Origin of the sequence: Nonomuraea sp. NPDC050786 (genome assembly GCF_040654115.1) — a bacterium.
Classification (GTDB): domain Bacteria; phylum Actinomycetota; class Actinomycetes; order Streptosporangiales; family Streptosporangiaceae; genus Nonomuraea.
This window is the reverse complement of the sequence record NZ_JBFAHJ010000002.1, coordinates 450,942-562,234: the sequence shown is the minus strand read 5'-3', so window position 1 is coordinate 562,234 and position 111,293 is coordinate 450,942. Positions and strand designations below refer to the sequence as shown.

104 protein-coding genes and 1 pseudogene (2 of these 105 cut by a window edge) are annotated in these 111,293 nt (G+C 71.8%); 40 read left to right on the top strand and 65 right to left on the bottom strand.

Going from position 1 to position 111,293, the window contains the following annotated elements:
- Both AB0H84_RS06980 and npdG read left to right on the top strand, forming a co-directional pair.
- On the top strand, positions 1-909 hold the 3' portion of the coding sequence (locus AB0H84_RS06980; RefSeq protein ID WP_357599302.1) for a lipase family protein. The gene continues 234 nt to the left of window position 1, outside the view; 909 of the gene's 1,143 nt are visible here — the last part of the coding sequence; its start codon lies beyond the left edge, outside the window; the stop codon is at positions 907-909.
- A 319-nt stretch (positions 910-1,228) separates the two neighbouring features.
- Entirely contained in the window at positions 1,229-1,882 is a 654-nt protein-coding gene (npdG, locus tag AB0H84_RS06975) for an NADPH-dependent F420 reductase (protein WP_357599299.1), read from the top strand.
- 9 nt (positions 1,883-1,891) lie between these two features.
- Here the strand turns inward: npdG and AB0H84_RS06970 are convergent, their stop codons facing one another.
- Genes AB0H84_RS06970 through AB0H84_RS06945 form a run of 6 tightly spaced genes read right to left on the bottom strand, consistent with a single transcriptional unit; the run spans position 1,892 to position 7,393 of the window.
- The gene (locus AB0H84_RS06970) at positions 1,892-2,497 is read right to left on the bottom strand and encodes a response regulator transcription factor (RefSeq protein WP_357599296.1); all 606 of its coding nucleotides are present in this window, start codon (positions 2,495-2,497) and stop codon (positions 1,892-1,894) included.
- The gene (locus tag AB0H84_RS06965) at positions 2,494-3,612 is read right to left on the bottom strand and encodes a sensor histidine kinase (protein WP_357599294.1); all 1,119 of its coding nucleotides are present in this window, start codon (positions 3,610-3,612) and stop codon (positions 2,494-2,496) included. The genes AB0H84_RS06970 and AB0H84_RS06965 overlap by 4 nt, the downstream gene beginning before the upstream one ends.
- Positions 3,613-3,631: 19 nt before the next feature.
- Positions 3,632-4,345, bottom strand: coding sequence for an ABC transporter permease (locus AB0H84_RS06960; protein ID WP_357599291.1), 714 nt, complete (start codon positions 4,343-4,345; stop codon positions 3,632-3,634).
- Positions 4,342-5,229, bottom strand: coding sequence for an ABC transporter ATP-binding protein (locus AB0H84_RS06955; protein WP_357599288.1), 888 nt, complete (start codon positions 5,227-5,229; stop codon positions 4,342-4,344). Before AB0H84_RS06955 ends, AB0H84_RS06960 begins: the two co-directional genes overlap by 4 nt.
- 45 nt (positions 5,230-5,274) lie before the next feature.
- On the bottom strand, positions 5,275-5,961 hold the full coding sequence (locus tag AB0H84_RS06950) for an alpha/beta hydrolase (protein ID WP_357599285.1): 687 nt from the start codon (positions 5,959-5,961) through the stop codon (positions 5,275-5,277).
- 13 nt (positions 5,962-5,974) lie between these two features.
- Positions 5,975-7,393, bottom strand: coding sequence for a PLP-dependent aminotransferase family protein (locus AB0H84_RS06945; RefSeq protein ID WP_357599282.1), 1,419 nt, complete (start codon positions 7,391-7,393; stop codon positions 5,975-5,977).
- A 59-nt stretch (positions 7,394-7,452) separates the two neighbouring features.
- Here AB0H84_RS06945 and AB0H84_RS06940 point away from each other — a divergent pair, with 59 nt between their 5' ends.
- Together AB0H84_RS06940 and AB0H84_RS06935 are read left to right on the top strand one after the other, a co-directional pair.
- Complete coding sequence (locus tag AB0H84_RS06940; RefSeq protein WP_357599279.1) at positions 7,453-8,640, top strand: aminotransferase class I/II-fold pyridoxal phosphate-dependent enzyme; 1,188 nt, start codon at positions 7,453-7,455, stop codon at positions 8,638-8,640.
- Between the two features lie 7 nt (positions 8,641-8,647).
- A complete protein-coding gene (locus tag AB0H84_RS06935; RefSeq protein WP_357599276.1) occupies positions 8,648-9,565 on the top strand; it encodes a serine/threonine dehydratase in 918 nt (305 codons plus the stop codon).
- Between the two features lie 10 nt (positions 9,566-9,575).
- Here the strand turns inward: AB0H84_RS06935 and AB0H84_RS06930 are convergent, their stop codons facing one another.
- From AB0H84_RS06930 to AB0H84_RS06910, 5 genes are read right to left on the bottom strand one after another with little or no spacing between them, the layout of a single operon-like run.
- Entirely contained in the window at positions 9,576-13,313 is a 3,738-nt protein-coding gene (locus AB0H84_RS06930; RefSeq protein WP_357599273.1) for a beta-ketoacyl synthase N-terminal-like domain-containing protein, read from the bottom strand.
- Positions 13,313-14,374 carry a ketoacyl-ACP synthase III family protein gene (locus tag AB0H84_RS06925; protein WP_357599270.1) on the bottom strand — a complete coding sequence of 354 codons (1,062 nt, stop codon included), beginning with the start codon at positions 14,372-14,374 and terminating at the stop codon, positions 13,313-13,315. The genes AB0H84_RS06930 and AB0H84_RS06925 overlap by 1 nt, the downstream gene beginning before the upstream one ends.
- A 45-nt stretch (positions 14,375-14,419) precedes the next feature.
- Positions 14,420-15,469, bottom strand: coding sequence for a ketoacyl-ACP synthase III family protein (locus AB0H84_RS06920; protein ID WP_357599267.1), 1,050 nt, complete (start codon positions 15,467-15,469; stop codon positions 14,420-14,422).
- Between the two features lie 48 nt (positions 15,470-15,517).
- Positions 15,518-16,390, bottom strand: coding sequence for a phytanoyl-CoA dioxygenase family protein (locus AB0H84_RS06915; RefSeq protein WP_357599264.1), 873 nt, complete (start codon positions 16,388-16,390; stop codon positions 15,518-15,520).
- A complete protein-coding gene (locus AB0H84_RS06910; RefSeq protein ID WP_357599261.1) occupies positions 16,383-17,921 on the bottom strand; it encodes an FAD-dependent monooxygenase in 1,539 nt (512 codons plus the stop codon). Before AB0H84_RS06910 ends, AB0H84_RS06915 begins: the two co-directional genes overlap by 8 nt.
- Before the next feature lie 250 nt (positions 17,922-18,171).
- On the opposite strand from AB0H84_RS06910, the gene AB0H84_RS06905 reads away from it, so the two are divergent.
- Positions 18,172-19,401: a cytochrome P450 gene (locus AB0H84_RS06905; protein WP_357599258.1), complete on the top strand. Its 1,230-nt coding sequence runs from the start codon at positions 18,172-18,174 to the stop codon at positions 19,399-19,401.
- On the top strand, positions 19,398-19,586 hold the full coding sequence (locus AB0H84_RS06900) for a hypothetical protein (RefSeq protein WP_357599255.1): 189 nt from the start codon (positions 19,398-19,400) through the stop codon (positions 19,584-19,586). The genes AB0H84_RS06905 and AB0H84_RS06900 overlap by 4 nt, the downstream gene beginning before the upstream one ends.
- Positions 19,587-19,689: 103 nt before the next feature.
- On the opposite strand, the gene panB is transcribed toward AB0H84_RS06900, so the two are convergent.
- Positions 19,690-20,520, bottom strand: coding sequence for a 3-methyl-2-oxobutanoate hydroxymethyltransferase (gene panB / locus AB0H84_RS06895; protein ID WP_357599252.1), 831 nt, complete (start codon positions 20,518-20,520; stop codon positions 19,690-19,692).
- Positions 20,521-20,668: 148 nt separating this feature from the next.
- Between panB and AB0H84_RS06890 the strand changes: the two genes are divergently transcribed.
- From AB0H84_RS06890 to AB0H84_RS06880, 3 genes are all read left to right on the top strand, one after another.
- A complete protein-coding gene (locus tag AB0H84_RS06890) occupies positions 20,669-21,901 on the top strand; it encodes an MFS transporter (RefSeq protein ID WP_357599249.1) in 1,233 nt (410 codons plus the stop codon).
- 232 nt (positions 21,902-22,133) lie between these two features.
- Positions 22,134-23,699 carry an MFS transporter gene (locus AB0H84_RS06885; protein WP_357599246.1) on the top strand — a complete coding sequence of 522 codons (1,566 nt, stop codon included), beginning with the start codon at positions 22,134-22,136 and terminating at the stop codon, positions 23,697-23,699.
- A 7-nt stretch (positions 23,700-23,706) separates the two neighbouring features.
- The gene (locus tag AB0H84_RS06880) at positions 23,707-24,309 is read left to right on the top strand and encodes a TetR/AcrR family transcriptional regulator (protein WP_357599243.1); all 603 of its coding nucleotides are present in this window, start codon (positions 23,707-23,709) and stop codon (positions 24,307-24,309) included.
- A gap of 127 nt (positions 24,310-24,436) precedes the next feature.
- On the opposite strand, the gene AB0H84_RS06875 is transcribed toward AB0H84_RS06880, so the two are convergent.
- The 4 genes and pseudogenes from AB0H84_RS06875 to AB0H84_RS06860 form a co-directional block, all read right to left on the bottom strand.
- Complete coding sequence (locus AB0H84_RS06875; protein WP_357599240.1) at positions 24,437-25,564, bottom strand: DUF6461 domain-containing protein; 1,128 nt, start codon at positions 25,562-25,564, stop codon at positions 24,437-24,439.
- A 155-nt stretch (positions 25,565-25,719) separates the two neighbouring features.
- A pseudogene (locus AB0H84_RS06870) lies at positions 25,720-26,037 on the bottom strand (IS30 family transposase); the annotation flags it as partial.
- A gap of 227 nt (positions 26,038-26,264) precedes the next feature.
- The gene (locus tag AB0H84_RS06865; protein WP_357599237.1) at positions 26,265-27,197 is read right to left on the bottom strand and encodes an inositol monophosphatase family protein; all 933 of its coding nucleotides are present in this window, start codon (positions 27,195-27,197) and stop codon (positions 26,265-26,267) included.
- A gap of 18 nt (positions 27,198-27,215) precedes the next feature.
- Positions 27,216-28,352: a hypothetical protein gene (locus AB0H84_RS06860; protein WP_357599234.1), complete on the bottom strand. Its 1,137-nt coding sequence runs from the start codon at positions 28,350-28,352 to the stop codon at positions 27,216-27,218.
- Positions 28,353-28,619: 267 nt separating this feature from the next.
- Between AB0H84_RS06860 and AB0H84_RS06855 the strand changes: the two genes are divergently transcribed.
- Both AB0H84_RS06855 and AB0H84_RS06850 read left to right on the top strand, forming a co-directional pair.
- Positions 28,620-28,772, top strand: coding sequence for a hypothetical protein (locus AB0H84_RS06855; RefSeq protein ID WP_357599231.1), 153 nt, complete (start codon positions 28,620-28,622; stop codon positions 28,770-28,772).
- A 337-nt stretch (positions 28,773-29,109) separates the two neighbouring features.
- Positions 29,110-29,736, top strand: coding sequence for a hypothetical protein (locus AB0H84_RS06850; RefSeq protein WP_357599228.1), 627 nt, complete (start codon positions 29,110-29,112; stop codon positions 29,734-29,736).
- A gap of 56 nt (positions 29,737-29,792) precedes the next feature.
- Here the strand turns inward: AB0H84_RS06850 and AB0H84_RS06845 are convergent, their stop codons facing one another.
- On the bottom strand, positions 29,793-30,155 hold the full coding sequence (locus AB0H84_RS06845) for a MerR family transcriptional regulator (RefSeq protein WP_357599225.1): 363 nt from the start codon (positions 30,153-30,155) through the stop codon (positions 29,793-29,795).
- A 68-nt stretch (positions 30,156-30,223) separates the two neighbouring features.
- Here AB0H84_RS06845 and AB0H84_RS06840 point away from each other — a divergent pair, with 68 nt between their 5' ends.
- Positions 30,224-30,844 (top strand): SDR family NAD(P)-dependent oxidoreductase, encoded by a 621-nt coding sequence (locus AB0H84_RS06840; protein ID WP_357599222.1) that lies wholly within the window; start codon positions 30,224-30,226, stop codon positions 30,842-30,844.
- On the opposite strand, the gene AB0H84_RS06835 is transcribed toward AB0H84_RS06840, so the two are convergent.
- The 4 genes from AB0H84_RS06835 to AB0H84_RS06820 form a co-directional block, all read right to left on the bottom strand.
- Positions 30,841-31,527, bottom strand: a complete 687-nt coding sequence (locus AB0H84_RS06835) for a GNAT family N-acetyltransferase (protein WP_357599220.1) — start codon at positions 31,525-31,527, stop codon at positions 30,841-30,843. The two genes, AB0H84_RS06840 and AB0H84_RS06835, sit on opposite strands and share 4 nt — an antisense overlap.
- 37 nt (positions 31,528-31,564) lie before the next feature.
- On the bottom strand, positions 31,565-33,343 hold the full coding sequence (locus AB0H84_RS06830; RefSeq protein WP_357599217.1) for an NAD+ synthase: 1,779 nt from the start codon (positions 33,341-33,343) through the stop codon (positions 31,565-31,567).
- Between the two features lie 33 nt (positions 33,344-33,376).
- Complete coding sequence (locus AB0H84_RS06825) at positions 33,377-34,858, bottom strand: BTAD domain-containing putative transcriptional regulator (protein ID WP_357599214.1); 1,482 nt, start codon at positions 34,856-34,858, stop codon at positions 33,377-33,379.
- Positions 34,859-35,036: 178 nt separating this feature from the next.
- Entirely contained in the window at positions 35,037-36,230 is a 1,194-nt protein-coding gene (locus tag AB0H84_RS06820; protein ID WP_357599211.1) for an MFS transporter, read from the bottom strand.
- 60 nt (positions 36,231-36,290) lie between these two features.
- Here AB0H84_RS06820 and AB0H84_RS06815 point away from each other — a divergent pair, with 60 nt between their 5' ends.
- Complete coding sequence (locus tag AB0H84_RS06815) at positions 36,291-37,253, top strand: DUF5937 family protein (RefSeq protein ID WP_357599208.1); 963 nt, start codon at positions 36,291-36,293, stop codon at positions 37,251-37,253.
- Positions 37,254-37,305: 52 nt separating this feature from the next.
- Here the strand turns inward: AB0H84_RS06815 and AB0H84_RS06810 are convergent, their stop codons facing one another.
- A complete protein-coding gene (locus AB0H84_RS06810; protein ID WP_357599205.1) occupies positions 37,306-38,340 on the bottom strand; it encodes a terpene synthase family protein in 1,035 nt (344 codons plus the stop codon).
- A 20-nt stretch (positions 38,341-38,360) separates the two neighbouring features.
- Entirely contained in the window at positions 38,361-38,906 is a 546-nt protein-coding gene (locus AB0H84_RS06805; RefSeq protein WP_357599202.1) for an EF-hand domain-containing protein, read from the bottom strand.
- 153 nt (positions 38,907-39,059) lie between these two features.
- On the opposite strand from AB0H84_RS06805, the gene glnA (AB0H84_RS06800) reads away from it, so the two are divergent.
- Complete coding sequence (glnA, locus tag AB0H84_RS06800; protein ID WP_357599199.1) at positions 39,060-40,421, top strand: type I glutamate--ammonia ligase; 1,362 nt, start codon at positions 39,060-39,062, stop codon at positions 40,419-40,421.
- Here the strand turns inward: glnA (AB0H84_RS06800) and AB0H84_RS06795 are convergent.
- The gene (locus AB0H84_RS06795; RefSeq protein WP_357599196.1) at positions 40,403-40,984 is read right to left on the bottom strand and encodes an AAA family ATPase; all 582 of its coding nucleotides are present in this window, start codon (positions 40,982-40,984) and stop codon (positions 40,403-40,405) included. The two genes, glnA (AB0H84_RS06800) and AB0H84_RS06795, sit on opposite strands and share 19 nt — an antisense overlap.
- A gap of 452 nt (positions 40,985-41,436) precedes the next feature.
- Between AB0H84_RS06795 and AB0H84_RS06790 the strand changes: the two genes are divergently transcribed.
- Entirely contained in the window at positions 41,437-42,150 is a 714-nt protein-coding gene (locus AB0H84_RS06790) for a hotdog fold domain-containing protein (protein ID WP_357599193.1), read from the top strand.
- 70 nt (positions 42,151-42,220) lie between these two features.
- Here the strand turns inward: AB0H84_RS06790 and AB0H84_RS06785 are convergent, their stop codons facing one another.
- A complete protein-coding gene (locus AB0H84_RS06785) occupies positions 42,221-48,196 on the bottom strand; it encodes a DNRLRE domain-containing protein (protein ID WP_357599191.1) in 5,976 nt (1,991 codons plus the stop codon).
- Positions 48,197-48,367: 171 nt separating this feature from the next.
- A complete protein-coding gene (locus AB0H84_RS06780; RefSeq protein ID WP_357599188.1) occupies positions 48,368-49,228 on the bottom strand; it encodes an alpha/beta hydrolase in 861 nt (286 codons plus the stop codon).
- 85 nt (positions 49,229-49,313) lie between these two features.
- Here AB0H84_RS06780 and AB0H84_RS06775 point away from each other — a divergent pair, with 85 nt between their 5' ends.
- Positions 49,314-49,997, top strand: a complete 684-nt coding sequence (locus AB0H84_RS06775) for a type 1 glutamine amidotransferase (RefSeq protein ID WP_357599185.1) — start codon at positions 49,314-49,316, stop codon at positions 49,995-49,997.
- Here AB0H84_RS06775 and AB0H84_RS06770 read toward each other — a convergent pair.
- Entirely contained in the window at positions 49,975-50,610 is a 636-nt protein-coding gene (locus tag AB0H84_RS06770; protein WP_357599182.1) for an HXXEE domain-containing protein, read from the bottom strand. The two genes, AB0H84_RS06775 and AB0H84_RS06770, sit on opposite strands and share 23 nt — an antisense overlap.
- A 78-nt stretch (positions 50,611-50,688) precedes the next feature.
- Between AB0H84_RS06770 and AB0H84_RS06765 the strand changes: the two genes are divergently transcribed.
- From AB0H84_RS06765 to AB0H84_RS06755, 3 genes are read left to right on the top strand one after another with little or no spacing between them, the layout of a single operon-like run.
- Positions 50,689-53,673, top strand: coding sequence for a bifunctional [glutamine synthetase] adenylyltransferase/[glutamine synthetase]-adenylyl-L-tyrosine phosphorylase (locus AB0H84_RS06765; RefSeq protein WP_357599180.1), 2,985 nt, complete (start codon positions 50,689-50,691; stop codon positions 53,671-53,673).
- 31 nt (positions 53,674-53,704) lie between these two features.
- The gene (locus tag AB0H84_RS06760) at positions 53,705-54,739 is read left to right on the top strand and encodes a hypothetical protein (protein WP_357599177.1); all 1,035 of its coding nucleotides are present in this window, start codon (positions 53,705-53,707) and stop codon (positions 54,737-54,739) included.
- A gap of 37 nt (positions 54,740-54,776) precedes the next feature.
- Complete coding sequence (locus AB0H84_RS06755; RefSeq protein WP_357599174.1) at positions 54,777-55,301, top strand: GNAT family N-acetyltransferase; 525 nt, start codon at positions 54,777-54,779, stop codon at positions 55,299-55,301.
- Here AB0H84_RS06755 and AB0H84_RS06750 read toward each other — a convergent pair.
- On the bottom strand, positions 55,298-56,176 hold the full coding sequence (locus AB0H84_RS06750) for a LysR family transcriptional regulator (RefSeq protein WP_357599171.1): 879 nt from the start codon (positions 56,174-56,176) through the stop codon (positions 55,298-55,300). The genes AB0H84_RS06755 and AB0H84_RS06750 overlap by 4 nt on opposite strands.
- An 84-nt stretch (positions 56,177-56,260) precedes the next feature.
- Here AB0H84_RS06750 and AB0H84_RS06745 point away from each other — a divergent pair, with 84 nt between their 5' ends.
- Together AB0H84_RS06745 and AB0H84_RS06740 are read left to right on the top strand one after the other, a co-directional pair.
- Positions 56,261-57,535 carry an MFS transporter gene (locus AB0H84_RS06745; protein WP_357599168.1) on the top strand — a complete coding sequence of 425 codons (1,275 nt, stop codon included), beginning with the start codon at positions 56,261-56,263 and terminating at the stop codon, positions 57,533-57,535.
- A gap of 30 nt (positions 57,536-57,565) precedes the next feature.
- On the top strand, positions 57,566-58,258 hold the full coding sequence (locus tag AB0H84_RS06740; protein ID WP_357599166.1) for a phenylalanine--tRNA ligase beta subunit-related protein: 693 nt from the start codon (positions 57,566-57,568) through the stop codon (positions 58,256-58,258).
- Here the strand turns inward: AB0H84_RS06740 and AB0H84_RS06735 are convergent.
- Entirely contained in the window at positions 58,255-58,584 is a 330-nt protein-coding gene (locus AB0H84_RS06735; RefSeq protein ID WP_357599163.1) for a hypothetical protein, read from the bottom strand. The two genes, AB0H84_RS06740 and AB0H84_RS06735, sit on opposite strands and share 4 nt — an antisense overlap.
- Positions 58,585-58,803: 219 nt before the next feature.
- On the opposite strand from AB0H84_RS06735, the gene AB0H84_RS06730 reads away from it, so the two are divergent.
- Both AB0H84_RS06730 and AB0H84_RS06725 read left to right on the top strand, forming a co-directional pair.
- A complete protein-coding gene (locus AB0H84_RS06730) occupies positions 58,804-59,256 on the top strand; it encodes a helix-turn-helix transcriptional regulator (RefSeq protein WP_357599160.1) in 453 nt (150 codons plus the stop codon).
- Between the two features lie 175 nt (positions 59,257-59,431).
- Positions 59,432-59,656: a hypothetical protein gene (locus tag AB0H84_RS06725; protein ID WP_357599157.1), complete on the top strand. Its 225-nt coding sequence runs from the start codon at positions 59,432-59,434 to the stop codon at positions 59,654-59,656.
- A 99-nt stretch (positions 59,657-59,755) separates the two neighbouring features.
- On the opposite strand, the gene AB0H84_RS06720 is transcribed toward AB0H84_RS06725, so the two are convergent.
- The 3 genes from AB0H84_RS06720 to AB0H84_RS06710 form a co-directional block, all read right to left on the bottom strand.
- Positions 59,756-60,424: a Type 1 glutamine amidotransferase-like domain-containing protein gene (locus AB0H84_RS06720; protein WP_357599154.1), complete on the bottom strand. Its 669-nt coding sequence runs from the start codon at positions 60,422-60,424 to the stop codon at positions 59,756-59,758.
- Positions 60,425-60,816: 392 nt separating this feature from the next.
- Complete coding sequence (gene glnA / locus AB0H84_RS06715) at positions 60,817-62,241, bottom strand: type I glutamate--ammonia ligase (protein ID WP_344985436.1); 1,425 nt, start codon at positions 62,239-62,241, stop codon at positions 60,817-60,819.
- A 93-nt stretch (positions 62,242-62,334) separates the two neighbouring features.
- Entirely contained in the window at positions 62,335-63,429 is a 1,095-nt protein-coding gene (locus AB0H84_RS06710) for a hypothetical protein (protein WP_357599152.1), read from the bottom strand.
- 77 nt (positions 63,430-63,506) lie between these two features.
- Between AB0H84_RS06710 and AB0H84_RS06705 the strand changes: the two genes are divergently transcribed.
- The 3 genes from AB0H84_RS06705 (at position 63,507) to AB0H84_RS06695 (ending at position 65,578) form a co-directional block, all read left to right on the top strand.
- Positions 63,507-63,968: an RDD family protein gene (locus AB0H84_RS06705; RefSeq protein ID WP_357599150.1), complete on the top strand. Its 462-nt coding sequence runs from the start codon at positions 63,507-63,509 to the stop codon at positions 63,966-63,968.
- A gap of 63 nt (positions 63,969-64,031) precedes the next feature.
- Positions 64,032-64,643, top strand: a complete 612-nt coding sequence (locus AB0H84_RS06700) for a helix-turn-helix domain-containing protein (protein WP_357599148.1) — start codon at positions 64,032-64,034, stop codon at positions 64,641-64,643.
- The gene (locus AB0H84_RS06695) at positions 64,640-65,578 is read left to right on the top strand and encodes a hypothetical protein (protein ID WP_357599145.1); all 939 of its coding nucleotides are present in this window, start codon (positions 64,640-64,642) and stop codon (positions 65,576-65,578) included. The genes AB0H84_RS06700 and AB0H84_RS06695 overlap by 4 nt, the downstream gene beginning before the upstream one ends.
- On the opposite strand, the gene AB0H84_RS06690 is transcribed toward AB0H84_RS06695, so the two are convergent.
- From AB0H84_RS06690 to AB0H84_RS06625, 14 genes are all read right to left on the bottom strand, one after another.
- Entirely contained in the window at positions 65,559-66,323 is a 765-nt protein-coding gene (locus tag AB0H84_RS06690; RefSeq protein ID WP_357599141.1) for a methyltransferase domain-containing protein, read from the bottom strand. The two genes, AB0H84_RS06695 and AB0H84_RS06690, sit on opposite strands and share 20 nt — an antisense overlap.
- Complete coding sequence (locus tag AB0H84_RS06685) at positions 66,323-67,003, bottom strand: DUF4191 domain-containing protein (protein WP_357599138.1); 681 nt, start codon at positions 67,001-67,003, stop codon at positions 66,323-66,325. Before AB0H84_RS06685 ends, AB0H84_RS06690 begins: the two co-directional genes overlap by 1 nt.
- A 65-nt stretch (positions 67,004-67,068) precedes the next feature.
- Positions 67,069-69,423, bottom strand: a complete 2,355-nt coding sequence (locus tag AB0H84_RS06680; RefSeq protein ID WP_357599135.1) for a glycoside hydrolase family 3 C-terminal domain-containing protein — start codon at positions 69,421-69,423, stop codon at positions 67,069-67,071.
- Between the two features lie 45 nt (positions 69,424-69,468).
- A complete protein-coding gene (locus AB0H84_RS06675; protein ID WP_357599132.1) occupies positions 69,469-70,284 on the bottom strand; it encodes an alpha/beta hydrolase in 816 nt (271 codons plus the stop codon).
- The gene (locus tag AB0H84_RS06670) at positions 70,260-70,646 is read right to left on the bottom strand and encodes a VOC family protein (protein ID WP_357599129.1); all 387 of its coding nucleotides are present in this window, start codon (positions 70,644-70,646) and stop codon (positions 70,260-70,262) included. The genes AB0H84_RS06675 and AB0H84_RS06670 overlap by 25 nt, the downstream gene beginning before the upstream one ends.
- Before the next feature lie 86 nt (positions 70,647-70,732).
- Positions 70,733-71,689 (bottom strand): helix-turn-helix domain-containing protein, encoded by a 957-nt coding sequence (locus tag AB0H84_RS06665; protein WP_357599127.1) that lies wholly within the window; start codon positions 71,687-71,689, stop codon positions 70,733-70,735.
- Positions 71,690-71,823: 134 nt separating this feature from the next.
- Positions 71,824-72,753 carry a lipoyl synthase gene (gene lipA / locus AB0H84_RS06660; protein ID WP_357599125.1) on the bottom strand — a complete coding sequence of 310 codons (930 nt, stop codon included), beginning with the start codon at positions 72,751-72,753 and terminating at the stop codon, positions 71,824-71,826.
- Positions 72,754-72,795: 42 nt separating this feature from the next.
- The gene (locus AB0H84_RS06655) at positions 72,796-73,776 is read right to left on the bottom strand and encodes a M48 family metallopeptidase (RefSeq protein ID WP_357599122.1); all 981 of its coding nucleotides are present in this window, start codon (positions 73,774-73,776) and stop codon (positions 72,796-72,798) included.
- 22 nt (positions 73,777-73,798) lie between these two features.
- Positions 73,799-74,491, bottom strand: coding sequence for a lipoyl(octanoyl) transferase LipB (gene lipB, locus AB0H84_RS06650; RefSeq protein ID WP_357599120.1), 693 nt, complete (start codon positions 74,489-74,491; stop codon positions 73,799-73,801).
- Positions 74,492-74,528: 37 nt separating this feature from the next.
- On the bottom strand, positions 74,529-75,266 hold the full coding sequence (locus AB0H84_RS06645; RefSeq protein WP_357599117.1) for a peptidase E: 738 nt from the start codon (positions 75,264-75,266) through the stop codon (positions 74,529-74,531).
- Positions 75,267-75,304: 38 nt separating this feature from the next.
- Complete coding sequence (locus AB0H84_RS06640; RefSeq protein ID WP_357599114.1) at positions 75,305-76,198, bottom strand: TIGR01777 family oxidoreductase; 894 nt, start codon at positions 76,196-76,198, stop codon at positions 75,305-75,307.
- A 518-nt stretch (positions 76,199-76,716) separates the two neighbouring features.
- Entirely contained in the window at positions 76,717-78,174 is a 1,458-nt protein-coding gene (gene sucB, locus AB0H84_RS06635; protein WP_357599111.1) for a 2-oxoglutarate dehydrogenase, E2 component, dihydrolipoamide succinyltransferase, read from the bottom strand.
- 38 nt (positions 78,175-78,212) lie between these two features.
- Complete coding sequence (gene lpdA, locus AB0H84_RS06630) at positions 78,213-79,577, bottom strand: dihydrolipoyl dehydrogenase (protein WP_357599108.1); 1,365 nt, start codon at positions 79,575-79,577, stop codon at positions 78,213-78,215.
- Positions 79,578-79,628: 51 nt separating this feature from the next.
- Positions 79,629-81,098 (bottom strand): leucyl aminopeptidase, encoded by a 1,470-nt coding sequence (locus tag AB0H84_RS06625; protein WP_357599105.1) that lies wholly within the window; start codon positions 81,096-81,098, stop codon positions 79,629-79,631.
- A 97-nt stretch (positions 81,099-81,195) separates the two neighbouring features.
- Here AB0H84_RS06625 and AB0H84_RS06620 point away from each other — a divergent pair, with 97 nt between their 5' ends.
- From AB0H84_RS06620 to AB0H84_RS06610, 3 genes are read left to right on the top strand one after another with little or no spacing between them, the layout of a single operon-like run.
- Positions 81,196-81,543 (top strand): GntR family transcriptional regulator, encoded by a 348-nt coding sequence (locus AB0H84_RS06620; protein ID WP_357599103.1) that lies wholly within the window; start codon positions 81,196-81,198, stop codon positions 81,541-81,543.
- On the top strand, positions 81,540-82,505 hold the full coding sequence (locus AB0H84_RS06615) for a hypothetical protein (protein WP_357599100.1): 966 nt from the start codon (positions 81,540-81,542) through the stop codon (positions 82,503-82,505). Before AB0H84_RS06620 ends, AB0H84_RS06615 begins: the two co-directional genes overlap by 4 nt.
- Positions 82,502-83,413 (top strand): CPBP family intramembrane glutamic endopeptidase, encoded by a 912-nt coding sequence (locus tag AB0H84_RS06610; protein ID WP_357599097.1) that lies wholly within the window; start codon positions 82,502-82,504, stop codon positions 83,411-83,413. Before AB0H84_RS06615 ends, AB0H84_RS06610 begins: the two co-directional genes overlap by 4 nt.
- On the opposite strand, the gene AB0H84_RS06605 is transcribed toward AB0H84_RS06610, so the two are convergent.
- Positions 83,406-84,218 (bottom strand): adenosylcobinamide-GDP ribazoletransferase, encoded by an 813-nt coding sequence (locus tag AB0H84_RS06605; RefSeq protein ID WP_357599094.1) that lies wholly within the window; start codon positions 84,216-84,218, stop codon positions 83,406-83,408. The genes AB0H84_RS06610 and AB0H84_RS06605 overlap by 8 nt on opposite strands.
- Positions 84,219-84,251: 33 nt before the next feature.
- On the opposite strand from AB0H84_RS06605, the gene AB0H84_RS06600 reads away from it, so the two are divergent.
- Complete coding sequence (locus tag AB0H84_RS06600) at positions 84,252-85,052, top strand: ATP-binding cassette domain-containing protein (RefSeq protein WP_357599092.1); 801 nt, start codon at positions 84,252-84,254, stop codon at positions 85,050-85,052.
- 6 nt (positions 85,053-85,058) lie between these two features.
- Here AB0H84_RS06600 and AB0H84_RS06595 read toward each other — a convergent pair whose 3' ends face one another.
- Positions 85,059-86,084, bottom strand: coding sequence for a bifunctional adenosylcobinamide kinase/adenosylcobinamide-phosphate guanylyltransferase (locus tag AB0H84_RS06595; RefSeq protein WP_357599089.1), 1,026 nt, complete (start codon positions 86,082-86,084; stop codon positions 85,059-85,061).
- A 457-nt stretch (positions 86,085-86,541) separates the two neighbouring features.
- Here AB0H84_RS06595 and AB0H84_RS06590 point away from each other — a divergent pair, with 457 nt between their 5' ends.
- Complete coding sequence (locus tag AB0H84_RS06590) at positions 86,542-86,748, top strand: hypothetical protein (protein ID WP_357599086.1); 207 nt, start codon at positions 86,542-86,544, stop codon at positions 86,746-86,748.
- Positions 86,749-86,812: 64 nt separating this feature from the next.
- Here the strand turns inward: AB0H84_RS06590 and AB0H84_RS06585 are convergent, their stop codons facing one another.
- A complete protein-coding gene (locus AB0H84_RS06585; RefSeq protein ID WP_357599083.1) occupies positions 86,813-87,811 on the bottom strand; it encodes an aldo/keto reductase family protein in 999 nt (332 codons plus the stop codon).
- A gap of 57 nt (positions 87,812-87,868) precedes the next feature.
- Between AB0H84_RS06585 and AB0H84_RS06580 the strand changes: the two genes are divergently transcribed.
- A complete protein-coding gene (locus AB0H84_RS06580) occupies positions 87,869-88,789 on the top strand; it encodes a hypothetical protein (RefSeq protein WP_357599080.1) in 921 nt (306 codons plus the stop codon).
- Positions 88,790-88,876: 87 nt separating this feature from the next.
- Here AB0H84_RS06580 and AB0H84_RS06575 read toward each other — a convergent pair whose 3' ends face one another.
- Entirely contained in the window at positions 88,877-89,461 is a 585-nt protein-coding gene (locus AB0H84_RS06575; protein ID WP_357599669.1) for a DUF3043 domain-containing protein, read from the bottom strand.
- Between the two features lie 152 nt (positions 89,462-89,613).
- Here AB0H84_RS06575 and AB0H84_RS06570 point away from each other — a divergent pair, with 152 nt between their 5' ends.
- The 6 genes from AB0H84_RS06570 (at position 89,614) to AB0H84_RS06545 (ending at position 94,382) form a co-directional block, all read left to right on the top strand.
- Entirely contained in the window at positions 89,614-90,426 is an 813-nt protein-coding gene (locus AB0H84_RS06570) for a PspA/IM30 family protein (protein WP_357599077.1), read from the top strand.
- Positions 90,423-90,701, top strand: a complete 279-nt coding sequence (locus AB0H84_RS06565; RefSeq protein WP_357599074.1) for a hypothetical protein — start codon at positions 90,423-90,425, stop codon at positions 90,699-90,701. The genes AB0H84_RS06570 and AB0H84_RS06565 overlap by 4 nt, the downstream gene beginning before the upstream one ends.
- A gap of 5 nt (positions 90,702-90,706) precedes the next feature.
- Positions 90,707-91,606 (top strand): zinc metalloprotease HtpX, encoded by a 900-nt coding sequence (gene htpX, locus AB0H84_RS06560; protein WP_357599071.1) that lies wholly within the window; start codon positions 90,707-90,709, stop codon positions 91,604-91,606.
- A gap of 5 nt (positions 91,607-91,611) precedes the next feature.
- Complete coding sequence (locus AB0H84_RS06555; protein WP_357599068.1) at positions 91,612-92,172, top strand: hypothetical protein; 561 nt, start codon at positions 91,612-91,614, stop codon at positions 92,170-92,172.
- A 37-nt stretch (positions 92,173-92,209) separates the two neighbouring features.
- Positions 92,210-93,715 (top strand): alpha/beta fold hydrolase, encoded by a 1,506-nt coding sequence (locus tag AB0H84_RS06550; protein ID WP_357599066.1) that lies wholly within the window; start codon positions 92,210-92,212, stop codon positions 93,713-93,715.
- 67 nt (positions 93,716-93,782) lie between these two features.
- Positions 93,783-94,382, top strand: coding sequence for an SIMPL domain-containing protein (locus tag AB0H84_RS06545; RefSeq protein ID WP_357599063.1), 600 nt, complete (start codon positions 93,783-93,785; stop codon positions 94,380-94,382).
- A gap of 39 nt (positions 94,383-94,421) precedes the next feature.
- Here AB0H84_RS06545 and AB0H84_RS06540 read toward each other — a convergent pair whose 3' ends face one another.
- The 8 genes from AB0H84_RS06540 to AB0H84_RS06505 form a co-directional block, all read right to left on the bottom strand.
- Positions 94,422-95,312: an alpha/beta hydrolase gene (locus AB0H84_RS06540; protein WP_357599060.1), complete on the bottom strand. Its 891-nt coding sequence runs from the start codon at positions 95,310-95,312 to the stop codon at positions 94,422-94,424.
- On the bottom strand, positions 95,309-95,629 hold the full coding sequence (locus tag AB0H84_RS06535; protein ID WP_357599057.1) for a Nif11 family protein: 321 nt from the start codon (positions 95,627-95,629) through the stop codon (positions 95,309-95,311). The genes AB0H84_RS06540 and AB0H84_RS06535 overlap by 4 nt, the downstream gene beginning before the upstream one ends.
- Positions 95,626-95,928: a Nif11-like leader peptide family natural product precursor gene (locus AB0H84_RS06530; RefSeq protein WP_357599054.1), complete on the bottom strand. Its 303-nt coding sequence runs from the start codon at positions 95,926-95,928 to the stop codon at positions 95,626-95,628. The genes AB0H84_RS06535 and AB0H84_RS06530 overlap by 4 nt, the downstream gene beginning before the upstream one ends.
- A gap of 2 nt (positions 95,929-95,930) precedes the next feature.
- Complete coding sequence (locus tag AB0H84_RS06525) at positions 95,931-96,926, bottom strand: alpha/beta fold hydrolase (RefSeq protein ID WP_357599052.1); 996 nt, start codon at positions 96,924-96,926, stop codon at positions 95,931-95,933.
- Between the two features lie 19 nt (positions 96,927-96,945).
- The gene (locus AB0H84_RS06520; RefSeq protein ID WP_357599049.1) at positions 96,946-98,055 is read right to left on the bottom strand and encodes an NAD(P)-dependent alcohol dehydrogenase; all 1,110 of its coding nucleotides are present in this window, start codon (positions 98,053-98,055) and stop codon (positions 96,946-96,948) included.
- Positions 98,052-98,723 carry a hypothetical protein gene (locus AB0H84_RS06515; protein WP_357599046.1) on the bottom strand — a complete coding sequence of 224 codons (672 nt, stop codon included), beginning with the start codon at positions 98,721-98,723 and terminating at the stop codon, positions 98,052-98,054. Before AB0H84_RS06515 ends, AB0H84_RS06520 begins: the two co-directional genes overlap by 4 nt.
- Positions 98,724-98,817: 94 nt before the next feature.
- A complete protein-coding gene (locus tag AB0H84_RS06510; RefSeq protein WP_357599043.1) occupies positions 98,818-100,101 on the bottom strand; it encodes a ferritin-like protein in 1,284 nt (427 codons plus the stop codon).
- 13 nt (positions 100,102-100,114) lie between these two features.
- Entirely contained in the window at positions 100,115-101,113 is a 999-nt protein-coding gene (locus AB0H84_RS06505; protein ID WP_357599040.1) for an alcohol dehydrogenase catalytic domain-containing protein, read from the bottom strand.
- 200 nt (positions 101,114-101,313) lie between these two features.
- Here AB0H84_RS06505 and AB0H84_RS06500 point away from each other — a divergent pair, with 200 nt between their 5' ends.
- Complete coding sequence (locus tag AB0H84_RS06500) at positions 101,314-102,603, top strand: NDP-sugar synthase (RefSeq protein ID WP_357599037.1); 1,290 nt, start codon at positions 101,314-101,316, stop codon at positions 102,601-102,603.
- Here the strand turns inward: AB0H84_RS06500 and AB0H84_RS06495 are convergent.
- The 3 genes from AB0H84_RS06495 to AB0H84_RS06485 form a co-directional block, all read right to left on the bottom strand.
- Positions 102,564-103,532, bottom strand: a complete 969-nt coding sequence (locus AB0H84_RS06495) for a hypothetical protein (protein ID WP_357599034.1) — start codon at positions 103,530-103,532, stop codon at positions 102,564-102,566. The two genes, AB0H84_RS06500 and AB0H84_RS06495, sit on opposite strands and share 40 nt — an antisense overlap.
- A gap of 137 nt (positions 103,533-103,669) precedes the next feature.
- Positions 103,670-106,690, bottom strand: coding sequence for a type I polyketide synthase (locus AB0H84_RS06490; protein ID WP_357599032.1), 3,021 nt, complete (start codon positions 106,688-106,690; stop codon positions 103,670-103,672).
- Positions 106,691-106,843: 153 nt separating this feature from the next.
- A complete protein-coding gene (locus tag AB0H84_RS06485; protein WP_357599030.1) occupies positions 106,844-107,653 on the bottom strand; it encodes a helix-turn-helix transcriptional regulator in 810 nt (269 codons plus the stop codon).
- A 136-nt stretch (positions 107,654-107,789) separates the two neighbouring features.
- Between AB0H84_RS06485 and AB0H84_RS06480 the strand changes: the two genes are divergently transcribed.
- A complete protein-coding gene (locus AB0H84_RS06480; RefSeq protein WP_357599027.1) occupies positions 107,790-109,154 on the top strand; it encodes an ATP-binding protein in 1,365 nt (454 codons plus the stop codon).
- Between the two features lie 62 nt (positions 109,155-109,216).
- Here AB0H84_RS06480 and AB0H84_RS06475 read toward each other — a convergent pair whose 3' ends face one another.
- The 4 genes in view from AB0H84_RS06475 to AB0H84_RS06460 are tightly spaced (at most 16 nt apart) and all read right to left on the bottom strand, a layout consistent with a single transcriptional unit that may run on beyond the window.
- Entirely contained in the window at positions 109,217-110,446 is a 1,230-nt protein-coding gene (locus AB0H84_RS06475) for a SpoIIE family protein phosphatase (RefSeq protein WP_357599024.1), read from the bottom strand.
- Complete coding sequence (locus AB0H84_RS06470; protein WP_357599666.1) at positions 110,412-110,870, bottom strand: ATP-binding protein; 459 nt, start codon at positions 110,868-110,870, stop codon at positions 110,412-110,414. Before AB0H84_RS06470 ends, AB0H84_RS06475 begins: the two co-directional genes overlap by 35 nt.
- Positions 110,870-111,175 (bottom strand): anti-sigma factor antagonist, encoded by a 306-nt coding sequence (locus AB0H84_RS06465; protein ID WP_357599021.1) that lies wholly within the window; start codon positions 111,173-111,175, stop codon positions 110,870-110,872. The genes AB0H84_RS06470 and AB0H84_RS06465 overlap by 1 nt, the downstream gene beginning before the upstream one ends.
- A gap of 16 nt (positions 111,176-111,191) precedes the next feature.
- Positions 111,192-111,293, bottom strand: partial view of an alpha-amylase family glycosyl hydrolase gene (locus AB0H84_RS06460; protein ID WP_357599018.1) — the 3' end only. Its footprint extends 1,914 nt past the window's final position; the window shows 102 of its 2,016 coding nt (coding positions 1,915-2,016); its start codon lies beyond the right edge, outside the window; its stop codon occupies positions 111,192-111,194.

The following is a 111,293-nucleotide window of genomic DNA, read 5'->3' as shown; positions in this document are numbered from 1 at the left end:
AAGAGCGCCTACCCGCTCGGCGCGCGCCCCATCATCGGGTACGCCGTCGGCACCCACGGGCTCGGCGACCAGTGCGCCCCCTCGGTCAGCATGAGCCAGGGCCGGGAGGCCGAGCTCGCACTGGTGAGCCTCTTCCTGCTCAAGGGATTCGCGGTGGCCATGACCGACTACGAGGGGCTCGGCACGCCGGGGCCGCACACGTACATGGCCGGGATCTCGCAAGGGCACGCCGTGCTCGACTCGATCAGGGCCGCCACCCACGTGTCCGGGGCCGGGCTGTCGAGCGGGGCGCCCGTCGCCGTCATGGGCTACTCCCAGGGCGGCTCGTCGGCCGGGTGGGCGGCGCAGCTGCAGCCGTCGTACGCGCCCGAGCTGCGGCTCAAGGGCGTCGCGGCCGGCGGCGTGCCCGCTGACCTGCACGCGGTCGCCGACCACCTGGACGGCGGGCCGAACTTCGGCCTGGCGGCGGCGGCCGGGGTCGGCCTCGACGCGGCCTACCCCGAGCTGAACCTCCAGGCCGACCTCAACGACCGGGGCCGCGCGCTGCTCGCCGACGCCGCCGACGACTGCGTGGGCGACCTCGGCAAGCTGGCGGGGCTCAGCTTCTCCGACCTGAGCCCGGTGGACCTGCTCGACCAGCCGAAGTGGCTGGTCCGGCTCGGGCAGAACCGCCTGGGCGCGGTGGCTCCGCGGGTGCCGATGTTCCTGTATCACGCGCAGGGTGACGAGATCATCCCGCTCGCCGTGGGGTCCACGCTGCGGTCCGAGTACTGCCGGGCCGGCGTGACCGTACGGTGGACGGCGCTGCCCGCGCCCGACCACGTCTCGGGGGCCGTCGAAGGAGGGCCGCTGGCGATCGAATGGCTGGCCCTGCGGATACTCGGGCTGCCCGCCACCGGGAACTGCTGACTGATTCCGCAGCCGGGCTCGACGGTTCGAGCCCGGCTGAATCGGAGCCGACCATGGCTGGCATGATCGGGCATGTCAACTGCACCCACCTGGAAGGAGGAGGCTTGCTCTCGCGACGTCCGGCTGGATGTCGGACGACCGTAGCGTTCGGGCGGTTGACCGCGCCCCGGGCGGCATGCCGCCCGCGATGGAGTGATGGCCGATATCGGGCCTGGAGCCGTTTCCCGGTCGCCCGGTGCCTTTGGCCCTGTCCATCACCGGCGTGTAACCATAGCATCACACACGGGCACTCTGTAGGTGCTCCTGGCAAAGGATCAATATGACAGACGTGAGCGGACTCTCCATCGCCATCCTCGGCGGCACCGGCGACCAGGGGAAAGGGCTGGCGCGGCGGTTCGCGCTGGCGGGGCATCAGGTGCTGATCGGGTCGCGTAGCGCGCAGCGCGCCCAGGACGCGGCCGCCGACATCGGGGCGGGCGCGAGCGGCGCCGAGAACGCCGTGGTCGCCGCCCAGGCCGACATCGTGATCGTGGCGGTGCCGTACGAGGGGCACAAGGCGCTGCTGGAGTCCCTGCGCGCCGAGCTGGCCGGGAAGATCGTGGTGGACTGCGTGAACCCGCTCGGGTTCGACAAGCAGGGCGCCTACGCGCTGCCGGTGGCGGAGGGGAGCGCGGCGCAGCAGGCCGCGGCGGTGCTGACCGAGAGCCGGGTGGTGGCGGCCTTCCACCACGTGTCGGCGGTCCTGCTGATGGACCCGGCGGTGGAGAAGGTGGACCTCGACGTGCTGGTGCTGGGCGACGACCGCGAGGCCACCGACACGGTGCAGGCGCTGGCCGAGGTGATCCCGGGCGTGCGCGGCGTCTACGGGGGGCGGTTGCGCAACGCCCACCAGATCGAGGCGCTCACCGCCAACATCATCTCCGTGAACCGCCGCTACAAGGCCCACGCCGGGCTGCGCATCACCGACATCTGATCCGGAAAGTCACAGCCAGCCCGCGTCCTCGGCGATGCGGATGGCGTCGATCTTGTTGCGGGCTCCCGTCTTCGTGATCGCCCCCGTCAGGTAGTTGCGTACGGTGCCGGGGGATAGGTGGAGGCGGGAGGCGATCTCCTCGGCGGAAGCGCCTCGGGCCGCCTCCTTGAGCACCGTGGACTCGCGCGGCGTCAGGGGGCTCTCGCCGTACTGCATGGCCGCGGACACCAGCTCGGAGTCCAGCACGCGCAGCCCGGACGCGGTGCGCCTGATCGCGTCCGCCAGCCGGTCGCCGGGGGCGTCCTTGACCAGGAACGCCTCGATGCCCGCGGCCAGCGCCCGGCGTACCTGGCCCGGCTGGCCCATGGCCGTGAGCACCAGGACGCGGCACGACGGAAGGCGTTCGAGCAGCGTGGCGGCGGCGGTGATGCCGTCGAGGACCGGCAGGTCGATGTCCACGACCGCGACGTCGGGCCGGACCCGGAGGGCCTCGGGCACGATCTCGTCCCCCCGGGTCACCTCCGCGACCACCTCGATGTCCGGCTCCAGGCGGAGCAGGGCGGTGAGCGCGGCGCGGATCATGTGCATGTCCTCGGCGAGCAGCACCCTGATCATGCCGCGACCTCCACGGCCAGGACGAAGCCCCCGGCTCCGGCCGGGGTGGCCGTGCAGGAGCCGCCCGCCTGGGCCGCCCGCTCCGCGAGACCCGTGAGGCCCCCTCCCGCCTGGACCGCCCGCCCCGTGAGGCCCCTTCCTGCGTGGCCGGGAGGCTCGGGCACGCCGTCGTTGGCCACCTCGAGCCGGAGCCTGCCGCCGTTCACCGAGGTGGTGATGGTGCAGGTCGTGGCCCTGCTGTGGCGCAGCACGTTGGTGACCGCCTCGCGTACGGCCCAGGCCAGCGCCTCCTCCGAGCGTCTCGGCACGGCCACGTCCGCCAGGTGCGCCTGGACGCCGATCCCCGACGACTCCAGCAGCGCCACCGCCCGGTCCATCTCGCCCGCCAGCGACATCGCCCGGTAGCCCCTGGCCACCTGGCGCACGTCCTGGGCCGCCTCCCTGGCGACCTGCACCAGCTCGCCCACCTCCGTGCGGGCGGCGACGGGGTCGCGCTCCACCAGCCGGGAGGCCAGGTCGCCCTTGAGGGCGATCGCGGTGAGGCTGCGCCCGAGGCCGTCGTGCAGGTCGCGGGAGATGCGCAGGCGCTCCTTGAGCACCGCGGCCTCCGCCAGCTCGGCCCTGGCCTGCTCCAGGTCGGCGGTCACGCGTACGAACCGCACCAGCGCGTAGATCATGGCGCCCGTCGTCGGCACGGTCACCACGTAGAAGAGCGTGACCACCGCCACGTGGAAGATCAGCCACAGCGCGACGCCCTCGTACAGCATCATGACGCCGACCAGCGCGGCGCCCCAGCCCAGCGGCAGCAGCACCAGCAGCGCCCCGGCCAGCGTCGGCGCGGCCAGCGCCGACATGCCGCTCGGCAGCAGGAGGTCCGGCAGGTACGTGGCGACCGCCTGGAGCACGAGCGTGAGCGGGAAGGCGGGCGGGCGCTCGCCGCGCAGGCCCGCCCGCATGTTCAGGTAGTGCGTGGAGATCACGGCGAGCATCGCGAGTCCGGCCGTCCCGGCGAAGACCGGTCCCTGCTGGTAGTAGAGCAGCGCGCCCACCAGGTACGCGACCGAGACGGCGATGATGAGGCCGCTCGCGAGCCGCCTCGCGGATTTGGAGACCACGGCGACGATTATGACCGCCCTACGACCGGCGGGGTTCCCAGCGGAACCAGAGCATGATCACGCCGACTCCGACGATCGTCCAGGCGGCCAGGACCAGGGCGGGCACGGCCAGGTCGCCGGTCTTGACGGCGTTCACGACGGCTGTGGTGGGGAGCAGGTCCAGGGCGGGCCGCAGCCACGAGGGGAGCGGGATGGGGCCCATCGCGCCCGCCGACACCCCGGCCAGCAGGAAGACGGGCATGGTGAAGGGCATGGCCAGCTCGGCGCGCGGGATCGCGGCCGTGTACGCGGCGCCGAGCAGGGAGAGCACGACCGCCCCCGCGATCGTGATCGCGGCGAAGCCCAGCGGGTCACCGGGCAGCGGCACCCCGGCCACGAGGCGCGCGGCCAGCGTGCAGAGCACGATCAGGAGCACGGTCTGCGTGGCCGTGCTGGCGATCTGGCCGATCAGCAGCTGCGTGTCCGTCAGCCGGCCGGCCCGCAGCCGCTTGAGCACGAGCTGGTCGCGGCGGGTGGTCAGGGTGACGGCGATGTTCATGAACGCGGTGATCGCCAGCAGGATCGAGAGCATGCTCTGGAAGCTCGAGACGGCGGTGGCCATGTTGACGACGCTCTTCATGAGCAGCGGCATGCCGACGGCCAGCCCCACAGGCATGATCACCGAGGCGAACAGCATGCTCCTGTCCCGCCAGAACAGGAGCGTGCCGAGGCGGTAGGTCGCGGTCAGGCTCATCGGGCGCTCCTCGCGAGGTCCAGGAACAGGTCTTCGAGGGTGGCCGTACGGACCTCCAGGCCGGCCAGGCGCAGGCCGCGCTCGGCCGCCCAGGTCAGCAGCGTCTGCGCGGCCAGGTCGGGGTCCTCGGCGCGGCAGACGGCGCTCTCGCCCTCCATGGTGACCGGCAGCGGCAGGTCGGCCGGGTCGACGTGCGGCGGCAGCCGGAACGCCACCCGCCCCGACTGGGCGGCGAGGGTCTCCGCCATGTCGCCCGACGCGACCACCTCGCCCTCATCCAGGATCGCCATGGCGGAGGCCAGTCGCTGCGCCTCCTCCAGGTAGTGCGTGGTGAGCAGGACCGTGGTGCCCTGCCTGGCCAGGTCGCGGACGACCGCCCAGGTGCCGCCGCGGGCCTCGGGGTCCATGCCGGCGGTCGGCTCGTCGAGGAAGAGCACCTCAGGACGGCCCAGCACGGCCAGCGCCAGGTCGAGCCGGCGCTTCTCGCCGCCCGACAGCTGGCGGACCTTGGTGGACCGCCTGCCGGCCAGCCCCGCCAGCTCCAGCGCCTCGTCGCCGGGCCGGGCGGCGGCGGTGAAGGCGCGCCAGATGTCGACGGTCTGCGCCACCGTCAGGTCAGGGAAGAACCCGGCCTCCTGCAGCATGATCCCGGTGCGCGGCCGGACGGCCGCGCGGTCGGCGTACGGGTCGAGGCCCAGCACCCGTACGGTGCCGCCGTCGGCCCGCTGGAAGCCGGCCAGCACCTCGATCGTGGTGGTCTTGCCCGCGCCGTTGCGGCCCAGCAGGGCGAAGATCTGGCCGGCCTCGACCTCGAAGGAGATGCCCTTCACCGCCTCGAACCCCTGGTGGCTCTTCATGAGCCCGTGCACTTCGATCGCTGTCATGCGTCCGAGTGTTCCGGGGCTGATCGCGGGGTGACAGTGAGGAATTCACGACTTCCGGGAGAGCTTGAGCAGCGCGTCCGTGACGCCCTCCGGGTCGACGAGCTGGTGCAGGTGCATGCCGGGCAGGCGGTTCACGGGCCAGCCTCGGCGGGCAGCGTCCTCGGCGACGCTCTCGTACGGCGGCCCGAACCACAGGCACGAGCACCGGACGTCGTCCCACCCGGAGGGCACGGGGACGAGCTGCGTGTAGTAGTCGAGCGGCAGCCGGGGCTGCTCGGCCGCCACCCGGATGCGCACGGCGGGATCGGGCAGCATGGCCACCACGTCCTCCTCGTCCCACCAGTCGGTCCAGCGCGGCAGCACGCCGTCGGGGCCCGCCAGGTCGTGCAGGAACGGCAGGAAGCTCTCGCCGGCGACCTTGATCAGCCCCTCGCGCGGCGGTATGTGCGCGTCGGCGAACACGCACGCCACCACCCGCTCGCCCAGCCCCTCCTTGACCAGCGGCAGGAAGAAGCCCGCGTTGCTGTGCGCGGCCAGCACGACGGGCCCGTCCGGGGCGACCGCGCGCACCGCCTCCACCACTCGCGGCCAGTACGGCGCGCCGCCCGCCGACACGCCGGTCAGGTCGGGCACCACGGCCGCGTGCCCGCGGCGCTCCAGCGACTCGGCCACGGGCGCCCAGGTCGACGGCCCGACGGAAGGGCTGTGCACGAGTACGAAGGTCGTCTCCATGGCATCCACCCTGTCAGACGATCAGAGGGTGGCGGGAGACCGAGCGGCCCGATCCGTCATAGTCCGCCCAGGCCGCGGCCAGGTTGTTCACCGCTCGCGAAAGCTCCTCCTCCGGGAAGAGGAAGTGCAGGCGCATGCGGTCGGCGTGCCCGCCGAGCGGGTCGAACGATCTCCCCGGCGGCACCGCGACGCCGTGCCTGAGCGCGACCTGGGAGAAGGAGTCGACGTCGCCGCGCGGGATCCGTACCCAGATGGTCTGGCCGCCCAGCGCCGGCTCGAAGGACCACGACGGCAGGTGCGCGCGCAGCTCGGCGCACAGGTGGTCGTGGCGCGCCCGCAACGTGCGCACGCGCGCCGCGCGGATCTCGTCCAGGCGGCGCAGCAGGGCGACGGCGGCGAGCTGGCTGAAGACCTCGCCGCCCAGGTCGTGCACGGCTCGCAGCCTGGACAGCCGCGAGACCAGCGGCGCCGCCGCGCGGATCCACCCGACCCGCAGGCCGCCCCAGACGAGCTTGCTCAGCGAGCTGACGGAGATCAGGTGCTCGCCCCCCTTGAACGAGGCCAGCGGAGGGGGAGTCTCGCCGGTGAAGCAGAGCTCGGCGCAGACCTCGTCCTCGATCAGCGGCACGTCGTGCTCGGTGGCCAGCGCGGTCAGCCGCCTGCGGGCCGGGCGGTCCATGATGGAGCCGTCCGGGTTGCGGGCGGTAGGGACGAAGTAGGCCAGGGCGGGGCGTTCGCGCAGGTCCTCCGCCGTTCCCGGCCGGACGACGGCGGCGGCGTGCCGGAACACCTCGAGCGCGCCCGGGTACGTCGGCGTCTCGGTCAGCACCGTGTCACCGGGCGCCAGCAGCAGGTCGGTCAGCAGCGTGAGGGCCTGCTGCGCGCCCGTGGTGACCATGATCTCGTCGGCCGTCGTGGGCACGCCGCGGCCGGTGTAGTAGGCGGCCAGGGCCGCGCGCAGGGCCTGGGCGCCCGCCGGCTGGTAGCCCATGTCGCGCGTCCCGGCCAGCCGCGCGCCCGCCTCCTCGTACGCCTCGAACATCGCGTCCGGCGGGTCGTCCGGCGCGGCGCACGTCAGGAGCTGCACGCCGTCCGGCGGGTGCAGGATGTGCAGCAACAGCGGGTTGGCCACCACGCTGTCGGCGGTCCGCGTGGAGGGCAGCTCGAGCGCGGCCACCCGGGTGCCGCTGCCCTGGCGGCGCAGCAGGCGGCCCTCCTGCTGCAGCAGGTCGTACGCGGCCACCACGGTGCCCCGGCCCACCGCGAGCCGCTTGGCGAGCACCCGGTCGGGAGGCAGGGCCTGGTCCGGCGGCAGCACGCCGTCGTCGATCAGGGCTCGCAGCCTGGCGGCGAGCAGCAGGTAGAGCGGGCCGCGCCCCGACGCCCAGCGGCCCAGCAGATCGACGAGGTCATCAAGATTGGCCCCATTCATGGACCAATTCTGTCAGATTGGCTCTCACCTCGGACCTCTTCTGCGGCGATGCTGGGTCCATGACCGAATCCCGTCCTGAGATGCTCCGTCCGGAGACCCGCGCCGTTCACGTGCCGCAGCCCTCCATCGAGGGCAGCCGCCCGATCACCATGCCGATCTACCAGACGTCCGGGTTCACCTTCGACGACCCCGCCGTGATGGCGGATGCGATGGGCCGGGCCGACGGGCCGTTTGTGTACGCGCGCTACACCAACCCCACCGTCCGCTCGCTGGAACTGGCCGTCGCCGACCTGGAGGGCGGGGCCGCGGCCATCGCCACGGGCTCGGGAATGGGGGCGATCAACACCGTCCTGCTCGGCCTGCTCAAGCCCGGCGACCACCTCGTCGCCCAGACCTCCCTGTACGGCGGGACCGCCGCCATGATCAACGACCTGGTGGGCAGGTTCGGGATCACGGTGACGTACGTGCCCGAGAACGACCCCGCCGCCCTGCGCGCCGCCGTCCGGCCGGAGACCCGGCTGGTCTACCTGGAGACGATCAGCAACCCGATGACCCTGGTGGCCGACCTGCCCGGGATGTGCGCGGCGGCCCGCGAGCTGGGCATCCTGTCCGTGGTGGACAACACGTTCGCCACGCCCCTGCTCTCCCGGCCCATCGAACACGGGGCGGACATCGTCGTCCACTCCACCACCAAGTACCTGTCCGGGCACACCGACGTGGTGGGCGGCATCGCCGTCTTCGCCACCGACTCCCTCTACGAGAAGGTGTGGCACTTCGCGATCGAGCTGGGAGCCGCGGCGGACCCGTTCGCGGCCTGGCTGTCGCTGCGCGGGCTGCAGACGCTGGGGCTGCGCATGGAGCGCCACTGCTCCAACGCCCGCCTCCTCGCCACCCGCCTCGCGGAGCACCCCGCCGTCACCGCGGTGCACTGGCCGGGACTCTCCTCGCATCCCTCGTACGAGCTGGCCGGGAAGCTGCTGTCCGACTTCGGCGGGGTGCTCTCGTTCGACCTGGCCGGCGGGCGGGCCGCGGGGGAGAAGTTCATGAGCTCCGTACGCCTGGCGCTGCTCGCTCCCTCGCTCGGCGGAGTCGAGACGCTCGTGCTGCACCCCGCCACGACCTCGCATCGCGCGCTGAGCGCCGAGGAGCTGGCCAGGTGCGGGATCGGCGAGGGCACCGTACGCATCGCGGTGGGCATCGAGCACCCCGAGGACCTCTGGGCCGACGTCGCCCAGGCCCTGGCATAGTGGCACTGTGGATTATTCGGATGTGCTGGCTGCGGCCGGTCGTATCGACGGGCACGTGCTCCGCACGCCGGTGCTCGAGGTCTCGGCTGGGATCTTCTTCAAGCTGGAGCTGCTGCAGCACTCCGGGTCCTTCAAGGTGCGGGGCGCGTTCAACCGCATGCTGTCGGCCGGCGAGCTGCCGCCCAGCGGGGTGATCGCCGCCAGCGGGGGCAACCACGGGCTGGCGGTGGCGTACGCGGCGCGGGCCCTAGGAGTGCGGGCGGAGATCTTCGTGCCCGAGGTGACCAGCCCGGTGAAGGTGGCGGGGCTCGCGGCGCTGGGGGCGCACATCACCCAGACCGGCGCCATCTACTCCGACGCCGCCGAGGCCGCCGCCAAGCGCGCCGCCGAGACGGGCGCGCTGGCGGTGCACGCGTACGACCAGGCCGAGGTGGTGGCGGGGCAGGGCACCACGGGGCTGGAGATCGTGGAGCAGACGGACGGCGTGGACACGGTGGTGGTCGCCGTCGGCGGCGGAGGCTTCGCCGCCGGGATCACCCTGGGCACCTCCATGGGCGGTGAGTCCGGGCCGCGGATCGTCGCGGTGGAGCCGGAGCGGATCCCGACCCTGCACGAGGCGTTGCGGGCGGGGGAGCCGGTGCCGGTGGAGGTCGGCGGCGTGGCGGCCGACGCGCTGGGCGCGACCAAGCTCGGCGCCATCCCGTTCGAGATCCTCTCGTCCGCCCGGGTGAAGAGCGTGCTGGTGAGCGACGAGGCGATCGCGGAGGCCCGGCGCACCCTCTGGGCGCGGCACCGGGTGGCGGCGGAGCCCGCGGGCGCGACCGCGTACGCGGCGCTGCTGGCGGGCGCCTATACCCCGGCCCCGGGCGAGCGGGTGGCGGTGGTGCTCTGCGGGTCCAACACCGACCCCGCCACCCTCGCCTGACCCGGCGACCTCACCCCGCTTCAGCACTCCCGTTGGCGGACACCAGCCCGGCGATGTAGTCGGAGACCGCGGCGACGGTCGGCTGCTGCCAGAGCAGGGTCGTCGGCAGCGAGCACCGGAACCGTTTCTCCAGCCGCCGCCGGACGACCACCGTCAGCACCGAGTCCAGCCCCTGCTCGACCAGCGGCCGGTGCGGCTGCAGGTCGCCGGGGTCCAGCCGCATCTCCTTGGCGATCTGCGCGCCGACCTCCTCAAGGAGGAACGCGCGCAGCTCCTCCGGCCCCAGGTCGGCGATGGATTCGGCGGGCCGCGTGCCGTCGGTGCCGTTCTCCGCGGGGGCCGGCACGTCGATCACCGGGTACCGCAGTCCCGACAGCCAGCCGACGACGTCACCGGCGCCGTCGGTCACCCGTACCTGTACCGTGTCGGCGCGCTCGGGGTCGAGCCACACCTCGATCTCCACCGTGTCCGGTGGCTCCCCGACCGCGACCAGCCGATCGACGTGCGTCACCATGCGGAGCAGCGGGTCGCCGGGGAACGCGCTCGGCGCCACCGACATCGCCGCGTCCAGGACGGGCGCCCACGTGGCGGCCGGGCCGCACCGTACCCGGGCGCGCAGCGCGCCGTGGCCGCGCAGCAGTTCCTCGACCGTCCAGTCGAACCCGGTCCCGGGTACGCCGACGGCGGCGAGCCGCTCCATGACCAGGCCCGGGTCCGCCGCCGTGAGCGGGTGCGCCGGTGGGTCCGGTGCCTCACCTGGCGTGGCGGGCACCGTCGCGGTGGCGATCATCTGCCAGGCGGCGTCCGGTTCGCCCGCGGCGCGGGCGGCCAGCCGCAGCTCGCCTCCCTGCCGGACGACCTGGACCTCGCGGCGGTCGGCGGTCAGCAGCGGCGCCGACATCGTCACCTCGCCGAGCGTCCGACCTCCGGAGGCGGCGAAGAAGGTCGCCGCGAGCACCGCGGCCGGCACGATCTCCACGCCCTCGATGGCGTGGCTGCCGGGGTAGGGCCGGGTCTGGTCGTCCACGCCGGTCCGCCAGAGCCGTACGTCGCTGCCCGCGAGGTCGACGCCGTCGCCGAGCAGCGTGTGGGTGTCCGGATCGTGGCCGCGGCCGGCGGTGTCCGGGGCCGACGGCGCACGCCAGTGCCTGCGGTGCTGCCAGGGGTAGGAGGGCAGCACGACCGGCCCGCCGGCGGGCTGCAGGCGATGCCAGTCCACCTCGAGGCCGGCGCAGTACGCCGCGGCCACACTGGCCGGCAGGGTGACGCGCGGGGAGCGGTTGCGCCGCAACGACGCGCCGACGAAGATCTCCTCGTACCCGCCCGCGCCCAGCGTCTCCAGCACCGAGTGGGTGACCACCGGGTGCGGGGAGATCTCGACGAACGCGCGGTACCCGTCCGCCGCGGCCGCCGTGACCGCGTCGGCCAGGCGCACCGGCCGGCGCAGGTTGGCCGCCCAGTACGCGCCGTCGAAGCCGTGACTCGTCCGCGGATCCTCCAGCGCCGTCGAGTAGACGCGGAGGCCAGGGGTGTCGGCCGTCAGGTCGGCCGCGGCGGCGGTCAGCTCCGCCAGGAGCGGATCCATCTGCGGCCCGTGGAAGGCCACGTCCGAGGCGACCCGGCGGGCCGGGATCCCCTGCTCGAGCCAGCCGGCCAGCACGTCGGCCACGGCGTCCGGATCGCCGGAGACGACCGTCGAGCCGGGTGACGACGCGATCGCGGCCACCACGTCGGTACGCTCTCCGAGCAGCCGCGCCGTCTCGGCGAACGGCAGCTGCACCATGACCATCGCACCCCGCCCGGCGACGCGCCGCAGCAGCCGGGAGCGCCGGCAGATCAGCCGGGCCCCGTCCAGGCGGCTCAGCGCTCCGGCCGTCACGGCGGCGGCGATCTCGCCGACCGAATGGCCGATGACCGCGTGCGGGCGCACCCCGTGCTCACGCCAGAGCTCGACGAGGCCGAGCTGCATCACGAAGATCATGGTCTGGATCCGGTCCACGTCGGTCAGCTCGTCCTCGGTGAGCACCTTCCGTGGCGAGAAGCCGATCTCGGCGGCGAACACCGGCTCCAGCTCGTCGACCACCGCGGCGAACGCCGGCTCGGTCTCCAGCAGTTCGCGGCCCATGCCGGCCCACTGCGAGCCGTGTCCGGAGAAGACGAACACCGGGCCGGGACCGGGATCGACGAGCACCTGCCCGGTGGTCACCGCGTCGTGCGGGGTGCCGGCCGACAGGGCGCGCAGCCGGGCGGCCAGCGCGGCCGGATCCTCGGCCGCCACCACCGCGCGGTGCGGCAGATGGGCCCGGCGCAGCGCGAGCGTGTGCCCGACGCCGGCCGCCGGCAGGTCGCCGACGACGCCGGCGAGGTTGCCGGCGGCCTGCCGCAGCGCCGCCCGCGACGCGGCCGACACCGGGAACAGCCGGCCCGCGCGCCCTTCGGCGGGTGGCTCCGCCGGCGGCGCCTGTTCGAGGACGACGTGGGCGACGGTGCCGCCGTAGCCGAAGGCGGAGACCGCGGCCCGGCGCGGATGCGCGGAACCGGGCCACGGCGCGGGCGCGTCGACCACCCGCAGCCCGGCGGCCTCCCAGTCGACGGCCGGATTGGGCGTGTCGAGCCGGCTCGGCGGGATCTGGCCGCGTTCGAGCGCCAGGACGGCCTTGACCAGGCCGGCGATGCCGGCGGCGCCCTCGAGGTGACCGATGTTGGACTTGGCCGAGCCGATCAGGCACGGCTGCTCCGGCGGCCTGCCCTTCCCGTACACGGCGCTCAGCGCGCCGGCTTCGAGCGGGTCGCCGACCGCGGTGCCGGTGCCGTGCGCCTCGACGTAGCCGACCGTGCCCGGCTCGACGCCCGCCTGCCGCAGCGCGCGGCGCATGACGTGCTCCTGCGCCTGGCCGCACGGCGCCATGATGCCCGCGGTGCGGCCGTCCTGGTTCACCGCGCTGCCGCGGATGGTCGCGAGGACCCGGTCTCCGTCGCGTACGGCGTCGGAGAGCCGCTTGAGGACGACGACCACCGCGCCCTCGCCCCGCCCGTATCCGTCGGCGGCGGCGTCGAACGACTTGCTCCGCCCGTCGGGGGCCAGCGTGCCCGCGGCGTCCAGGGTCAGCGTCTCGCCGGGGGACAGGATGAGGTTGACCCCGCCGGCCAGCGCCACGTCCGTCTCGCCGGCCCGCAGGGCCTGCACGGCCAGGTGGACGGCGACCAGCGACGCCGAGCACGCCGTGTCCACCGCCATGCTCGGGCCGCGCAGGTCGAGCGCGTACGACACCCGGTTGGCCACCGCGCAGGTGGCCGAGCCGATCCCGGTCCACGCCTCGATGTCGGGCAGGTCCTCCAGCAGCCGGTGCCCGTAGTCGCCGGTGCAGACGCCCACGTACACGCCCGCGTCCGTGCCGGCCAGCGAGGTCGGCGCCACGCCGGCGTGCTCCAGCGCCTCCCACGCGGTCTCCATCACCAGGCGCTGCTGCGGGTCCATCAGCTCCGCCTCGCGCGGCGAGAGCCCGAAGAACTCCGCGTCGAAGTCGGCCACCCCGTCGAGGAAGCTGCCGCGCGCCAGCGTGCGGCGTACCGCGGTCGCGTACGACGGGCCCCGGTCGGCGTAGTCGCGCCAGCGCTCCTCGGGCGCCGGCCCGCTGGCGTCGCGTCCCTCGCACAGCAGGTCCCAGTACTCGTCCGCCGAACCGACGCCGCCAGGCAGGCGGCAGCCGATCCCGATCAGGGCGATCAACTCGGCAGGTCGAGCCATCACTCATCGCCTCCCCGTATCCGCGCCCACACGGGCGACTCGAGAATCTCCACGACGGCGGCCGAGATGGTCACGCCCGGCCCGAAACCGAACATCAGCAGGTGATCGCCGGGTCCCAGGTCGCCGCCGCGGACCAGGTGCTCCAGCGCGAGGATCTGGTCGCTGGCCCCGCAGTGGCCGATCGTCCGGCCGAAGTCCCAGACCGACCGGGACGCCGGAATGCCCAGCCGGTGCTCGCAGATCTGGTCGGCGATCTCCTGGGAGGTGTTCATGCACGACACCCGGGCCAGGTCGTCCGCCTTGATCCCGGCCTCCGACAGGGCCTGGTCGATCACTTCGGCCATCCGCTCGTCCAGCGTCACCAGGACCCCGGTCCCGTCGCCCTCGACCACCGCGCGCCGCCGGAACACGTCGTTGTGCGCCGCGAAGTCCACCGTGCGGCCCTCGGTGACGCCGGGCGGGAAGAGCGGCTCGGCGCAGCGGTGCATCTCCTCGGCCTCCGACACCGACATCGTGCACACCGACGCCAGCCGGGCGAACCCCGGTTCGGTGTCGAGCACGAGGGCGCTGCCCGCGTCACCGGCGACGGCGCCGGGCAGCATCCGCCACCGGTCGACGAGCGGGGTGCCGTAGTTGTCGGCGGCGACCAGCAGCGCCGCCTGGCGGCCGGGCGCCGCCCGCAGGTAGCTCGCGGCCAGCTCCAAGGCGGCGAACATGCCGTTGCACCCCTGCTTGAGCTGGGTGGACAGGACGCCGTCGCCGACCAGGTGGCGCTGCACGTACGCCTGTGGCGGCCAGCCCTCCGGCCCCTGGTGCCAGGTCGAGACGTACAGCAGCAGATCCAGATCGGCGGGGGAGCGCCCGCTGCGGGCCACCGCGCTGCGCGCCGCCCGTAACGCCATCTCCGGCGGCGGCATGTCGCCGGCCACCGCGACCGCGGCGAGCCGGTGCAGCTCGACCTCCTCGGCCGGGTACCACCCCGCCGCCACGGCGTGCTCCACGCTCACCGTGGCAGGAAGGTACGACCCGACCCCGCTGATGTACATGTCCGCCGTCTCCATGTCGCCTCCCGGGCTCGTCGAAGTCGATCGTCGATGCGCGCCTGCTCAGCCGGGCCGGTCGGAGGCGTACTCCTGGGGGATGTCGAGGATCCGCAGGACGGCGCAGGCCATGGTGGTGCCGGCGCCCACCCCGATGAGGAGCATGTAGTCGCCGGGAGCCAGCGCCCCGTTGGCCAGCAGGTGGTCGAGGGCGACGAACTGGTCGCTGACCCCCAGGTGTCCGACGCCGGCGCCGTACTCCCAGGTGGTGTCGTCCAAGGTCAGCCCGAACCAGTTCACCAGCCGGTGCTCCAGGTCGTCCCAGCGCCCGTGGGGCAGGGCCACGCGCGCCACCTCGTCGAGCGTGATCTCCGCCTCCTTGAGCGTGCGGTCGACCAGCTCCATGAGCGTCGACTGGATCGCCTGCATGACGACGGAGCCGTCGCGGGCCAGCAGCCGCTTGCGGAACTCGCGGTTGCGGGCGGCGAAGTCGAGCGGCCGGCCCACGGTCGCGTCCGGCGGCCACATCGGCACGCCGCCGTCGTTGACCGACTCGGCCTCCGGCAGCACGGTCACGTTGACAGCGCGCAGTTCCGCGAAGCCCGTGTCCGTGGTGATCAGCAGCGCGCATCCGGCGTCGCCCATCACGTTGCCCTCGATCATGCGCCACCGGTCGACCAGTGGGGTGCCGTGGTTGTCGGCGCCGACCAGCAGCGCAGTGCCGCCCGGCCGCAGGTAGCCGGCGGTCAGCTGCAGCGCGCTGAACAGGCCGCAGCAGCCGTGCCGCAGCTCGACCGCGAGGACGTCGCCGCCGACCAGGTGCTGCTGCAGGTAGAACTGCGGTTGCCAGCCCTCCGGCCCCTGGTGCCAGACGTCGGCGTAGAGCATGAGGTCCAGGTCGCGCGGTGACATCCCGCCGGAGCGCTCGAACGCGTGCCGGGCCGCGCGGAGGGCGAGCTCCGGAGCCGGCACGTCGCCGGCCACCGCCGCGCCGCGCAGGCGGAAGTACTCCATCTCATCGGCCGGGTAGCTGCCCTCGGCGACGGCCGTCTCGATGCTGACCACCGGCGGCAGATGGACGCCGATGCTGCGCAGGTACATGTCGGGTGTACGCATCCGTCTTCCTTCAGCGCGGGGCGTGGTGGCACGAAAGGCCGTCCGACGTCACTGGGGGTCTGCCGTCGCGGCGGGGTTCTCCGGGCCGTCGCGGAGCAGCAGCATCGGATCGCTCAGCTCGTACAGGCCGCACATCGGCGGGCAGGCCTCGTAGCCGAGGAGCCGCTGGATGTCCTCGGGGAAGCCGCGGACCGTGTCCAGCGGCAAGGAGAGGTAGTGGTTCTCCTCCTGGCGGAGGTTGCCGAGGTCGTAGGCGTACGACAGGCCGGTGCGAGGCCCGTCGGAGGCGTTGACGCCGGCGCCGTGGTACGTGCTGCCGAGCCAGAGCAGCGCGGAGCCGGGCCGCATCTCGGCGGGGACCGCCTCGTCGTCGCGGGGCGCCCGCTCGTCGTCCCACCGGTGGCTCCCCGGGATCACGCGGGTGGCGCCGTTGCGCGCGGTGAACTCGCTCGCGGCGATCATGACCTGCACCCGGCTCTCCGGGCCCGGGTGGGTACGGAGGTGGGCCGTGTCGTCCCGGTGCAGCCCCTGCATCGGCACCCCGGGCCGGATCTGGATCGCCCGCGAGATGCCGAGCTGGATCGTCGGGACCAGCTCCACGCGCTGCTCGCCGAGCCAGGCCCGGACCGGGCGCTGCAGGAAGTGCCGCGCGCTGCCGAGGAGGTGCGGCTGCCGCATGATCGTGATCGAGTGCTCGCTCCGGCGTACCAGGCCCGGCAGGATCCGGGTCTTCTCGCCGACCAGCCGGCCGTCGCCGTCCGCCTGGCGTTCCAGATCCGGGCCCAGGTCCTCCCAGAGGCCGCGGAGCGTGGCGGCGTCGATGAAATCCTCGATGATCACTGCTCCGTCGCGCTCGACCACCTCGATCGCCTCGTCGACCGGGGTCGAAACGGGCAGTGTGGTCAGTTGGGGATCACTCATCGCCAGCCTCCTGTCCGGGTCGGCCGAACCATCGGGTGAGCGCGTCGCGCAGCGACGCCGGGTCGGCGGGCGTGCTCCAGGCGACGAAGCCGTCCGGCCGGATCAGCAGCGCCTCCGCCGGGGCCTCGGCGCATTCGGCCGTGACCACGTCGACCCGGTCGGCCCAGGGTTCGGCGAGCGCGCGCAGCCCAGGACCGGCGCCGAGGTCGAGCAGCAGCGGCCGCCCGGTGCGCTGCAGTTCGGCGACCCGTACGGTGTCGCCCGCGTGCCGCAGCCGCAGATCCGGGCTGTAGCGCCCGACCAGCGGGCCGGTCAGCGACGGGTCGCCCATGTCGTAGCGGATGTGCAGGTCGTCGACCAGGGCGGTGAGCTGCCGGTTCGCCTCGTCGTGGAGCAGCAGCTCCCTGAGCAGCCGGCGCAGCGCGTCGACGTACGGGCCTGGCTGCATCAGCGCGATCGAGGCACGCTGGATCTCCAGCGTCTGCTCGCCGATCGGGTGCCGCTCGGAGGTGTAGGTGTCGAGCAGGTCCTCATGGCACCAGCCGCGCGCGACCGCGGCGAGCTTCCAGCCGACGTTGAGGGCGTCGCCCATCCCGAGCCGCAGTCCCGGGCCGCTCCAGTGCGAGTGGACGTGTGCCGCGTCGCCGACGAGCAGCACCCGTCCGCTGCGGTACGTCTCGGCCTGCCGCGCGTTGTCGGTGAACCGGGTGATCTTCTTGACCTCGGTGACCGTCACCTTGGTGCCGCTGAGCCGGCGCAGCGCCTCCTGGAACTCCTCGAGCGTGATGGGCGCGTCCCGGTTCGCCGGTGGGCCGTCGAACTCCAACGTGATGAAACGGGGTGGCCCCTCCTCGTACACGAGGAGCCCGCCGTCCTTGCGGAACCAGCCGGGAAGGTGGAATCCGGGGTCGTCGATCTCGGCGAAGGCACGGTATCCGGTCGTGACGCCGTCCGTTCCGGGAAAGGCGATGCCGGACAGCTTCCGGACCACGCTCCGGCCGCCGTCGCAGCCGGCGAGCCAGTGCGCCTCCATCCGGTACGGCCCGTCCGGACCCTCGACGTCGATACGTACCCGGTCGTCGTCCTGGACGAAGCCGGTGACCGTGTGGCCGCGCCGTACCTCGACGCCCAGCTCCGCGGCGCGCCGGGCCAGGTCCTCCTCCAGGAGTTGCTGGGGCACCAGCAGGTCGGGGGACTCGGGACGGAGCAGGAACATGGTGGCGAAGTGCCGCGCGCCGGGGAACGCCTTGGGGAGCAGGCTGTCCGGCCGTCGCTCGCCTTCGGCGACGCGTGCCCGCTCCTCTTCCGTCGGCGGCCTGGGGAGAGCGTCGGTGACGCCGATCATGAGTCCGCGACGGTCCATGATGTCGATGGCCCGCCCGGTGATGCCCTCCGCCTTCGGACGCCATTCGATCTCGGGCAGTCGTTCGAGCACCACCACCGGGACGCCGTGAAGGGCCACCTCGCACGCGAGCAGGAGCCCCACAGGCCCGGCACCGACAACCGCTACCTGCGCATCCAGATACGCCATCAACACCTCTGCTGGGGAAGACCGAGTCTGCTGAGAGAGCTGCCGGATTGCCGATCGAAGACCGGTGATACGTACCGCGGTCTCGCAATCCGGGCGTTGACAGATGGGTGTCCTGACGGTCAGCGCCGATGCTAATCGGATGATCCATAAATGGCTAGAGGTGTGATTTTTCGGACTTCCCGGGCATAATCGTCAGCGCCGATGATCAACGGCGTGCCGGCCTGCCCGGTGCGCAGACGGGAGATTGCGGATGAGCGACGGTCCCCAGGCCCAGCCGTTGGAGACCGACCGACCCACCCCCTTCGACCCGCCCGTCGAACTGCGGAAGCGAGCCCCACTCAGCCGGCTCGCCTATCCCGACGGGCACCTCGGCTGGGTGGCGACCGGGTACGGCGTCATCCGGGCCATCCTCGCGGATCCACGCTTCAGCACCCGGCGGGAGCTGCTGCACCAGCCGGTCGGCCGCGAGCGCGCGCACGAGCGGCCGACACCCGCGCCGCCGGGGATCTTCCCGCACATGGACCCGCCCGAGCACACCCGGTACCGCCGCCTGCTGAGCAGCCACTTCGGGCCTCGGCGCGTCGCCGAGCTGACGCCCGCGATCCGCCGGTACACCGCGGAGGCGCTCGACGCGATGGCGGACGCAGGGCCGCCCACCGACCTCGTCGCGTCGTTCGCCATGCCGATCCCGGCGTTCGTCATCTGCGAACTGCTCGGCGTCCCGGCGGAGGAGCGGCACGTGATCCAGGCCGCGACAGCGGTGATGAACGACCTGGACACCACGCCGGAGCAGACCGCCGAGGCCGTGATGTCGATCATCGGGACCATACGCGCCCTCCTCGCGCGCCTTCGCGCCGGCAGCGGCCCGTCGGACGACGGGCTGCTGGCTCACGCCGTGGCGACCGGCGACCTGAGCGACGAGGAACTCGCCAACCTCGGCATGGTGCTGCTGGCCACCGGCCATCTGCCGACGTCGAGCATGCTCGCGCTCGGGACGTTCGTGCTGCTGACCGAACCCGCCCAGCGGGCCCGCCTGGCCGCGGACCCGGAAGCCAACGGACCGGCGGTCGAGGAGCTGCTGCGGTACCTGTCGATCCTCCAGTTCGACGTACGGCGCACCGCGCTGACCGACGTCGAGATCGACGGCCAGGTCATCGCGACCGGGGAGACCGTGGTCCTGGCGCTGCCGGTCGCGAACCGGGATCCGGAACGCTTCCCCGACCCGGACATGCTGGACGTGGGCCGTCCCGCGACCGGGCACCTGGCGTTCGGGCACGGCGTCCACCAGTGTCTCGGGCAGCACCTCGCACGGACCGAGCTCCGCATCGCGCTGACCGCGCTCTTCGAGCGCTTCCCCGACCTGCGCCTGGCGGTTCCGGCGGCCGGTGTGCCGACCCGTGAGCGCATGGCGGTGTACGGGGTGGACCGGCTACCGGTCACCTGGGCCGCCGCTCCGGCGGACCGTCCGGCCGGGAGGTGACTTCACCGGCCTTCTGCGTCCCGGGCCTGCGGGTGTCAGTGGCCGTGCCGGGCCGCGACCGCATCGTGCCGGGCCGCGACCGCATCGTGCCGGGCCGCGACCGCATCGGGCCGCGCCACGACGTGACCGGCAGGGCGACCGCGACCGGCTGCGCGACCGCGCCGGTCACGCAGCCCGGAATGTGACCGGCCGCGACCGTGACCGCCGCGCCACCGGCCGCGCGACCGCGGCCGGCCGCGGTCGCGCGGCCGGGTGACCGCGGCCGGTCGCGTGGCGCGGAACCGGCTCTCAGGCGTAGGAGTGCTCCGGCGCTGGGAAGGCCCCCGAGGTCACGTCGGTGGCGAAGGCGCGCACGGCGCGGTCCATCTCCGAGGCCAGGTCCGCATAGCGCTTGACGAAGCGGGCCGGTCGCGGCGTCAGCCCCATCAGGTCCTGCCACACCAGGACCTGCGCGTCCGTCCCCGCGCCCGCCCCGATGCCGATGGTCGGGATCGCCAGCGACGCCGTCACCCGCCGCGCCAGGTCGGCCGGCACGCACTCCAGCACGACGGAGAACGCCCCCGCCCGCTCCAGGTCCTTCGCGTCCGCCATGAGCTCGTCGCCCGACTGCCCACGCCCCTGGACGCGGTAGCCGCCCAGGACGTTCACCGACTGCGGGGTGAGCCCGAGGTGGGCCATGACCGGAACCCCGGCCGAGACCAGCGCCTCCACCTGGGGCAGGACGCGCCGGCCGCCCTCCAGCTTGACCGCGTGCGCGCCCGCCTCCTTCATGAAGCGCGCCGCCGACTCCAGCGCCTGCTGAGGCGAGGACTGGTACGACCCGAACGGCAGGTCCGCGACCACGAGCGCCCGTGACGAGCCGCGTACGACGGCCGCCGTGAGGGGCAGGAGGTCGTCGACCGTGACGGGCAGCGTGGAGTCGTACCCGTAGACGACCATGGCCGCCGAGTCGCCCACCAGCAGGACGGGGATGCCGGCGTCGTCGAAGACCCTGGCCGTCATCGCGTCGTAGGCGGTGACCATGGGCCACCGCTCTCCGCGCTCCTTGGCGGCGGTGAGGTCGCGAACGGTGACCCGGCGCCCGGAGGCGCCCCCGTACAGCGTGGTTGAAGAGGACATGAGTTGTGAACCCTCCAGAAACGTCTCGAGGCGCCCCAGCGGCGTCCCCGGACTCCTTCCGATGATGTCACGCGCTGTCACGCGGCGGAAAACCCGTGGCGAAACTGTCGGTGCCTCTTGCCAGAATCGGTGCGGAGGTTAAAACGACATGGCTCTCGACCCTTACCGACGACTGCTCAAGATCCCGGGTGTCCCCGCGTTGCTGCTGGTGGGGCTGCTGGCGCGGATTCCGTCCACGGCCATGGGCATCACGCTGACCCTGCACGTCGCCGTGGTGCTCGACCTGGGATACGGCAAGGCCGGTCTGATCACCATGGCCAGCACGATCGGCATGGCGATCGGATCCCCATTGTCGGGAAGGCTTGTCGACAAGCACGGCCTGCGTCCCGTCCTCATCGTCACGACCGTCGCTCAGGCGGCGTTCTGGGCGTGCGCGTGGACGCTGCCGTTCCCCGTCCTGATCGGGGCGGCGGCGGTGACCGGGCTGCTGGCGCTGCCCGTCTTCAGCGTGACCCGACAGTGCCTGGCCGCGCTGGTGCCGGTGGCCCAGCGGCGCAGCGCGTTCGCACTCGACTCGATGATCGTCGAGCTGTCGTACATGGCGGGTCCCGCCCTCGCGGTGGTGGGGATCACGGCGTTCGGCAGCGGGGTGACGATGGGCGCCATCGGCGTCGGCACGGCGGCCGCCGGCCTGGGCCTGATCGCGCTCAACCCGCCCACCCGATCGCCCGAGGAGCTGGAGCAGCACACGGCGAAGGTGCCCAGGCGGCAGTGGCTCACGTCCGGACTGGTGGCGCTGCTCGGCACGGCCGCGGCGGCCACGTTCGTGCTCACGGCGACCGAGCTGTCGCTGGTCGCGACCATGAACAAGGCAGGCCAGACCGAGTGGGTGGGCCTGGCCGTGGCCATCTGGTGCGTTTACTCCCTCATCGGCGGGTTCGTGTACGGTGGCCTCTCGCGTGGCTTCTCCCCCCTGACGCTCATCGCCTGCATGGGCCTGCTGACCGTCCCGGTGGGGCTGGTCGGCGGCGGCTGGCAGTGGCTGGTCCTGGCCCTGCTGCCGGCCGGGCTGCTCTGCGCGCCCGCGCTGTCGTCCACGGTCGACATGCTCTCCCGGTGGGTGCCCGCCGGGGCGAGAGGCGAGTCGATGGGCCTCCACGGCACGGCCCTGCTGCTCGGCGGCGCCGTCGCGGCCCCCATCATCGGGGCCGTGATCGACGGGAGCGGGCCGGCATGGGGATTCGTGCTGGCGGGCCTGGTGGGCGCGGCCATGGTGCTCGTCGCCGCCCCCTTCTGGTCCCGGCGCCCGTCGGAGGCACGCACGACGCCGGTCGAGGAGGAAGGGGCAGCGGCGGACGAGCCGGCACCTTCCAGGGTGTGAGCCACGGCCGCTCGGCGGCCAGTGGTTGTAGGGGGCCGGCGCGCCGGATGTGACGGTTCTGGGGGGCGGTGCCCGCCGGGGTGCGGGCCGGGCCTCCCGGGGCTTCGTCGAACGTGCCCAGTGCCGGGCAGAGTTCACACACTATTTACGAAACGGCACCGTTGCGTATCGGAATATCTTGCGATACGGTGTCGTTGCGAAACTCAGACGTATCGAAATTAGGGACGCAATCATGAAGGACACAGTCGTGGACCCGGCAGCGGGTCATCCACGCCGTTGGGGGATCCTCGGCGTGCTGGTGTTCAGCCTGCTGGCCGTCGTGCTGGACAACACCATCCTCAACGTGGCGATGAAGACCATCGCCGACAAGACGGTCGGTTTGGGAGCGACACAGAGCGAGCTGGAGTGGGCGATCAACTCGTACACGCTCGTGTTCGCCGGTTTGCTGTTCACGTTCGGCGTGATCGGCGACCGAACAGGGCGCAAGCGGATGTTGTTCATCGGCATGGCGCTGTTCGGACTGGCCTCGCTCGCCAGCGCCTACTCCCAGGATCCGATGCAGCTGATCCTGGCGAGAGCGGCGATGGGCATCGGCGCCGCGGCGATCATGCCGGCGACGCTGGCGATCATCTCCAACGTCTTCCCGCCCGGCGAGCGGGGCAAGGCGATCGGCATCTGGGCCGGTGGCGTCGGCCTCGCCGTGGCGATCGGACCGATCACGGGCGGCCTGCTGATCCAGCACTTCTGGTGGGGCTCGGTCTTCCTGATCAACGTGCCGATCGTGATCATCGCGATGTTCCTCATCGCCGGCCTCGTGCCCGAGTCGCGTGACCCCAAGCCGTCCAAGCTCGACCCGGTCGGCGTGGTGCTGTCCATCATCGGGCTGGTGGCCGTGGTGTACGGCATCATCCGCGGCGGCTACCTGGGCACCGTGGCCAGCGCCGAGGTGCTGGTCCCCACGCTGATCGGCCTGGCGGTCCTGGGCGTGTTCGTGTGGTGGGAACGCCGCATCGACCACCCCATCTTCGACGTGCGCAACTTCGGCAACGTCCGCTTCAGCTCGGCCATCGGCATGATGGGCATGGTCTTCTTCGCGATGATGGGCGGGATGTTCTTCCTGACCTTCTACCTGCAGATCGTGCTGGGGTTCTCGCCGGTGCAGGCAGGAGCGTTGATGATCCCGTTCGCCGCCGCGCAGCTCATCTTCGCGCCGCTCAGCCAGCGCGTGAACGAGCGGTTCGGCGCCAAGCTGTCGGCCACCGTGAGCATGATCGTGGTGACCGGCGCCCTGGCCAGCTACGCGTTCATGGAGCAGGACACGCCGATCGTGCTGATCGAGCTGGTCTTCTTCGTCCAGGGCGCCGCGATGGCCAACATCATGCCGCCCGCCACCACCGCCATCATGGAGTCGCTGCCCAGGGAGAAGGCCGGCGTCGGCTCGGCCATGAGCAACACCGTCCGCCAGGTGGCCGGCGCCCTCGGCGTGGCCGTCCTCGGCTCGGTCCTCTCGTCGAACTACCGCAGCGAGATCACCCCCTCGCTGGCCGGTCTCCCCTCGAACGTCCAGCACACCGCGGGCGAGTCGCTCGTGCAGACGATGGGCGTCGTCCAGGCGCTCGGCGACAGGGGCCACGCGCTGATCAAGCCGGCGTTCACCGCGTTCCTCGACGGCATGCACGTCACGGCGCTGGTGTCAGCGGTGATCGCGCTGCTCGGCGTCGCGGTCGTGGCGAAGTGGATGCCGGGCAAGGCACGCCCGCTCCAGCAGGCGGAACAGAAAGAACCCGCGGTAGTGTGAGGCCGCGATGACGATCCAGGAATCGGGGACTGCCCGCTCGGCGGGCCGTCCGCGTAGCGAGAAGGCCGAAAAGGCGATCATCGAGGCGACCCTCGATCTGATCGGTGAGGGCATGGGCGTCTCCGAGCTGTCCATCGAGGCCATCGCGTCGAGGGCGGGCGTCGGCAAGACGACCATCTACCGGCGCTGGTCCAACAAGGAGGACCTGGTCGTCGACGCCCTGTCCACCCTCAAGGCGCCGCTGCCGCCGCTCAGCGGCACGTCGGTGCGCGACGACCTGATCTCCCTGCTCGACGCGATGCGCCGGGAGTCGGGCAACGTACGCAACCGGTGTGTGATGAACATCGCGATGAGCGAGGCCGATCGCTACCCGCGGCTGACGGAGCGCTTCATGAAACGGGCGGTGGAGCCACGCAGGGAGGCGATGCGCGCCGTGATCGAGCGCGGCATCGCCACCGGGGAGCTCAGAGCCGATCTGGACGTCACCATGGGGATGGCCATCCTCACCGGCACCATGCTCTGGCACACCAAATGGGCTCCGCCCGGGGATCTCGCCCCGGACCTCGCCGAGCACGTCGTGGACGCGGTCCTGGCGGGAATGGCCCCCTGACGACTTGCGGGACGAATTCCAGGGGTCGTCGCAACACAGTGATCAATTGTCACTGTCGAGAAGCATGGCGAGACGCTCGGTAGGACTGCCTTGGCCGAGCGTCTTTCGCTAGTGGTGTGGGCCGCCCTCACATAGGCCTAGATACCGTGATCGAACGTGTGACCAGCCCAAGAGCGCGTCCGCCCAGGGCATAACTATTCGAACGGTTGAGGAGCCCGATGGACGATGAGCTCCTCCCTTCGGCGATCATGGTCTTGATCTGGGCACGTAGCGCCGGCCACATGTCGCCGAGGATCGTGGGCGCGTTCACGAGCGCATCGAGGCGATCAGGCCAAGTGTGTCCCGGCATGGCCTCGTCCAGAGCGCGGGCCGCCCAGAAGCGGCGCGAAACAGGATGGTCCTCCGCAAGAACCGCTCCTTGCTCGTCACGCCTATCGTCCATGAGCCGGGCCAGGAGCGGCGTCAGGTCGACCCCTGCTCGCCTTGCATCACCGCCGCCGGTAACGAGGCGGTCGAGCGCCTCCCGAACCATCGGTTCGCCCGTCAGGCCGGTTGCCGCGACGTAGGCGTTGACGACGCGATGGATCACCGCGGTCTGTACGGGCTCGGGTGCCAGGCGCAGCCGAACGTCCAGATCAGGATCGACGCCACCCAATGCGCTCGGAGCACGCGGGTCATCCGGGATGGCCTCCTCCAGCAGCAGTCGTGGCGCGCTGGCGTCAGGCAGATCGAGTCTCACTCCGGTGACGGCTTCGACGACGGCCATTGCGGCCGCCTGCCATTCCCCAGGTTCGGCCGCCGCCTCTAAAACCGTGAGCTCTGTATCTAGTACGTGCGGAGTCTTGCCCCATCGCTCACCGGGAAACTTCGGGTCCAACGCGGTGACAATCGTGCCGTAAGCGGCGTATGTCAGCCTGGCCGTCCAGTTGACGTTCCAGAAAAGGCTCAGCGCGCGGGCTCCGTCACTCAGCCGCCGCAACACCTCAGGACGGTTGCCCTGGTAGCCGTTGCCCTCGTAGAGGATGAACGACGCGTCGTCGTGGCTGATGTAGAAAGCACCTTCGTAGTCGGCTTCGTCCACATTGTCGTCGGGCTCTGGCTCCAGGTCCTCGGTCCGTCCGCCGAGTCGCTCGGCGATGGCCTCGACGGTTAAGGGGGAGGCGATCGGCTGTACCACAGTCCAGCAGGTGGCCTGTGCGAGATAGGGGTTGCGCTGCAGGAAATCGGCATACAGGCGCTGCGTCTCGTCAATCACTGGGGCAGTATGTCCACCCTCACCGACAATTGGGCAGGCAGCACAAATGTGTTGCCGATGTTCAGGCCGGGGCGAGATCGAGCGGCACCCCCGAAGGCGGTGCACACTGCCAAAACAGCGGTGTCACGTCATACTCCGGAGGATTCCCGGGGATCTCATGAGCTGTCGACGGCCAGCAGCATGGCGAGACGCTCGGCTGGGGTTCCCCAGTCGAGCGTCTTTCTTGGTCTGGCGTTAAGTTCGGCGGCGACGGAGAACTCGTGGTGGCGACCCATCTCACTGCCCTGGTCCCAGATCAGAGAGCGCTTGAGATGGGCGGGTAGCGTCGCGACAGTGTCCAGCAGGGCGTCGCGCATACGTTCGGCGCGGCGGTCGATCGGCAGGTGGACGAGCATCACGTAGCGGGTGGTGCGCTCGACCAGCGTGCCGATGGCCGAGTTGCCGTTCTTGCCGATGATGCAGTCCCCTTCCCATCTCGAACTCTTCCCTCGCACTCCCCAACCTGGGGTGTTGCGACGACCACTAGAAGGAAGGCGGGACTGCGGGGCCTTTAGGCTGAGGAGGCGTTTGTACGGCTCCCTCGCCTCGCGCCGCCCACGCCGTATCGGGCGCGTCGCCTTTCGGCAGTGGGCGATGGCGAGTCCAGCAGTCCCGTAGGAACGCAGTGCGGCGACGAATCCGAGGGTTACCCAAAGGTCGTTCAACTCTTGGCCAGGGTGGAGAGGATGGACTGGGCGAGAGGCAGGCTTGAGGCCGCGACAAACTTGTAGCGATCCTCCATGGCCTTGGTGATATCAGGTACGGAGCCGAATCCGTAGTCCAAGGGAATGGGCTGACCCTGGAGGTCGAGGACGACTCCTCCGGCTGCCTGGAGGATGTAGTGGCCGGGAGCGAGGTCCCAGGTGGCAAAGCCCTTGGCGAACTCGATCATGGCGTCGCTGAACCCTGCGGCGATGTGACACAGCCCGATGGAGCCGAAGTCCACGCCAATGCGCCCTCGGCTTACGCCGTCTGCGGAGGGGCGGCTCAACTCTCCTATGAGGCGGGTTTCCCGTGCGAGTGGGGCGAAGCGCTCGCTGGGCTTCATGAAGAAGTTCGTGATCAGGGACTGTTCCAGCGGGGTGGCCCGGTTGAGTCGGAGGGGAAAAGCCGTCCCCTCCTGGGTGAAGACGAAGGCGCGGTCGTGTCCCTCATCGTCGCGGGCGGCGACGTAGATCTGTAGATGGTGGAAGATGTCACCCACCACGGCCGCGATAGGACGGCGGAGGCTCTTCGAGTAGAGCATTACATGCGTGTAGCCGTACAACGCTCGCACTGCCATTTCACTCGTATCGAGCGGATCAACCAGTACGCACAGGTCAGGGTCGGGGTTGTTTCCGATGACCTGAGGATCAGCCTCCTCGGAGGCGTATACGTATGAGGGGAGGACCTGAGTCAGGAGCTCCCGATACCGTCCGTGCATCCACAGGTCGTAGTCCGACAGGAAATTGTCGGAGTGCCGAAGGTTGCGGTTTTCTGAGCGATTGCCCGACAGCGCGGCATCGATGAGCCGGGGACGAAGCTCGGCGATTACGCGGGCCACCAGGTCTGCGAGCTGCTGCGTGATGCCAGGAAGAGGGGGCTGGGGTGTCACGATGCAACCTCCGTGCGGTCAGCGTAGCTCCAGGGGTGGCTCAATCCCGGGTGGACTCATGGTTGCGGCGATGAACACCGCTGTGAAGTCAGCGGCTCGCACGATGCCCGCGCCGGTGAGATTATCGAAGCTCTCCACTTCAAGATCGCGCTCCTTGGTCATGGCCCCAAAGACGGCGAAGTAGATTTCTGCGCTCGGATACCGTGTACGGATCTCCCGAGTCATGAAGCCGACCACGTCCGCGTGCTTGACCTCGAAGTCGCAGAGCATGATCGACGGTGCCTCGGGGAGGTTCGGGTAGATGGAGGCGGGGTCGAGGGCGATGAAGTCGCGGCTTTTGTTGCACTTGAGGTAACCGATGGGACAGCGCCCGAACTGAGCCGACGCCAGAAAGGTCGCCATGACGAGCCCGGCTTCGTTGATTCCAAAGCAGGCGTCCACATCTACTCGACGCCCGACGTTTTTGATTTGCTGTATGAGCCTCTCGATCCCATAGCCGAACGAGGACCATGTCTGGTTGAGCAGCAGACCCGGCCTGTGGTTGGGAAGGGTGTATAGGGATCTTTCTGGATTGCCGTGCTCCATGGTGGGAACGGTGAGGTTGAAATCGCGACCGATGATGTTGTCCTGGAGGGCTGGGGATTTCCACGTGCGAGCCAGCGCATCCACCCCGGTGGGCGGCTCAGATGGACGCCCCGACGAGTTGGCGGCGGTGAACTGCTTGAGGGAGAGTTGATCTTCGGGGGCAAGACGCTCGTAGGCTTCCGCGACCAGATCGCTGGGGGAGATGTCTTCGTTGGCAACTCCTAGAGGGCCACGACCATAAGCTGTGACGAGGATGAGCAGGCTGGAGAAAGTCGGAGGAGATCCGGCTCCTCGTCGCTCCCGTGCCCACGTCTCCCAGGCGTTGATGGTGGTGCCTCCCAGGCTGGTTTGATGGCCTGTCGCCTCGTTGTACCGCTCGGCCGCTTGAACCTGGGAAAGGCCGCAGGCGTAGCGGAAGGCTTGAAGGCTGGGTATCTCCGGGTGCAGGTCCATAAGCCCAAGCGCGGCCTTTTTTACCGAACCTGTTTGTTGCCATAAATCTCTACCGATACGTGCCAGTTTGCGCCCCTGCGCCTGCGGGCTGTCACCGGCTCCCACATGGGTAGACATTTGGTCACCTCCTCGCGGACTCGGGTCCAGGTTACCCATTTGAATGGGCAGTGACTCGGAGTGGCCAAAAACCAGCAGGTCAGCGCTACCTTGAGATCCGAGTGATTGCGCACTCTCGCAGGGGTGAGAGGGTGGTCCACCTGGTTCTACGGTCGAGCCATGTCCCCCATATCGAATGGCCGGCCAAAGCTGGATCCACCGGCCAAGCGCCCGCCCGAGAAAAAGAAGCCGCGTCCGATTAATTTGAATATGCCGAATGTGACGCATATGTACGAGTACTTCATAGGCTGGAGGGAAAATTACGAGGCGGACCGCGCAGCGGCTGAAGCGCCGCGGTTGAACCCGGATGCGAGGGATCCATACGCCGAGAGCGATCCGGCGAGGGTGGATTTCGTGGGCGGGGCTGGGAGGAAGGCGTGAGGGCGCGGGCTGGGGTGGAAAGTCCGGCGGGGAGCCTGGCGCGGGCGCTGGCGGAGGGCTTGGAGAGGTACGGGATCAAGTCACAGATCAGCGAGTGCGAGGGTATAGCGCTGGTGGGGATCTGGTCGGTCGGGCTGGCCGTGTGGTGCGAGTGGGGTCCGTACGGATGGCGTTTCCGCTGGTGCCTGCACCAGACGAGTAAGCAGGGAACGTGGAACTACACGTCGTGTCCGTGCTCGGCGATGGAGACGGCTGTGCGGCGCGTGGCGGGTTTCTGCCAGGAGCGCTACGAGTGGATGTATGGGACGGCTCCGCGTGTCGCAGACGAGGCGTCGTCGTGAGCGTCAACCAGAGCGCGGCTGGGACCGCGTTCTGCTACCCGTACGTGATCGGCTGGACAGGGGAGGCCGAGACCCATCGCCTGGTGTGGGTGCCTGCTGCGGGTGGGATGCGGCTGAGCTATGCCGACCCTCACCGGGGTGACTACACCCAGGGTGTCCTGCGGTTGCGGCAGAAGCAGACGCGGGCGGGGCGGCCGGACTTCACGACGGTCAACACGCGTCGGCAGTGGCGCTGCATGGCGAAGGGCCTGTGTCAGGTGTGCGCACGCTCGGCGGTGGATGCGGACACGGGTCGTATCTGGTGGTTGTTGTCGTCGGATTACTCAGGTGCGGGTGACGGTTACACCAACGCTCCTCCGACGTGCCGGGCGTGCATCCCGGAGGCGATCGCGCAGTGCTCGCATCTGCGCCGCCATGCGGCCGTCTTCACCGTGGGCGGTTGCGTTCCGCTCGGGGTGCGGGGGGATGTGTTCTTGCCGTACCTGCCTCCCGTGGTGCCGTGTTCGGTGAACCGGGTGATGCGGTTCGACGATGAGGATCTGCCCCATTGCATCGCGCGGGAACTGCTGATGAGGCTGGTGGACGTGCAACCGGTGGACCTGGTGGAAGCGAACGCAGGTTGAGGATGGTCCGTCGCAGAGACCGCATCGCGGCGGCAACCCTCTGTGATGTCACCTGATCACGGGGCCGGCCGGACTGCGGTGAGCATGGCGTCGAGGGCGCGCTGGGACGTCTGGAGGCGTTCGATGGTCTCGGTGATGCGCCGGTGCTCCCTTCGCAGGTTGCTCACCATGCCCGGACAGGCCGACGGCACGATCTGGTCGCCGTCGTCGTGGACGCAGTCCAGCAGGCGGGCGATGACCGCCGTGGGCAGGCCGGCGGCGAGCATCGCGCGGATGTGGCGCACTGCGGCGACGTCCGGCTCGCCGTACTCGCGGTAGCCGTTGGGCAGCCGTACCGGCCGCAGCAGCCCCTGCTCCTCGTAGTAACGGAGCAACCGCCTGCTCACCCCGGTCCGCCGGGTTAGGTCTCCGATCTTCATGCACTCCTTGACCTTCACATCGATGTGACGCCTTAGCTTCCGGTCACAACAACAGGAAGGAGCCGATGATGCCTGGAGCTGTGATCATTGGAGCGGGGCCGGGGATCGGCCGGTCCGTCGCCCGCCGGTTCGCGCGGGAGGGGCTGCCGGTCGCCCTCGTCTCGCGTACCGGCACGGCGCTCGATCTGGACGGGGTGCTCACGTACAAGGCCGACGTCGCCGACGAGGACGGGTTGCGGGCGGCCCTCGACGCGGCCTCCGCCGAGCTGGGGACGCCGGACGTCGTGGTCTACAACGCCGCGGTCATCCGGCCCGACACGCCGGGGGAGGCGAGCATGCGGGCCCAGCTGGACGCCTGGGCGGTGAACGTGGTGGGCGCACTCGTCGCGGCCACGCACGTGGCGCCCGCGATGGCCCGGCGCGGCAGCGGGTCGTTCCTCGTCACCGGCGGGATGCCCGAGCCCAAGGCCGCGTACGTCAGCCTGTCGCTCGGCAAGGCGGGCGTGCGGACGCTGGTGAAGCTGCTCGACGAGGAGTACGGGCCCTCCGGCGTGCACGTGGCGAGCATCACCGTGGCCGGGCCCGTCGCGCCCGGCACGGAGTTCGACCCGGACGACATCGCCGAGCACTACTGGCGCCTGCACACCCAGCCCCGGGACCGATGGGAGCAGGAGGTGCGCCACGGCTAGGGCGTGAGCTTCCAGAGCCAGCCGACGGGACGGAGCCCGAGCCGCGCGGCCACCCGCTGCGAGGAGCGGTTGTCGGCACTGGTGCTGTAGAAGAGGGGAATGTCCGGCAGGAGGCCGGCCCAGGCGGCGGTGGTCGCCGCGGCGTACCCGCGGCCCCGGAAGGCGGGCGACGTCCAGGTGCCCGCCTCGGCGCCCTGGGGGGTCAGGCGCGCGCTGTGGCAGATCGCGGCCACCTGCCCGTCCTCGACGATCATCGCCCACGGCGCCCCCTCGCCGCGGCCGACGAGCTCGTCCCATTCGCCGGGCGTCCAGTGGGAGGGGCGCAGCGGGCGTACGCGCTCAGCGTGTGCCGGATCTTCCGATCTGAGGACCTCGGCGGGCACGTCGAAGCGGGTCGGCTGGCGCACCAGGTAGCTCGGTCCTCCGGACACCGCCTGCTCGTCGCCGAGGAGCTCGCGGCACCGTGCCAGGACGTCCGGCGGGTGGCCGGGAGGCGACGGGACGCCCTTGGCGACCAGGTCGAGGAGGCGCGCGGCGAGGGGGCCGGGCAGGCGCCCGGACACCGCCGCGGTCATGCCGTCGGCCGCCACGCCGATCACCAGGTCCTCCGGCCCCGGCAGGCGCCCCCGCGCGTCGAGCCGCCAGATGACGCCCAGCTCCACCCGGAGCAGCTCCACGCTCACGACGCCACCGGCCTGGACGCCGCCCGAGGGTTCGTCGTCATGCCTGGCCGGTGGTTTCGCGCCAGCGGTTGGTGATGGGCAGGCGGCGGTCGCGGCCGAAGTTCTTCGGCGTGATCTTGGGGCCGGGCGGGTACTGGCGGCGCTTGTACTCGGCCAGGTCCACCAGCCTGATGACCCTCGTGACCAGCGCCGGGTCGTGGCCCGCCGCGATGAGCTCCTGCGAGCCCATGTCCTTCTCCACGTAGTCGTCCAGCAGGCGGTCGAGGACCTCGTACGGCGGCAGCGAGTCCGTGTCCCGCTGGTCGGGCCGGAGCTCGGCGCTCGGCTCCTTGACGATGGAGTTCTCGGGGATGGGGGCCTTCGCCTCGAGCAGGAACTCAGGGAGCGAGTTGGCGTTGCGCCACTTGGAGAGCTCCCACACCATGGTCTTCGGCACGTCCTTGATGGGGGCGAAGCCGCCGGCCGAGTCGCCGTACAACGTCGAATAGCCGGTCGCGAGCTCGCTCTTGTTGCCCGTGGTCAGCACCAGGTGGCCGTGCTGGTTGGACAGGCCCATGAGGATCATGCCGCGCACCCGCGCCTGGAGGTTCTCGGCGGCCAGGCCCGAGAGGTCGATCTCCTTCTCGAAGGCGTCGACGATGTCGGCGATCGGGACGACCTGCGAGGTCACGCCCTGCCGGCGGACCAGCTCCTCCGCGTCCGCCAGCGAGTGGTCCGAGGAGTAGCGGGAGGGCATGAGGACCACGTTGACGCGCGACGGGCCGATGGCGTCCGAGGCGATGGTGGCCGTCAGCGCCGAGTCGATGCCGCCGGACAGGCCGAGGATGACCGACTGGAAGCCGTTCTTGGCCACATAGTCGCGCACGGCCAGGACCAGGGCCGAGTAGACCTCGGCGTGCAGGTCCAGGCGCTCCGCGATCGTCGCGGGGAGGGGCTCATAGGGCTCCACGGGGGTGTCCGACAGCACCGTGCGGTCCACCGTGATGGTGGTGCCGTCGCTCGCGTCGTACGGGAACGTGCCGGTCTCGGCGTCGGAGACCGGCAGGTCCAGGTCCACGACCAGCAGCTCCTCCTGGAACTGGCCCGCCCGCGCCACCAGCGAACCCGAGCCGTCCACCACGATGGAGTCGCCGTCGAAGACCAGCTCGTCCTGGCCGCCGACCTGGTTCACGTAGACGAGCGCGCAGCCCGCCTCACGCGCCCGCCGTTCACACAGCTCGAGGCGGACGTCGTCCTTCTCCTTCTCGTACGGCGACGCGTTCGGCACGACCAGCAGCCCGGCACCGGCCTGCCCGACGACGGACACGGGCCCGCCCTCCTGCCAGAGGTCCTCGCAGACCGCGATCGCCACGTCCACGCCGTGCAGCCGGAAGATCGGCAGCCGGTCGCCGCGCACGAAGTAGCGGTACTCGTCGAAGACACCGTAGTTGGGCAGGTGGTGCTTGGCCGTCCGGGTGACCACCTCCCCCTTGTGGAGCAGCGCGGCCGCATCCAGCGGGGCGCCCTTCGGCTGGCCGACCCGGGGGGCCAGGCCCGCGCGGTCGACGTAGCCGACGACCACGGGCAGGTCTCCCAGACCCTCCCGTTCCAGCCTGCGCGCCACCTCCTCCAGGGTGCGGATGCTGGCGTCCACGAAGGACGTACGCAGGACGAGGTCCTCCACGGGATAGCCGGTGAGGAACATCTCGGTGAAGACCACGAGATGGGCTCCGCGCGCGGCGGCATCACGGGTCCACGTGATCAGCCGGTCGGCGTTGGAGTCAAGGTCGCCGACGGTCGGGTTCGTCTGTGCGAGGGCTATGCGCAGTTGGGCCACGTCGCCAAGCCTAGTACGCCGTGATTTTTATCGTCAAAGCGACGAAAAGGAAGTCTTTTCCCCCGGTGTCACCAAACCTGACTCGTACGCGGCCATGACCAGCTGTGCCCGGTCGAACAGCCCGAGGTGCTCCAGGAGCGACTTGACCATGACGGCCACCTCCTCCTCGGGCCAGGAGAGCGTGTGGCCGATCTGGCGGTTCGTCAGGCCGCGGGCGACGAGTTTCAGCACGTCGAGCTGGGAGTCGGAGAGCCCGGCCAGCGCCGGGGGAGCGGCCGGGTCGGTACGCCCGGCGAACGACGCGATCAGCCGCGTGGTGATCGTCGGGTCGATGAGCGCGTCCCCGGCCGCCGCCGCCCTGATCGCGGCCAGGAACTGCTCCGGAGCCGACGTCTTCAGCACGAATCCGCTCACTCCGGCTCGCAACGCCGCGTACAGGTTCTCGTCGCTGCCGAACGTGGTCATCATGATCACCTTGGGCGGCCGGTCCTCCGCCAGGATCCGGCGGGCGGCGGCCAGCCCGTCGAGGCGCGGCATCTGGATGTCGAGCAGGACCACGTCCGGACGGGTGGCGGACACCCGCGCGATCGCCTCCTCGCCGTCGGCCGCCTCACCGGCCAGCGTGACCCCCGGCTCGCCGGCCAGCATCGCCCGCACGCCGGCCCGTACGAGCGCCTGGTCGTCGGCCACGAGCACGCGCAGCGGCGCGGCGGCCGGTTCCTCAGCGTCCGGCCTCCCCGCGTCCGTCTTCTCGGGGGCCGGCGCAGGCGGTGTCTCCAGGCGCTGGGCGAGCATGTCGGCCTCCAGGCGCTGCAGCCCCGCCGTCAGGTCGAGGCCCAGCTCCTCGCGCCAGGTCGCGCGCGCCCTGCGCAGCGCCGCCAGCGCGTCCCCCTGGCGTCCCAGCCGGTACAGGGCCACCGCGAGCAGCCGCCACGCCTCCTCGCGCAGCGGGTACGCCGACGCGTGCGCCTCCAGGTCGGCCACCAGCGACGTCGCCCGGCCCAGCGCGAGACCGGCGTCCGCCCGGCGCTCGACGGCGATGAGCCGCAGCTCCTCCAGCCTGCCCGCCTCCGTCGCGGCCCAGCTCAGCTCCCCGAACTCGGCCAGCGCCGGCCCCCGCCACAGCCCCAGCGCGGTGTCCATGGCCGCCCACACCTGCGCCGGCGTCCCCTCGGACTTCACCAGGCTCTCGAACCGCCAGGCGTCCACCTGTTCCGTCGCGGCCCGCAGCGCGTAGCCGGGCGGCGCGGAGACGAGCACCCGGGCCTCCTCGCGGGGCGCGCGATCGGGCTCGAGCGCCCGGCGCAGGCGGGAGACGTACCCCTGGATGGTGGACAGGGCCTGCGCGGGCGGCGCGCCCGGCCAGAGCTCGTCGATGAGCGTGCTCACGGGCACGGCACGGCCGCCGGCGACGAGCAGGCGTGCGAGCACCGCCCGCTGCCGCTGGCCGCCGAGATCGAGGTCGGCGCCGTCGGACCAGGCCTGGAACGGTCCGAGCGCGGTGAAGGTCAGCATGTCAGGCGTAACTGTAGAGGGAGAAGGTGCGTGGGTACATGGCGAATTCTCCCCATGGTTCTCCCCATGGCCGGGAGCGCCCGCGCCGGTCAGCGGCGTGGATGGCGGCCCGAGCAGCATGCCCGCGCCGGTCAGCGGCGTCTGATGGCCGGCCCGAGCAGCAGCATGCCCGCGCCGGTCAGCGGCGTCTGATGGCCGGCCCGAGCAGCAGCATGCCCGCCGCCGACACCAGCCCCACCCCGCCGATCGTGAACCACAGCGCCCACGTCCCGATCGCCAGCAGCGGCCCGCCGAGCAGCGGCGCCAGCACCGCGGCCAGCGACCACGCGAACCCGAACAGCCCCGAGTACCGCCCCCGCAGCTCGGCCGGGGCGAGCGCGGCCACGATCGTGCCGGCGATGCCCGCCTGGATGACCTCGCCGGCCGTCCACACGACGATCGTCACCGCCAGCCCGAACGTGTCGTGGACGAACGCCGTCATGGCGAACCCGAGCGCCATCACCGCCACACCGAGCGCGAAGGTACGGGAGGCGTCCCGGCGCCCCAGCCACCCCGACACCAGCGGCTGGACGATGACGATCAGCACGCCGTTCAGCGCCATGGCCAGGCCGAACTGTCCCGGCGACAGCCCCACGACCTTCGTCATCGCCACCGGCAGCATGGTCATCGTCTGCGCGTACACCAGGGCCTGGGCCAGGGTCACCAGCGTGAAGCCCACCATCAGCCGGTCGCGCAGCACCACGCCGAACCCGCCGGCGGATTCCTGGACCGCCGGCCTGGTCTCCGGGACGGCCCGCCACACCAGCACGGCGAAGAGCACGCTCGACACCGCGTCGATCCAGAACAGCCAGACGAACCCCAGCCCCGCGAGCCAGCCGCCGGCCGTCATGCCGACGGCGTACCCGAGGTTGATCGCCCAGAACAGCAGCCCGTACGCGCGGGGCCGCTCCGCCGGCGAGACCAGGTCCGCGACCAGGGCGTTCGAGGCGGGCCTGTAGACGTCGATCACCAGCCCGAGCACGAACATCGAGGCCAGGATGGCGGGCAGCGAGGTGCTGTAGCCGAGCGCCAGCATGGTCGCGGCCGTGGCCAGCATGCCGCCCGACAGCGTGGCCCGGCGCCCGATCCGGTCCGTGAGCACCCCCGCGAGCAGCTGCGACAGCAGCGAGCCCGCGCCGAACAGGCCCATCACCAGACCCGCGGCCGTCACCGACAGGCCGCGGGCCTGCGTCAGGTAGACGCCGGTGAAGGGCATGACCATGGTGCCCAGGCGGTTCACCAGCGTGCCGCCCCACAGGGCCCAGAACGGGCGGGGGAGCCCGCCCAGCTTGGACCGCAGGAAGGGGGGTCGCTCAACAGTTGCGCTCGTCACGCCATCAAGCGTGATATTTCGGGGTTTGTGGGGGCGAACGATTTAGTGCAGGCTAAAAAGATGACCGTCTCGTGGGTGATGAAGCCGGAGGACGTGGCCCGGATCCGGTTCGCGTTCTCGCCGGTGTGGGAGCTGGTCGCGAGCCTGCGGACCCTTCAGCGGCCGTCGCGGCACTCGATCCACCTGCCGTGGCTCAAGGCCGTGCGCCCCCGCCTCGCCGGGCTCGACCTGTCCGAGCTGTTCGCGCTCGTGCCCCTGACCGGCTACATCGCCGACTTCATCACGCCGCCCCCCGACACGCCGATGCCGGAGTTCGCCGCCGAGCTCGACCGGGTCAGGCGCACGCCGCCCGAGGCGGCCCGCGAGGAGGCGGCGCGGATCCAAGGGAGCGACCCCGCGGTGATCCGGCGGTTCATGGCCGACCCCGAGGCAGGCGTGGCCAGGGTGGCCGACACGCTGGAGGCGTACTGGGAGAGGTGCTTCGCGGAGTTCTGGCCGCGCGTCTACGGGCTGCTGGAGCGCGACGTGCTGCGCCGCTCGCGCCAGCTCGCCCAGGGCGGGGCGCACGAGCTGTTCGCCGCGCTCGATCCGGCCGTGACGTGGACGGGGGAGCGGCTGATCGTCGACCGGCCGTGGTGCGAGGCGGGCGGCCTGCACGGCGACGGGCTGGTGCTGGTGCCCAGCGCGTTCTGGGGGCAGGCCGTGGCGGTGATGACGGCGCCGTACCAGTCGACGCTGATCTACCCCGTGCTCGGCGTGGGCACGCTCTGGGAGCAGGGGCCGCCGCCCGCGCCCGGCGGGCTCTCCGCGCTGATCGGCAGGAGCAGGGCACAGATCCTGCTCGCGCTCGCCGAGCCGGCCACCACCTCGGCCCTCGCCGCGCGCATGGCGCTCACGCCCGGCGCGGTCAGCCAGCACCTCGGCGTGCTCAGCGGCGGCGGGCTCGCGGTGGGGATGCGGGTCGGCAAGCAGGTCGTCTACCGCCGCACCCCCATAGGAGACACCCTGGCCGGTCAGGCGTAGCGCCTGGACGTCAAGAGCCGGTCAGGCGTAGCGCCTGGACTTCGCAAGCCGGTCAGGTGTAGCGCTTGGACTCCAGGAGCCAGTCGAGGTGGGCGCGCGGCGCCGCCAGGTACGCGCACGCGACCTTGCTGACGTCCCGCGCCTCCTTCGGCTCCAGGTCCTCCAGCGGCAGCCGCCTGGCGGCCTTCTGCATGTCGTGGCAGCGCGCGGCGATCCGGTCGAGCACCCAGGCCGTCGCCTCCCGCTCGCCCAGCCCGAGCTGGCGCATCGCCAGCACGACGAAGTTGTGCACGTCGCCGCGCTCCTTCGGCCGCGAGGCCACGTCGTTGCACCACGCCGTGACGTCGCTGCACGCGCTCACGAGCTGCTGCCACGGCTCGCCCTCATGCACCCACGCCGGCACCTCCACCCGCAGGCACGGCTCGACCAGGTCATAGAGGTACGGCCCCACCGTGCCCCTGCGCAGCGCCGGATACTCCTCCAGCGTCGGCATCCGGCCCGCCGCCCTGTTGTCGGCCTCGGTGCGGCAGGCGTCGTGCTGGCGCCGCAGCCCGACCGCGAACCTGGCCCGCCACCGGTCGCTCATCCGCGCGCTCGTCACCCGCCACAGGTCCGCGAACGCCGCCTCCAGCGGATGCCGCGCCGCGCCCTTGAGCATGCCGTCGAAGATGTCCAGCGAGCACGACCCCTCGTCCAGCTCGTCGTCCAGGTGGAACAGCCACGTCAGCCACTGCGCGAACAGCGCCGCCGCGGCCGCGTCGAACTCGGCGAACGCCCGGCCCGCCATCCGGTGGTAGCCCACCCCTGGCGCGGCGCGCAGCCCGGTCCGCCTGGCCCAGTCGATGACCGCGGCCTCGATCGCGTACACGGCCGGGTGCATCCTGCACGGAGCCGCCATCGCGGGCACCCGCTCGGTGAGCGGCAGCAGCGCCAGCGCCGCCGAGCCGCCCCTGCGCGGCAGCGGCAGCATCGAGGTCAGGGCCGAACGGAGCGCGGTACGCGCGGTGGCGACCATGGTGGCGAACACGGTGGTGCTCATGCCGCTGTTCACGGAGGTCTTCTCAGAGGTCTTCTCAGAGGTGTTCACGGCGATCTTCACAGTGCTCTTCACAGGGGGCCGAAAAGCCAGTTGCCCGCGGCGTTCGGGTCGTCGCTGCGGTAGTAGTCGGAGGCGGCCAGGACCAGCTCCTCCACGGTGAGCACGCCCCTGCCCGTCCGGTCGAGCCGGTCGAACGCCTCGTCCACGTCGTCGTAGGCGACGCCGAACGCGCTCAGCATCGTGCGGAACTCGCCGGGGCCGATCTCGCCGTCCCGGTCGCCGTCGCACAGGTCCGCCACCGCCACCGTGGCCGGCCTGAACACCGCGTCATACCGGTCGCCCATGACGAACGCCGCAATCATCCCGGTACGGAAGTCCAGCCGCGAGATGCTGAAGTCGGGGTCGCGCTCGAGCGTCTGCGACAGCGTGGCCCAGATCCCGCCGAAGCTGTCGACCAGGCTGGCCCCGGTGATCGAGGTGGGGGACTCCCCGAAGCCCACCAGGATGCGGGCGCCGAGCCCCAGCAGGTCCTCACGCTCCACGACGCCGTTGCCGCTCGCGTCGATGTGGTCGAATGCCCGATCCAGCTTGTGATTGAGCAGGTCGATGGCCATCAATGCCTCCCCCGAGACTGACTGCGTGATCACATTAAGTGGGGGCGGGGGGCTTTGTCAGCGAGGCTCGCACCGGCGCCCCCCGTAACGTGTGTGAAACACGGACACGGCATGCTGGTACATAGACCCGTACTGTCAGATAGAGGGGACGCTGTGGACCGCCAGCAGGAGTTCGTGCTCCGCACGCTCGAGGAACGCGACATCCGGTTCATCCGGCTCTGGTTCACTGACGTGCTCGGTTTCCTCAAATCAGTGGCGATCGCCCCGGCCGAGCTGGAGGGCGCGTTCGCCGAAGGCATAGGGTTCGACGGCTCGGCCATCGAGGGCTTCGCCCGCGTCTACGAGTCCGACATGCTCGCCAAGCCCGACCCGTCCACGTTCCAGATCCTGCCCTGGCGCAGCGAGACGCCGGGCGCGGCGCGCATCTTCTGCGACATCCTCATGCCGGACGGCTCGCCGTCGCACGCCGACCCGCGCTGGGTGCTCAAGCGCACCCTCGCCAAGTGCGCCGACATGGGCTTCACGTTCTACACCCACCCGGAGATCGAGTTCTTCCTGCTGAAGAGCCGTCCCGAGCCGGGCCAGCGGCCCGAGCCGATCGACTCCGGCGGCTACTTCGACCACACGCCGCACAGCTCCGGCCATGACTTCCGCCGTCAGGCGATCATGATGCTGGAGTCGATGGGCATCTCCGTCGAGTTCAGCCACCACGAGGGCGCGCCCGGGCAGCAGGAGATCGACCTGCGCTACGCCGACGCGCTCACCACGGCCGACAACATCATGACCTTCCGCCTGGTCATGAAGGAGGTCGCGCTGGAGCAGGGCATCTGGGCCTCGTTCATGCCCAAGCCGTTCACCGAGCACCCGGGCTCCGGCATGCACACGCACATGTCGCTGTTCGAGGGCGACAGGAACGCCTTCTACGAGGCCGGAGCCGACTACCAGCTCTCCAAGGTCGGCCGGTCGTTCATCGCCGGGCTGCTCAGGCACGCCGCCGAGATCACCGCCATCACCAACCAGTGGGTCAACTCCTACAAGCGCCTCTGGGGCGGGGCCGAGGCCATCGCGGGCCAGGGCGGCGAGGCGCCCTCCTACGTGTGCTGGGGCCACAACAACCGCTCCGCCCTGGTCAGGGTGCCGATGTACAAGCCGCACAAGGGCGGCTCGACGCGCATCGAGTTCAGGTCGCTCGACTCGGCGTGCAACCCGTACCTCGCCTTCGCGCTGATCCTGGCGGCCGGGCTGAAGGGCATCGAGGAGGGCTACGAGCTGCCCGCCGCGGCCGAGGACAACGTCTGGACGCTGACCAGCGCCGAGCGGCGCGCGCTCGGCATCCAGCCGCTGCCGGGCTCGCTCAACGACGCGATCGAGGTCATGGAGCGCAGCGAGCTGGTGGCCGAGACGCTGGGCGAGCACGTCTTCGACTTCTTCCTGCGCAACAAGCGGGCCGAGTGGCGCGAATACCGGCGCCACGTCACCGAGTTCGAGCTGGGCCGCTACCTGCCGGTGCTCTGAGCGCTCCGCTCGTCGAACACGATCTCCTGCAGCACATCCGCCCCCGCCCGGTCCATGATGTAGGCGCCGGAGGCGGGGGCGGGATCGCCGCCCTGCACCCTGGTCAGCAGGCTCTCCCAGCTGCGCTGATGGCGGGCGAACGTCCTGGGCGCCACCACCCGGCCCCTGGTGCGCTGCCCCGCCAGCGCCACCTCCGGCGGCGCGTCCAGCAGGAGCAGGTGGAAGCCCGCCCGGTGCCTGCGGGCCAGCCAGGCGAAGCCGCGCAGCACGTACGGGCCGCAGCCCCGGTTGTGCGCGATGACCGAGTGGCCCCGGGTCAACGCCCGGCGGATGCGGCTCAGGTGGGTGACGAAGACCACGGCGCGGCGCACGGGCTGCGGGGCCCAGGCGAGCCGCCCGTACCAGTGCCGCTTGGACTGGAACGAGTCGATCACCGCGACCGTGCCTATGGTGACGGGCAGGCTCTCCGTGCCGTGCAGGCCGTACAGGCGGCGCAGCAGGGTGGTCTTGCCCGCGCCCGGAAGGCCCGTCAGGATCACCAGGGATCCGGACGGATACCGCAACCTCGCACCCTGCACAGGTTCACCCGCTCTCTCTCATGCTGCCGTGTCCTCCAGCCTTACCGAGCGCGGCCGGAACCGCGCAGCTCATCCGGGCCTCGGTGGGCGGCCGTATCCGCGTATTGGTCGCGGGGCGGGGGTAAGCCGGGATAAGGTAGCCCCAACGCCTTGATCGGCCTCACTCCAGGTGCAAGTCCGGAGTGAGGCCGATTTTCGTTGCTTCTGACCCCCGAGTCACATCCTGGCGATGTGCGGCGCCTAGCGTCTCGAGACACCTGGTGACAGGCCGGTCGGGACAGGTGGGAAGTTTCGGACCCCTTCGAGGCGTTATGCGTGGTGCCGATCAACCCCAGGGCCCCCGAGATCTGGCGAAACCGGGAGTCCAGTAAAATCGGCCTGCTTATTTTGATGTTTCCGGACTTCTCGCCACATGTGGCGATATTGGAGGTTGTGGCATGACGACGGCTGCCCTGCAGACCGTGTTGACCGTTCCGCAGCGTTTCCGGGGCCCCGCGGGAGTCGCCAACGGCGGCTGGATAGCGGGCACCATGGCGGAGGCGCTGAACGGTGGTCGATCAGCCGTCGAGGTCACGCTGCACGCGCCCACGCCGCTGGAGACCGAGCTGCGTCTCGAGCACGTCGCCAACTCCGTGTCCCTCTCGGACGGCGACCGGCTGCTGGTCGAGGCCATCCCCGTGGCCGAGGACCTGGAGGGCCCCGGGTTCGTGCCGTTCAACGACGCCGCGCGCGCCGAGGCCGGGTTCGTGGGCCTGAAGGCGCACCCGTTCGCCGAGTGCTTCGCCTGCGGCCTGCGCGAGCCGGGTGACGGCCTGCGCATCTTCCCCGGCCCGGTGGAGGGCACGGACCTGGTGGCGGCCGGCTGGCGGGTGCCGTTCACGGTGACGGGCGAGGACGGGGTGCCCGCGTCGATCGTGGGCGCGGTGCTCGACTGCATCACCGGCTGGGCCCACTTCGGCCCCGGCGAGTCCGCGCTGCTCGGCCGGCTCGCGGTGCAGATCCACCGCCCGGTCTACCCCGGCGGCCGCTACTCCGTGGTGGCCCGCCCGACCGGCCGCGACGGGCGCAAGATGTACGGCCAGAGCGCCATCTACGAGGTGGACGGCACGCTCGTCGCCGCCGCCCGCGCCACCTGGATCGCTCCACGCTGACCTACGACGCGAAACGGCCCCTGAGCAGCTGACAAGCAGCTCAGGGGCCGTTCTCATTCACTCATGCGCGTCACCACCGGTGTGTGCGGCGCCACCAGTGGCGCCACCGCCAGCTGCCGCGGCCGATGCCGTACAGCGCACCGGACAGGCCGCCGATCGCGCTGTTCTGCCAGTACGCGTTGGCACACCCTCTCAAGGTGCGCTTGCGGAGACAGCCGTAGGTGCCGAAGGCCACGCCGACGATGAAGGAGCCCCGGCTGACCCAGCGCCGGCCGCTGCTCGCCCACCGGTGGACGAAGCCGCCCCAGCCCCGGCCGGTGTTCCAGCCGTACCGGAAGGCCCGGTAGTGGACCTTGGCCCGCCGCCAGACGTGCCTGGCCTTGTGGCGGAGCTTGCGGCACCAGCCGCAGCCCCACTTGCCGTCCAGGTCGGTGCAGTTGACCGGGTCGCCCGAGCAGTACTCGTAAGCGTTGGCGCTGCCGCCCGGAACCGGGTCCAGCTGCAGGAACCGGCCCAGCGACGGGTTGTAGAGCCGCACGCCCATGAGCATCGTGCCGTCCAGGGTGTCGGCGGCGCGCTGCTTGCCGCCGAGCCAGCCGTACCTGCGGGCCGGGCCGCGCGCCACCCCGTACTCGTCGGCGTCCACGACGGTGGCGGTCGCGGTGCCGAGCGTGTACTCGGTGCCGACGTCGCCGTGCAGCGTGGTCAGTTGCAGGCGGATGTCACCGCTCGCGCCGGTGATGGCCGCCAGGTCGCCGTCGAAGCCGGAGACGTTCCTGAGCACCTTGCCGCCGGGCTCAGTGCTCCAGCGCGGCGAGTCGCCGTCGGAGCCGTAGTGGTTCACGACGGTGCCCGCCGCGGTGGCGGTGGACCTGAACCGGTCGGCCGGGTCCAGCGCCCAGGTCATCGTCTGGCCGCCCACGGTCTGCCGGCGGGCCAGGTCGTTGACGTGGTAGTCGAACGTCGTCCCGCCCGGCAGGGCGGTCGTACGGCCGAGCGCGTCGTAGCGGTAGCCGTCGCCCACCAGCCGGTCGCCGGAGTCGTAGGCGTAGGAGGTGATCGCCGCCGCGGCGTCGTCGGCCTCCGGGCACGTGTCCGGCTGGGACTGGGTGGCCAGGCGGGTCCGGTTGGAGTTGTCGTCGAACGCGTAGCGGCGCAGCGTGCACACGCCGGCCGCCGACTCCCTGGCCGAGGTCAGGCGGCCGGCCTTGTCGTAGCCGTAGGCCCGCTCGTACCCGGCGTCGCCGCGCGCGTCCACGGCCCACTGGCCGTGCACCGACTCGATCACCTGCTCGCTCAGCACGGGCTGGTCCAGCCCGTCCTTGGTGTAGACGCGCGAGACGTCCGATCCGGTCTCGTCCTCGGTCACGCTCACGTGCAGGCCCTCGGGCAGGTCGCCGGAGGCGAACTCCCCGTCGGCGTCGTAACGCGCGGTGAACGTGCCCGCCACCGAGTCCGTCATCGTCACCGCCAGGCCACGCGGCTCGGCCGCGATGTCATAGCCGTAGGTGACGCTGGACGGCACGGAGTCCGACACCTTGGTGGTCCGGTCGAGCAGGTCGTACTCGGTCCTGGTCACCCCGCCGTCGGCGTCGGTGTACGACATCCGCCGGCCGAGCCGGTCGTAGGCCATGACGACCCGCTCGGTGACGTTGCCCGCGGCGTCCAGGCGCTGCTGCTCGGCCACCTCGCCCGAGTCGGGCGCGTACACCGTGGCCACGGCGCCCAGCGCCTCGCCCGTGCCGCCGGTGACCCACTGGCGGATCTGCCGTCCCGCCGGGTCGTAGGCGGTGTTGGTGACGCGGGTGACGCCGTTGGCGGTCTCGGAGACCGTCAGCGGGTTGCCGTAGCGGTCGTAGGTGGTGATGGCGGTGGGCAGTTCGTCGGGGTTGTCGCCGCCTCCGGTGATCTTCCCGGCGGGCGCCGTCCGGCACACCAGTCCCGCCCACGCCGGCTTGCCGCCGCACGGCGCGCTGCCGGAGGCGGTGTAGTACGTGGTGATCGTGGTGGCCGCGTCGTTGCCCTTGGGCAGCACGGTCTTGACGAGGTTGCCGTCGCCGTCGTACGACGTGGCCGTCACCAGGTTCAGCCCGCCGGGGTCCTTGACGGTCTTGAGCGGCTTGCCGAGCGCCCAGTCGTACTCGGTGGCGGTCGCCCGCGTGTCCTTGTCCTCGCCGCTGAGCAGGCGTGCGCTCACCTCGGTCCTGGTCACCAGGTCCTTGGTGGGCGCGTCGCCGGGACGCCCCTGGTCGTAGGTGCTGACGGTGTGCTCCCTGGCCACCGCGTCCTCGCCGCCCACCGACACGACGTGCAGCGGGCCGAGGGTCTCCAGCTCCCGGGTGCCGTCGTCGTTGTACGTCGAACGCTTGGACAGCAGCTCAGCCCGTTCGGCCGTGGGCAGCCCGGAGATGCCGAGCTCGGCCAGGCGCGGCGAGGTGCCGAGCGCCAGCTCGCGGTTGCCCGCCGACAGCTCGCGCACGACGTTGCCGAACTTGTCGTGCTCGGTGGCCGACAGGTGACCGCCCGGCGTGAGCTGGTTGACCTGCCGCCCGTTGGCGTCGAGGTAGGTGACGGTGGCCCTGGTCCAGGAGCGGCCGTCGGGGATCTGGTCGCCGGGGAAGACGGCGGTGGCGTCGGTGGGGTTGTCGTGCTGCCCCCACGCCGCGGTGTGCTGCGGCAGCAGGTCGGCCGGTCCACCGGCGGCCTTGGTCAGCGGCACGTTGTAGACGATGGAGGTGCGGTTCTCGCCCTCCACCTGGTCGGCCGTGCCCGGCTTGAGCGCCTGCCGGACCGCGCTGGTCAGCCTGCCGTCGGCGTCGTAGGCGAACGTCCACGGGAGCTGTCCCGGCGGCGTGAGCGAGGTGAGGCGGCCGCCGGTGTCGTAGCCGTACGCCGTCTTGAGCGCCGGTGAGACGCGCGGGTCCCACGACTGGGCCAGGCGGCCGGCGCTGTCGTAGGCGTACTGCGCGACGGCCACGGGGGTGCCGGAGTCGTGGAACAGCACCTGCTTGACCCGGCCCGCGTAGTCGCCGCCGCCGGTCTGCGTGGCATAGACGAGCTCCAGCACGCGGCAGCCGGGCTTGGGCGAGGGCAGCGCGCAGTCCGCGCCCGTGTCGGACACCGCGCTGGTGGGCGCGATGACCGCCTTGAGCCGCTGGGCGCCGCTCGCGGCCTCGTAGACGTAGCGGGTGATGTTGTTCGCGCCGGGCGGGGTCGTCGTGGCCGGCAGGTACGCCGTCGCGCCCGCGGGCTTGGCGAACGTGGTGACCACGCCGTCGGCGTCCTTGAGCGTGTAGGAGCCGGTGAGCGTCAGGTCCTCGGCGCCCTCCTCCGGCTTCCAGCCGCCGCTCGTCTTGGTGAACTGGATGGGCGTCCCGTCCACCAGCGTGACCTCGACCGAACTGGCGGAGGTCTCGCGCAGCGCCGCGTACTCGGAGTCGGCGACGTCCGACACGCCGCCGGCCGACCATTGGGGGCCGAACGGAGAGGCCTGGGAAGCGATCCTGGTGCCGGCCTTGGGGTCGCGCGAGGAGATCGTCCTCGACAGCGCCAGGCCGAAGAGCTCGGCCTCGCTCTCCTCCACCCGGAAGTCGCCGGTCAGCAGGTTGACGTTGCCCGGACCCACGTTCTGCGTCTCGGCCCCCGACGCCTGCCGGTCCGCGACCACGTCGGCGGCCGGCGTGCTCGCCGAGTCCGAGGCGTTGGCGAACACGGCGCGGACCTGGACGGCGCCGTCGCCGCCGAGCTGGTCGACCAGGTTCCAGGTCAGTCCCGACACCGTCGCGGTGCCGTCGGCCACCTTCGCCGCGACCGGCCAGGCCGTCAGCGGCTTGCCGTCGGCGCCGAGCACCTGGGCGACGGGGATGTCGGCCCAGCCGTCGGTCGACGCGCGCCGCCACTGGAAGGTCACCCGGTCGTACTCGCCGCGCCCGGTCGCCGCCAGTTCGGCGCGGCGGGCCGTACGCGTGCCGTCGGCCGGCGCGGACAGCGCGCCCGCCCCGACGTTGAAGCGGTACGTCACCGCCTCCGAGGCGTTGCCCGCCCGGTCCAGCGCGTACGCCGTCAGCGTGTGCGGCCCCGCGGCCTGCGGGGTCACCGAGAACGTGACGGCCGCGCCGCTCGTGGCCGCCGTGGCCGTGTCACCGTCGTCGAGCCGGTAGGCGATCTTGACGACGTCGGAGTCGGCCGGCGTTGCGGTGAACGAGGCCGGCTCGCCGGCGTCGCCGTGCCATCCGGAGTCCGGGTGGGAGCCGCTGGTCAGCTTGGGCAGGGGCGGCGGCGTGGTGTCGACGGTGAACTGCCGCGACAGCGACTGCTTGGAGTCCAGCGAGCCGTCGTTGGTCCAGGCCTTGAGCGTGTAGGTGCGGCCGTTGACCAGCTTGCCGGCCGGCATCGCGGCATTCGAGAAGCCGCCGGAGGCCACGTAACCGCCGTACAGGCCGGTGACGACCGCGGTGCTGCCGTCGTAGACCTCGAACTTGCCGCGCACGTTGCCGCCGTCGGCGTCGCCGACGTGGGCGTACAGCCGCGGCGTCACCGAGTTGGTGGCGAGGACGCCGTTCACCTCGCTGTTCGGGCTGGTCCAGACGGACACCGGCGTGGTCGGGTAGGAGTTGTACGTCACCGCGATGTACGGCGGGTGCGAGGCCGCGTTGCCGGAGTTGAACCGCTTCCATCCGTACTTGTCGGACTCGTCCGAGGCGCGCAGCCCCATGCCGGACTTGGCCCAGCCCTTGTCCGCCCAGTACTGGGCCAGCGACGTGACGTTGGCGGTGACCCAGCCGTCGGCGCAGGCGGAGCCGTAGCCCTTGGTCTGGCTGGAGGTGGCGTACCTGGCCGCCATGGCGGGGCCCGGGTAGCGGCTGGAGGTGGAGGCCTGGTCGGCGGACCACACCTCCCAGTCCTTGGCCGTGCACGACCAGGAGTGGAAGTTCCACAGGTTGAGCGTGGCGGAGAGGATCTTCCGCCCGGCCAGGCCGGAGGTGTTCCAGGTGATGAACGACTTGGCGATCTGCCCGCTGCCGTTGTTGCCGAGCTTGAGCTCTTCGGAGGCGGAATTGTCGGTGTTGTAGCCCTGCTGGACGAACGTGTCGAACGTCCCGCCCACGTTGAGCGACGGGTCGACGGTGACCGGGTAGGCGGTGGCGGGGTCGTTCAGGAAGGCCGGGTCGGGCGTGAGCACGAGGTCCTTGCCCGACACCTCCATCTTCACCGGCGCGCGATGGGTGTGCTCGCCGGAGGACTGGTCCACCCGCGCGTCCCACATCACGGGGGCGGGCACGGTCGCGGCGACCTTGCCGCCCTTGCCCACCAGTTCGACGCCGCCGTCCTTGGCCTGGCGGGCCTTGAGCCCGGGGGCGTCCAGCCGGAGCCGGTAGGACAGCGGGGCGGCGGGCCGCTGCTTGAGCAGCAGGAACTGCTCGGCGCCCGTCCTGGTCGCGGTGACCGACAGGTCGGCGCCGGGCAGCACGCTGGGGTAGGTGACGGTCTGGCCCGACACCTGCGGCGACGGGAGCGCGCCCGGCCAGCGCAGGGTCACGCGGGAGTCCCCGGCGGCCACGCTGATCAGGTCGGTCCCGGCGGCCGCGGCCTGCCTGGCGCCGCTCGCGGGCCCGCCGATGCGCAGCCCCCGGCCGTGCGCCGTGGGCGTCACCGTGCCGTCGCCGGCCGCCGTGAGCGCGAGATCGACGGGCTTCCACCCGGCGCCGTCGCGCACCCTGACCGGCCCGGCGAACATCTCCTCGGTGAGGGAGCCGTCGGGATTGGCGTAGGTGGAGGAGGTCTCGGTACGGGCCGATTCGATCTCGACCCGCTTGCCCGTGAGCCGGGCGGTGAGCCTGGCCGAGCTCTCGTCGGGCGCGCTGGGCCCGGCCGGAGCGGTGGAGGGGTCGGGCGGGGCGGCCGCCGGTGCAGGCTGGGGTGAGGGGGTGTCTGCGTACGCGGGGGGGATGTCCGCGACGGTTACGGCCAGTGTCACGGACAGCACGGCCGCGATGGCCCGGTCCGCCGGGGTCGTCCGGCGGACGCGGGCGCGGTTTAATGCCACTCTTCGATCTCCGATTCGCGCGCCTCTGGCAGAGGGTTGACCATCGTTGCGGCGTGATCGTAAAAGGCATGATCAACAGGCGGAAGAGGTGGCGGAGATCGTTAATCCACCCGTCGGTTCGCGTACATGTTCGGTAACGGGGCGGGGAGCCGCCGCGACCGGTAGTGACGATCAGGCCGGAGCGGTGAGGCGGTTGACGACGGCCGACGCGCAGCGGTCGTCGAACAGGATCGTGTAGTGGTTGCAGTCCGGGATCACCTCGTCCCGCAGTCCCGGCAGGCGGGCGGCCCAGGGCAGGGCCAGATCGTCGGGGAGGAAGCCGGCGTTCTGGTCGAGCAGTCCGCGGGGCGCCCTGAGCAGGGTGAGCGGTGCCCGGACGGATCCGAGGGCGGCCGCGATGGCCTCCGGCTCCAGCCGCAGCCACCGCCCGTCCTGCAGCACCGCCTTCTCCACCGCCCGTGAGCGCAGCGCTCCCTCGGGGCCCGTCAGGTCGTAGCGGACGTACGCCTCCACGTCGGCGTTCCAGTGCCCGGCGAAGGCCGGATGCGCCTTGAAGAAGTCGACGTACGCGTCGGCGGTGGGGAACGTCTGGCGCAGCCGGGCGATCGCCGGTCCGAGCGTGGCCTCCATGACCTGGTCGACATCCGCGTCCTCGGGCAGCGGCGGCAGCGGGAGGCCGCCGTCCACCAGCACCACCCGGGCGAAGTCCCGTTCGGCGGCGGCCAGGGCGGCTACGTACGCGCCCATCGAGTGCCCGGTCAGCACCGCGTCCGGACCCGCCCCGACGTGGTCGGCGACGCGCAGGACGTCCTCGGCGTGCCTCGGGAGCCCGTACGGGCCGGGCAGCGAGGCGCTGTGCCCGCGACCGCGCAGGTCCATCGCGACCAGGCGCCATCCCTCCGGCAGCCGCCGCCCCACCGCGCCCCACGCCATGAGCGAGGCCGTGATCCCGTGGACCGCGATGATCGTGCGCGGTCCCGTTCCGAACGTCGCGATGCGCTGACCGGCGACGTCGTCGAACTCGAATCCCATAGTCGGAGCTTAGGGACAAACGTCCCGCCACGATATGCATGGCCCTCAGGTGATCGCCGCCCGCGTGGCGGATAAATTCCCTCATATGCGTATCACCGTGATCGAGCACGAGGCCGAGGCGGGCCTCGGGTACCTCGGCGAATGGCTGGGGCCGGCCTGCGACGTCGTACGGCCGTACCTGGGTGAGGAGATTCCCGCGCGCCCGGCGGACGGGCTGATCGTGCTCGGCGGGGCGGCGGCGGCCTGGGAGGACGAGCGGAGCCCCTGGCAGCCCGCCACCCGCGACCTGCTGCGCCGGGCCGTCGACGAGAGCACGCCCACGCTGGCCATCTGCCTGGGGGCGCAGCTGCTCACCCTGGCCTGCGGCGGCACGGTCGAACGGGGCGCGAACGGGCTCGAGGTGGGCGCCCGCGAGGTGGTCGCGCTGCCCGCGGCGGCGGACGACCGGCTGCTGGCGGGGATCGGCACGGCCGTGGCCGTCCAGTATCACCAGGACGCCATGACCCGGCTGCCCGACGGTGCCGTGCCGCTCATGACCGGGGCTCAGTATCCGAACCAGGCGTACCGGCTCGGCGCCGCCGCGTGGGCGATCCAGTTCCATCCCGAGGCCACGCCGGAGATCTTCACCTCCTGGACCTCCGGGTCCGGCCTGGACGCGGCCGAGGAGCTGAACGCCGAGGTCAAGGCCGCCGAGAGCGCGCTCGTCGCCACCTGGCGGCCGGTGGCGGAGGCGTTCGCCGAGGTCATCAGAACCAGCGGTCGCGCCTGAACCCCGGCCTCCGGAGCGCCGGGCGCGCCGGGGGCTGGGTGTCCGTCCCGTTCGCACGGGGCTGGGTGTCCGTCCCGTTCGCACGGGGCTGGGTGTCCGTCCCGTGCGCACGGGGCCGGGTGTCCGTCCCGTGCGCACGGGGCCGGGTGAGCGCGCGGGCCAGGACGTGGACGCCACCCACGACCAGCGGGAACGCCGCCACCCCCGTCCAGCCGGACGCCCCCGCCCGCACCGGCACCCCCTCGGCTCGCAGCCGCCGCCACGCCCACACCGAGAACGGGATGACCACCACGGGCGCGGTCACCACCCCGGGCGTGTACCTCCGCGCCACCGCCGCCTGCGCCAGGTGCGCCACCCCATGAGCGCCGAACCCCAGCAGCGCGGCCTGGAAGACCGGGGCCCGCCCGCCCGTACGCGCTCCCAGCGCCGAGGCCCCCGCCATCACCCCGCCCATGAGCCCGATGGCCACGCTCACGTGCCGCTGCGACACCTCCGGTACCCAGGGCCACCGCTCCCGGGCCTTGCGCGCCCAGCCCGCCATGGTCGCCAGCTCCTCGGCGTCGTGCACCGCCCACGCCGCCAGCAGCCCCCACGTGACGGTTGAGGGAACCATGGACATCACCTCCCAGAGAAACGCAACGCAACGTTGCGTTCCCTATGGTACGCCGGAACGGGCTGCCAAGATGGAGGGGTGCCCAGGATCGAATCCACCGCCGCGAGGCTCGCCAAGCTCGGGTTCGCCGATGGCGCCAGGGCCGCCCAGCTCGTCCGTCAGGCGGGAGTCGACGTGGACGATCTCCTGGAGTTCCTGGTGGACGTGGCCGACCCGGACCAGGCGCTGGTCTCGCTGACCCGGCTGGCCGAGCGCGAGCCCGCCGTGCTCGACACCGTCCGCGGCGACGAGCACCTGCGTGCGCGCCTGCTGGCCGTGCTCGGCGTCAGCGCCGCCCTCGGCGAGCACCTCGTGCGCCACCCCGCCCAGGTCGCGCTCCTCGCCGAGCCACACCTGGGCGACCCGCGGACCGAGTTGCTGAGGGCGGTCGGCGCCGACCCGGGGGAGGCGCCCGACGGCGGGAGCGCCGCAGACGGCGGGAGCGCCGCAGACGGCGGGAGCGCGGGGGCCGCCGCCGCCACCGCCACCGCCACCGACCCGCTGAACGCGCTCCGCGTGGCCTACCGCGGCAGGCTGATGCATCTAGCCGCGCGCGACCTCACGGGGCAGGCCACGCCGGCGGAGGTCATGGCCGAGCTGTCCGACCTCGCGGGCGCCGCGCTGGAGGCCGCGCTCGCCATCGCGCGGGCCGAGATCGACGACAGCGAGGTACGCCTGGCGGTCATCGGCATGGGCAAGTGCGGCGCCAGGGAGCTCAACTACATCAGCGACGTGGACGTGATCTTCGTGGCCGAGCCGCGGGAGGGGGCCGACGAGACCAAGGCGCTGCGTACGGCGACCCGGCTGGCCCAGGCCATGATGCGGGCCTGCGCCGACACCACGTCCGAGGGCTCGCTGTGGGAGGTGGACGCGGGCCTGCGGCCCGAGGGCAGGTCGGGCCCGCTGGTGCGCACGCTCGGCAGCCATCTGGCCTACTACCGGCGCTGGGCCAAGACGTGGGAGTTCCAGGCGCTGCTCAAGGCCCGCCCGGTCGCGGGCGACATGGAGCTGGGCGCCGCCTACGTGGAGGCGGTCAACGACCTGGTGTGGTCGGCGGCCACCCGCGAGCACTTCGTCGAGGACGTGCAGGCCATGCGCCGGCGGGTCGAGGCGCACGTGCGCGCCGAAGGGGACCGCCAGCTGAAGCTGGGGCCGGGCGGGCTGCGCGACATCGAGTTCGCGGTGCAGCTGCTCCAGCTCGTCCACGGCAGGCTCGACCCCCTGCTGCGCCGCAGGGCCACCCTGCCCGCGCTGGCCGCGCTCTCCAGGGGCGGCTACGTCGGCCGTGACGACTCGCGCGGGCTCGCGGAGGCGTACTCGTTCCTGCGCCAGGTGGAGCACCTGCTGCAGCTGCACCGGCTGCGGCGCACTCACATCGTGCCCACCGACGAGGCCGACCTGCGCAGGCTCGGCCGGGCGCTCGGGATGCAGCCCGATCCGGTGGGAGAGTTCACGGCGCGGTGGCGGCGGCATGCCAGGGAGGCGCGGCGGCTGCACGAGAAGCTGTTCTACCGGCCGCTGCTGCAGGCCGTGTCGCGGCTGCAGGAGTCGGAGGCGCGGCTGTCGGCCACGGCGGCGCAGGCCAGGCTGGAGGCGCTCGGCTACGTCGATCCCGCCGGCGCGCTGCGCCACATCACCGCCCTCGCCGCCGGCGTGTCCAGGCGGGCCGCGATCCAGCGCACGCTGCTGCCCGTGATGCTCGGCTGGTTCGCCGACACGCCCGACCCCGACGGGGCGCTGCTCGGGTTCCGGCAGGTGAGCGACAAGCTGGGCAGCACGCCGTGGTATTTGCGGCTGCTGCGCGACGAGACGGCGGTGGCGTCCAGGATGGCGCGCGTGCTCGGCGCCGGCCGCTACGCGACCGGCCTGATCCTGCACGCGCCCGAGGCGGTCGCGATGCTGGGCTCGGACAAGGAGCTCGCCGTGCGCTCCAGGGAGTCGCTGCTGGGCGAGGCCGCCGCGGCAGTCAGCAGGCACGCGGGCGACCCCGAGAGCGCCGTGGCCTCCGTGCGGGCGCTGCGCAGGAAAGAGCTGTTCCGTACGGCCGTGGCCGACATCTTCGGGCTCATCGACATCGAGACGGTCGGGGGCGCCCTGTCGGCCCTGACCGACGTGACCCTGCAGGCCGCGCTCGACGCCGCCCTGGCCAAGGTCCCGGACGTCACGAGGTTCGCCGTCATCGCCATGGGCCGGCTCGGCGGCATGGAGTGCTCCTACGCCAGCGACGCCGACGTCATGTTCGTCCACTCGCCGCTGCCCGGGGTGGCGGAGCGCGAGGCCACGGACGCGGCGTTCGCCGTGGCCAACGAGGTACGCCGGCTGCTGTCGCTGCCCGCCCCCGACCCGCCGCTGACCGTCGACCTCGATCTGCGTCCCGAGGGGCGGCAGGGCCCGCTGGTGCGGACGCTGGCCTCCTACCGCGCCTACTACGCGCGCTGGTCGTCGCCGTGGGAGTCGCAGGCGCTGCTGCGGGCCAGGTTCTCGGCGGGCGACCGGGAGCTGGGGGAGCGGTTCACCTCGATGATCGACGAGCTGCGTTACCCGCAGGGCGGGCTGCACGACGACGCGGTCAGGGAGATCAGGCGGCTCAAGGCCCGCATGGAGGCCGAGCGCCTGCCGCGCGGCGCCGACCCGGCCCTGCACACCAAGCTGGGACCGGGCGGGCTGTCCGACGTGGAGTGGGTGGCCCAGCTGCTGCAGCTCCGTTACGCGGGCACGCTGCCGTCGCTGCGCACCACCCGCACGCTCGAGGCCCTGCGCGCGGCCGTGGGGGAGGGCCTGCTCGCGCCCGCCGACGAGGCCGTGCTCGCCGAGGCGTGGCGCTTCGCCTCCCGCATCCGCGACGCGATCATGCTGGTGAAGGGGCGCGCCGGCGACAGCGTCCCGCGCGACTCGGGGGAGCGCAAGCTGATCGCCCAGACGCTCGGCTACCCGCCGGACGGCTCGGAGGACTTCCTGGACGACTACCGCCGCGTGACGCGCCGCGCACGCCAGGTGGTGGACCGAGTCTTCTACGGGGCTTGATCGAGCCTTCCAACGGGTGTATCAAGGCGCGGTGTTATCCGTTTACGTGGATCTGGCCCTCGGCCTGGTGGTGTCGTTCCTGCTGCTGTCGCTGCTGGTGAGCGGCCTGAACGAGGCGTTCGTGCGGCTGCTCGCCATCCGCAGCAAGTTCCTGTGGGCCTACCTCAGGGACACCATGGACGGCTCCGACAAGCAGGGCAGGTCATGGTTGCCGGCCAAGGTGCGTGACGTCTTCGCGGCGCTGCCCTTCGCCCGCGACCCGCGTCCCAAGCACAGCGACCAGCCCGCGCCCGCCGAGCCGGGCGTGGTGCCGGCGCAGGAGAGCACGGCCGAGGACGTCATGGTCAACCTGCTCTACGAGCGCGTCCAGGAGATCGACCACCCGAAGAGCGGCCGGACCAGCATCGCGAACATCCCGCCGGGACGCTTCGCGGTGGCGCTGATGGAGCTGGCCGCGGTCGAGCCGGACGGCGTCGAGGGGCTCCTGGCGAAGCTCAAGGAGATGCGCAGCCCCCTGTACGGCCACCTCAAGGGTGTGTGGGAGACGGCGCAGCGCGACCTCGACCGGTTCAGGCAGGGCGTGGAGACCTGGTTCGACGGGGAGATGCAGCGGCTCTCCATGCTCTACAAGCGCTACGTCAAGTGGGTCGTCGCCGTGCTCGGCCTGCTCGTGACGCTGGTGTTCAGCATGGACGGGCTGGAGTACGCCAAGACGCTGCTGCGCGACAACGCCTTCAGGGCCTCGGTGACGGCCGTCGCCGAGTCGGGGCCGGAGGCGTACAACGAGCTCAAGGCGCGCTGCACGGGCGGCGACCCGATGCCGTGCGTCACCGAGACGCTCAGCGAGCCCGCGCTGGTCAAGATGCTCGGCCAGGCGCTGGTCAGCGTGTCGATCCCGGAGCAGGGCGACCCGTCCGTCCGGTGGAACGGCGCCCTGTGGTGGGACCGGGTCACCACGCCGAGCCACTGGCCCGGCTTCCTGCTGACGTACGTGGCGCTGCTGTTCGGGGCGCCGTTCTGGTGGGACGTGCTCCGGCGCGTCACCGGCATCAAGTCCCGGCGGTGAGTCCCCGAATGGCCGGTCCCGCATTATCGTGGCTCGGATGCGGACAACCCAGCGATTGATCATGCGCAGGTGGCGCGACGAGGACCGGGAGCCCTTCGCCGCCATGAACGCCGATCCCGAGGTGATGGAGCACTTCCCGGCCCTGCTCACCCGCGCGGAGAGCGACCACTTCGTTGACCGGATCGAGGAGGAGTTCGACCGGCACGGCTACGGGCTGTGGGCCCTTGAGGTGCGCGAGAGCGGGTCGTTCATCGGCTTCACCGGCCTGATCTGGCAGACGTTCGACCAGCCGTTCCTGCCCGCGTGGGAGGTGGGGTGGCGGCTGGCGCGCCCGGCCTGGGGGCACGGGTACGCCACCGAGGCGGCCAGGGAGGCCGTCAGGTACGCGTTCGACGAGGCCGGGCTGGACGAGATCATCTCCATGACGGCCAAGCGGAACACCCGCTCCCAGGCCGTGATGAAGCGCCTCGGGATGACCCGTCTGGCCGACTTCAACCACACGCGGCTGGCCCCGGACAGCCCCCTCTACCCGCACGTGGTCTACCACCTCAAGCGTCCCTAGGCGCTCATGGCGTAGAGGACGTCGCGCAGGGCGGCCTCGCGGCCGCGTAGCCAGACCAGCCGCAGCGCCAGCGTCGGCGCGTCGAAGTCGAGCTCCACCAGCGCGCCCGAGGCCAGGTCGGGCTCCAGCGCGAAGTCCGGCAGCAGCGCGCTGCCGAGCCCCTGCCTGGCCCACTCGCGAGCGGTCGCGATGCCGGTCAGCTCCCTGCGCGGCACCTCCGGGCCGAACGCCCGGTCGGCCGCCAGCCGGATCGAGCAGCCGGTGGTGCTGACCAGCAGCGGCTCCCGGTCGCCGTCCGGCGCGGCGACCAGTGCCAGCCTGACCTCGCCCACGTCCAGGAAGTCCAGGTCGGGTGCCGGCGCGGCCCCGGCCCCGGGGCCGGCGGCGTCCGCAGCCGGGTCCGAGGGCACGGTGAAGCCGAGCCCGCCGACCCACATGCCCATGTCCAGCAGCAGGACAGCGTCGAGCTTGCCGCTCGTCACCCCGGCCAGCAGCGGCCCCCGGGTCAGGGTACGCACGTCCACGTCGAGGTCGGGGCAGCGTTCCGACAGGCGGCGGATCACGGCGGGCAGCCGGGCCGCGGCCAGCATCTCCAGCGCGCCGATCCGTACCCGGCGGCGCTGCCCGGTGACGGCGCGGCGGACCTCGTCGGCGTGGTCGAGCAGCTCCTGCGCCCGCGCCAGCAGCGTGGCGCCCGGCTCGGTCAGGCGCATCCCCTGGCGCGTGCGCTCGAACAGGGTCACCCCGAGGCTCTGCTCGAGCCGGCGCACCTGCTCGGACACGGACGCGGGGGCGAGGCCGAGGTTGTTCGCCGCTTCGGTGACGGTGCCCGCCCCGGCCACCGCGACGAAACCCCGCAACTGGCGCAAGTCCATAGAAAGCAGCATACGGTTTTTCCGAACGCCCCCTCAGTCCACGCCTGTTGAGCGCGGGTGCGGCGGTTCAGCACGCTGAGGGGCATGATGTTCGGATTCTCCCTCGCTTACTTCCTCGTGATCCTCGACACGACCGTGCTGACGATCGCGCTGCCCGACCTGCGGGCCGACCTGGGCGGTTCGCTGGCCGGGCAGCAGTGGGCGGTGAACGCGTACACGGTCGCCTTCGCCGCCGCGCTGCTCACCGGGGGAGCGGTGGCCGACCGGTACGGCGCGGCCCGGATCTTCAAGGCCGGCGTGGCGGCGTTCGGCGTGATCTCGCTGCTGAGTGCGGCGGCGCCGCACCTGGGCGTGCTGGTCGCGCTGCGTGCCCTGCTCGGCCTGGCCGGGGCGCTCTGCACGGGCGGCTCGCTGGGCCTGCTGCCCCAGCTCTTCCCCGACCCGGCCGCCCGCGCCCGCGCCACCGGCCTGTGGGCCGCCATCACCGGCACCGCGCTCGCCGCCGGCCCGCTGCTCGGCGGCCTCCTCGTGGACCTGTCGGGCTGGCGCGCCGTGTTCCTGATCAACCCACCCATCGCGCTGATCAGCCTGCTGATCATGCGCCGGGTCCGCTCGCCGCGCGGCCACCGCCTGATCGACTGGCGGGTGCAGGTCCTGGCCTGCGCGTTCCTGGGCCTGGTGGCGGAGGCGCTGATCGACGCCTCGATGGTGGCGGGCATCCTGGCGGTGCTCGCTCTGGCGGCGGTGGTGCTCGCGGAGCGCCGCAGCAAGGCGCCGGCGCTGCCGGGCGGCCTGCTCGCCGCCACCTGGCCCGAGCTGCTGGCGGGCACGGTGGCCAACTTCGCCTTCGCGGGCGCCCTGTTCGTCCTCACCCTTCTCCTGCAGGACACCCGCCACCTGGCCCCGCTGGCCGCCGGGCTGGCCTTCCTCCCGCTGACCCTGCCCATGACCGTGAACCCGCTCCTCACCGGCCGCCTGGTGGCCCGCTACGGCCCCCGCCCACCGATCCTGGGCGGCCTCGCCCTGCTCGCGGCCGGCCTGACGGGGCTCGCCCTGACGGACGCGGCGGCGCCGTGGCTGGTGGTGATGGGGTTCGGGCTGTCGTTCGTGCTGCCCGCGCTGATGGCGGGCATGGTGAACAGCGCGCCACCGGGCACGGCCGGCACGGCGGGCGGCGTCCTGAACGCCTTCCGTCAGGTCGGCGCCACCCTCGGCGTGGCGATCATGGGCGTCGTGAGCCACCCCCTGCCGACGGCGGCCGTCCTGACCGCGCTGACCTGCGCCTGCTACGGCCTGGCCGCCCGCCGCGCCCGCACCGCCGCTCCGCCCGCCTCCCCGGGCCCGATGCGGGTATCGTGATCGGCCTGTGCTCAGGACAATGAGGTGACCGTGCGGTTCCAGCATTCGAGTGACATCTGGCGTGACTTCCCCGAGCTCGTCCCCGGGGTGCTCGTCGCGACGGGCATCACGGCGGACGTCTCCGTGGACGACCGGGTCGCCCGGTTCGCCGAGCTCGCCGCCAAGCGGCTCGCGACCTCCTCGGAGGGCGAGCTGCCGGAGATCCAGGCGTGGCGGCGGACGTTCTCGAAGATGGGCCTCAAGCCGACTCAGTACCGCTGCGCGTCGGAGTCGTTGCTGCGGCGCTTCAGGAAGGAGGGCGCGCTGCCGCGCCTGCATCCGCTGATCGACCTCTGCAACGCGGTCTCCATCGCGTACGCCGTCCCGGTGGCGGTGTTCGACCTCTCCAAGATCTCGCAGTACGTGGAGGTCAGGTACGCGGCGGGCGACGAGACATACCTGACCTTCTCCGGCGAGACGGAGCACCCGCCGCCCGGTGAGGTCGTCTTCGCCGACGCGGAGGGCAGGGCGCACGCCCGCCGCTGGACCAACCGCCAGAGCGGCCACTCGGCCGTCCGCGACACGACCACCGACGTCCTGATTGTCGCGGAGGCGCTGCACGACACGGCCGGCGCGGACGTCGAACGCCTGACGGCCACCGTCGCGGACGAGCTGGCCGCCGTCTGGGCCGGCGCCGCGAAGACAGCGATCCTGACCCCGTCCGCTCCCCGTTTCGAGTTCTAGCCGCTTCGTCCTTCGGACGGTTTCCTCATGGCCCACCGGACCAGGCCGGCGGCGCGTCGCCGGCGGGTCCCGCGGGCCATCTGCCTGTGCAGCACGTCCAGCTCACGTGCCTGCCGCTCCAGTTCGCTCTCCATGCGGGCCATGGCGCCCTCGTACGTCTCCCGGGCCCGCTTGTAGGCGTCGGCTTCGACCTGGTGCAGCGCGGTGCGCTCGGCGGTCTCGGCGTTCCTGCCGGCGCTCCTGGCGGTGGCGACGGCGGCGACGACGGCCGCGGCGATGCTGGCCAGCGCGCCGATGACGGCGACTGTCACCGCAGTGAGATCCATCGGGACCTCCGGTGACGAAGGTGGGTCAGGCCCGGCGGCAGGGTCTTTTCGGTCATGGGGGTCATGCCACCTCCCCGGTGTAGCGAGATGTTGCATCCGTGCCCCGGACGCTACAAGATGCAACATCAATACAGCAATGAGCAGCACCAGTGGACGCAAAAAAAAGATCATGTGGGCGGCGAAAGCCACGGGACGCCACAATGTGCTACAACTTGCAACATGGGCGATGACGACAGGCGGGCGGGCCCCGCGCAGCCCTTCTACGAACGCGTCAATCACGAGCGGATCAGGCGCGGCTGGACCCAGGTGAAGCTGGCGGAGCAGTCGGGTGTCGACCGTGCCACCATCCACCGGATGCGGGCGGCGAAACCGCAGCCGGACACGGTGTTCGCGCTGGCGGCCACGCTCGACATCGACCGCGACGAGGCGCTGCGGCTGGCCGGTCTGGTGCCGGGTGGCGCGGGTGGCGCGCTTCCCTCTCTCGCCGAGGACCCGGAGGTCGACGAGTTGCTGGCGAGGCTTCCGGCGCGGCGGCGGGCGATCCTGGAGCGGTTCAGGGATTCGGAGCGTGAGCGCGTCCGGCGGCTGCGGGAGCAGGCCGAGGCCGAGGCGGCCGAAGCCGGCAGGCGCTTCAAGGAGCTTGTCCGCATTGAAGTAGAGGAGTCGGAATAGCCCCGAAAGCGATATTCGCCATGTTGCGCGGTAATCGTACGACTACTCTGAGTATTCAGCTCGCTGCGCCGAGTTCTTTTACCTGGCGCGATCTTCGCCTGAATGTATTTCGATGATTATTCAGGCGATGCTATGAGTAGCGGAAACCCTTCCGCGCCGTACAAAGGGGGGCCCAATGCGTCACATCCTCCCCATCGCCGCAGCGATCCTGTGGCTCGCCAACATCGTCTACGTGGCGGCGATCCCCTGGATGCCGGCGGCGTGGCACGAAAGCAACCGCCTCGAACCGGTCCAGCTGCTCACCGTGGGAGCCGCCGTCGCGGTCACCGTCGCCTGGCAGCTCCACCGGCAGGGGATCGAATACCGGATCGGTTACCGCCACGGCCGCGCCGACCGCTGAACGCGCGGGGGCACAGCCGGTGGCATGACCGGAGGGCCGCAGCGCACGCGAGCTGCGGCATGAGAGGGCGCCTCGCTCACTCGCGGTTGGCGGCGGTGGCTAGGAGGACATGAACCTCCAGTGCCCCTCGGAGACGACCTCGACGGTGCCGTCGGTCACCTTGATGGCCGTCCGGTCGTCGATGGCGTACGCCGGACCCGCGATGTCGGCGGCCCATTTCTCGGCCGCGGCCATGGTGTTGCCCGGCATGAGCTCGTGTCCCAGGTGCGGGAAGATCGAGAAGTCGACGACCCCGAGGGTGCGGTCGCTTCCGGTGGGCGGCGTCCATTCGACGAAGTAGTCACCGATCCGGGGGGTCATCACCATGCTTCCGGCGCTCACCCCCACCCAGACCGTCTCGGGCAGCGACGGCAGCAGATCCGCCAGCCCGGACTGCCGCATCCAGTGGCACAGGTACGTCGCATCGCCGCCGTCCACCAGCAGGACGTCAGCCTCCTGGACCCAGGGGACCCAGCGGTCTCTGCCGATGCTGGGCAGTGCGGTGAGCTCGAGGAGGCCCACCGACTTCCAGCCCAGGTCGCACATGGGTGCCGGGGACTGCCCGGCGATGAAGCGCCAGGCTGAGGCCGGCGTGCACATGGGGTGGCCGTACTCCGCCGTAGGGATGCAGAGCGCACTGGAGTCGGCGATCGGCTTGCCCAGCAGGTCGACCAGCGCATCTCGGATGCTCGTGTTCGTGACGCCCCCGGAGGTGAGCAGCAGCTTCAAGATGTCTCCCGATTCGAGTGTGATGGAGCGGTGTGACGTGTAGACCTGGGACCACCGCGGGATTCATCGCTGCTGTGGGAAGCCAGGAAGCCGGTCCGCAGGCTGCCGGCCGCCCCCGCCGATTTCCACAAGAGCTCGTATTCGGGTTCCACCAGGCCCGAGGCCCCGCCGATGGTCATCACCGTCTACACCGCCCAGGTGACGCAGGAGCACACCAGCCCGCTGAACCAGGACACCGGCGTACCGAACTGGAAACGATGTCCTGAGCGGCCTGCCGTCGGCGGCGAAGGTCCCGCCTCGCGTGGGTCCTCATCAGTGCCCCGCCGGCACGGAAACGGCCCGGCATCGATCACACCCACGATGCCGGGCCGTTCTGTTCGGACTCTGTCCGGTCAGACGTCGTAGTACATCTCGAACTCGTGCGGGTGCGGACGCAGCCGGATCGGGTCGACCTCGTTCTCCCGCTTGTACGAGACCCACGTCTCGATCAGGTCAGGCGTGAAGACGCCGCCCTCGAGCAGGTAGTCGTGGTCGGCCTCCAGCGCGCTGAGCACCTCGGGCAGCGAGCCGGGCACCTGCGGGATGTTGCGGGCCTCCTCCGGCGGCAGCTCGTAGAGGTCCTTGTCGACCGGCTCCGGCGGCTCGATCTTGTTGCGGATGCCGTCGAGGCCCGCCATCAGCATGGCCGAGAACGCGAAGTACGGGTTGCACGACGGGTCGGGCACCCGGAACTCGATGCGCTTGGCCTTCGGGTTGGAGCCCGTGATCGGGATGCGGACGCAGGCCGAGCGGTTGCGCTGGGAGTAGACCAGGTTGACCGGGGCCTCGTAGCCGGGGACCAGGCGGTGGTAGGAGTTGACCGTCGGGTTGGTGAAGGCCAGCAGCGACGGGGCGTGCCTGAGCAGGCCGCCGATGTAGTAGCGGGCCGTGTCGGACAGGCCCGCGTAGCCGACCTCGTCGTAGAAGAGCGGCGAGCCGTCCTTCCACAGCGACTGGTGGCAGTGCATGCCCGAGCCGTTGTCGCCGAAGATGGGCTTCGGCATGAACGTGACCGTGTGGCCGTACTCGAGGGCCGTGCTCTTGATCACGTACTTGTAGAGCATCAGGTTGTCGGCGGTCTTGAGCAGCGTGCCGAACTTGAAGTCGATCTCCGCCTGGCCCGCCGTGCCGACCTCGTGGTGCTGCATCTCGACGTCGATGCCGCACTCGATGAGGTTGCGGACCATCTCGGAGCGCAGGTCGGTGAAGTGGTCCATCGGCGGCACCGGGAAGTAGCCGCCCTTGTAGCGCGGCTTGTAGCCGAGGTTGCCGCCCTCGGTCGACTTGCCGGTGTTCCAGGCGCCCTCGATGGAGTCGATGTAGTAATAGCCGGCGTTCTGCTTCGTCTCGAAGCGCACGTCGTCGAAGATGTAGAACTCGGCCTCGGGGCCGAAGTAGACCGTGTCGGCGATGCCCGTGCCCTTGAGGTACTCCTCCGCCTTGCGTGCCACGTTGCGCGGGTCGCGGCTGTAGGCCTCGCCGGTCAGCGGGTCGTGCACGAAGAAGTTGATGTTGAGCGTCTTGTGCTGGCGGAACGGGTCCACCACCGCGCTCGACGGGTCAGGCAGCAGAAGCATGTCGGACTCGTGGATCGCCTGAAAGCCTCGGATCGACGAGCCGTCGAACATGAGCCCGTCGGTGAAGACGCTCGCGCTGAAGTTTTCTACCGGGAAGGTGAAGTGGTGCGTCGTCCCCGGCAGGTCGGTGAACCTGACATCGACGAACTGCACCCCTTCGTCACTGATGAACTTCAGGACGTCGTCGGCGGAGTTGAACACTCTCGAACCTCCCTGGGGACTGGCCATCATGCCGACGCTAGGACGTGGCCGTTTCCGTATGGTGTCTCGATTGTTTCGCACGTGTTACGCAGGTCAGGTGGGTAGCGACGTGGAGCAACCCTTCGGATTGTCCTCTCTCAGCTTGTACGGGTCCGTAGGCGCGCCGGTGGGCGCCACCGTGCTGCGGGGTGTGTCGTCGTACTCGGGGTGGATGAAGCCGTCGCGCGTGTCGCAACGCGCGGGGGTGCTGTCGTTCCCCCATTTCACCGGCCACACGACGAGCCGCCCGCCTTCGCGGTACAGCCGCGTGCTGCCGACCGGGTGCGTGACGACCCGGACGGTGGACTCCGGCCGGTCCGGGCGGTGCACGGCGTAGACGACCAGGTGGTTCAGCTTCACCTCGACGCCCCGCCGGCCCCGCTCCTTGAACGTGCCGAGCTTGACGCGCCCGTGCACCTTGATCACATCGGTGGAGAAGGCGGCCGTGCCCTTGGCGAACTGGACGACGAAGGCCGCGGCGTCCTTCTTCTTGTTCTTCTTCTTGAGGTCGTCGAGGAACCACTCGCGCAGGTCGGGGTCCAGCAGCTTGATGAACGCCGACGGCTTGCCGCCCATGAGCGTCTTCTTGTCCAGGAAGGCCGCCGCGAGCAGCTCGCGCGTCCGCTTCAGCCCCTTGGCCACGTCCTTCCTCGACAGCCCGCCCAGCGCCTTCGCCTCCGGCAGCACGAACCCGGCCACCCCGTCGGCGTACTTCTCGGCGGGGGATCCGGCGAACGGGCTCGGCGGCTCCTCCCCGCCGCCGTCCGCCCGGTCCTCAACCGGGTCCTCCACCGGACCCGGCGAGACCTCGCCCGACGGTGCCGCGATCACCGCGTCCTTGGGCGCCGGCTGCTCAGGCACCGCGCCCGAGGGGGTGAGCAGGTCGGGGCGGAAGGTCACGACCACGCCCGCGGCCGCGATCAGCCCCGTGATCACGGCCATCGCGATCCAGGCCCGCCCGATCCGCCGCCGCGGGGCCGTCTCACTCTCGTACGGGCCCGATAAGCGCGAGCGTCTCTCTAACCGGTCCGTACGCCGCTGTTCTTTCGCGCCTTTGGCGGCCGCGGCCCGCATCCTGCGCTGTTGCTCCTCGTCGATCTGCGCGACCAGCTCGTTGAAGCGCGCATCAAGGTCATCCCCGTGTGGCATGGCGTACATGATGGCCGGTTTGCGACGCGGTTGGGTCACGAAGCGGACCGGCCCTCAGGGCGGATACCGTTGGGGACATGAGCAGCAAGGGGCCTCGGTGGACGCAGACCTGGCTGGGCGGGATCAGGTCCGCCGGGATCGATCTCGGCTACCCGGGTGAGCGCCTGGGCCTGCCCGAGGAGGGCAGCGGATCGATCGCCGGCTGGGGCCGCAGGATCGCCGCACTCGTCATCGACTGGATGATCTGCACGTGGGCCGTCGTGCAGCTGCTGCTCAGGATGAACCCCGCCGAGCAGCCGTGGGCGCCCGCGGTCGTCTTCGCCGTCCAGTACCTGATCCTGGTCGGGTTCATGGGGCAGACCTTCGGGCACCGGCTGGCCGGCATCAGGGTGGCCGCGATGGACGGCGGAAACCCCCGCTGGCTGCCCGTGCTGGTGCGCACCGTGCTGCTCTGCCTGGCCGTGCCCGCCCTGATCTGGGATCGCGACCACCGCGGGGTGCACGACCGCGTCTCCAACACCATGGTCGTGCGCATGTAGCTGCCCGGAGGAGAAAGGCGAACCGGGTTTAAAAATGAACCCGGTTCGTTTTATGCTTTCCTCATGGGGCTCAGGGAGCGGAAGAAGGAGCAGACGCGGCGGCGGATCGCCGAGGTGGCGCTGCGCCTGTTCGACGAGCGCGGCTACGACGCGGTGACCGTCAACGAGATCGCCGAGGCGGCCGGGGTCGCCAAGGTGACGCTCTTCAACTACTTCCCGGCCAAGGACTGCCTCGTCACGGAGGGCGTCAAGGACGACCTGGCCGCGATCGTGGCCGGCCGCCTCGAGGGAGTCTCGCCCCTTGGCGCGCTGCGCGAGCACTACCGGGCGCTGGCCGCCCAGGGTGCGGGCGAGATGGACGTGGAGTCGCTGCTGGCCAGGGTCCGCGTGATCTCCTCGAGCCCGGCCCTGATGGGCGCGGTGCACGGGATGCGCATGAGCGAGCGGTACGAGCTGGCGCAGGCGCTCAAGGAGGCTCATCCGGGCGACGACCTGACCGCGCAGCTCATGGCCGCGCAGATCACCGCCGCCGTCACCACCGTCCAGGAGGCGTTCTTCCAGCGCATCGCCGCGGGGGAGTCCCTGGACGAGGCGGGCGGGCGCCTGGCGGGCGACGTGGAGCTGGCCTTCGACCTCCTGGAGCACGGGCTCACATCAAAAGGGGATAAATCATGAAAAAGGGGATCAACTATGACGTCGGGTTTCTTCCGGGCGACGACCTGAGTCGCACGTCGTTCCACCTCGAGGACGTCCGCCGCGACATGCGCACGATCGCGGAGGACCTGCACTGCGCGTCGGTGCGCATCTCCGGCCGCGACCCCGAGCGCGTCGAGGCGGCGGCCAGGGAGGCCGCGGCGGCCGGGCTGGAGATCTGGTTCGCCCCGTTCCCCGTGGACCTCACGCAGGACGAGATGGTCGAGGTCTTCGCCGACGCGGCCGGCCGCGCCGAGGGGCTGCGCCGCGACGGCGCCGACGTCGTGCTGGTCACCGGCTGCGAGATCACCGCCTTCGGCAAGGGCTTCATCGAGGGCGACGGCTACCGCGACCGGCTCGACGCCATGATGAGCGGCGACATGGCGTGGTGGACGTCCCTGATGCAGGTCATGCCCCGCTTCAACGGCTACCTGGCGAAGGTGGCCGGGACCGTGCGGCCGCTGTTCGGCGGCAGGCTGAGCTACGCCTCGGGGCCGTGGGAGCCGGTCGACTGGGCCCCGTTCGACGTGGCGGGCGTGGACGCCTACCGCGCCTCCTACAACGCCCACGACTTCGCGGACGAGCTGCGCGCCCAGTTCAAGCACGGGAAGCCGGTCGCGGTGATCGAGTTCGGCACGTGCGCCTACCGCGGCGCGGGGGAGCGCGGCGGCTCGGCGTGGGTGGTGCCCGACGGCGCCGTGCGCGACGAGGGCGAGCAGGTGCGCTACTTCACCGAGCTGATGGACGTCTTCGAGCAGGAGGGCGTGGACACCGCGCTCTGGTTCACGTTCGCGACCTACAACCGGACCGGCGAGGCCGACCTCGGCTCGTACGGCGTGGTGCGGCTGCTCGACGAGCGGCGCTGGGAGCCCAAGGAGGTCTTCCACGCCATGGCCGCTAGGTATTCGCGCAGCTGAAGATCGCCGTGCCGGGGATGTGGCGGCCGCGCAGCGGGCTCCAGCCGCCCCACACCCGCTCGTGCCCCTCGGGCCACTCGGGCTCCAGCAGCCCGGTGACGGTCAGCCCGGAGGCGACCAGCAGGCTCACCCAGTCGCCCAGGGTGCGGTGGTGCTCGACGTACGTGACCGTGCCGCTTTCGTCCCGTTCCTCATAGGGGGAGCGGTCGAAGTAGGACCGGTCGGACGTCAGCCCGCGCGGCCCCGGATCGTCGGGGAACGCCCAGCGGATCGGGTGGCTCACCGAGAACACGAACCGGCCGCCCGGCCTGAGCACCCTGCGCACCTCGCGGAAGACCGCGAGCGGGTCGGCCACGAACGGCAGCGCGCCGAACGCCGAGCAGGCCAGGTCGAAGGCGTCGTCGGCGAACGGCAGCGACTCGGCGTCGGCCTGCACCACGGGCACGTGCAGCCCCGTGTCGAGGTCGATGCGCTGGGCGTGGCGCAGCTGCCGGTGCGAGATGTCGAACGCGGCCACCCGCGCCCCCTGCGTCACCAGCCACCGCCCGCACTGCGCCGCCCCGCAGCCGATCTCCAGCACGTGCCGGCCGCGCACCTCGCCGAGGAGGTGCGCGTCGGCCTCGTCCACGCCCTCGGGGCACCAGACGAACGCCGTGTCACCCAGGAACTCGCCGTGCTCGACCTGGTAGTCGTCGGCGTTGCCGTCCCACCACCAGCGGTTGGCCCGCGACGAACCCGACAGCACTAGCGCATCTTGGGGCCGCGCGGCATGCGGGCACCCCTGGGCATCGGGCCCTTGGGCATCGGCATGTTCTTCGGCAGCGAGCGCAGGCGGTCCTTCACCTCGTTGACCGCGGGCTTCTTCAGGTTGCGCGGCAGCTTCATGAGGTGGCGCTGCAGCTTGCCGAGCGGCACCTGCCCCTCGCCGTCACCGCACTGCACGTCGTAGATCTCGATGCCCAGCACCACGCGCGCGACCCGCTTCTTCTCGGCCGCCAGCATCTTCGCCACCCGGTTGCCGGGCCCCTCCGACACCAGCACGACGCCGGGGAAGCCGACCACGAGGTGGATGAGGTCCTGGTCACGGTTGACCGCGATGGCCGGGGTGACCTGCCAGTTGCCGCGCATGCCCTGCAGCACCGCCGCCGCGGCGCCGGTCTGGCCGTGCAGGATCGAGTATTGGGCCTTCTGGGCGAGCTGCCCGAAGACCACCAGACCGACCGTGAGCGCGGCCAGCACGCCGATGAACACCGAATAGAGCAGGTAGTCCGTGACCAGGCCGATCACGACGACCACCGCCAGCGTGCCCACCGCAGAGAGGAAGACTAGGGGCATCCCCTTGGGGTTGGCCTGCTTGATGATCTGCGCGATCATGCGGAGCTGCTTGATGCGCCCCGGCTTCTCTGGTTCCTCGGACTTTGCCATGCTCTGAAGGATACAAACCAACTGGTGCAGTACGGAAAACGCGACCCGGCCATTTCTCGCGCGGCTTATACCTTCACGGTAGCCGACAGCCGCAGAGCGCCCACATGGGGGCCCGCCGCGACCGCGTGCTCGCCCTCGACCGTCCGCCAGCCGCCCTCCCAGACCTGGAAGGCCCGCTCCGGCAGGAAGATCGTGGTGAGCACGGTCTCCCCCGGCGCGGCCTCGACCACGTCGAAGCCGGCCAGCGCCCCGGCGACGTACACCTGCACGACCTCGCGGCCAGGGCGGTCGCCGGTGTTGGTGACGGCCACCGTGACGGTCGTCCCCTCGGCCGCGATCGAGTCGTACGACCAGGTCGTGTAGCCCAGGCCGTGCCCGAACCAGAACGCGGGCGCGCGCCCCGACCGCTCCCACGCCCGGTACCCGATCGAGACGCCCTCGTCGTAGGCCAGCACGCCGTCCACCGGCGTCACGTCGACCACGGGAACGTCCTCCAGCCGCTTCGGCCACGTCGTGGGCAGCCGCCCGCCCGGCTCCGCCGCCCCGAACAGCACGTCCGCCAGCGCCGCCCCCGCCTCCTGCCCGGGGAACCAGGTGAGCAGCACCGCCGCCACCTCCTCCGTCCACGGCATCTCGACCGGCGAGCCGGCGTTGACGACCACGACGGTGCGCGGGTTGGCCGCGGCGACGGCGCGGATCAGCTCGTCCTGCCGTCCGGGCAGCCTGAGGTCAGTGCGGTCGAAGCCCTCGCTCTCCACCTCCGGCGTGGTGGCGGCCACGACCACCGCCACGTCGCACTCGGCCGCCACCCGCGCGGCCTCCGCCAGCAGCTCCTCCTCGCCGGGGCTCGGATTCGCGTGGCCGACCGTGAACGACACGAACGCCATCCCGCCGAACGCCCCCGCCGGGTGCGTCACGACCACCTCGTACGGCTCCCCGGCGGTCATGTCCACGCCCACCCGCCGCTCCGGCGGCGACAGGAACGCCGCGGCCGGGTCGTCGCCCTCCGCCTCGAGGATCTCGTCGAGGACGGTCTCGCCGTTCACGACGACGGTGAAGGCCCCGACCCCGGCGACGGAGAGCTGGTGCCCGCCCGAGATGTCCGGCGCGTACGTGGTGCGCAGCCGGACCGCCGCCAGCCGGTCGCCGTCCACGCCGGGCGGCAGCTGGCCGATCCACCGGGCCTCGGCCGCGGCCAGCGGCTGCTCGGACAGCACCGCGCCCTCCGCGTCGAGGAAGGCGGCCGTGGCCGGGCCGGGCAGCGGGGACAGGCGGAGCCGGGGGTCGGTGCCGAGCGCGTACCGGACCTCGGCCCGCTCCCCGAGGCCCTGGAGCGGCGAGACGATCCTGTCGGGGAAGACCTGCGCGCTGCCCCCACCCATGACGCGGGACTCGGCGGCCGCGGCTCCGATCAGCGCGACGGTCCTGACCTGCCGGAACGGCAGGATGCCGTCGTTGGTCAGCAGCGTGAAGCCGCGCGTGGCCACCTCGCGGGCCAGCGCCACCCCGTCGACGGGCTCCCCGGCGGGAGGCGGCGCGGCCTGCGGTCCGGGGCCGCGCAGCGCGCCGACGCGCCAGGCCAGGCGCAGGATGCGGCGCACGCGGTCGTCCACGACCGACTCCGGCACGCGCCCCTCCCGCACGGCCGCCTCCAGCTTCTCGCCCCAGGGCCCGGACGGGCCGGGCATCGCCACGTCGGTGCCACCCATGGCGGCGGCCTCGGTCGTGCGCAGCGCCGTCCAGTCCGACACCACGAACCCGTCGAACTCCCACTCGCCCTTCAGCACCCCGTTCACCAGCTCGGAGTGCTCCGTCATGGTGGTGCCGTTCACCGAGTTGTAGGCCGTCATGAGGCCCCACGCCCCGGCCTCCACCACCCGCTCGAACGGCCGCAGGTACGCCTCCCGCAGGGCCTTCTCGCTCACCCGGACGTCCGCGGTGAAGCGTTCGGTCTCGAAGTCGTTGGCCACGAAGTGCTTGGGCGTGGTGGCGACGCCGCCCTCCTGGACGCCCTCGACGTAGGCCGCGCCGATCTCCCCGGTCAGGTAAGGGTCCTCGGAGAAGCACTCGAAATGGCGGCCTCCGAGCGGCGAGCGGTGCAGGTTGATCGTGGGGGCCAGGAGCACGTGCACGCCCTTGCGCCTGGCCTCCTGCGCCAGCAGCGCGCCCGCCCGCCGCACCAGGTCCACGTCCCAGGTGGCGGCCAGCGCGGTCGGGCTGGGCAGCGCGATCGAGGGGTCGGCGGAGCTCCACTGCTCCCCGCGTACGCCGATCGGGCCGTCACTCATGACGAGCCGGTCAAGGCCGATCTCGGGCAGCGGCGGGAGCGACCACATGTCGGCCCCGGTGAGCAGGCGGATCTTGGTGCTGAGGTCGAGCCGGGCGATGAGCGCTTCGAAGTCCACCACCACAGTCTTCACCAGGTCACCGAACGTCCGGAAGCCCGCCGCTGTGCCGGCACGGACTCAGGCGGCGACGAAGAACTCCAGGAGCTCGGGGACCAGCGCCTCGGGCGCCACGTTGTGGGCCTGGTCCTCCAGCACCCGCCGCACCGCGCCCGGCACCGCCGCCGCGACCGCCAGCCCCGCGTTCGACATCCAGCCGGGGCTGTCCTCGCCGTTGAGCACGAGCGTCGGCTGCGTGAGGGCGGCCAGCCGCCCGGCGGGCAGCGCGTTGCCCGGCCCCATCACAGCGGCCTCGTAGGCGAGGGTGTGGGCCAGCGCCTCGAGCTCCGCCCAGGACGGGTGCGCGCGCATGGCGGCCACCGCCTCCGGGGGCGCCTCGGCCGCCTCCACCATGAACCGCTCCACCGCCTCCCCGAGCCTGCCCGCTCTCACCAGGGCGTCGAGCCGCGTCGCGAAGTCGTCCGGCAGCGGGGGCGCGCTGTCGTCCACGTGGTACGGCGGCTCCCACAGGGCCAGCTTGGAGATCGCCGGATTCCGCACCGCGGCCTCCAGCGCCAGCGCGGCCCCCGACGAGCCGCCGAACACCATGGCCGACCCGCCCGCCGCCTCGAGGACGGCCGCCAGGTCCTCGATCTCCCGCTCGACGGCGTACGTCGGGGTGTCCCCGCTGTCGCCGCGCCACCTGCGGTCGTAGTCGAACACCGTGAACCACGGCGCCAGACCGGCCGCCACGCCGACCGGCGTGGCGTGCCCCCTGGCCGTGAACGCGCCATGGACCAGGACGACCGCCGGTCCGGAGCCGTACCGGTCGAAGGCGATGACCGTGCCGTCCGCCGAGGTCGCCTTGCCGCTCATCCGGCCGGCTGCACCAGGCACAGCGCCTCCCAGTGGTGCCCGTCGAGGTCGGCGAAGCCGCGCTGGTACCTGATGCCGTCCTCCTGCTGGACCCCCGCCGGGGAGGCGCCGGCCGCCAGCGCCTTGTCCACCAGCTCATCCACCTGGGCGGGGTTCTCCATGCCCAGCACCAGGATCGCCTCCGTGCTCTTGCCCGCGTCGGCGATCTCCTTGGTGACGTACGAGCCGAACGTCGGCTCGGTCAGCAGCATGACCTGCGTCTCCTGACTGATGACCACCGACGCCATCCCCTCGGCCATGCCGAAAATGGTGAAGCCGAGCTCGGTGAAGAACGCCTTCGACCGCTCGAGATCCTTGACCGGCAGGTTGACGAACAGCTGCATTTCCTTACCCCTTCCTTCTGCGTGCCATCAGTCTGCTCGTGGAAGGGGCCGCCGGTCTTGGATCCGGGTGCCAGATGGATTGACGTTCAGCGCACCGCGTTGGCGCGGCGGTACTCGGCGGGCGGCATCCCGTACGCGCGCTTGAACAGCCTGCTGAAGTGGGCCGAGTCCGGCAGCCCCCACCGGGCCCCGATCTCGCTCACGGATCGGGGGCCGCCCTCTGCCAGCTCCGCGCGGCAGCGTTCCAGCCGCCGCTGCCTGATCCAGGCGGCCACCGTGGTGTGCTCCGACTCGAAGAGCCGGTGCAGGTAGCGCACCGAGACGTGGTGCGCGGTCGCGACGGTGGCCGGGTCGAGGTCGGCCTGGCCCAGCCGCTGCTCGACGAAGGCGTGGATCTTCAGCAGCAGCATGCGCTGCCGGGAGTCCTGCGGTAACGACCGCCTCTGCTCGACGCGTTCGGCGACGGCGGTGCTGATCAGATCCGTCACCACCGTGGACAGCCGGGCGGCGCTCTCCGGGCGGTACGTCTCGATGTCCATGGCCACCCGGCGCAGCAGCGGCACGGCCAGCGCGGCGGTGCCCGACTCGGCCGTGACGGGGACCGCGGTGAGCGTGTCCAAGGCGCCGCCCGGCAGGGAGAGCAGGTCGCGCGGGAGGCTGAACACCGCGAGCTGCACCGCCGAGTCGTAGGCCAGCTCGTAGGGCCTGGTGAAGTCGTAGATCGCGAACTCGCCCCTGCTGAGCTGGGCGTACCGCCCGTCCTGAGCCACCCGCGGGCTGCCCTCCAGAGCCAGCACGACGCGGTAGAGCTCGGGGCTGTCACGGCGGATCAGGCCGGAAGTCCTGTGCACGCTGTGGGGCGTGGAGGTGCGCACCCGCCCGACGCCCACAGGGCCGAGCTGTCCGGCCTCGATCTCCCCTCGCAGCGGAGCATCGGGGTCGATCCTGAGGTCGAGCGGGCCGAGCGTGTCGCACACGACGCTCCGCCAGGCGTCGTGGCGCTGCCCGGCGGGCAGGTCACGCGTGCGGATCAGAACGGCCATCCCGTCGCTCCTCCGTCGGCTGCCCTGCCATGCTAATGATCCCCCAGCACGCGCGCGGGCCGTCGCCGGAGGCCCCCGGAGACGAAGCAGCCCCGGGAGCGCGCGTGGCGGTCCCGGGGCCGGCGGGTAGGTGGTCAGGCCGTCTGGCGGGCCTCGATGGCCTGCTTGTAGAGGCGGCCGGCCCGGTACGACGAGCGCACCAGCGGCCCGGAGAGCACACCGGCGAACCCGATGGCCTCCGCCTCCGCCTGTAGCTCCACGAACTCCTCAGGCTTCACCCAGCGGTCCACCGGGTGGTGGCGGGGCGTGGGCCGCAGGTATTGCGTGATGGTCAGCAGGTCGGTGCCCGCGGCGTGCAGGTCGCGCATGGCCGAGACGACCTCCTCGCGCGTCTCGCCCATGCCCAGGATCAGGTTGGACTTGGTGACCAGCCCGGCCTCGCGGGCCATCGTGATCACGGCGAGCGACCGGTCGTAACGGAACGCGGGACGGATCCGCTTGAAGATCCGCGGCACCGTCTCGACGTTGTGGGCGAACACCTCGGGCCGGCTGGAGAAGACCTCTTCCAGCTGGTCGCGGTTGCCGTTGAAGTCAGGCACCAGCAGCTCGACGCCGCACCCGGGCAGCAGGCCGTGGATCTGGCGGGCCGTCTCGGCGTAGAGCCAGGCGCCGCCGTCGGGCAGGTCGTCGCGGGCCACGCCGGTCACGGTCGCGTACTTCAGGCCCATCTGCTGGACGGACTCGGCCACCCGGCGCGGCTCGTCGCGGTCGTACTCCTTCGGCTTGCCCGTGTCGATCTGGCAGAAGTCGCAGCGGCGCGTGCACTGGTCGCCGCCGATGAGGAAGGTCGCCTCGCGGTCTTCCCAGCACTCGTAGATATTGGGACAGCCCGCCTCTTCACAGACCGTGTGCAGGCCCTCCCGGCGCACGAGCGATTTCAGCTCGGTGTATTCGGGGCCCGTCTTCAGCTTGGTCTTGATCCACGGGGGCTTGCGCTCGATAGGGGTTTCGGCGTTACGCACCTCCAGGCGGAGGAGCTTTCGGCCTTCAGGAGCAACGGTCACCCACTCAGCTTACGTCTCCCACGAAAGCGGCCTGGTCGTGGGTCAGGAGATGAGACCGAATCCGCGGATGGCCCGCGTGTAGTGGCCGAGCAGCTCCTCGTCGACGCGTTCGGAGTCGTGCGTGCCGAGCAGCTCGGAGTGCGGGGGAGAGGTGAGCACCCCGTCGGCGGTGAGCCTGGAGCGGGCCAGCGCGCCCTGCCTGATCGCCGCCGCGCTTTCGCCGCGCAGCGCCGCGGCCTGCATCGGCGCGAGATAGCCGCCGCCGGCCAGCGCGTCCAGCGCGGCGAGCTCCCCTTCGGACGCCGCCCGCCGGGCCAGCGCCCGTTGCCGGGCCACGGTACGGGCCTCGCCGGCGCGGGCCAGCCGCGTCAGCGCGTACCGCACCAGCAGCACGGGGCCGCCGAGCACCCGCCCGATGAGCCGGCCGAGGGCCCCCATCGCCTCGTACGTGGTGCCCGGATGGTCCAGCGTGCCCAGCGAGGAGCCCGCGATCTTGGTCTGCGCCTCCTGCCTGACCTGCAGGGCCTCGGCCCCCACCAGGGCGTCCCGCCACGCCTCCAGCGTGTCCAGGGCACCGTCCACGATCAGCTCGTCGCCGGTCGGGACCCGCGCGTACGCCGTGGCCAGCAGGGCCACCCGCTGCCTGGGCGGCAGGGCGAGCCAGAGCGGCAGCCCGATGGTCAGAACCGGGGTGCGCAGCGGGCCCACGCGCCCATAGCGGGTCTCGGCCGCCAGGTCCCTGACCGCGACCTTCGCCGGCCGACGTACGCCGACGCGGTCGGCCACGCGCTCCGCGACGCCGTACAGCTCCGGCGCCGACGACCGGTCGAGCACCTCGGCGTCGGCGGGCAGGCCGCCCAGGCGCGGCCGCAGCGCCCACGCGATGGCCAGGCTGGTGACGCCGAGCAGCCACGCGACCAGGTCGTCCACGTGGGCGAGGATGATCCACGCGCCGAGCGCGACGAAGCCGAGCGTCAGCAGATGCACCATAAGGGCGAGTAAGAGGGCGAGGAGACGCTTCACACGGCCGATCGTAGGCCGTCGATCACCGGCGGAGAAGGTCCTCCTCGTGGAGTTCGTACGACTCCATGCCGAGCGCCTCCGCCAGCCGCTTCTCCGCGATCGGCATGACCTCCTCGACCACGATGCGGCGGCCCGTCTCCGCCGACAGCGAGGAGACACCCACGTCGGGGATGCCGCACGGCGTGATGCGGCTGAACCAGCGGGGGTCGTTGGCGCAGTTGAGGGCGAAGCCGTGCATGGTGACGCCCCGCGCGACGCGCAGGCCCACCGCGCCGAGCTGGCGGTCGGGCAGGCCCAGGCTGGCGTCGCCGATCGCCCAGACGCCGCCGCGCCCCCTCACGCGTCTCGCCGTGACGCCGAAGTCGGCGCAGATCTGGATCATGGCCTCTTCGAGGCGGCAGGCGTACGTGACCACGTCGGTGACGGCGACGATCGGGTACGCCACGAGCTGCCCGGGACCGTGCCAGGTGAGGCGGCCGCCCCGGTCGACGTCGACGACCGGCGTGCCGTCGGCCGGGCGCTCGTGCGGGGCGGTGCGCTTGCCCGCGGTGTAGACGGGGGCGTGCTCAAGGATCAGCACGGTGTCGGTCAGCTCTCCGGCGACCCGCTTGCCGTGCACCCAGCGCTGCAACGACCAGGCCTGCTCGTAGGGGACGTCGACGCCGAGGCGGACGATGGCGAGTGCGTGGGGATCGTCCCCGTGGATGGGGCGCATGAGCCTATTGTGCCGTTCCCTCACCCGCGAAGGGTAATCAGGGGGTCAAGAGTCGTGGCTCGATCCTGAACTCCTTGACGCCGGCCGCCCCGTCGCTCTCGACCCGGTACGCGTAGCCGCCCGGCTCGACGGTCACCGCCTGGATGAACTCCGTGCCCACGTAGTGCAGCCCCACGCCCTCGTCGGCGGCGTATCCGCTGGGCAGCTCGCCGCTCGCCACCGAATCCTGAAGCAGCCGGCGGCGCTGCGGGTCGGAGTCGTAGTGGACGCCGCACGAGTAGGGCAGGAAGCCGAGGCCCTCGGCCCACACGCGCAGGTCGGGCCCGAAGGAGTCGGTGTTGCCGCCCACGTGCCAGCAGAGCGCGCCCGCGCTCTGCCCCGACAGCACCACCCCGGACCGCCACGCCTCCTCGAAGGCCTCGTCGTAGCCGTGCAGCCGCCACAACGCCATGAGGTTGGCCACGCTGCCGCCGCTCACGTAGATCATGTCCTGCTCGAGGATCCAGGCCCGCGGATCCTCGACATTGGGCATGGGGAACACCGTCAGGTGGCTCAGCTCGACGTCCCACCCGGCGAAGGCGCCGTACATCTTGAGCAGCCAGTCGTCGGAGTCGCCGACCGCGGTGGCGACCAGCCCGAGCTTCGGGCGGTCCTGCCCTGTGAGGTCGAGGCCGTAGCGCAGCAGCGGGCTGGCCTCGATGAAGCTGTAGCGCCTGCTCGGGCGGAAGGATCCGCCCCCGATGGCGAGGATGTGTGACTGCCCTGACCGGCTCATGTCAAGATTCTCCCACCTGTTGAAGGACGCACGGTTCCCTAGAGTACGGCGCTCAAGGCCTCGTCGAGGCGGGTATGGGCGAACCCGTAGCCGGTGTCGAGCAGCTTCTTCGGCTGGACGCGGTGGCCCGGAAGCAGCGCCTCGCGCGCGAACTCGCCGAGCCCCGCCGACAGCGCGAACGCCGGGACCGGGATCGGCATCGTGCCCTTGCGCAGCGCTTTTCCGAGCGTGCGGGTGAACTCGGCGTTGGTCACGGGCGACGGGGACGTGAAATTGACCGGCCCGGTAATGTCACGATTTTTCAGCACATGCACCGCCGCTCCGACCCAGTCCCGCACGGTGATCCACGACCAGTACTGCTTCCCCGACCCGAGCGGCGCCCCCAGCCCGATCCTGAAGATCGGCAGCACCTGCTGGAGCATCCCGCCCTCCCGGCCCAGCGCCAGCCCGGACCGCATCTGCACCGTCCTGACCCCGGCCGCACCCGCCCGCCGGGCCTCGCTCTCCCACTGCTCGCACAGGTCCGACAGGAAGCCGGTGCCCTTGCCCTGGCTCTCGTCGATCACCCGGTCGCCGGTGTCGCCGTAGAAGTCGACCCCCGAGGCGGACAGGAGCACCTCCGGCCTGCCGGACAGACCGGAGATCGCGTCGACGAGGAGCCTGGTGCTCTGGACCCGGCTGTCGACGAGCTCCCGCTTGTACGCCTCGCTCCACCGCCTGCCCCCGATCGACGCCCCGGCCAGGTGCACCACGGCCTCCGCCCCTTCGAGCGCGGCCCGGTCGATCTCCTGCCGGTCCGGCTGCCAGAACGCCTCGTCGGCCGCGCGCGGCTCCCGCCGTACCAGCCTGACGACCTCCCGCCCCTCGTCCCGCAGCGCCCGCACCAGCGCCGACCCGAGCAGCCCGGACGCGCCCGTCACGATGATCGCCATGACTCCCACAGTACGCCCACCGCACCCCGTCCCCCCGGACCCGCCCGCCGGTGTCGCGCGCCCCGGCCACCATTCAGGCGCCACGGTCACGGCGCCACGGTCACGGCGCCACGGTCACGGCGCCACGGTCACGGCGCCACGGCCACAGCGCCACGGCCACAGCGCCACGGTGCACGACGTGTGTCGGGCGGCCACGTCGCGCTCTCGGGAGGTCGCCCAGCGCGCCACCGCTCCACATCCTCGGCGCCCCGCGCCCCCGGCGCGCGGCCGCTGGCGACATTGCGCTCTTCAGGGCCGCCCAGCATGCCGGCCTGTAGGGCGCACGTCTCGCGCGACCGGCCACGGCGCTCTCCCTTCGGGCCGCCGTGCCCCGGTGACAGGGCAATGGGCGCACGTCGGCAGCACACCGGGCGGCGCGGCCCGCTTTCGACACCCCGGCAAAGCGGCGCGACATCCCAGAGAAGCGAAAGGCCGGGCGGCCCCCCGGAGGGAGCCGCCCGGCCGGGCGAGTCGCGAGGCTACGCGAGGCCGAGCTGGGCCTCGAAGCGCCCCTCCTCCAGACGGCGCTTGACCGTCGTCAGGAAGCGGGCCGCGTCCGCGCCGTCCACCAGACGGTGGTCGTACGTCAGCGCCAGGTACACCATCGACCGCACCGCGATGACCTCGCCCTCAGGCGTGTCGATCACCACGGGCCGCTTCACGACGGCGCCGGTCCCCAGCATGCCGACCTGCGGCTGGTTGAGGATCGGGGTGTCGAACAGGGCGCCACGGCTGCCCGTGTTGGTCAGCGTGAACGTGCCGCCCGTGATCTCGTCCGGGGTCACCTTGTTGGCGCGGGTGCGCTCGGCCAGGTCGGCCGTCTTGCGGGCCAGCCCGGCGAGGTTGAGGTCGCCGGCGTTCTTGATGACCGCCGCGATCAGGCCGCGCTCGGTGTCGACCGCGATGCCCAGGTGCTCGACGTCGAAGTACGTGACCTCCATGGTCTCGTTGTTGATCGTCGCGTTGAGCTTCGGGTGCTGCTTGAGCGCCTCGATGGCGGCCAGCTCGAAGAACGGCATGAAGGACAGCTTGACGCCCTCGCGGCGCAGGAAGTCGGCCTTGGCCTGGTCGCGCAGGCGCGCGATCTTGGTGACGTCGACCTCGACCACCGTGGTGAGCTGGGCCGCGGTCTGCAGCGACTCGACGAGCTTCTTGGACATCGTCTGCCGCAGCCGCGTCATCTTCTCCGTGCGGCCACGCAGCGTCGTGTCGACCTCCACGGGCTCGGGCCCCGCGGCGACCGGAGCCTGCGCGGCCGGAGCGGCGGCGGGAGCGGGCTGCGCGGCGGCGGGAGCCGGCGCGGCCTGGGCCGCGGCGGCCTTGTCGCGCTGCGCCTTGGCCGCCTCCAGCACGTCCTGCTTGCGGATGCGGCCGCCGACGCCGGTGCCGGTGATCGCGTCGAGGTCGACACCGTGCTCGTTGGCCAGCTTGCGCACCAGCGGCGTCACGTACGGGCTCTCACCCGACGGCAGCGGCGCGGGCTCCGCGGCCGTGGGAGCGGCCTGCGGGGCGGGCGCGGCAGCCTGCGCGGGAGCGGGCGCCGGGGCCGGAGCGGGGGCCGGAGCAGGGGCAGGGGCCGGAGCCGGGGCGGGCTGCGGGATCGAGGAAACCGGGGGAGCCGGGGCGGGCTCAGGCTCGGGCTCGGGCTGCGGAGCCGGCGCGGGCGCCGCCTCCGGGGCCGGGGCGGCGCCGGCCTCGGCGTTCTCGTCGATGACGGCGAGCTCGGCCCCGACCTCCACCGTCTCGTCCTCGGCCACGACGATCTTGGTGAGCACACCCGCGGACGGAGACGGGATCTCGGTGTCGACCTTGTCGGTCGAGACTTCGAGGAGCGGCTCGTCGGCTTCGACGCGCTCGCCCTCCTTCTTCAGCCAACGGGTTACGGTGCCCTCGGTCACGCTCTCGCCGAGCTGGGGCATCTGTACGGAGACCGGCATCGTTATCTTCTCTCGCGTTCTGATCTCGAGGGCTTGGACTAGTTGTGTACGTGCAGCGGCTTGCCGGCCAGGGCCAGCATCGCCTCACCCATGGCCTCGGACTGGGTCGGGTGTGCGTGGATGAGCTGGGCGACCTCTGCGGGCAGGGCCTCCCAGTTGTAGATCAGCTGCCCCTCCGTGACGAGCTCGCCGATGCGCCGGCCCACCATGTGGACACCGACGACCGGGCCGTCCTTCTGGGCGATGACCTTGACGGCACCCGAGGTGCCGAGGATCTGGCTCTTGGGGTTTCCCGCGAGGTCGTAGACCTGCTCGACGATCTCGATGCCGCGCTCGGCCGCCTGCGCCGAGGTGATCCCGACGGAGGCGACCTCGGGGTCGGAGTAGGTGATGCGGGGCACGCCCGCGTAGTCGATGGGCGGCGGGTTGAGGCCGGCGATGTGCTCGGCCACCATGATGCCCTCGGCGAACCCGGCGTGCGCGAGCTGCAGGGTCGGGATCAGGTCGCCGATGGCGTAGACGCCGGGCACGGAGGTCCGGCAGTGCTCGTCGACCACGACCGCGCCGCGCTCGATGGTGACGCCCTGCTCCTCGAAGCCCATGCCCGCCGAGACGGCACCCCGCCCGACCGCGACGAGCAGCAGCTCGGCGTCGAGGGTCTTGCCGTTGGCCAGCGTGACGACCACGCCCGTCTCGGTGGTCTTGGCGCCGTCGAAGAAGACGCCCAGCTCGTACTTGATCCCGCGGCGGCGGAAGGCCCGCTCCAGCAGCTTGGAGCTGGACTCCTCCTCGGTCGGCAGCAGGTGCGGCAGCGCCTCGACGATCGTCACCTCGGCGCCGAACGAGCGGTAGACGCTGGCGAGCTCGACGCCGATCACGCCGCCGCCCAGGACGATGACGGACGTGGGCACGCGGTCCATCTTGAGGGTGTGCTCGCTGGTGATGACGCGCTCGCCGTCGATCTCCAGGCCCGGCAGCGTCCTGGGCGCCGAGCCGGTGGCGAGGACGAGGTTGCGGCCCTCGTAGACCTCGGAGCCCACCTGGACGCGGTTGGGGCCGACCATGCGGCCCTCGCCCTCGACGATCGTCACGCCCGCGGCCTTCAGCAGGCCCTGCACGCCCTTCCAGGCCCGCGTCACGATCTTGTCCTTGAACGCGTGCACGCCCTGCACGTCGATGCCGTCGAAGCGCGCCTTGACGCCGTACGACTCGCTCTCGCGGGTCTCGTCGGCGACCTCGGCGGAGTGGAGCAGGGCCTTCGTGGGGATGCATCCCCTGTGGAGGCAGGTGCCGCCGATCTTGTCCTTTTCGATCAGCGCGACCGACTTGCCCAGCTCAGCCGCCCGAAGCGCGCAGGCGTAACCGCCGCTACCGCCACCTAGGACGACGATGTCATAGGCCACAGGAAGGCTCCTTGTCGGGGTGTTCGTGATGCCGTCATCTTTTCATTTGTTTCAGATGCTCGCGTGCCGCTCTGCGAGTCCGATCAGAGTGCGGGTGATGGCGCCCGTGCCGCCCTTGGGGATGTAACCGTACGGCTCGCCCTTGTTGTACGCGGGGCCGGCCATGTCGATGTGGGCCCAGCGCACGCCCTCGGGCACGAACTCCTTCAGGAAGATCCCGGCCGCCAGCATGCTGCCCCAGCGCTCCGGCTGGAGGTTGGCGATGTCGGCGACGGGTGAGTCGAGGCCCCTTCGCAGCTCCTCGGGGAGCGGCATGCCCCACGCGCCCTCGCCCGCGGCCTGGGCGGCCTCGACGACCAGCTCCCTGACGGCGTCGTCGTTGGCCATGACGCCGGCGGTGCGCCAGCCCAGCGCGACGATCTGGGCGCCGGTGAGGGTGGCCACGTCGACGATCAGGTCGGGCTGGTCCTCGGCGGCCCTGGCGATGCCGTCCATGAGCACCAGGCGGCCCTCGGCGTCGGTGTCGAGCACCTCGACGGTCTTGCCGCTGTAGCTGTGGATGACGTCGGAGGGGCGCTGCGCGGTGCCGCTCGGCAGGTTCTCCGCCAGGCAGAGGTAGCCGACGGCGTTCACCGGCAGGCCGAGCCGGGCGATGCCGATCATGGCGCCGAGCACCGCGCCCGCGCCGCCCATGTCGGACTTCATCCAGTCCATCGCCGCCGCCGGCTTGAGCGACAGGCCGCCTGAGTCGAACGTGATGCCCTTGCCCACGAACGCCAGCCGCTTGCCGGCCTCCGGGTGGGTGTAGGAGAGGCGGACCAGGCGCGGCAGGTTGGCCGAGCCCTGGCCGACGCCGATGAGGCCGCCGTAGCCGCCGTCCTTGAGCTGCTTGTCGTCGAGCACCTCGACGGTCAGGCCGACCTTGTTGCCCTCCTGCTCGGCGATCTCGGCGAACTTGGCCGGCCACAGGTCGGAGGGAGGCGTGTTGACCAGGTCGCGGACCAGGGCGACCGAGTCGGCCAGGATGCCGGCGCGCTCGGCGACGGCGTCGGACTGGCCTGAGACCACGACGAGCTCGGCGACCGGCGCCTGCTGCGCGCCGTTCGTGCGGTAACGGGAGAAGGCGTACGCGCCGAGCAGCCCGCCGAGCGCGACGGCCTCGGCCTCCTCGGGGGTGGCGGCGGGCAGGGCGAGCGCGGCCCTGGCGGTGCCGGCGAGGGAGCGTACGGCGGCGCCGGCGGCGCGGCGCAGGCCCTCGGTGTCGGCGGAGTCGCCCAGACCCACCGCGACCAGCAGCGGAGCGGCTATGGCACCGAACGTGGGCAGCTTGGCCAGCTCACCTGCCTTGCCGGAGAAGGCGACGGCCTTGAGGGTGTCGGCGAGCTTGCCGCCGAAGGCGGCGTCAAGGGAGTCGGCGCCCGTGGTGGCCCGTGGGCCCTCCTGGCCTGACGTGAAGCCGACGATCAACGCGTCGGTGTCAACCGAGACTGGATCTGCTGAGTTCAGCCGCACAGTGGTCACGTAAACCGATGCTATCCAGGTCTTCTACGTACTCACAAACAGGGGTTCATCCTACCAATAGCGGTTCATGTGTGATGGTGCTAATGTCATTAGCACCATGTTGCTGACGCTGGATCTGAACGACGCGCGGCCCCTGCACGAGCAGGTGGCGGGCGCGATCCGCCGGGCCATCGGCGAGGGCTCGTACCGCCCCGGCGACCGCCTGCCCCCGGCCCGCGATCTGGCCCAGGCCCTCGGCATCAACCCCAACACGGTGCTGCGCGCGCTGCGCGACCTGCGGGACGAGGGGCTGCTGGAGTTCCGGCGGGGCCGGGGAGTCAGCGTGGCGGGGCGGGCGGACGGCCGCGCCCTGCTCGCGCAGCGGGCCCGAGAGCTGCTGGAGGAGGCCAGGAAGTACGGCTACGGCCGCGAGGACCTCATCACCATCCTGGAGGAGCTGCCATGAATCCCCGAGTCACCGCAGTCGCCTGGGGGCTCGCCGTCACCGCCGCGCAGGTCGCGCTGCCGCTGTCACTGCGGTCCCGGCTGCCCGACCCGCTGGCCACGCACTGGGGCATGGGCGGCAGGGCCGACCGCTCGACGTCCTTCCCCGCGTACGTCGCGATGGAGGTGCTGTTCTGGGTGGTGCCCTGGCTGGTCACGCTGGCCGTGTGCGAGCGGGCGCGGACCCGGAGGCTCGGCCGGATGACGTGGTGGGGGACGCTGTTCGGGATGGGCGTGTTCGCGCTCGGCATGAACGTCACGACGGTGCTCGCCAACCTCGACGTCCCCGGCTGGGCGGAGGCCAGGCTGCCGGTCTGGCAGGTGTTCACGGTCACCGCCGCCTTGATCGGCGCCGCCGCGCTCACGGGCTACCTGGGCCGGGGCGAGCCTGACGAACCGGGCCCCGCGGGGCAGGTCCCGCCCCTCCTCCGGCTCAGGGCCGGGCAGCGGACGGTGTGGGTCGGCCACGTCGCCAACCGGTGGCTGAACCTGCTCACCATCGCCGCTCTGGCCGCCGCCGGTGTGCTCAGCCTGCTCTGGCTCGCGGGCCCGGTGCCGGGCGTGCAGGCGGCCTCGGCGGTGCCCGGGCTCGTCCTCGTGGCGGCGGTGGGGGCGCTGACCACGTCCCTGTCCGTACAGGTCGGTGACGACCGGATCGCCGTCCGGTTCGGCCCGCTGGGCTGGCCGGTGTGGAGGATCCCCCTGTCACGGATCCAGTCGGCCTGGTCGGAGACCCTGCGCCCGAGCCAGGTCGGAGGCTGGGGCTTCCGCGGGCTGCCCGGTAGCGCCACCATCATGCTGCGCGGCGGCGAATGCCTGGTCGTCGGCTACCGCTCCGGCGGCCGGCTGGCGATCAGCGTCGACGACGCCGAACGCGGCGCATCCCTCATCAACGCCCTCATCGCGGAGCGAGTCCAGTCATGAGAAGACCCCTGCTCATCTTCACCGTCCTGACCTTCGGGCTGTCGTGGGCGGTGGTGCTGCCCCTGTGGTTCGGCGGCGGGCTGGGCTCGCCGCTGATGACGGTGCTCGGCGGGCTGATGATGTTCACCCCGAGCGTGGGCGTGCTCGGGGTGTGGGCCGTCTCGCGCACGCCGTTCCGCCAGTGGGCCAGGCAGACCGGCCTCACGTTCGGTAAGCGCAAGGGGCGCACCGCCGTGCTGATGCTGACGGCCTGGCTGGGGGTGCCGCTGCTGACGTTCCTGGCTCTCGGGATCAGCGCCGCCGTCGGGCTGGTCTCGCTGGACGTCGATCATCTCAGCCTGCTGCGGGCCGCCTGGCGGGCGCGCGGCGTGGAGGCGCCCGCCGATCTGAGCACGGTGGCCATCACGCAGATCGTGATCGCCGTCGTGGCCGGGCCCGTCCTGAACGCCATCCCGGCGCTGGGGGAGGAGTGGGGCTGGCGCGGCTGGCTGGTGCCGAGGCTCGTGTCCACCAACGGCATGCTCGCCGGGCTGTTGCTGTCGGGCTTCGTCTGGGGGCTGTGGCACGCCCCGCTGACCTTGCTCGGCTACAACTACCCGAGGCTGGGCTCCTGGGCGGCCCTGGTCTTCATCGGCTTCTGCGTGCTGCTGGGGGTCGTGATGGGGTGGCTGCGGCTCCGTACGGGGAGTGTGTGGCCCGGGGTCGTGGCGCACGCCTCGGTGAACGCCATCGCCGCGGTCGCGCTGCTGCTGGGCGACGCCGCCGCGCCGCCGAACGAGCTGCTGGCCGGGATCACCGGCGTGGTCGGCTGGGTGCTGCTCGCGCTGCTCGGCGCGGCCCTGCTGCGCTTCTATCCGGTACGCCCGGAGCCCGTCGGGCCGGTCGCGCCCGCCGAGCCGGTCAGCTGACGTAGCGGAGCAGCGCGCTCACCACCAGCGTGGCGGCCACGGCGGTCTCCGCGAGCGCGCCGAGCACGTCCCCGGTGATCCCGCCGAGGCGGCGCGTGGCGTGGCCGAGCAGGAGCAGGGCGGCGCCGAGACCGGCGAGCAGCGAGACCGGCGCCGCCACGGCCGTCCCGGGGGCGATGACGCCGGTGTCCACGCCGATCGTCCCCGGGGTGGTGAGCAGGCCGATCATCATGGTGGCGAGCAGCGCGGCCAGGGTGGTGGCGAGCAGCGTGGCCAGGGTGACGAGCCAGGCGGCGGGGCGGCGTACGGTGCCCGCGACCATCGCGCCGAGCCCGTCGCTCCGGGCCGCTGGGACACCTGCCCGGCAGGCCCACGTCAGCGCCAGCCGCCCCGCCACGCAGGCCGTCACGAACGCCGCGAACCCGGCCTCGGCCGCCGCGACGACCTGGATGAGCAGCGTCAGCACCAGCGTCATCACGCCGAACGGCCCGATGTCCGACTTTTTCATGATGTCGAGCGCCTCGGCGGCGGGCTTGCCGCTGCCCAGGCCGTCCGCCAGGTCGGCGAGCCCGTCCAGGTGCAGCCCCCGGGTCAGCACGGCCAGCAGCCCGACCGCCAGCGCCGCCCCCAGCAGCGGCGGACCGGGCAGGAGCAGCGGCAGCCCGGCGACCAGACCGAGCGCGAGCCCGACGGCCGGAGCCAGCGCCATCGCGTGCCCCGCGACCTCCCGATCCACCCGCTCGACCCGTACGGGGAACACGCTGAGCGTGCCGACCGCGAGCTTCAGCCCTTCCCCAAGGCGCATAGCCGACGATCGTAGGCCCACTAGTGTGGCGGGATGCACGTGGTTGAACTCGAAGACGTAGGTGTCCGGGTTGTCGGCAAGTCGCTGCTGGTCGGCGTCGACTGGCAGGTCGACTACGGCGACCACTGGGTGATCCTCGGCCCCAACGGCGCGGGCAAGACGACGCTGCTCTCGCTCGCGGGCGCCGTACGGCATCCCAGCGAGGGCACGGTCAAGGTGCTCGGCCACAGGCTCGGCCGGGTGGACATGCGGGAGCTGCGCCGCCACATCGGCCTGGTCGCGGCCAGCCAGCGGCTGATCGACGAGGAGCTGATGGAGCAGGAGGGGGCGACCGCGCACACCGTGGTGCTCACCGGGCACACGGGGACGAGCGTTCCGCTCTGGGACAAGTACGGCGACGGCGAGCGGGAGCGGGCCCACCGGCTCCTGGCCGACCTGGGCTGCAAGGACCTGGCGGACCGGCCCTTCCGGGTCTGCTCGCAGGGCGAGCGGGCCAGGATCAGGGTGGCCAGATCGCTCATGGGGGACCCGGCGGTGCTGCTGCTGGACGAGCCGTTCGCGGGGCTCGACCTGCCGTCCAGGGAAGACCTCATCACCGCCGTCGAGGACCTGGCCGCGACCCGGCCCGTCCTCACCACCGTGACGGTCACCCACCACCTGGAGGAGGTGCCCGCGACGACCACGCACGCCATGCTCATGCGCGACGCCAGGGTGCTGGCCGCGGGCCCGGTGGACGACGTGCTCACCCCGGCCAACCTCTCCGACTGCTTCGGCCGCCCGCTGCAGGTGGACCGCCTCGACGGCCGCTGGTACGCCAGAGCTGTCCGCCCCTGACCCCCCTCACAGATCGAGCAGGCGTCCCGCGACCACCAGCGCCACGTACTCCGATTCGGCGGCGAGGCGTTCGTTGAGGCGCCCGAGCGCGTCCCTGAACGCCCGCCCGCTGGGCGTGGCGGGCACCACGCCCATCCCCACCTCGTCGGAGACCGCGACGATCCGCGTCGGCGCCTGCCGCCACGCCGCCACGAGCGCGTCACAGCGCTCGGCGACCGCGGCGCGATCGCCCTCCCAGGCCCCTTCCCAGGCGCTGTGCTCGTCGAACACCGCCGCCAGCCACGTCCCGAGCCCGTCGATCAGCAGCGGCGTGGACGCGTCCCCGATGGCCGCGGCGAGGTCGGTGGTCTCTGCGGTGGCCCAGTGCGCGGGGCGCCGCTCCCGGTGCGCCCGCACCCGCGCCGCCCACTCGCCGTCCCCCGCGCCGTCCGGCCCGGTCGCCACATAGGTGACGTACGGCTCGGCCGCCAGCCGCAGCTCCGCCTCGGCCGACTTCCCCGACCGCGACCCGCCCAGCACCAGCGCCCGCCGGGGCGCCTGTCGTGCCGGGAGAGCGGGCGGCGTCCGGCCGGGCCCGGCCTCCAGCTCCGTCCCGTCGGGAACGGCGAGCGCGCCCCACAGCCGCAGCCGCCTGGCCAACTCCTCCTCCGAGCGGACGCGGTGATCCAGCCCTACGGCGACCACCAGGGTCCGGTCGTCCGCCAGCCCTGCCCGCCGCAGCTCCCCGAGCCGTTCGGGGCGGTCGAGCAGGTCGATGAGCACCACGTCGTACCGGGCGGATCCGTGCGCGGGCACCGCCGCACCCGCCGGGAGACAGAGCAGCCGGGAGCCGTCAGAGCAGAGCAGGCCCAGCCCGCCGGCCTCGGCCCGGTATCCGGGCGGCAGGTCCTGGAAAGGGAACCGGAGCACGCCGTCGACGACGACCTCGAAGGGGCGCCGGTGGCCGGACGGCAGCCCGGCGCACGAGGCGCACCGGCACCCGGGCTCCGGCCACCCTGTCGCGCCCGCCGTACCGGAGAGAAGCAGCTTCACCGCGCCGAGCGTACAAACTCCGGCACGTCCCGCCCGCGTCAGGGGTGAGGGAACGTTCCGGGTCAGCGGCCGGCGGCGGGGGCGCTTGTGCCCGGACGCGGCCGTGTCCTTGCCGCACACCGCCTGGAACGACGGCAGGTCCCCGCCCGGCGGCTCACCCGCCGTCCCGTCCGGAGCCGCGGAGAAGCGCCACCCGATGACGGAGCCGTCCGGCGGGGAGTACGCGGGCCGTCGCGGCCGGCCGGGCCGTGCCGTCGCTCTGCCACACGCCTCACGCGTGCGCGGCCCCTGGATCGGCGGTCGCCGAGTGGGGGAAGGAGATCAATGCGGCCGCTCCGAGGGCGGCTCAGGCCGCAACACGATACGCGCGCAGCATCGATTGACCTCCGAACTCGGGAGTAAGGTTCCAGTGCCTGCGGAGGGTGCACAGGCGAACCGCGGAAAAGGAGCGTATGGCATGACATGGCGATGGCGTTATGAAAATGCAAATGGTGGTGAGGTGACGGATCGCCCTTTGCCGCGAGAAGTTTTCCCGAGCCAGGCGGACGCGGAGTCGTGGCTCGGCGAGAACTGGCGTGACCTGGTCGAATCGGGAGTCGAGCAGGTGGCGCTGCTCGATGAGGACCGCGTGGAGTACACGGGATTGTCATTGCGTCCCGAGTGATCTCGGGTAATGGAAAAACCCCTTGAGCGCCATTGTGGCTCAAGGGGTTTTGTCTGGGGACGCGTTACGGGCGGGTGGGCGGGCTCTGCGTCTTGGCCGGGTCGCGCTCCACGACCGGGCCGAGCACGTCGTCGATCCGCTTCAGCACGTCGGCGTCCAGCTTGACGCCCGAGGCCTTGACGTTGTCGCGCACCTGCTCCGGGCGGCTGGCGCCGACGATGGCGCTGGAGACGTTCGGGTTCTGCAGCACCCAGGCGACGGCCAGCTGCGCCATGCTCAGCCCGAGGTCGGCGGCGATCGGCTTGAGCTCCTGGACGCGGGTCAGCACGTCGTCGTTCATGAAGCGGGCGATCATGGCGCTGCCGCTGCCGTCGGTCGCCCGAGAGCCCTCCGGCGGCTGCTGACCGGGCAGGTACTTGCCCGTGAGAACGCCCTGGGCGATCGGCGACCAGACGATCTGGCCCACGCCCTCCTTCTCGCTCAGCGGCACGATCTCGCCCTCGATGATCCGCCAGAGCATCGAGTACTGGGGCTGGTTCGAGACGATCCGGTCGAAGCCCATCTCGTCGGCGATCTTCAGGGCCTGGGCGATCTGGTCGGCGTTCCACTCGCTGACGCCGACGTAGAGGACCTTGCCCTGGCGCACGAGGTCGTCGAACGTCTTGAGCGTCTCCTCGAGCGGCGTCTCGTAGTCGAAACGGTGCGCCTGGTACAGGTCGACGTAGTCGGTCTGGAGGCGGCGCAGCGAGCCGTTGATGGACTCGGTGATGTGCTTGCGTGACAGGCCGCGGTCGTTCTGGCCGGGGCCGGTCGGCCAGTAGACCTTGGTGAAGATCTCCAGCGACTCTCTGCGCACGCCCTTGAGCGCGCGGCCGAGCACCTCCTCGGCCTTCGTCGCCGCGTAGACGTCCGCGGTGTCGAACGTGGTGATGCCCTCGTCGAGCGCCGCCCGCACGCACTGCTGGGCGGCGTCCTCCTCGACCTGGGAGCCGTGGGTCAGCCAGTTTCCGTAACTGATCTCGCTTACTTTGAGACCGCTGCGACCGAGGTGTCGGAATTCCATGACTCCGACCTTAACGCCGGCCCATGTGGTGATCGGTTTCGGGATAGGGTGCGCGACGTGCTGAAGCTCGTACGGCTGGCGCTGACGGCGGTCATCCTGACCGCGATAGCGGTACGGCTGCGCCGCCGCGCCCAGATGCCCGACAGGCAGCCCCCACCACCGCCTCCGCCGCCGAGGCCGGCCAGGGGCACGCGGATGGGCCTGGCGTGGGCCGCCATCGCGGGGATCGTGGCGCTGACGCTGGCGGCCGCCATGATTCCCACGGAGGCGCAGGAGGCGGCCGCGTCGCGGTGGCGCGCGTACCAGGCCGAGCAGGCCTCCATCGCCGCGGCAGTGGAAAGCGGGCCCCCGGCCCCGACCCCGACGTCGACGCCGGCCGTGCCCACGCCGGCCTCCACGGTCCCGGTCTCGACGCAGACCCCGGACATCCCGGCCGCGTGCATGTTGCGTGGCCAGGTGACGGTGCGGCCGATCAGCCCGCGCGTGCGGGCGGCGGTGAACCGGCAGTGGCGGCGCATCGAGCGATGGCTGAGGGAGCACGCGCCCAGGACGTACGCCACGCTGGGCGCGCCCGGGAGGGCCCGCACCGTCGCGGTCGCCGAGGCTCAGATGGGCCTGGAGTTCCCCGACGAGCTGCGCGCCTCACTCCTGCGCCACAACGGCACGTCAGGCCCGCTCGGGGCCCGCTTCACGGTCGCCGGGGACGACCTGCACGGGGTGCGCGAGATCCGCGACCTGTGGCGCCGGGACTGCGCAGCGGAAGGCGGCCGGGCCGGTCGGCTGATCCCCGCCGGCGCAGAGGCCGAGGTCGACGCGGACACCGGTGCCGTGGTGCTGCCGGCGGTCGGCGAGGACCTCTGGTCGTCGTACGGCGCGATGCTCTACGACGTGGCCGACGCGCTGGAGCGGGACCGTCCGGTGCTCGGCATGCGGGCCACGACTGAGGGCGGTGTCCTGCGCTGGTCGGAGGCCCCGTAGCGGCTGCGGCCGTCGCGGCAGCCGTCCATCGCCGTCACGACCGGGGCCACGGCGGGCCGGGCGCCCGCCTCGGCCGCCCGGCCGCGGTTACTTCTTCGGCGGCACCGGCTTGCCGCCCGGCAGCACCGTGGGCGGCGGGAAGCGGAGCTTGCGGATCTGCAGGGCCCGCATCGCCGCGTAGAAGCCCACGCCCCTGACGCTCTCGTCGGGCAGCTTGGCCGCCACCTCCTTCTTCACCTTCCAGGCCACGTAGACCGAGGTGAACAGGACGCCGATCATCATGATCGGCCACCCGATGGTGACCACGTAGCCCAGCACCTGGGCGCGGACCGCCATCGGCCACGGAATCCAGGTCGCCAGCAGGATCAGTAGCGAGAAAGGCAGGAAATACTGGCTCGGCAGCCGCCGCGAGTCGACCCATTCGCGCGCGAACTTGCGCGCAGGGCCCTTGTCACGAGCGGGAAAATACCTCTCGTCACCTGCGAGCATGCCTTTTCGGGCCCGGTCGCGCTCGGCGGCCTGCTTGGTCCGCATCTGGCGATAAGCCTCTTTGCGGTCTTTGGGCGCGTGGACCGGCTGGCGCCGCCGGCTCTCCTGATCACGGCGCTTGGGTGTGGGACGACCTTTACCCTGGGGCTTAGGATCGTCATCGGGGACGGGGGTGTCGTCCACGGAGGTTTGGGAACGGCGTCGCAACACGACGTCAACCCTACCTGGACTGCAACTTAGTGACGCCCTCGTGCGTTATGCGTAGGGTAATCCCAAGGCGGCTGCGCTGCATTGGGTGAACACCAGCACGACCTAGAAGGGGACGGCCGACGCGCATGAGCGTGATGAAGAGACTTTCGATGATCTTCAAGTCCAAGGCCAACAAGGCCTTGGACAAGATGGAGGACCCGCGCGAGACCCTTGACTACTCCTACCAGCGGCAGCTCGAGCTGCTGCAGAAGGTACGCAGGGGTGTGGCCGACGTCGCCACGTCGCGTAAGCGGGTCGAGCTCCAGATAACCGGCCTTGAGAAGCAGGCCCAGCGCTACGAGGACCAGGGCCGCAAGGCGCTGTCCGTCGGGCGCGAGGACCTCGCCCGCGAGGCGCTGCAGCGTCGCTCCAATCTGCAGACGCAGATGGCCGACCTGAAGCTGCAGCACGACAACCTGCAGGCCGAGGAGGAGAAGCTGACCACGGCTTCCCAGCGGCTGCAGGCCAAGGTCGACGCCTTCCGTACGAAGAAGGAGACGATCAAGGCCACCTACACCGCCGCCGAGGCGCAGACCCGCATCAACGAGGCGTTCTCCGGCATCTCCGAGGAGATGGGCGACGTCGGCCTGGCGATCCAGCGCGCCGAGGACAAGACGGCGCAGATGCAGGCCCGCGCGGGCGCGATCGACGAGCTGCTGGCCAGTGGCGCGCTCGACGACTTCACCGGCACCCGCGGCGACGACATCCAGGCCGAGCTCGACCGCATGGGCGGCGGCATGGACGTCGAGCTGGAGCTGGCCAGGATGAAGGCCGAGCTGGGCCAGGGTCCCGCGCCGCGCTCCGCCATCGAGCAGGGCCAGCAGCAGGCCCAGCCGCAGCCGCAGCAGCACGGCCAGAGCAACACCCAGCAGCTCCGCCAGCCTGGGGAGGGCGCATGATTGTCAGGATCATGGGCGAGGGCCAGGTGCAGATCTCCGCGAACGACATCGCGGTGCTCAACGAGCTCGACACCGAGCTCGAGGCGGCCATCGAGGTCGGCGACGAGCCGGTCTTCCGCACCAAGCTGCACGCCCTGCTCGACAAGGTGCGCCAGGTCGGCATGGCGCTTCCCGACGACAGCCTTGAGCCGTCAGAGCTGATCCTTCCCCCCGCGGACGCCTCGATCGAGGAGGTCCGGGAGATGCTGGGCGACCAGGGCCTCATTCCGGGCTGATCGCCGTGGGCACGCGGTACGCGTCCGACCGCGGGCTGACCGCCCGCATGGCCGTGACGATGTTCCTGCTCGGGTTGCTCTATGTCGTCTTCGTCGGCGTCCTGATCGCCCTCGGCGTGCGGGCGCTGACCGTGCTGGTGATAGCCGGGGGTCTGCTGTTCGTGCAGTACTTCCTGTCCGACCGCATCGCGCTCTTCGCGATGCACGGGCGGGAGGTCTCGCCGCAGGAGGCTCCCGAGCTGCACGGCCTGATCGACCGGCTGTGCGCGCTCGCCGACATGCCTAAGCCGCGGGTGGCGATCGCGGATTCCGACGTCCCCAACGCGTTCGCCACCGGCCGCAACCAGAAGAGAGCCGTCGTCTGCGTGACGACCGGCATCCTGCGCCGCCTCGAGCCTCAGGAGCTCGAAGGCGTGCTCGCCCACGAGCTGTCGCACGTCGCCCACCGCGACGTCGCCGTCATGACGATCGCCTCGTTCCTGGGCATCGTGGCGGGGCTCATGACCAGGTTCGCCCTCTACACGGGGCTCGGCGGGCGCCGCAGCGACAACCAGGGCGGCCTGCCCGTGGGCCTGATCATCCTGATCGTCTCCGTCGTCGTGTACGCCGTCAGCTTCCTGCTCACCCGCGCCCTGTCGCGCTACCGCGAGCTGTCGGCCGACCGCGCCGGCGCGCTGCTCACCCAGCGCCCGTCCGCCCTGGCCAGCGCGCTGGTGCGGATCAGCGGCGACATGGCCAGGATTCCGACGCAGGACCTGCGCGAGGCGGCGCCGTTCAACGCCTTCTACTTCGCCCCGGCGGCCCGCCCGGGTGAGTCGCTGGCGAACCTGTTCTCCACCCACCCGTCGCTCGAACGGCGGCTGGAGCAGCTGACGAACATCTCCAAACAGCTCGGAAGGGGCTGACCGGCGTGGGCTGGCTCGACGCGCTGCTCGGCCGCTCAAAACCGGTCAAACCCAACCTCGACGCGCTGTTCGCCCTGCCGTCCGCCGCCGTGACGCTGCAGGCCGCGACCGGCCTCGTGCCCACCGGCCTCGGCTCGGTGGCCTTCAGGGCCGCGGAGGGCGGCGCGTTCGCCGCACTGGAACGCGACGTCAAGGCGCTGCTCGGCGGGCGCGTCGAGGAGTCGCACGACTCCTACGGCTACACCTGGCTCCTGGTGCGCCGCTCGCCCGACCAGCTCGGCGACCTGGTCACCGAGCTGCACGCGGTCAACTCGTCGCTGGAGTCGTCGGGGTTCGGCCCCTCCTTGCTCTGCTCGCTGGTCTCCTTCGCCGGCCAGGACGACGGCGGCCGCCTGGCCATCGTGTACCTGTACAAGCGCGGAACGTTCTACCCGTTCGCCCCGCTCTCCGGCCAGCGGCGGGACAACGCGCTCGAACTCCAGGTGAGAGGCGTCCTGGAGGGCGAGCTGCCGCTGGAGAAGGACCTCAGCCGCTGGTTCCCGGTCTGGGGCGCGCCCGGCCTCTGACAGGCCGTAATGTCACTTAAGGTGATCTAATGCTCACGTGGAGCGAAGGTTGTACGTGCTCGCGGCCTGCGCGCTCATCGTGGCGGCAGTGCTGGGCAGCGCGTGGATCACCGGCCAGTTCACCACGCCGGAGGTCGACAGGACCGACGGCTACGTCAGCGAGCTGGCCGCCCGCGACCAGCCGTGGACGCGGCTGTTCCGGGTCAGCGACGTGCTGTCGGGGCTGGCGTGCGCGTTCGGGGTGGCGATGGTGCCGAGGGCGGCGCGCGAGGGGCGGGGCTGGCTGGCGCTGGCCGCCTTCGGGCTGCTCAACCTCGCGACCGGGCTGTTCCCGCTGGACTGCGCCACGCTGAGCGACCCGTCCTGCGGGCGGCGGGCGATGTCGTCCGCGCATTACGCGCACCTGCTGGCGGGCGTGCTGGCCACCGGCGCCGCGCTGGTCGCGATGGCGCTGCTCAGCTCGCGGTGGCGCTCGTGGGTGTCGTGGCTGTTCACCTGGCTGGGGCTGGCGGCCACGCTGCTCGTCCTGGCCGCGCACGCCGATGGGCACGGCGTGGGGATCGCGCACCGGGCGCAGCTGACCGCGTTCGCGATCTGGCTGGTGTACGCGGCGCTCCACCTGCTCGTCTCGGACGACGTGACCGCCCGCGTGTCGGCGCCGCCGGAGGACCTTCGACCGCACGTGGTCGAGCAGGGCTCCGGCCCCGCCGTGATCGTCGCCGCCGGGCTCGGGGGCGCCTGGTACCACTGGGACGCGGTGGCCGCGCGGCTGGCCGCGACCCATCGCGTCATCCGCTTCGACCGCCCGGGCCTCGGCCTCAGCCCGTGCTCGCCCGACCCGCCCACCCTGTACGGCGAGGCCGCCCGCCTGGCCGCGCTGGCCCCCGCGCACCCGGAACAAGTGACCGTCGTGGCCCAGGGCGTGGGCTGCTGGCACGCGGAGGCGTTCGCCAGGTTGCACCCGCTCCGCGTGGCCGGGCTCGTCCTGGTGGACCCGGCGGGAGCGCGGGAGCGGATGCCGTTCGGGTCGGCCGCGGGCGGCGGCGCGGGGGCCCCGGAGCGCACGTCGTTCGGGTCGGCCGCGGGCGGCGGCGCGGGGGGCCGGGAGCGCGCGCCGTCCGCGTCGGCCGCGGGCGCCTGCCGGTGGCTGCCCGCGCTGGGCGGCACGTGGGGCGCGACGGCCCTGGCCCGCGTCGCGGGGCCCCCGGCGCACCGGCTGCTCACCGGCATGCGCGACCCGTACGGCGTCTACCGCGCGGGCAAGGTCTCCGCCGCGGTGGCGGGGGAGTGGCTGGCCCGCCGCGACATGGTCGCCGACCTGCACCGGATGAGAGCGGACCGGCCGCTGCCCGACGTGCCGGTCACGGTGATCAGCACGGGCGCGCGCGACGCGGTCCGCCTGGCGGGCCTGCTGTCCGCCCGGCTCGTACGCCTGCCGCACTGTGGGCGCCGGATCCTGCTCGAGAACCCGCAGGCGATCGCCGACGCCGTTTCCGGCGGCTGGGGCGGCGCCGTCCCGGTCCCGGGCGGCCGGGACGGCTGACGCGCCCTGCGTCACACGCCCCTCGCGCCCTAGGATCGATGCGGGACCCGTATCCGAGGGGGTTGGTGTGGACATCACCGTCGTCGGCGAAGGCGCCGTCCTGGCCGCGCCCGACATCCTGCGGCTGCACGCGGGCGTCGAGGTCCGCAGGGCCTCCGCCGCCGAGTCCTTCGCCGCCGCGAGATCCGCCGCCGCCCGGCTGGCCGAGGCGCTGGCCGGGGCGGGCGTCGCCGCGGAGGACGTGCGGACGGTGGAGCTGTCGCTGGGGCCGGAGTACGAGGCGTACCCCAAGGTGGCCGCCTACCGGGCCGTCCAGGGCGTGGAGGTGGTCGTCCGCGACCTGTCGCGGGCCGACCACGTCATCGACACGGTGGCCGGGGTGGGCGAGGAGGCCAGGCTGAACGGCGTGGCGTTCGAGGTGTCCGACCCGTCCGGCTTCCTGAAGGACGCCAGGGCGAGGGCGTTCCGGGACGCCGCGGCCAAGGCGGTCCACTACGCCGAGTTGGCCGGCCGCCCGCTGGGCCGCGTGGTCTCGGTGAAGGAGGAGATCGGGCGCGGCCCGCAGCCGATGCGCCTGGCGGCGGCGGTGGCGGAGGCCGGCACCTCGGTCAGCCCCGGCCAGGAGACGCTCACCGTCCACGTCCAGGTCGGCTACGACTTCGGTTAGGCGGCGTGCGCCCCGCGTGGGCGGCAGGGCGCACGGATCTCACATCGGGTTCCGCTTGAGGAAGGCGTGGGCGGCCTCGCCGACGGCCACCGGGTTCATGCTCTGCAGCCCGTGCGTGGCGTTGGGGATGCCGCACCGCTCCGCCTGCGGCAGCCAGTTCATGAGGAAGCGCTGGGCGTCGCGGAACCCCGGCATCACCGACTCGCTGTCGAGGCCCATCACCGCCAGCACCGGCATCTCCGGCTTCCGCGTGACGAGCTGGTCGGCCTCCGACGGCTTGAAGCCCCACTGCGAGATCGCCGGGAAGTCGACGGTGAAGGTCGTGTCGACGCACGCCTCGACGCGCTCCCACACGTCGAGCGGCCCGGTCATCTCCACGGCGGGCAGGAAGCTCGGCCCGCACACCGCCTCCATGTAGAGCTGCGCCGCGCCGAGCTTGTCGCCCGTCTCGTACAGCTTCATCGCGTTCATGAAGGCGTCGACGTTGGCGCTGATCGCGTCCGGCGCCTCACGCGGCAGGTACGGCTCCAGCAGGATCGCGCTGTGCGCCCGCTCCGGGTAGGACAGCAGGAACTGGAAGGCGATCACGCCGCCGAACGAGAAGGCCATGATGTGCGCCTTCTCGATGCCCAGGTGGTCCAGCAGCTCGGCGGCGTGCTGCGCGCCGCCCTCGATGCTCAGCTCGGGCTTGTCCAGCGTGCTGCCGTTGTAGCCGGCCCGGTAGTAGCTGATCAGTTGGTAGTCCTGCAGCAGCGGGGGATAGAACCGCATGGGGGTGATGAGGCTGTCGGCGATGCTGGTGCCGTGGATGCACAGCACGGGCTCGCCCTCGCCGATCACGGTGTACCTGAGCTCGGCGTCGGTCACCGGCGCCCGCAGGTCGTGCTCGACGTTCCATTCGCGCCCGATGTAGAGGGCGTCTCGCATCATGGCTTGCGCTCCAATCCGGCCAGGAGGCCGGTCTCGTCGAGGCTGGGCACGAGGTCGAAGACGAGGAACTCCAGGTAGTACCGGCCCCACAGCAGGCCCCAGAGCGGGAACCGCTCGTCGAACTTCTCGCCGCGCTCGCGCGCCAGCCGCTCCTCCAGCTCCCAGATCAGCGAGTTGAACTCCTGCGCGGTGAACGGCTGCCCGGCAGCGGCGGCGGCCGCGACGACCTCGTCCTTGGACTTGTCCTTGAGCCGGTCGACCAGATCGGGCCGCCCGGCCAGGCCGCGCAGGAACCCGATGACGTTCCCCTCGCTCATGACAGCTCCTCGCGGGAGTAGCGGGAGACCACGTGGTCGACCAGGTAGTCGAGATAGCGCGTGCCCCACATGTGCCGCCACAGGGTGCTGCTCCCGTTGAACGGCTCCTTGTCCTTGTCGAGGATCACGCCCGCCTCCAGCCGGCCGATGACCTGCCCGGCGTCGTCCTCGGTGAAGGCGAACCCGTCGTTGCGGGCGTGGAACAGGACCCGGGGAAGGTCCATGGGGGAGTAGCGGGCCAGCAGATCGGGATCCGACCGCGCCGCCTCCAGGAACCTGACGAACTCCGACTCGGACACGGCTAGCTCTCCAGCGCGTGCCGGATGACGTCGTCGATGGCCTTCACGTCGGGCTCGGCCAGCCCGAACGTGGCCAGATGGCCGTAGACGCTGTCGATCTGACGGAACGTCGCGCCGGGGATCCACTCGGCGTACTGCCTGAGCTCGTCCGGCGGGAACAGCGCGTCGCCGGTGAAGGCGGCGATCGTGGTCCTCGCCTTGATCCGGCCCAGGACCTCCCGCAGGGACTCGTCCCTGGCCCCCGGCCAGGCGAAGCGGGCCTTGCGGGCCTGGGTGACGACGTCGTTGGGGTCCTGCGGGAGCCAGAAGCCCTCCCAGAAGCCCTCGACGAACGCGTCCACGCTGTCGAAGCCCAGGGTGCGCCAGACCTCGGCGCTGTCGTAGTAGAACGTGCGGGGCGGGGCGGTCAGCGCCGAGCCGTGCGCGACCCGGGCCAGGCCGCCGCTGACGCTCGCCGCGTACGCGTAGCCGCCGTCGGCGTAGTTCGCGTCCGCGGTGATGGGCTCCTCCACCACCGTCTTCAGCCAGAGCTTCGTCCACGGTGGCGGGGTGGGCGCCCCGGCGATGGGGGCGATGCTCCGCACGAGGTCGCCGAAGCGCAGCGCCCACTCGTACACCTGGATCGCGCCGATCGACCAGCCGAGCGCCAGCCGGATCTCGCGTACGCCGAACACCTCCTCCAGCAGCCGCTGCTGGGCGATGACGTCGTCGGCGACCGTGACGGCGGGGAAGGGCCGCGCCGGGGTGTTGCTCGGCGCGGAGGAGGGCGGGAGGCCGAAGTGGCCGGGCAGCACGATGAAGTGGGTGCGGGGATCGAGCGCGCGGTTCTCGCCGATCCAGCCGTTGAGCACCTCGGCGGGGGCGCCGAGGAAGGTCGGGAACACGACCACGTTGTCCTTGGCCTGGTTGAGCTCACCGAAGGTCTGGTACGCCAGCCGGGCATCGGGAAGCGTGTCGCCTGAGGTGAGCCGGAAGTCGCCGAGCTCGAAGGTGTTCATTCCTGGCTCCAAACGTCGGTCACGCGTCGAACCGCAGAATCGTCTTGATGTTCTTGCCGGACCTGAAGTCGTCCGCCGCGGCCTGGATGTCGGCGAAGTCGTACTCCTTGATGAGCGGCTGCACGGGCAGCCGGCCGCCGCGGATCAGCCGCGCCAGCAGCGGGATGAGCCGGTCGGGGTCGCTGTCGCCCTCGCACACGCCGAGGATCCGCCGCCCCGGCAGCAGCCGGTGCACGTCGACCGAGACCTCCACCCCGTACGGCGGGGCGCCCACGACGGCCACCGCGCCGCGCGGCGCGAGCGCCTCGATGCCGGCGCGCAGCACGTCGGGGTTGCCCACGGCCTCGACCACGTAGTCGACGCCGGCGCCGCCGGTGATCTTCCGCAGCTCGCCGGCCAGGTCCAGGCCGGTCGAGTCGACCGTGTGGGTGGCGCCGATCTTGGCGGCCAGCTCGAGCTGCGCCGCCTGCCGGCCCACGGCGATGATCTGGCTGACCGGGGTGAGCGCCGCCCCCATGATGGCGGCCAAGCCCACCGCGCCCGTGCCGATCACCGCGATGGACGTGCCGGGCTCCGGGCGCAGCGTGTTCCACACCGCGCCGGTGCCGGTCTGGACGCTGCAGGCCAGCGGGGCCAGCAGCTCGAACGGCAGGTCCGGGTCGACCTTGACGACGCTGCGCTCGTCGGCGATGGAGTGGCGGGCGAACGACGACTGGCCGAAGAACCGGCCGCCGAGCGCGGTCCCGCCTCTGCTGATCGGCGAGCTGCCGTCGGCGCGCTTGCCGCCGATGAGGTTCTGGGGGATCCAGGTGGTGCAGTAGGCCGGGTGGCCGACCCGGCAGGAGGCGCAGCTCCCGCACGAGGTGAAGGTGAGGACGACGTGGTCGCCCGGCTTGACCTTGGTCACGCCCGGGCCGGTCTCCTCCACGACGCCGGCCCCTTCGTGCCCGAGCACGCCCGGCAGCGGGAACGGGATGTGCCCCGCCGCCACCGTGAGGTCGGTGTGGCAGATGCCGGCGGCCTTCATCCGGACGAGGATCTCGCCCTCCCGCGGGGCGTCCAGCTCGACGTCACGGAGGGTGAACGCCGCCCCCGGCGACTCGACGACTGCGGCTTGGGTGGTGGTCACGAGTGTCTCCGATCGTCGGGGCTGAGGGTGTACGTGCTCGTGACGTGGGTCCACTCCGCGGGCCCCCACTCCGCGCCGTCCCCGACCTGGGGCGGAGCTCCGACCACGCGGACGACGTAGTAGTCGAGCAGGCCGGGGGCGCGGCGGGTCCAGATCGAGCCGAGCTCGTCGTGGTGGCGCTGGCCGAAGTAGAGCCTGTCGCCGTCCCGGCCGTGCGAGCGGGCCAGGCCGAGCAGGTCGTACTCCCGCGGGCACTCGTCCACGCCCGGCAGGTCCAGGATCGAGCAGCCGCCGTGGGAGACGTCCTGCCACTCGCCGGGCCGCCAGTGGCCGTCGCCCGCCTTCACCTCGTCGGCGCCGGCGATGATCCCGGTGTCGAACAGGCGCAGGCAGACCTTGGTCCGGGAGAAATCGGCGTCGCGGGCGCCGGGCGTCCGCTCGCTGGGCCCGAGCAGCTGGAACATGCCCGTGATGATGAGCTCGAAGAGCCGGCTGTCGCAGCCGGGGTCCTTGTAGGCGTTGAAATGAATGGCCCAGAAAGGACTGTGCAGCCAGAAGTCGTCCACCCCGAATATTCCTGGGAATACTTCGGCGGCGACCGGGCTGCGCCATCGGCCGGAGAGTTCCTCGACCGTGAATTCGGCGCTGGTTTCCATCACACCTCGCATGTGTCAATTCTTTTTCCGGCGGCCCGGCCGACGTCAAAGAGCCGATGCGTACATTGGCAAGTCGGCCGGGCGGCGCGAGGTAATTCGTGAAGTCCTACGACGGGAGCAGCCCCGGCGGCACGTGCGCGCGTATCCGCTCGGCCAGCTCGGCCGCCCGGGCGCCGGCCGAGGCGGCGACCGCGGACGCCGGCCCTCCGGCCTTCTCGGCGGCCCGGCAGCGCTCCACGAGCACCCGCATGCGCTCGTGCAGCAGCGCCCACGAGGGCTCGCGCCAGGGCACGAAGTTGCTCATGGCGTAGTACATCTCGAACGCGAAGCCCGCCGTGCGGCCGGGGTGCTCGGGGCCGACGGGCAGTGTGGTCATCGTGGCGGCCAGCGGCCGCAGCACGTCGGCCATCATGCTGATCGACGTGCCGACGAGCAGGCCCAGCTGCTCATCGCTCTCGTCGGTGTGCGTGAAGAACCTGGTCAGCAGGTGCAGCACCAGCTCGTAGGCGACCGCCGCCAGCTCGGCCGTCCGGCGGGTGCCGGGATCGGTGATGAGCGGCTGGGGCTCCGCGATGTCGTAGGGCTGCTTGAGGAAGGCGGCCAGCGCCGGCCGCGCCGGCTCGAAGCCCGGGTCGCGGGCCCGCAGCTCCTCGTACTCCTGCCACACCGCGAGGAAGCGCCCGTAGTGGGCCTCCCGCCAGTCGCCGCGCGCGCCCTCGCCCTGCTCGATGATGAGATCGATGGCGGTGAACGCGGACTTCAGATCCGTGACCGCGACGAGCTGGGGCCAGCGGAACAGCTCCGGCGTGGCCTGGGCGTGCGGGGACCCGACGAACACGGCGGGCTCCCCGAGGTGGGCGCAGAGCGCCCGCAGCCCCTCCTCGATCCCGCGGTACAGGTGGCCGATCGTCGCGTACTCCTGCCCCCTGGGCATGAGGTCGGCGGGGTCGAGCCGGACGCGGGTGGGCGGCACCGGCTGGAACTCCGCGGCGTCCTGCAGCTGCATGCCCTCGGGGCGCTCCAGGTACAGGAAGTGCCGCAGCGCCTGCTCGCCGAAGGGCAGCAGGTCGAGCTGGATGCCGGACGGGAAGTACCCCGAGCGCTGCGGGAAGTTCGGGCGGCCGAAGGTGGGCGCCGCGCCGATGGCGGCCAGCAAGTTGGACACCAGCGCCAGGTGCAGCATCTCCTCGACCGCGATGGAGTGCAGGATCTTGCGCCAGCGGGCGACCGCGTCCGCCTGCTCGGCCGTCAGGCCGTCCTCCGTCCCGCTCTTGAGGCTGGCCTCGGCGAAGAGGTACTGGCTCAGGATCATGTGTTCCAGCTGTGAGGCCTCGTTGAGCAGCCACCACAGGTGCTCCCGGTTCGCTATGACGATCGGGGGCTCGGACATGCGGGGGTCCTCCTCAGTTGGGGGTGAGTACGGCGCGGTAGCGCACCTGGCCTGCCTCCACCCGCTTGAGCACCTCGTTGATCTCGGCGAACGGGTAGGTCTCCACGCGCGGCCTGACCTTGCCCGCGGCCATCAGCGTGAGCACCTCGACCAGGTCGGAGCGGTTGTTGTGGGTGCTGCCCTTGATGGAGCACTGCTTGAACAGCAGCGTCATCATGTCGTCGATCTGCAGCGGTCCGGTGACGCCCATCGTGACCAGCCGCCCGCCGTAGCGCAGGCCGGACAGCACGCGGGCGACGAGCTCGGCCGAGGTGGTGGTGGCCAGGATGATGTCGGCGCCGCCGGCGTCGGCCAGCGCCTTGCCGGGGTCGTCGCCGACCACGACGCCCTGCGCGGCGCCCAGCTCCCTGGCGTACTCCGCCTTGTCGGGCGAGGTGGTGAGCACGACGGTCTCCAGGCCGATGGCGGCGGCCAGCTGCACCGCCATGTGCCCGAGCCCGCCGACGCCCAGCACGCAGACGCGCTCGCCGGGCCGGGGGTCGGCGTTGCGCAGGCCGCTCATCGAGGTGAAGCCGGCGCAGAAGGCCACCGCCGCGTCGGTGTAGTCCAGGCCGTCGGGCAGCAGCGTGCACCCCGACTCCCAGGCCACCATCAGGTCGGCGTAGCCGCCGCCCATGTCCATCCAGGTCGTGGTGTGCGGGCAGGCCACCGGGTGCCAGCTCTGGCACTGGATGCAGCGCCCCTCGCCGCGCTGCATCCACGAGACGCCCACCCGGTCGCCCACCCGCAGGGTGGTGGCGCCGGGACCGAGCGCCACCACCTCGCCCACCGGCTCGTGCCCCGGCACGATCGGCAGCCGCACCGGCCAGTGGCCGCGGTGGACCAGCACGTCGCTGAAGCACATGCCGCACGCGTGAATGCGTACGAGGACCTGGCCGGGCCCGGGCTCGGGATCGGGGAGGTCCTGGAACTCCCATGCGGAGTTGAGTCGCGTGATGACGGCTGCGCGCACGGTCTCCTCCTTCGCGAGACGCGTCAGGGAGGCCCACGATAAATATCCGGCCCGCACCCGCGGCACCCTGACTTAACGGAGCCACGGCGCTTTTGTCAGAGCCGGACCTGACGAAATAACGGCGTTCGGCGGCCGAAACAGGCCATATTCCAGGCGCGAATGGTACGAATGGGTCACCGCCCGCTGTCCTTGGAGATTTCATGCTTTCCATTGCCGCCATCGCGCTGGCCGGCGGACGCGGCCTGCGCGCCCGCCCGCTCACCCTCGAGGGTTCCGGTCACATGAGGAGCAAGGCCGCCGTCCCTTTTCTCGGGCGGCCGGTCATCGAATGGCTCGTCGCGGGTCTGCGCGACCAGGGGATAACGCGTTTCCATGTGGCCGCCAACGGCCGGGAGAATCGTTATCAGGTCAAGGAGGCGCTGGGGTACGGCGAGCGGCTCGGGGTCTCGGTGCGTTATTCGCGGCCGCGTACGGACCGGTGCAACACCGGATCGGGGCAGGCGACGCTCAGCCTGATCGAGGAGCACGGCCTGCTCGGCCACGCCCTGGTGGTCCCGACGGACTCGCTCTTCGAGTTCGACCTGGCGGCGCTGGCGCGTGACCACCTGGCGAGCGGGGCGGTGGTGACCGTCGGCTTGGTCCATCGGACGGCGGCCGAGGTGGCGGGGACGTACGGACTGGTGCTCGCGGACGGCGCCGGCCGGATCGAGCGCTTCATCGAGAAACCGCCCATGGAGACCATCGCGGCGGTGGCCTCCGACCTGGACAGAGTGCCCATCAACGCCGGCCTCTACCTGGTGGACTGCGCCCGGCTGCGCGTGCTGGGCGCCAGCGGCGAGCTGGCGGCACTCGCCAGGCAGGGGCTCGACTGGGGCGGCGACCTGCTGCCGTGGCTGGTCTCGCGCGGCCACCGGGTCATGTGCTCGCCCCTGGCCAAGGTGGGCGACCTCGGCAACCCCCGCGACTACCTGCTCACCATGGCCGAGGCCCTGGCCGGCGGCTACCCGAGCCTGCGGCTCCCGGACCGGCCCGTGATCCACCCCTCCTCGCTGGCGCGCCGCGACGAGGTCAGCGGGCTCACGCTGGCGGAGAAGCTGGCCGCCGGGCTCGTGCACGTGGGGCCGGGCGCGTGGATCGGCCGGGACGTCGAGATCGGCCCCGGCGTCGTGCTGCGCGACTCGTACGTCGGCGACGAGGCGGACCTGCACCCGTGGTGCCGCCTGGAACGGGTGGCCTGCCTGGACGGCGCGATCATCGGGCCCGGCGCGCGGCTCAGCGACGCGTACGTGGGCGTGATGGCGACGGTGGACTCGTCGCTGGAGCGCCCGGCCGTCATCGACGGCTTCACCGCGCTCGGCCACGAGGTACGCGTCGCCGAGGGCGCCGGCCTCAGCGGCGTCATCGCCTATCCGGGACAGACCGTGACAGGGGCCGGGCACACCGGCGGGCGTCAGTCGCAGACGTCGTCGGGCTCCTCGACCCGGTCGTAGCCGAGGTCGTCGGGCTCCTCGACCCGGTCGTAGCGGAGCCGGGTCTCGATGGCGTAGGCGTGCGGGGCGTACCCGGTGCGCAGGTCCTGGAAGACGGTCCACGCCTCCTGCGGGTCGCGCTCGGCCGGCAGCCCCGCCTCGTGGGCCAGCAGCAGCGTGTCGGAGAAGTTGCGCTCCTCCCGTCCCTGCAGGCTCACCGGGATGGGCGGCAGCGTGATGCACAGCCCGTGGGCCAGCCGGTGCATGCAGCGCGTCCCCGTCATGAGCAGGGCCTTCGTGTGCGCCGGGGCCCAGCTCGGCGCGAGCGCCTCGATGAGCGCGGCCACGTCCAGGACGATGACCGCGGCCTTGAGCCAGTCCAGGTCGCCCGCGGGGCGGCGGAACGTGAGCGCCGGATGGGCGAGGTGGGAGTGCTCCACCTCGGCCATCCACCCCGTCCACTCGGCGAACATGGTGTCGAGGTGGTCGCGCGAGCCGGTCTTGAGGTAGGCCGCGAGCATGGTGTCGGCGTCGCGCGGGTTGCACACGCTGCCGGCCAGCCTGCCGACCAGCCGCTCCCGCCGGGCGTAGGCGGCCAGGAAATGCCCCAGGTACGCCGTGATGGCCGCCACCATCAGCAGCCTGGACGCCCACTCGGCCTCGCGCAGCGGCGTGCCCTCCAGCAGCGCGAACCCGGCGGTGGACACGCCGAGCCAGATCGCGGCCACCGTGACGACGGCCAGCGGCCCGCACAGGTCGAGCAGCGGCTCCCGCAGGACGGGCGGGAGGCGGCCGGCCATCGCGAGGATGGGGCCGGCGAAGGCCCGCAGGACGCCGCGGACGAGCCGGGTCGGCCTGCCCCGAGGGGTGAACACGGTCAGTACGACGCTCAGCCAGACCGCCGCCACGAGCGCGGCGCCGGCCAGCGTTCCCAACACGGCTGTCACCATGCCCGTATCCTCCGGCTCTTGACTGGAATGCTCAAGAATCAGTTAGTGCTAGTAGTCGGAATGCCAGCTTCACAAACAGGGGAGACGAGGCTCCGGGCGTCCCGGAGCCTCGTCTCCCGACAGCGGCGGCCCCCCTCTCACACGGTCGCCGCCGAGCGTAATTCGGTGGTGAGGTCCAGCAGCGTGCTGGGCCCGAGCAGGCTGCGGACCGGCACGTCCACGCCCAGCTCCCGCCGCACCCGCTCGCGGAACCGGGTCGCCAGCACGGAGTCCAGCCCCAGCAGGGTGAGCGGCACGTCCATCCCGATCTCGTGCCCGGGCACCGCGAGGATCTGGGACGCCAGGTCGGCCACCACGGCGGTCAGCTCGGTCTCGGAGAGGGCTGCCAGATCCGGGCGTCCGCGCCGCGCGAGTGCGGGCTCGCGGGCGGGCTCGGGAGGGATGGGGGAGGTGGCCGAGCCGGGCCAGAACCGCCGCCGCTGCCAGGGGTAGCCGGGCAGCCGTACGTACTCGCCCTCCGCGTGGACGCGGTCCCAGCGGGGACGGCAGCCCAGCACGTACGCCTGGCCGAGCGCGGCGCTGAGGGCGGCCGCGTCCGGAACGTCCCTGCGCAGGCAGGGCACGACGCTCGCGTTCGCGCCCGCCGCCTCGATCTCCTCCTCCAGCGCCGTCTGCAGCACCGGATGCGGGCTCATCTCGATGAACACGGTGGGCCGGGCGTCGGCGAGCGCGGCCTGACAGGCGGCGGCGAAGCGCACGGGCAGCCGCAGGTTCTCGAACCAGTAACCGGCGCCCAGCTCGGTGCCGTCCACGACCCGGTCCCGGGCGCTGGAGTGGATGGGCACGGCGCAGGGACCGGGCCGGACGCCCGACAGCGCCTCAAGCAGCGTCTCGCGCACCGGCTCCACCTGCGGCGCGTGCGAGGCGTAGTCCACGTCCACCTGACGGCAGAAGACGCCGTCGCGGAGCAGCGGCTCGACGACCCGCTCCAGCGCCGCGGGGTCGCCGGACAGGACCGTGGAGTGCCGGCTGTTGACCACCCCCACGCAGACCCGGCCGGAGTGCTCGCCGACGGCCTGCCCGACGGCCTGCCCGATGGCCTGCTCGATGGCCTGCTGGGCCGCCTCCTCGCCGAGTCCCACGGCCCACATGGCGCCGGGCGTGCGCAGCTCGCGCAGCAGCCGGCTCCTCCGGGCGACCACGGCCGCGCCGTCGGCCACGCTCAGCGCACCCGCGGTGACCGCCGCGGCGATCTCGCCCATGCTGTGGCCGATGAGCAGGTCCGGCTCGACGCCCCACTCACGCCACACGGCGGCCAGCGCCACCTGCATCGCCCAGAGGGTCGGCTGGACCTCGTCCACGCGCGACAACCGCTCCCCGCGCAGCAGCACGTCCACGGGGGACCACCCGAGCTCGGCGGCCACCGCCCGCGAGCATTCGTGCAGCCGGCGGGCGAAGGCCGGCTCGGCGGCCAGCAGCTGCCTGCCCATGCCCGCCCACTGGCCGCCCTGGCCGGGGAAGACGAACACCACCTTCGGCCGCTTGGCCGCGCGCCGCTCCCCGGCGTGCACCGACCGCCCGTCACCCCGCCCGTTCGCGCGGAACTCCCGCAGGGACGCGGCCAGCGAGCGCGCGTCGTCCCCGACCGCGGCCAGCCGGAACTCGTGGTGCGAGCGCCGGGCGCCCGCGCTGAAGCACACGTCGTGGAGGCCGGGCCCCTCGGGCTCGGCCCCCGTCCCCTCTGCCACCGTGTCGAGCAGTTCGGCGTACGCGCCCGCGAGCTCGTCGAGCGCCCGCGGGTCCCGAGCCGACAGGGGCAGGACGTAGCTGGGCCGGGCCTGGGCGCCCCGGGGACGTGACGGGCGCGGCGCCTCGGAGAGCACGAGGTGGACGTTGGTCCCCGACATGCCGAAGGAGTTGACGCCCGCCAGGGCCGGCACCTCCCGCTCCGGCCAGTCCTGGGCGAGCAGTGCGAGCTCGACAGCGGCGGCCGGGTCGCGCAGGACGGCGTGCGGCTCCACCACGTGCAGCGTCGGGGGTATGGTCCGGTGCCGCAGCGCCAGGGCCGTCTTGAGCAGCCCCGCCATCCCCGACGCGAACTCGGTGTGGCCGATGTTGGACTTGACCGATCCGACCAGGCAGCGCCGCCCGGGCTCCCGGCCCTCCCGCATGACCAGGTCCAGCGCGGCCAGCTCGGTCGGGTCGCCGGCGGGGGTGCCGGGCCCGTGCGCCTCGACGTAGTCGACGTCGCCGGGGGAGACCCCGGCGTCCAGATAGGCCTTGCGCAGCATCGTCTCGTGCCCCTCCAGCCCGGGGGCGACGAGCGAGCCGCCGGTGCGGCCGTCGTGGGTGGCGGCGCTGCCCAGGATCGTCGCGTACGGGCGGTCGCCGTCGGCGAGGGCCCGCGAGAGCGGCTTGAGTATCAGGGCCACCACGCCCTCGCTGCGCACGTACCCGTCTCCCGAGACGTCGCCGAACCTGCACCGGCCCGATCCGGACAGCACCCCGGCGTCGGCGAGCGCGAAATACAGGTCGGGCACGATCTGCAGGTTCGCGCCGCCGACGATGGCCAGGCCGGTCTCGCCCGCCCACAGCGCCCGGCAGGCCACGTGCACCGCCAGCAGCGAGGTGGCGCAGGCCGCCTCCACGCCCATGCTGGGACCGCGCAGGTCGAGCTGGGTGGAGACGCGGCCGGGGAAGATGCCGCTGACGGCCGCCCCGAGCGCGGCGTGCATGTCGTACATCCCCGAGCGGCGCAGCAGGTCCCAGTATCCCGAGGGCAGCAGGCTCGTGTAGACGCCGGTGTCGCTCCCGGCCAGGCTCTCGGCCGGGATGCCCGCGTCGTCGAGCGCCTCCCAGGTGACCTCGAGGAGCAGCCGCTGCTGCGGGTCCATCCGCAGGGCCTCGAACGGCGTCACGCCGAAGAAGCGCGCGTCGAACCCGGCGATGTCGTCCAGATAGCCGCCCGCGCCCCGCAGCACCTCGGGCCGGCGCCGGGCGGAGGCGGTCTCGACGTCGAATCTCTCTTCGGGGATCACCCCGACCACGTCCCGGCCCCCGCTGACGATCTGCCAGAGGTCGGCCGGGCTCTGCGCGCCGGGCAACCGGCAGGAGGCGCCGACGATGGCGATGGGATCTCGCCCCGTGTTGATGTGCATGGGCCCCGTTCCCGTCCGCGCCCGCGTCATCGTGAATTCGGTGATGCCCGGGCGCCCTTGTTGGTTGGACGAACGACATCACCTAAGTTCCGGCTCGCCCGCGGAGGGTGTCAATTAACAGATGACGAAATACCGGGGGGCGGTGAAACCGCGTTATTCGCCCGCGTGCATCGGAAAATGGATCACGAGTCCCACCAACGGCTCGTCCGGGGTGATCATGAGCGCCATGCGCAGGGTCTGCAGGCCCAGCCGCGGATGCCGGAAGCGGCGGGTGAGGCTGCGGTGCTCCTGCACCTCGTGCCTGCGCCACAGGCCGGCGAAGAGCGGGCTCAGCTGGGAGAACTCGGCGATCTTGGCGGTCAGCCGCTCGTCGTGCGGCCACCGGGCCAGCTCCGAGCGCCACCGGGCGATGACGTCGCAGGTGACGCGCTCCCAGTCGGGCAGCCGCTCCTTCGCCTTGGGCGAGATCAGCAGCCAGCGCAGCATGTTGCGGTGCTCGGGCGGGTAGCTGCCCCAGTCGTCGTACCACTCGGCGGCCGCGTCGTTCCAGGCGGTCAGGTCGCAGTGGATGTCGGTGGCGTAGACCGGATAGTCGCTGGCGCCCATGAGGCTGACCAGCGGGCCCATCACGTCGCCCGACCACGTCTGTCCCTCGAGCGGCTGCGGGTTGGTGACCTGGCCGTGCACCAGCGTGTGCATGTAGCGGCGCTCGTCCTCGCTGAGGACGAGCACCCGGGCCAGGCTGTCGAGGACCTGGATGGAGGGCTTGATGTCGCGCCCCTGCTCGAGGTACGTGTACCACGTGGGGCTGAGGCCGGCGAGCACCGCCACCTCCTCGCGCCGCAGCCCTTTCGTCCGGCGCCCCACGCCTTCGGGGAAGCCCACCTGCCCCGGCGTGACCCGTGCTCGCCTGCTCCGCAGGAATCGCGCGAGCTCCTGCCGGCTCCAGCCGTCGCCTGACAAAGAACCCCCCCGAATGCCCCCACCGCGTCAGCAGATCAGGATCGCAAGGCCGAGTCTAGAAGCCTCACGGAATATTTGTCACCTCTAGCCTGATTGCGTCATTTCGGCATTGACGTTACGGCTTTGTTCCCAAAGCATGAAATTTATCGATTCAATTGAGGGGATTAACCAGATGAAGTGGCATTTCACTGGCCGGAGCGAGCAGCTCGCCGCGATTCGGTCCGCCCTCGGGCCCGCAGGCGCGGGCCCTATTGTCGTCACAGGTGAGCCGGGCTCAGGCCGGAGCCGGCTGGTGGAGCGCGTGCTCGAATCGCCCGAGGCGGCGCGTTACGAGATCGTCCGGCTGAGTGCCGCGGACGGCCCCGAGGACGTCGCCGCCCGCGTCGGCCTGGCCGCCGGGGGCCGCCCGCTGCTGCTCGTCATGGACGACGCGCAGGCGAGCGCGGACGAGAGCCTGCTGGCGCTGCGCGTGGCCGCGGGTGGGAGCTCGCAGGCCAGGGTGCTGGTCACGACGCTGTCCGGGCCCGCGGCGCGGCGCCCCGATCCGGTGGACCGCCTGCGGTTCGAGCCGGGCGCGTACACGATCGACGTGCCGCCGCTCACGGCCGAGGAGGTGGCCGCGCTGCTGGCCGAGCTGGCCGGCGGCCACGTACGGCAGGCCACCGCCGGCGCCCTGCACGCGGCGACCGGCGGCAACCCTCGCCTGCTCCACGACTTCCTGGTCGGGCGCCGCCTCACCGAGCGCCTGACCAGGGGCGCCGCCGGGTGGGAGTTCCAGTGCGCCACCGAGTGGCAGCCGCCGATGGACCCGTCCGCGGCCACCCCGCATCTGGTCAAGGCGACCTGGGACGCCTGGGCGGCGCTCGCCTTCGACCGGGCCTTCGAACTGTGCAAGGCGGCGGCGTGGTGCGGCGAGGGGCACACCGTCTCGGTGCCGCTGGCACACCTGCTGCTGCTGCGCGGCAGGGGGCGCGACAGCATGTCGTTCCTGGACTCGCTGCCCGACGGAGTGGTGGAGAGCACGCCGCACCTGGCACTCGCCCGCGCGGTCAACCTCGCCTGCGGGCAGGGCCGGCCGGAGGCCGCCGCCGAGTTCCTGCTGCGCGCCGCGGTGGCGGCCGGGCCGCGGCAGCGGCCGCTGCTGCTCGCCTACCGGGCCTGGATCATGGCGCTGAGCGGCCGCTCCGCCGACGACGTCGGGGCGATCACGCGTACCGACAGGGAGACCGCCCTGTTCGTGCATGCGGCGCAGGCCATGGCCCGCCTCCGGACCAGGCCCGACGAGGCGGTCTTCCACCTGCGGCGCGCCCTCGCGCTCACCGCCGGAGGGATGGAGTCGGGGCCGCCCTGGCTGGCGGCGCATCTGACGGCGTACCTGATCGACGCGCTGCTGCTGGCGGGCCGGGCGGGCGAGGCGACGCTGCTGGCGGCCGGCTTCCACGGCGGGGAGCCCGCCTCCGGCTGGGACGTCGCCGCCGCCATGTCGATGGTGGCCGCCTGAGGCGCACGACGAACGCCCGAGGCCCGGACCACGGCCGATGGTCGTGGTCCGGGCCGGGGGCCTCAGGACGGGTTTCTGCTCAGCGCGAGGGTGGTGATGTCGTCGGACTGCTCGGCGGCGCCCACGAACGCGCGCACCGAGGCGTCGACCGCCGAGAGCAGGCCGGCGGCGTGCGCCCCGGCTCCGGCCAGCACGTCCTGGAGGCGGGGGGTGCCGAACAGGCCGTGGGCGGCGTTCCTGGCCTCGACCACCCCGTCGGTGTAGGCGAACAGTGAGTCGCCGGGGCCGAGCTGCACGTGCCCCAGGGTGTAGGAGCTGTCGGCCAGGATCCCGACCGCCGGCCCCGTCGGCGGCAGCATCGTCTGGCGGCCGTCGGCGCGCACCACGATGGGGGGATTGTGCCCGCCGTTGATGTAGACCAGATCCCCGGAGTACGGGTCCAGCACCCCGAAGAACATCGTCGCGAAGTACGCCTGCTTGATGTGGTTGCGGGCCATGTACCGGTTGGTCCCGACCACCGCCTGGATCAGCGGCCCCGCCCCCAGCGACAGCAGGGGCAGCGCGGACTCTCCCGGCGAGCCGTCCAGCGCCACGGCGGCGTCGTCGCTGACGTCCTGGACGAACCCGGTGTGCTCGGCCGTGTGCCGCAGCAGCGTCCTGATCAGCGCCATGAACAGCGCCGCCCCCACGCCCTTGTCGCATACGTCGGCCACCACCAGCGCCAGCCGGCGCCCGTTGACCAGGGTGAACACGTCGTAGAAGTCGCCGGCCACCTGCCGGGCCGGCCGGAAGCTGGCCGCGATCTCCCAGCCGTCCAGCCTCGGCAGCGACTCCGGCAGGAACCCGGCCTGGATGTCGCGGGCGATGCGCAGCTCGCGCTCGTACTCCCGCAGGCTGGCCAGCGCCGCCATCTCCTCCACGGTGGTGCTGAGCTGCCAGCGCTCCCAGCAGGAGTTCGCCCTGCTGCGCAGCAGGCCGGGCAGGAACGGGCGGGTCACGTAGTCGAACCCGCCGCGTACGCACTCCTCCAGCGCGGCGATGTCGTCGTCGGGAAAGGCCACGATCGTGGGCATCCGCCCGTCGACCAGGAACCGCTGGCTGACCAGCGCCATCCGCTGCAGCCCGAGCGCCGCCGAGATCAGCAGCAGGTCGGGGTGCGGGTGTCGCAGGACCAGGTCGTCCGGTACGGCGAGCTGGACGTCGAAGCCCTCTTCGCGAAGCGCCCCGTCGAGTTCGAGCACCGCCTGGGACATGGGGTCAACCGGTTCGGCTACCACCAGGGCCGTCGGCATTATCGCCTCCAAGCAGTCGCATGATCAGGGTGTTGCGGTTGCGTCCGCCGACGTACTCGTAGTGGAACTCGTCCACCTTCCCCATGGCGAGGAGCAGCCCGTAACCGCCTTCGTCGCGCTGGGCGGGCGGCAGTGCCAGTCGCGGCGCGGGATCGTATCCGGCGGGGTCGAACGGCGGCGCGTCGTCCTCGATGCTGACCCGCAGCCGGTCGTGGCCGATCTCCCCGGACAGCTCCACGACGCCCGCCCCGCCCCGGTAGCCGTGCTGGGCGATGTTCGTGGTGATCTCGTCCGTGGCCAGGCGCAGCCAGTACGCCTGGCGGGAGGTCAGCCCCGCCTCGTCTGCCAGCACCTCGATGAAATCGGCCACCACGCCCGGCAGGGACACGTGCTGAACATCGATCTTGAGCCGGCAGGCGAGCATCACTGCATCACGATGCTGCGGTCGAAGCCGGTGAGCCGGATCGTCTCGGCCACCTCCGGCTTGGTCCCCACCAAGGTGATCTCCGAGCCGCGCGGCAGTTTCTGGTGCGCGAACACCAGGCAGCGCACCCCCGCCGACGACATGTACGTCAGCTCGTCGAGGAGCAGCACGAGCTTGCCCACCTGCCGCCCCACAGCCTGCGAGACCAGGTCGTTGAGCTCGGGGGCGGAGCTGCCGTCGAGCTCGCCGGCCAGCCGGATCGTGGCGGTGTCACCCTCCACGCTCATCTTCATCCTGAAAGACATGACTCGCTTCCCTTTCCTAGTGCGTGACCAAGATCGCGACGCTTCTGGCCCCGATGGTCAGCTGTGACTGGTTGGCCAGCAGCGGCTCGGAGCCCGGCTCGAAGGCGTCCATCGGCGG

What these genes read in the sequence shown, in the direction of transcription:
- AB0H84_RS06915 (WP_357599264.1), bottom strand. Translation starts at nt 16,390, where the DNA reads ATGAGTGATCCCCAACTGACCACACTGCCCGTTTCGACCCCGGTCGAC.
- AB0H84_RS06700 (WP_357599148.1), top strand. Translation starts at nt 64,032, where the DNA reads ATGGGGCTCAGGGAGCGGAAGAAGGAGCAGACGCGGCGGCGGATCGCC.
- panB (WP_357599252.1), bottom strand. Translation starts at nt 20,520, where the DNA reads ATGTCCTCTTCAACCACGCTGTACGGGGGCGCCTCCGGGCGCCGGGTC.
- AB0H84_RS06780 (WP_357599188.1), bottom strand. Translation starts at nt 49,228, where the DNA reads ATGGGATTCGAGTTCGACGACGTCGCCGGTCAGCGCATCGCGACGTTC.
- AB0H84_RS06565 (WP_357599074.1), top strand. Translation starts at nt 90,423, where the DNA reads ATGATTGTCAGGATCATGGGCGAGGGCCAGGTGCAGATCTCCGCGAAC.
- AB0H84_RS06885 (WP_357599246.1), top strand. Translation starts at nt 22,134, where the DNA reads ATGAAGGACACAGTCGTGGACCCGGCAGCGGGTCATCCACGCCGTTGG.
- AB0H84_RS06570 (WP_357599077.1), top strand. Translation starts at nt 89,614, where the DNA reads ATGAGCGTGATGAAGAGACTTTCGATGATCTTCAAGTCCAAGGCCAAC.
- npdG (WP_357599299.1), top strand. Translation starts at nt 1,229, where the DNA reads ATGACAGACGTGAGCGGACTCTCCATCGCCATCCTCGGCGGCACCGGC.
- AB0H84_RS06950 (WP_357599285.1), bottom strand. Translation starts at nt 5,961, where the DNA reads ATGGAGACGACCTTCGTACTCGTGCACAGCCCTTCCGTCGGGCCGTCG.
- AB0H84_RS06790 (WP_357599193.1), top strand. Translation starts at nt 41,437, where the DNA reads ATGACGACGGCTGCCCTGCAGACCGTGTTGACCGTTCCGCAGCGTTTC.
- AB0H84_RS06495 (WP_357599034.1), bottom strand. Translation starts at nt 103,532, where the DNA reads ATGGTGACAGCCGTGTTGGGAACGCTGGCCGGCGCCGCGCTCGTGGCG.
- AB0H84_RS06955 (WP_357599288.1), bottom strand. Translation starts at nt 5,229, where the DNA reads ATGACAGCGATCGAAGTGCACGGGCTCATGAAGAGCCACCAGGGGTTC.
- AB0H84_RS06585 (WP_357599083.1), bottom strand. Translation starts at nt 87,811, where the DNA reads ATGGAATTCCGACACCTCGGTCGCAGCGGTCTCAAAGTAAGCGAGATC.
- AB0H84_RS06470 (WP_357599666.1), bottom strand. Translation starts at nt 110,870, where the DNA reads ATGCTCGCCTGCCGGCTCAAGATCGATGTTCAGCACGTGTCCCTGCCG.
- AB0H84_RS06825 (WP_357599214.1), bottom strand. Translation starts at nt 34,858, where the DNA reads ATGCTGACCTTCACCGCGCTCGGACCGTTCCAGGCCTGGTCCGACGGC.
- AB0H84_RS06815 (WP_357599208.1), top strand. Translation starts at nt 36,291, where the DNA reads ATGACCGTCTCGTGGGTGATGAAGCCGGAGGACGTGGCCCGGATCCGG.
- AB0H84_RS06615 (WP_357599100.1), top strand. Translation starts at nt 81,540, where the DNA reads ATGAATCCCCGAGTCACCGCAGTCGCCTGGGGGCTCGCCGTCACCGCC.
- AB0H84_RS06480 (WP_357599027.1), top strand. Translation starts at nt 107,790, where the DNA reads ATGAAATTTATCGATTCAATTGAGGGGATTAACCAGATGAAGTGGCAT.
- AB0H84_RS06880 (WP_357599243.1), top strand. Translation starts at nt 23,707, where the DNA reads ATGACGATCCAGGAATCGGGGACTGCCCGCTCGGCGGGCCGTCCGCGT.
- AB0H84_RS06705 (WP_357599150.1), top strand. Translation starts at nt 63,507, where the DNA reads ATGAGCAGCAAGGGGCCTCGGTGGACGCAGACCTGGCTGGGCGGGATC.
- AB0H84_RS06730 (WP_357599160.1), top strand. Translation starts at nt 58,804, where the DNA reads ATGGGCGATGACGACAGGCGGGCGGGCCCCGCGCAGCCCTTCTACGAA.
- AB0H84_RS06525 (WP_357599052.1), bottom strand. Translation starts at nt 96,926, where the DNA reads ATGAACACCTTCGAGCTCGGCGACTTCCGGCTCACCTCAGGCGACACG.
- AB0H84_RS06500 (WP_357599037.1), top strand. Translation starts at nt 101,314, where the DNA reads ATGCTTTCCATTGCCGCCATCGCGCTGGCCGGCGGACGCGGCCTGCGC.
- AB0H84_RS06770 (WP_357599182.1), bottom strand. Translation starts at nt 50,610, where the DNA reads ATGGTTCCCTCAACCGTCACGTGGGGGCTGCTGGCGGCGTGGGCGGTG.
- AB0H84_RS06710 (WP_357599152.1), bottom strand. Translation starts at nt 63,429, where the DNA reads ATGCCACACGGGGATGACCTTGATGCGCGCTTCAACGAGCTGGTCGCG.
- AB0H84_RS06535 (WP_357599057.1), bottom strand. Translation starts at nt 95,629, where the DNA reads ATGAGCGAGGGGAACGTCATCGGGTTCCTGCGCGGCCTGGCCGGGCGG.
- AB0H84_RS06745 (WP_357599168.1), top strand. Translation starts at nt 56,261, where the DNA reads ATGATGTTCGGATTCTCCCTCGCTTACTTCCTCGTGATCCTCGACACG.
- AB0H84_RS06475 (WP_357599024.1), bottom strand. Translation starts at nt 110,446, where the DNA reads ATGCCGACGGCCCTGGTGGTAGCCGAACCGGTTGACCCCATGTCCCAG.
- AB0H84_RS06930 (WP_357599273.1), bottom strand. Translation starts at nt 13,313, where the DNA reads ATGGCTCGACCTGCCGAGTTGATCGCCCTGATCGGGATCGGCTGCCGC.
- AB0H84_RS06940 (WP_357599279.1), top strand. Translation starts at nt 7,453, where the DNA reads ATGACCGAATCCCGTCCTGAGATGCTCCGTCCGGAGACCCGCGCCGTT.
- AB0H84_RS06620 (WP_357599103.1), top strand. Translation starts at nt 81,196, where the DNA reads ATGTTGCTGACGCTGGATCTGAACGACGCGCGGCCCCTGCACGAGCAG.
- lipB (WP_357599120.1), bottom strand. Translation starts at nt 74,491, where the DNA reads ATGCGCCCCATCCACGGGGACGATCCCCACGCACTCGCCATCGTCCGC.
- AB0H84_RS06860 (WP_357599234.1), bottom strand. Translation starts at nt 28,352, where the DNA reads ATGTCTACCCATGTGGGAGCCGGTGACAGCCCGCAGGCGCAGGGGCGC.
- sucB (WP_357599111.1), bottom strand. Translation starts at nt 78,174, where the DNA reads ATGCCGGTCTCCGTACAGATGCCCCAGCTCGGCGAGAGCGTGACCGAG.
- AB0H84_RS06945 (WP_357599282.1), bottom strand. Translation starts at nt 7,393, where the DNA reads ATGAATGGGGCCAATCTTGATGACCTCGTCGATCTGCTGGGCCGCTGG.
- AB0H84_RS06890 (WP_357599249.1), top strand. Translation starts at nt 20,669, where the DNA reads ATGGCTCTCGACCCTTACCGACGACTGCTCAAGATCCCGGGTGTCCCC.
- AB0H84_RS06845 (WP_357599225.1), bottom strand. Translation starts at nt 30,155, where the DNA reads ATGAAGATCGGAGACCTAACCCGGCGGACCGGGGTGAGCAGGCGGTTG.
- AB0H84_RS06905 (WP_357599258.1), top strand. Translation starts at nt 18,172, where the DNA reads ATGAGCGACGGTCCCCAGGCCCAGCCGTTGGAGACCGACCGACCCACC.
- AB0H84_RS06775 (WP_357599185.1), top strand. Translation starts at nt 49,314, where the DNA reads ATGCGTATCACCGTGATCGAGCACGAGGCCGAGGCGGGCCTCGGGTAC.
- AB0H84_RS06540 (WP_357599060.1), bottom strand. Translation starts at nt 95,312, where the DNA reads ATGATGCGAGACGCCCTCTACATCGGGCGCGAATGGAACGTCGAGCAC.
- AB0H84_RS06605 (WP_357599094.1), bottom strand. Translation starts at nt 84,218, where the DNA reads ATGCGCCTTGGGGAAGGGCTGAAGCTCGCGGTCGGCACGCTCAGCGTG.
- AB0H84_RS06925 (WP_357599270.1), bottom strand. Translation starts at nt 14,374, where the DNA reads ATGGAGACGGCGGACATGTACATCAGCGGGGTCGGGTCGTACCTTCCT.
- AB0H84_RS06910 (WP_357599261.1), bottom strand. Translation starts at nt 17,921, where the DNA reads ATGGCGTATCTGGATGCGCAGGTAGCGGTTGTCGGTGCCGGGCCTGTG.
- AB0H84_RS06685 (WP_357599138.1), bottom strand. Translation starts at nt 67,003, where the DNA reads ATGGCAAAGTCCGAGGAACCAGAGAAGCCGGGGCGCATCAAGCAGCTC.
- AB0H84_RS06695 (WP_357599145.1), top strand. Translation starts at nt 64,640, where the DNA reads ATGAAAAAGGGGATCAACTATGACGTCGGGTTTCTTCCGGGCGACGAC.
- AB0H84_RS06970 (WP_357599296.1), bottom strand. Translation starts at nt 2,497, where the DNA reads ATGATCAGGGTGCTGCTCGCCGAGGACATGCACATGATCCGCGCCGCG.
- AB0H84_RS06840 (WP_357599222.1), top strand. Translation starts at nt 30,224, where the DNA reads ATGCCTGGAGCTGTGATCATTGGAGCGGGGCCGGGGATCGGCCGGTCC.
- AB0H84_RS06725 (WP_357599157.1), top strand. Translation starts at nt 59,432, where the DNA reads ATGCGTCACATCCTCCCCATCGCCGCAGCGATCCTGTGGCTCGCCAAC.
- AB0H84_RS06465 (WP_357599021.1), bottom strand. Translation starts at nt 111,175, where the DNA reads ATGTCTTTCAGGATGAAGATGAGCGTGGAGGGTGACACCGCCACGATC.
- AB0H84_RS06920 (WP_357599267.1), bottom strand. Translation starts at nt 15,469, where the DNA reads ATGCGTACACCCGACATGTACCTGCGCAGCATCGGCGTCCATCTGCCG.
- AB0H84_RS06640 (WP_357599114.1), bottom strand. Translation starts at nt 76,198, where the DNA reads ATGGCGATCATCGTGACGGGCGCGTCCGGGCTGCTCGGGTCGGCGCTG.
- AB0H84_RS06855 (WP_357599231.1), top strand. Translation starts at nt 28,620, where the DNA reads ATGTACGAGTACTTCATAGGCTGGAGGGAAAATTACGAGGCGGACCGC.
- AB0H84_RS06960 (WP_357599291.1), bottom strand. Translation starts at nt 4,345, where the DNA reads ATGAGCCTGACCGCGACCTACCGCCTCGGCACGCTCCTGTTCTGGCGG.
- AB0H84_RS06510 (WP_357599043.1), bottom strand. Translation starts at nt 100,101, where the DNA reads ATGTCCGAGCCCCCGATCGTCATAGCGAACCGGGAGCACCTGTGGTGG.
- AB0H84_RS06610 (WP_357599097.1), top strand. Translation starts at nt 82,502, where the DNA reads ATGAGAAGACCCCTGCTCATCTTCACCGTCCTGACCTTCGGGCTGTCG.
- AB0H84_RS06515 (WP_357599046.1), bottom strand. Translation starts at nt 98,723, where the DNA reads ATGCGAGGTGTGATGGAAACCAGCGCCGAATTCACGGTCGAGGAACTC.
- AB0H84_RS06750 (WP_357599171.1), bottom strand. Translation starts at nt 56,176, where the DNA reads ATGGACTTGCGCCAGTTGCGGGGTTTCGTCGCGGTGGCCGGGGCGGGC.
- AB0H84_RS06645 (WP_357599117.1), bottom strand. Translation starts at nt 75,266, where the DNA reads ATGAGCCGGTCAGGGCAGTCACACATCCTCGCCATCGGGGGCGGATCC.
- AB0H84_RS06590 (WP_357599086.1), top strand. Translation starts at nt 86,542, where the DNA reads ATGACATGGCGATGGCGTTATGAAAATGCAAATGGTGGTGAGGTGACG.
- AB0H84_RS06490 (WP_357599032.1), bottom strand. Translation starts at nt 106,690, where the DNA reads ATGCACATCAACACGGGGCGAGATCCCATCGCCATCGTCGGCGCCTCC.
- AB0H84_RS06735 (WP_357599163.1), bottom strand. Translation starts at nt 58,584, where the DNA reads ATGGATCTCACTGCGGTGACAGTCGCCGTCATCGGCGCGCTGGCCAGC.
- AB0H84_RS06600 (WP_357599092.1), top strand. Translation starts at nt 84,252, where the DNA reads ATGCACGTGGTTGAACTCGAAGACGTAGGTGTCCGGGTTGTCGGCAAG.
- AB0H84_RS06670 (WP_357599129.1), bottom strand. Translation starts at nt 70,646, where the DNA reads ATGCAGCTGTTCGTCAACCTGCCGGTCAAGGATCTCGAGCGGTCGAAG.
- AB0H84_RS06755 (WP_357599174.1), top strand. Translation starts at nt 54,777, where the DNA reads ATGCGGACAACCCAGCGATTGATCATGCGCAGGTGGCGCGACGAGGAC.
- AB0H84_RS06665 (WP_357599127.1), bottom strand. Translation starts at nt 71,689, where the DNA reads ATGGCCGTTCTGATCCGCACGCGTGACCTGCCCGCCGGGCAGCGCCAC.
- AB0H84_RS06805 (WP_357599202.1), bottom strand. Translation starts at nt 38,906, where the DNA reads ATGGCCATCGACCTGCTCAATCACAAGCTGGATCGGGCATTCGACCAC.